Source organism: Sphingobium sp. BHU LFT2 (assembly GCF_018604485.1).
GTDB lineage: Bacteria > Pseudomonadota > Alphaproteobacteria > Sphingomonadales > Sphingomonadaceae > Sphingobium > Sphingobium yanoikuyae_A.
The window spans coordinates 113,630-197,432 of the sequence record NZ_JAFCGW010000010.1 but is presented as its reverse complement, the minus strand read 5'-3'; the positions used below and the strand labels follow the sequence as shown (position 1 = coordinate 197,432).

At 64.9% G+C, this 83,803-nt stretch carries 74 protein-coding genes, 6 tRNA genes and 1 pseudogene (1 of these 81 only partly in view); 45 read left to right on the top strand and 36 right to left on the bottom strand.

Going from position 1 to position 83,803, the window contains the following annotated elements; all coding sequences use genetic code 11:
- Window positions 1-93 precede the first annotated feature (93 nt).
- Window positions 94-621, top strand: a pseudogene (locus JQK15_RS18265) (nucleotidyltransferase family protein); the annotation flags it as partial.
- Between the two features lie 42 nt (window positions 622-663).
- Here JQK15_RS18265 and JQK15_RS18260 read toward each other — a convergent pair.
- The gene (locus JQK15_RS18260; protein WP_048937021.1) at window positions 664-2,334 is read right to left on the bottom strand and encodes an MFS transporter; all 1,671 of its coding nucleotides are present in this window, start codon (window positions 2,332-2,334) and stop codon (window positions 664-666) included.
- 47 nt (window positions 2,335-2,381) lie between these two features.
- Complete coding sequence (locus tag JQK15_RS18255) at window positions 2,382-3,116, bottom strand: metallophosphoesterase family protein (protein WP_353047222.1); 735 nt, start codon at window positions 3,114-3,116, stop codon at window positions 2,382-2,384.
- A 172-nt stretch (window positions 3,117-3,288) separates the two neighbouring features.
- On the opposite strand from JQK15_RS18255, the gene JQK15_RS18250 reads away from it, so the two are divergent.
- The 5 genes from JQK15_RS18250 to pgl all read left to right on the top strand — a co-directional run bounded on the left by JQK15_RS18250 (window position 3,289) and on the right by pgl (window position 9,040).
- Window positions 3,289-4,497, top strand: a complete 1,209-nt coding sequence (locus JQK15_RS18250) for an acetyl-CoA C-acetyltransferase (RefSeq protein ID WP_214866713.1) — start codon at window positions 3,289-3,291, stop codon at window positions 4,495-4,497.
- A gap of 126 nt (window positions 4,498-4,623) precedes the next feature.
- Window positions 4,624-6,801 carry a 3-hydroxyacyl-CoA dehydrogenase NAD-binding domain-containing protein gene (locus tag JQK15_RS18245; protein WP_214866712.1) on the top strand — a complete coding sequence of 726 codons (2,178 nt, stop codon included), beginning with the start codon at window positions 4,624-4,626 and terminating at the stop codon, window positions 6,799-6,801.
- A gap of 63 nt (window positions 6,802-6,864) precedes the next feature.
- On the top strand, window positions 6,865-7,869 hold the full coding sequence (gene galE, locus JQK15_RS18240; protein ID WP_214866711.1) for a UDP-glucose 4-epimerase GalE: 1,005 nt from the start codon (window positions 6,865-6,867) through the stop codon (window positions 7,867-7,869).
- Window positions 7,866-8,342: a YbaK/EbsC family protein gene (locus JQK15_RS18235; RefSeq protein WP_214866710.1), complete on the top strand. Its 477-nt coding sequence runs from the start codon at window positions 7,866-7,868 to the stop codon at window positions 8,340-8,342. Before galE ends, JQK15_RS18235 begins: the two co-directional genes overlap by 4 nt.
- Window positions 8,343-8,347: 5 nt before the next feature.
- The gene (pgl, locus tag JQK15_RS18230) at window positions 8,348-9,040 is read left to right on the top strand and encodes a 6-phosphogluconolactonase (RefSeq protein ID WP_214866709.1); all 693 of its coding nucleotides are present in this window, start codon (window positions 8,348-8,350) and stop codon (window positions 9,038-9,040) included.
- A 128-nt stretch (window positions 9,041-9,168) separates the two neighbouring features.
- Here pgl and JQK15_RS18225 read toward each other — a convergent pair whose 3' ends face one another.
- Window positions 9,169-9,435, bottom strand: coding sequence for a hypothetical protein (locus tag JQK15_RS18225; RefSeq protein ID WP_125987210.1), 267 nt, complete (start codon window positions 9,433-9,435; stop codon window positions 9,169-9,171).
- A 57-nt stretch (window positions 9,436-9,492) separates the two neighbouring features.
- Between JQK15_RS18225 and JQK15_RS18220 the strand changes: the two genes are divergently transcribed.
- Complete coding sequence (locus JQK15_RS18220) at window positions 9,493-10,629, top strand: aminotransferase class I/II-fold pyridoxal phosphate-dependent enzyme (RefSeq protein ID WP_214866708.1); 1,137 nt, start codon at window positions 9,493-9,495, stop codon at window positions 10,627-10,629.
- Between the two features lie 131 nt (window positions 10,630-10,760).
- Here the strand turns inward: JQK15_RS18220 and JQK15_RS18215 are convergent.
- The 3 genes from JQK15_RS18215 to JQK15_RS18205 form a co-directional block, all read right to left on the bottom strand.
- Window positions 10,761-10,845: transfer RNA gene (locus JQK15_RS18215), tRNA-Leu, on the bottom strand.
- Between the two features lie 99 nt (window positions 10,846-10,944).
- On the bottom strand, window positions 10,945-11,322 hold the full coding sequence (locus JQK15_RS18210) for an ammonium transporter (protein ID WP_251007845.1): 378 nt from the start codon (window positions 11,320-11,322) through the stop codon (window positions 10,945-10,947).
- Window positions 11,307-11,615, bottom strand: coding sequence for an autorepressor SdpR family transcription factor (locus JQK15_RS18205; RefSeq protein ID WP_004212039.1), 309 nt, complete (start codon window positions 11,613-11,615; stop codon window positions 11,307-11,309). The genes JQK15_RS18210 and JQK15_RS18205 overlap by 16 nt, the downstream gene beginning before the upstream one ends.
- Before the next feature lie 116 nt (window positions 11,616-11,731).
- Here JQK15_RS18205 and JQK15_RS18200 point away from each other — a divergent pair, with 116 nt between their 5' ends.
- Entirely contained in the window at window positions 11,732-12,070 is a 339-nt protein-coding gene (locus JQK15_RS18200; RefSeq protein ID WP_017503721.1) for a hypothetical protein, read from the top strand.
- Window positions 12,071-12,105: 35 nt separating this feature from the next.
- Here JQK15_RS18200 and JQK15_RS18195 read toward each other — a convergent pair whose 3' ends face one another.
- Window positions 12,106-13,566, bottom strand: a complete 1,461-nt coding sequence (locus JQK15_RS18195; RefSeq protein WP_214866707.1) for a S41 family peptidase — start codon at window positions 13,564-13,566, stop codon at window positions 12,106-12,108.
- Between the two features lie 194 nt (window positions 13,567-13,760).
- Between JQK15_RS18195 and JQK15_RS18190 the strand changes: the two genes are divergently transcribed.
- The 6 genes from JQK15_RS18190 (at window position 13,761) to JQK15_RS18165 (ending at window position 19,856) form a co-directional block, all read left to right on the top strand.
- The gene (locus JQK15_RS18190; protein ID WP_214866706.1) at window positions 13,761-14,171 is read left to right on the top strand and encodes a MerC domain-containing protein; all 411 of its coding nucleotides are present in this window, start codon (window positions 13,761-13,763) and stop codon (window positions 14,169-14,171) included.
- A 148-nt stretch (window positions 14,172-14,319) separates the two neighbouring features.
- Window positions 14,320-15,795, top strand: coding sequence for a glucose-6-phosphate dehydrogenase (gene zwf, locus JQK15_RS18185; protein WP_004212033.1), 1,476 nt, complete (start codon window positions 14,320-14,322; stop codon window positions 15,793-15,795).
- A complete protein-coding gene (gene edd, locus JQK15_RS18180) occupies window positions 15,788-17,620 on the top strand; it encodes a phosphogluconate dehydratase (RefSeq protein ID WP_214866705.1) in 1,833 nt (610 codons plus the stop codon). Before zwf ends, edd begins: the two co-directional genes overlap by 8 nt.
- Before the next feature lie 62 nt (window positions 17,621-17,682).
- Window positions 17,683-18,663 (top strand): glucokinase, encoded by a 981-nt coding sequence (glk, locus tag JQK15_RS18175; protein WP_004212031.1) that lies wholly within the window; start codon window positions 17,683-17,685, stop codon window positions 18,661-18,663.
- Complete coding sequence (eda, locus tag JQK15_RS18170) at window positions 18,660-19,277, top strand: bifunctional 4-hydroxy-2-oxoglutarate aldolase/2-dehydro-3-deoxy-phosphogluconate aldolase (RefSeq protein ID WP_099230394.1); 618 nt, start codon at window positions 18,660-18,662, stop codon at window positions 19,275-19,277. The genes glk and eda overlap by 4 nt, the downstream gene beginning before the upstream one ends.
- Window positions 19,278-19,334: 57 nt before the next feature.
- Window positions 19,335-19,856 carry a hypothetical protein gene (locus tag JQK15_RS18165; protein WP_214866704.1) on the top strand — a complete coding sequence of 174 codons (522 nt, stop codon included), beginning with the start codon at window positions 19,335-19,337 and terminating at the stop codon, window positions 19,854-19,856.
- 27 nt (window positions 19,857-19,883) lie between these two features.
- Here JQK15_RS18165 and JQK15_RS18160 read toward each other — a convergent pair whose 3' ends face one another.
- The 9 genes from JQK15_RS18160 to JQK15_RS18120 form a co-directional block, all read right to left on the bottom strand.
- The gene (locus JQK15_RS18160; protein WP_214866703.1) at window positions 19,884-20,303 is read right to left on the bottom strand and encodes a TadE/TadG family type IV pilus assembly protein; all 420 of its coding nucleotides are present in this window, start codon (window positions 20,301-20,303) and stop codon (window positions 19,884-19,886) included.
- Window positions 20,300-20,815 carry a TadE/TadG family type IV pilus assembly protein gene (locus tag JQK15_RS18155; protein WP_214866702.1) on the bottom strand — a complete coding sequence of 172 codons (516 nt, stop codon included), beginning with the start codon at window positions 20,813-20,815 and terminating at the stop codon, window positions 20,300-20,302. Before JQK15_RS18155 ends, JQK15_RS18160 begins: the two co-directional genes overlap by 4 nt.
- Window positions 20,812-22,830 (bottom strand): pilus assembly protein TadG-related protein, encoded by a 2,019-nt coding sequence (locus JQK15_RS18150; RefSeq protein ID WP_214866701.1) that lies wholly within the window; start codon window positions 22,828-22,830, stop codon window positions 20,812-20,814. Before JQK15_RS18150 ends, JQK15_RS18155 begins: the two co-directional genes overlap by 4 nt.
- Before the next feature lie 140 nt (window positions 22,831-22,970).
- Window positions 22,971-23,558 carry a gamma carbonic anhydrase family protein gene (locus tag JQK15_RS18145; protein WP_069338155.1) on the bottom strand — a complete coding sequence of 196 codons (588 nt, stop codon included), beginning with the start codon at window positions 23,556-23,558 and terminating at the stop codon, window positions 22,971-22,973.
- Window positions 23,559-23,565: 7 nt separating this feature from the next.
- Window positions 23,566-24,561 carry a porphobilinogen synthase gene (gene hemB, locus JQK15_RS18140; protein WP_010337968.1) on the bottom strand — a complete coding sequence of 332 codons (996 nt, stop codon included), beginning with the start codon at window positions 24,559-24,561 and terminating at the stop codon, window positions 23,566-23,568.
- Window positions 24,562-24,696: 135 nt separating this feature from the next.
- Complete coding sequence (locus JQK15_RS18135) at window positions 24,697-24,873, bottom strand: hypothetical protein (RefSeq protein ID WP_214866700.1); 177 nt, start codon at window positions 24,871-24,873, stop codon at window positions 24,697-24,699.
- 107 nt (window positions 24,874-24,980) lie between these two features.
- The gene (locus JQK15_RS18130; protein ID WP_010337365.1) at window positions 24,981-25,757 is read right to left on the bottom strand and encodes a hypothetical protein; all 777 of its coding nucleotides are present in this window, start codon (window positions 25,755-25,757) and stop codon (window positions 24,981-24,983) included.
- 122 nt (window positions 25,758-25,879) lie between these two features.
- Window positions 25,880-27,931, bottom strand: a complete 2,052-nt coding sequence (locus JQK15_RS18125) for a DUF3857 domain-containing transglutaminase family protein (protein WP_353047221.1) — start codon at window positions 27,929-27,931, stop codon at window positions 25,880-25,882.
- A gap of 23 nt (window positions 27,932-27,954) precedes the next feature.
- Window positions 27,955-28,197 (bottom strand): reeler domain-containing protein, encoded by a 243-nt coding sequence (locus JQK15_RS18120; protein WP_004212020.1) that lies wholly within the window; start codon window positions 28,195-28,197, stop codon window positions 27,955-27,957.
- 113 nt (window positions 28,198-28,310) lie between these two features.
- On the opposite strand from JQK15_RS18120, the gene JQK15_RS18115 reads away from it, so the two are divergent.
- The 5 genes from JQK15_RS18115 (at window position 28,311) to JQK15_RS18095 (ending at window position 34,691) form a co-directional block, all read left to right on the top strand.
- Window positions 28,311-28,832, top strand: a complete 522-nt coding sequence (locus JQK15_RS18115) for a GNAT family N-acetyltransferase (RefSeq protein WP_214866699.1) — start codon at window positions 28,311-28,313, stop codon at window positions 28,830-28,832.
- 11 nt (window positions 28,833-28,843) lie between these two features.
- Window positions 28,844-29,479 (top strand): YqaA family protein, encoded by a 636-nt coding sequence (locus JQK15_RS18110; RefSeq protein WP_004212017.1) that lies wholly within the window; start codon window positions 28,844-28,846, stop codon window positions 29,477-29,479.
- 10 nt (window positions 29,480-29,489) lie between these two features.
- On the top strand, window positions 29,490-31,031 hold the full coding sequence (lnt, locus tag JQK15_RS18105; RefSeq protein WP_214866698.1) for an apolipoprotein N-acyltransferase: 1,542 nt from the start codon (window positions 29,490-29,492) through the stop codon (window positions 31,029-31,031).
- 57 nt (window positions 31,032-31,088) lie between these two features.
- A complete protein-coding gene (gene metK, locus JQK15_RS18100; protein WP_214866697.1) occupies window positions 31,089-32,288 on the top strand; it encodes a methionine adenosyltransferase in 1,200 nt (399 codons plus the stop codon).
- A 201-nt stretch (window positions 32,289-32,489) separates the two neighbouring features.
- Window positions 32,490-34,691 carry a DUF3141 domain-containing protein gene (locus JQK15_RS18095; protein ID WP_214866696.1) on the top strand — a complete coding sequence of 734 codons (2,202 nt, stop codon included), beginning with the start codon at window positions 32,490-32,492 and terminating at the stop codon, window positions 34,689-34,691.
- Window positions 34,692-35,069: 378 nt separating this feature from the next.
- Here the strand turns inward: JQK15_RS18095 and JQK15_RS18090 are convergent.
- Window positions 35,070-36,016 (bottom strand): IS630 family transposase gene (locus JQK15_RS18090; protein ID WP_103727307.1). Its coding sequence is split into 2 segments (ribosomal slippage): window positions 35,070-35,680 and window positions 35,680-36,016, totalling 948 coding nucleotides; the frame shifts between segments, so codons are not numbered across the junction.
- 304 nt (window positions 36,017-36,320) lie between these two features.
- On the bottom strand, window positions 36,321-37,511 hold the full coding sequence (locus JQK15_RS18085; protein ID WP_214866695.1) for a calcium-binding protein: 1,191 nt from the start codon (window positions 37,509-37,511) through the stop codon (window positions 36,321-36,323).
- Window positions 37,512-37,800: 289 nt separating this feature from the next.
- Here JQK15_RS18085 and trmB point away from each other — a divergent pair, with 289 nt between their 5' ends.
- A complete protein-coding gene (gene trmB / locus JQK15_RS18080; RefSeq protein WP_169860371.1) occupies window positions 37,801-38,496 on the top strand; it encodes a tRNA (guanine(46)-N(7))-methyltransferase TrmB in 696 nt (231 codons plus the stop codon).
- Window positions 38,497-38,920: 424 nt separating this feature from the next.
- On the opposite strand, the gene JQK15_RS18075 is transcribed toward trmB, so the two are convergent.
- Window positions 38,921-39,823, bottom strand: a complete 903-nt coding sequence (locus tag JQK15_RS18075; RefSeq protein ID WP_169860370.1) for a LysR family transcriptional regulator — start codon at window positions 39,821-39,823, stop codon at window positions 38,921-38,923.
- Window positions 39,824-39,917: 94 nt separating this feature from the next.
- Here JQK15_RS18075 and JQK15_RS18070 point away from each other — a divergent pair, with 94 nt between their 5' ends.
- From JQK15_RS18070 to JQK15_RS18055, 4 genes are all read left to right on the top strand, one after another.
- The gene (locus tag JQK15_RS18070; protein ID WP_214866694.1) at window positions 39,918-40,796 is read left to right on the top strand and encodes an oxidoreductase; all 879 of its coding nucleotides are present in this window, start codon (window positions 39,918-39,920) and stop codon (window positions 40,794-40,796) included.
- A gap of 456 nt (window positions 40,797-41,252) precedes the next feature.
- On the top strand, window positions 41,253-44,051 hold the full coding sequence (locus JQK15_RS18065; protein WP_214866693.1) for a bifunctional diguanylate cyclase/phosphodiesterase: 2,799 nt from the start codon (window positions 41,253-41,255) through the stop codon (window positions 44,049-44,051).
- A 309-nt stretch (window positions 44,052-44,360) separates the two neighbouring features.
- Complete coding sequence (locus JQK15_RS18060; RefSeq protein WP_251007844.1) at window positions 44,361-47,027, top strand: TonB-dependent receptor; 2,667 nt, start codon at window positions 44,361-44,363, stop codon at window positions 47,025-47,027.
- Window positions 47,027-48,142, top strand: coding sequence for a Ca2+-dependent phosphoinositide-specific phospholipase C (locus tag JQK15_RS18055; RefSeq protein ID WP_214866692.1), 1,116 nt, complete (start codon window positions 47,027-47,029; stop codon window positions 48,140-48,142). Before JQK15_RS18060 ends, JQK15_RS18055 begins: the two co-directional genes overlap by 1 nt.
- Window positions 48,143-48,568: 426 nt before the next feature.
- On the opposite strand, the gene JQK15_RS18050 is transcribed toward JQK15_RS18055, so the two are convergent.
- The 3 genes from JQK15_RS18050 to JQK15_RS18040 all read right to left on the bottom strand — a co-directional run bounded on the left by JQK15_RS18050 (window position 48,569) and on the right by JQK15_RS18040 (window position 51,518).
- Window positions 48,569-48,644 (bottom strand) — tRNA-Ile (locus JQK15_RS18050).
- Window positions 48,645-48,670: 26 nt separating this feature from the next.
- On the bottom strand, window positions 48,671-49,711 hold the full coding sequence (locus JQK15_RS18045; RefSeq protein WP_214866691.1) for a polysaccharide deacetylase family protein: 1,041 nt from the start codon (window positions 49,709-49,711) through the stop codon (window positions 48,671-48,673).
- Between the two features lie 73 nt (window positions 49,712-49,784).
- Window positions 49,785-51,518 carry a sensor histidine kinase gene (locus JQK15_RS18040; RefSeq protein WP_169860366.1) on the bottom strand — a complete coding sequence of 578 codons (1,734 nt, stop codon included), beginning with the start codon at window positions 51,516-51,518 and terminating at the stop codon, window positions 49,785-49,787.
- Window positions 51,519-51,718: 200 nt separating this feature from the next.
- Between JQK15_RS18040 and JQK15_RS18035 the strand changes: the two genes are divergently transcribed.
- Window positions 51,719-52,192: an Lrp/AsnC family transcriptional regulator gene (locus tag JQK15_RS18035; RefSeq protein ID WP_004207648.1), complete on the top strand. Its 474-nt coding sequence runs from the start codon at window positions 51,719-51,721 to the stop codon at window positions 52,190-52,192.
- A gap of 97 nt (window positions 52,193-52,289) precedes the next feature.
- Here JQK15_RS18035 and JQK15_RS18030 read toward each other — a convergent pair whose 3' ends face one another.
- Together JQK15_RS18030 and JQK15_RS18025 are read right to left on the bottom strand one after the other, a co-directional pair.
- Window positions 52,290-53,567: a tetratricopeptide repeat protein gene (locus JQK15_RS18030; protein ID WP_099231559.1), complete on the bottom strand. Its 1,278-nt coding sequence runs from the start codon at window positions 53,565-53,567 to the stop codon at window positions 52,290-52,292.
- A gap of 106 nt (window positions 53,568-53,673) precedes the next feature.
- Window positions 53,674-54,945 (bottom strand): YfgM family protein, encoded by a 1,272-nt coding sequence (locus JQK15_RS18025; protein WP_004207650.1) that lies wholly within the window; start codon window positions 54,943-54,945, stop codon window positions 53,674-53,676.
- A 276-nt stretch (window positions 54,946-55,221) separates the two neighbouring features.
- Here JQK15_RS18025 and gyrA point away from each other — a divergent pair, with 276 nt between their 5' ends.
- Window positions 55,222-57,957, top strand: a complete 2,736-nt coding sequence (gene gyrA / locus JQK15_RS18020; protein WP_214866690.1) for a DNA gyrase subunit A — start codon at window positions 55,222-55,224, stop codon at window positions 57,955-57,957.
- Window positions 57,954-58,301 (top strand): DUF952 domain-containing protein, encoded by a 348-nt coding sequence (locus JQK15_RS18015; RefSeq protein ID WP_010336100.1) that lies wholly within the window; start codon window positions 57,954-57,956, stop codon window positions 58,299-58,301. The genes gyrA and JQK15_RS18015 overlap by 4 nt, the downstream gene beginning before the upstream one ends.
- 44 nt (window positions 58,302-58,345) lie before the next feature.
- Here the strand turns inward: JQK15_RS18015 and JQK15_RS18010 are convergent, their stop codons facing one another.
- Window positions 58,346-59,461: a glycosyltransferase family protein gene (locus JQK15_RS18010; RefSeq protein ID WP_214866724.1), complete on the bottom strand. Its 1,116-nt coding sequence runs from the start codon at window positions 59,459-59,461 to the stop codon at window positions 58,346-58,348.
- Between the two features lie 65 nt (window positions 59,462-59,526).
- Here JQK15_RS18010 and JQK15_RS18005 point away from each other — a divergent pair, with 65 nt between their 5' ends.
- The 7 genes from JQK15_RS18005 to JQK15_RS17975 all read left to right on the top strand — a co-directional run bounded on the left by JQK15_RS18005 (window position 59,527) and on the right by JQK15_RS17975 (window position 65,942).
- Window positions 59,527-60,384 (top strand): lysophospholipid acyltransferase family protein, encoded by an 858-nt coding sequence (locus tag JQK15_RS18005; RefSeq protein ID WP_214866723.1) that lies wholly within the window; start codon window positions 59,527-59,529, stop codon window positions 60,382-60,384.
- Window positions 60,385-60,416: 32 nt separating this feature from the next.
- Window positions 60,417-61,061 (top strand): phosphoribosylanthranilate isomerase, encoded by a 645-nt coding sequence (locus tag JQK15_RS18000; protein ID WP_214866689.1) that lies wholly within the window; start codon window positions 60,417-60,419, stop codon window positions 61,059-61,061.
- Between the two features lie 96 nt (window positions 61,062-61,157).
- Window positions 61,158-62,399: a tryptophan synthase subunit beta gene (gene trpB / locus JQK15_RS17995; protein ID WP_004207656.1), complete on the top strand. Its 1,242-nt coding sequence runs from the start codon at window positions 61,158-61,160 to the stop codon at window positions 62,397-62,399.
- 2 nt (window positions 62,400-62,401) lie between these two features.
- Entirely contained in the window at window positions 62,402-63,220 is an 819-nt protein-coding gene (gene trpA / locus JQK15_RS17990; RefSeq protein ID WP_214866688.1) for a tryptophan synthase subunit alpha, read from the top strand.
- Complete coding sequence (gene accD / locus JQK15_RS17985; protein WP_004207658.1) at window positions 63,217-64,065, top strand: acetyl-CoA carboxylase, carboxyltransferase subunit beta; 849 nt, start codon at window positions 63,217-63,219, stop codon at window positions 64,063-64,065. Before trpA ends, accD begins: the two co-directional genes overlap by 4 nt.
- A gap of 33 nt (window positions 64,066-64,098) precedes the next feature.
- Entirely contained in the window at window positions 64,099-65,460 is a 1,362-nt protein-coding gene (locus tag JQK15_RS17980; RefSeq protein ID WP_214866687.1) for a bifunctional folylpolyglutamate synthase/dihydrofolate synthase, read from the top strand.
- Between the two features lie 41 nt (window positions 65,461-65,501).
- Window positions 65,502-65,942, top strand: coding sequence for a DUF6628 family protein (locus tag JQK15_RS17975; protein ID WP_004207660.1), 441 nt, complete (start codon window positions 65,502-65,504; stop codon window positions 65,940-65,942).
- Between the two features lie 99 nt (window positions 65,943-66,041).
- On the opposite strand, the gene JQK15_RS17970 is transcribed toward JQK15_RS17975, so the two are convergent.
- From JQK15_RS17970 to JQK15_RS17960, 3 genes are all read right to left on the bottom strand, one after another.
- A complete protein-coding gene (locus tag JQK15_RS17970; RefSeq protein ID WP_214866686.1) occupies window positions 66,042-66,797 on the bottom strand; it encodes a tetratricopeptide repeat protein in 756 nt (251 codons plus the stop codon).
- Entirely contained in the window at window positions 66,794-68,128 is a 1,335-nt protein-coding gene (locus JQK15_RS17965; protein WP_214866685.1) for an AmpG family muropeptide MFS transporter, read from the bottom strand. The genes JQK15_RS17970 and JQK15_RS17965 overlap by 4 nt, the downstream gene beginning before the upstream one ends.
- A 102-nt stretch (window positions 68,129-68,230) precedes the next feature.
- Complete coding sequence (locus JQK15_RS17960) at window positions 68,231-68,713, bottom strand: response regulator (protein WP_026109123.1); 483 nt, start codon at window positions 68,711-68,713, stop codon at window positions 68,231-68,233.
- 174 nt (window positions 68,714-68,887) lie between these two features.
- Here JQK15_RS17960 and JQK15_RS27490 point away from each other — a divergent pair, with 174 nt between their 5' ends.
- The 3 genes from JQK15_RS27490 to JQK15_RS17945 all read left to right on the top strand — a co-directional run bounded on the left by JQK15_RS27490 (window position 68,888) and on the right by JQK15_RS17945 (window position 71,457).
- On the top strand, window positions 68,888-70,303 hold the full coding sequence (locus tag JQK15_RS27490; protein WP_214866684.1) for a pseudouridine synthase: 1,416 nt from the start codon (window positions 68,888-68,890) through the stop codon (window positions 70,301-70,303).
- The gene (gene rsmD, locus JQK15_RS17950) at window positions 70,300-70,854 is read left to right on the top strand and encodes a 16S rRNA (guanine(966)-N(2))-methyltransferase RsmD (RefSeq protein ID WP_004207665.1); all 555 of its coding nucleotides are present in this window, start codon (window positions 70,300-70,302) and stop codon (window positions 70,852-70,854) included. The genes JQK15_RS27490 and rsmD overlap by 4 nt, the downstream gene beginning before the upstream one ends.
- A gap of 72 nt (window positions 70,855-70,926) precedes the next feature.
- Window positions 70,927-71,457 (top strand): hypothetical protein, encoded by a 531-nt coding sequence (locus JQK15_RS17945; RefSeq protein WP_214866683.1) that lies wholly within the window; start codon window positions 70,927-70,929, stop codon window positions 71,455-71,457.
- 16 nt (window positions 71,458-71,473) lie between these two features.
- Here the strand turns inward: JQK15_RS17945 and JQK15_RS17940 are convergent, their stop codons facing one another.
- The gene (locus tag JQK15_RS17940; protein ID WP_214866682.1) at window positions 71,474-71,920 is read right to left on the bottom strand and encodes a globin domain-containing protein; all 447 of its coding nucleotides are present in this window, start codon (window positions 71,918-71,920) and stop codon (window positions 71,474-71,476) included.
- Window positions 71,921-72,027: 107 nt separating this feature from the next.
- Here JQK15_RS17940 and JQK15_RS17935 point away from each other — a divergent pair, with 107 nt between their 5' ends.
- Window positions 72,028-72,522, top strand: coding sequence for an Rrf2 family transcriptional regulator (locus tag JQK15_RS17935; RefSeq protein ID WP_214866681.1), 495 nt, complete (start codon window positions 72,028-72,030; stop codon window positions 72,520-72,522).
- Here JQK15_RS17935 and JQK15_RS17930 read toward each other — a convergent pair.
- The gene (locus tag JQK15_RS17930; RefSeq protein WP_214866680.1) at window positions 72,479-72,820 is read right to left on the bottom strand and encodes a hypothetical protein; all 342 of its coding nucleotides are present in this window, start codon (window positions 72,818-72,820) and stop codon (window positions 72,479-72,481) included. The genes JQK15_RS17935 and JQK15_RS17930 overlap by 44 nt on opposite strands.
- A 108-nt stretch (window positions 72,821-72,928) precedes the next feature.
- Window positions 72,929-73,324, bottom strand: a complete 396-nt coding sequence (locus JQK15_RS17925) for a GFA family protein (RefSeq protein ID WP_004207669.1) — start codon at window positions 73,322-73,324, stop codon at window positions 72,929-72,931.
- A gap of 113 nt (window positions 73,325-73,437) precedes the next feature.
- On the opposite strand from JQK15_RS17925, the gene JQK15_RS17920 reads away from it, so the two are divergent.
- Window positions 73,438-75,714 (top strand): ATP-dependent helicase, encoded by a 2,277-nt coding sequence (locus JQK15_RS17920; protein ID WP_214866679.1) that lies wholly within the window; start codon window positions 73,438-73,440, stop codon window positions 75,712-75,714.
- A 472-nt stretch (window positions 75,715-76,186) separates the two neighbouring features.
- Here the strand turns inward: JQK15_RS17920 and JQK15_RS17915 are convergent.
- From JQK15_RS17915 to JQK15_RS17900, 4 genes are all read right to left on the bottom strand, one after another.
- Window positions 76,187-76,262: transfer RNA gene (locus JQK15_RS17915), tRNA-Ala, on the bottom strand.
- 70 nt (window positions 76,263-76,332) lie between these two features.
- Window positions 76,333-76,408 (bottom strand) — tRNA-Ala (locus tag JQK15_RS17910).
- 72 nt (window positions 76,409-76,480) lie between these two features.
- Window positions 76,481-76,556 (bottom strand) — tRNA-Ala (locus tag JQK15_RS17905).
- Window positions 76,557-76,644: 88 nt separating this feature from the next.
- Window positions 76,645-76,983 (bottom strand): TIGR02300 family protein, encoded by a 339-nt coding sequence (locus tag JQK15_RS17900; protein ID WP_214866678.1) that lies wholly within the window; start codon window positions 76,981-76,983, stop codon window positions 76,645-76,647.
- Window positions 76,984-77,159: 176 nt separating this feature from the next.
- Here JQK15_RS17900 and aroA point away from each other — a divergent pair, with 176 nt between their 5' ends.
- The 5 genes from aroA to JQK15_RS17875 all read left to right on the top strand — a co-directional run bounded on the left by aroA (window position 77,160) and on the right by JQK15_RS17875 (window position 81,589).
- Complete coding sequence (gene aroA / locus JQK15_RS17895; protein ID WP_214866722.1) at window positions 77,160-78,470, top strand: 3-phosphoshikimate 1-carboxyvinyltransferase; 1,311 nt, start codon at window positions 77,160-77,162, stop codon at window positions 78,468-78,470.
- Window positions 78,467-79,096, top strand: coding sequence for a (d)CMP kinase (locus JQK15_RS17890; RefSeq protein WP_214866677.1), 630 nt, complete (start codon window positions 78,467-78,469; stop codon window positions 79,094-79,096). The genes aroA and JQK15_RS17890 overlap by 4 nt, the downstream gene beginning before the upstream one ends.
- A gap of 175 nt (window positions 79,097-79,271) precedes the next feature.
- Entirely contained in the window at window positions 79,272-80,984 is a 1,713-nt protein-coding gene (gene rpsA / locus JQK15_RS17885; RefSeq protein ID WP_004207674.1) for a 30S ribosomal protein S1, read from the top strand.
- Between the two features lie 181 nt (window positions 80,985-81,165).
- Complete coding sequence (locus tag JQK15_RS17880; protein WP_004207675.1) at window positions 81,166-81,456, top strand: integration host factor subunit beta; 291 nt, start codon at window positions 81,166-81,168, stop codon at window positions 81,454-81,456.
- Window positions 81,457-81,503: 47 nt separating this feature from the next.
- A tRNA-Leu gene (locus JQK15_RS17875) sits at window positions 81,504-81,589 on the top strand.
- A gap of 18 nt (window positions 81,590-81,607) precedes the next feature.
- On the opposite strand, the gene JQK15_RS17870 is transcribed toward JQK15_RS17875, so the two are convergent.
- Window positions 81,608-81,907 carry a hypothetical protein gene (locus tag JQK15_RS17870; RefSeq protein WP_237235054.1) on the bottom strand — a complete coding sequence of 100 codons (300 nt, stop codon included), beginning with the start codon at window positions 81,905-81,907 and terminating at the stop codon, window positions 81,608-81,610.
- A gap of 187 nt (window positions 81,908-82,094) precedes the next feature.
- Between JQK15_RS17870 and JQK15_RS17865 the strand changes: the two genes are divergently transcribed.
- A protein-coding gene (locus JQK15_RS17865) for a cation:proton antiporter domain-containing protein (protein WP_004207677.1) crosses the window boundary here: on the top strand, window positions 82,095-83,803 show its 5' portion. The gene runs 76 nt beyond the window's last position; only the first 1,709 of its 1,785 coding nucleotides appear in the window; the start codon lies at window positions 82,095-82,097; the stop codon falls past the right edge of the window.

Genomic DNA, 83,803 nt, shown 5'->3' with positions numbered 1-83,803 from the left:
TCAGCGGATCAGCCCCAAAAACTGAGGCTCCCAATTCGCCCGCGCGCCGTCACGTGGCCATCATGCCGAAATCAGACGGTTCTTCGAGGTGTCCAGCTGATGGCCGACCTGCGCGGCAAGCCGGTTGCCGCGCACACGCTGGAAACCATCGCCTCCATGGCCTTTGCCGAGCTGGTCGCCGTCGTGCGACCGGTCGAATTTGCGCCGATATTGCATCGCAAGCTCGACCGGCGCGGCTTCGATATCGTCGTCAACGAGCATCCCGAGGAGGGCCTGTCGAGCAGCATCCGGCTGGCGGTCGAGCATGTGATGGACAAGCGCAAGGTGCGCGGCATCCTGATCTGCCTTGCCGATATGCCCGACGTGCCGCAGACTCATTATAACCATATCTGCATGGCGGCCGAGGATATCCGTTCGGTGGTCGCCAGCACCGACGGCTTCTCCTCCTCGCCGCCCGCCTTCATCGGCCGCAAGCATTTCCCCGAACTGCTCGCGCTCAAAGGCGATCAGGGTGCCCGCGCCCTGCTGAGCCACGGCATCCAGATCGAGACGATCGGCAATGTGCTGCACGACATCGATACGCCGGAGGATCTTGGCCGCCCCCCGGTAACACCGACCTGAGGCATAAAAGGGGCAGGCGAAGCCGCTTTGCCTTGCCCCGCTTCAGGTCGATCGCGTCGGATCGGTCAGCCCGTCGCCCATTTCCCGCGGATCAGGGGCACGACTGAGCGGCAACGAGCCGGTCTGGCGTTCCAGCATGCGATGCACCACCGGCGGCTTGCCGCCGCTGTGCAGCGCGTGGATCGTGTCGCTGTTGGTGATGTCGGCGATGGTGCGCCGCTGGTTATGGCGGACATAGTCGAGCCAGGTCGACACATGATAGCGTTCGACCCAGAGTTCCGGATCGCCCAGATCGCGCATCAGCGACCAGCCATGCGCGCCATCGCGCTTGCGAATGCGGCGGCGCTCGCTCATCGCGCTGAGGAAGGGGACGACCGACCCCACCGGGATGCGATATTCGATGGTGATGACCACCGGGCCGCTGCGCGGTTCGACCGGCACGGCCGTCTCCGGCTCGCGCCAGCGGTTCTGGAGATCGAGATTGTCATCGCCGATCTGCGGCAGCGGACGGACGAACCCGATCAGCGCAGCGACCAGTTGCACCGCGGCGGAGGCATAGAGCGCCTCGACCACGCCATGATCCTCGGCCAGATTGCCGAACAGCCAGGCGCCGATCGCCATGCCGCCGAACGCCGTCATCTGATAGATGGCGACGGCGCGGGCGACGACCCAGCGCGGCGCCGACATCTGGACCGATACGTTGAAGGTCGACAGCGCCATGACCCAGCCCGCCCCGGCGAGCAGATAGCCGAGCAAAGCCAGCGCCAGATAGCCCGACATGGCCGTGATCGCCGTCCCCGCCGCCAGCGACAGGGCGGCGGACCGCACGATCGCCTCGATCGAGAAGCGCGCGCGCAGCCGCCGGGTGGACAGCGCCCCGGCCACCGCGCCGACGCCGAAGGCGCCGCTGGTAAGGCCGAAGGTCAGCGCGCCGCCGCCCAGCACATCGCGCGCCACCAGCGGCATCAGCGCCGACACCGCGCTGGCACCAATGCCAAAGGCGCCGCCGCGCAGCAGCACGAGCTGGATCTTGGGCGACATCGAGACATAGCTGACACCGGCCCACATCGCGACGCCCAGCCGCTCACGCGGCAGCAGCTTGGGCGGTAATTCCGGCCGCCAGCGCGCCAGCACCGCGACCAGGCCGATATAGCTGACTGCATTGGCCAGGAACGCCGCCGCCGCGCCCGCCGCCGCGACGATCACGCCGCCCAGCGCCGGGCCGGTGCTGCGGGCCAGATTGAAGCCCATGCTGTTCATAGCGACGGCACTGGGCAGCACGCTGCGCGGCACCATGTCGCCGACCGACGCCTGCCAGGCCGGACCGTTCACCGCCGTCGCGCAGCCGATCAGGAAGGTGAAACCCAGCAGCGTCCAGGGCGTCAGCGCGCCGAGCCAGGCGACCAGCGCAAGGGCAGTCGACACCAGCAGCATGAACAGCTGACAGGCCATCATCACCTTGCGCCGATCCAGATTGTCGGCGACCGCGCCGGCCCAGAGCGAGAACAGCATGATCGGCAGCGTCGTGGACGCCGGCACCAGTGCCACCAGCACCGGCGAAGCGGACAGCGAGGTCATCATCCAGGCCGCACCGACCGACTGGATCAACCCGCCGAAATTGGACGCCAGGCTCGCGATCCAGATCGCGCGGAAGATGGGAATGGCAAAGGGCGAGGACGGCTGGGGGGACTCGGTGTCAGGCACGAAAACCATCAAGCGGATTTAGGAACGTCGGTCAAACCCGCGACTCGGCCTTTGGTTCACATCCGTCCGGTACGCAGTGCCCGTGCCCAGTCGGGTCGCCCGCGGGCATCGGCCGTGGCGGCCGCGCGTTCGGCATCATAGGCGACCAGCATGATCTCCGCGTGCCAGCCGTCGGCCATCCGCTCGACCAGTGCATAACGGGCCTCGGGCGATCCGGTCTCCACCTTGTGCGGCCAGGGCCGATCATCCTCATAGGCCGGCAGGCCGACGCTGCCTGGATTGACGATCAGCCCGCCATCGGCGCGACGATGGATGCGCGGCACATGGGTATGGCCGCACAGGATCAGCGGCGCGACGACGTCCCCTGCCCGCGCCTCGACCTCCACCTCAGTCGCGGCGCGCAAGCCGGTCGGTTCGACCGTTTCCAGCCAATAGTCGATGTCGCTGTCCGGCGTGCCATGGACCATCAATATCTCATCCGTCAGCCACAGCGTCTCGGGCAATCCAGCGATCCAGTCGCGATGGCGCGGCGCCAGCAGATCATGGGTCGCCCGGTCCGACGCGCCCATCCGGTCGGGCGCCAGTGTCAGCAATTGCCGCTCATGGTTGCCCCGGATCGTCGGCAAATCCATCGCCATCAGTCGATCGGCGGTTTCGCAGGGGAAGAGCGGCCCCGACAGGATGTCACCGAGATTGACACATAGATCGACATTGCGCGCAGCCACGTCCGCCAGCACGGCGTCGAGCGCATCGATATTGCCATGGATGTCGGAAAGAACCGCAATCTTCACCTGATGCTTGTCCCGCTGCAATCGCGCCCCACATCAGGCCCGCACCTGACCTTACGGCAAGGCCATGTCGGCGGAAACCGACCATTTCAGGCTTGCACTTTACGTAAACGTAAATACATTCAGGGCCACTTCCGGTGCGCCAAAAGCCGCCAACGGAGAGGGAAAAGGAACCATGGAAGCCTATATCTACGACGCCGTCCGCACGCCCCGTGGCCGGGGCAAGAGCGACGGTTCGCTCCACGACATCACCCCCATCCAGCTTGCGACGCAGATGCTCGAAGCGGTGCGCGACCGCACCCAGATCAACACTGCCGACGTCGACGACGTGATCCTGGGCTGCGTCAGCCCCGTGGGCGAACAGGGCGCGGACATCGCGCGCGTCGCCGTGCTCAACGCCGATTATGCCCAGACCGTGCCGGGCGTGCAGATCAACCGTTTCTGCGCATCGGGCCTGGAAGCGGTCAACATGGCCGCGGCCAAGGTCCATTCGGGCGAAGCGATGTTCGCGATCGGCGGCGGCGTCGAATCGATGAGCCGCGTGCCGATGGCATCGGACGGTGGCGCTTGGGCGATGGACCCGGCGGTCGCCTACAAGACCTATTTCGCGCCCCAGGGCATCGGCGCCGACGTGATCGCCACCAAGTTCGGCATCAGCCGCGACGATGTCGACGCTTATGCCGTCGAGAGCCAGCGCCGCGCCAAGGCCGCCTGGGACGAAGGCCGTTTCAAGAAGTCGATCGTGCCGGTCCGCGACGTGATCGGCGGCATCGCGCTCGACCATGACGAACATATGCGCCCCGACGCGACGATGCAGTCGCTCGGCAGCCTGAAGCCCAGCTTCCAGGCACTGGGCGAAGAGATGCCCGGCTTCGATACAGTCGCCCTGCTGCGCTATCCCGAGCTGGAAAAGGTCAACCATGTCCATCACGCCGGCAACAGCAGCGGCATCGTCGACGGCGCCGCCGCCGTGCTGGTCGGCAACAAGGAAATCGGCGAGAAATACGGCCTGAAGCCGCGCGCGAAGATCAAGGCGATGGCCTCGATCGGCTCGGAGCCGCTGATCATGCTGACCGGCCCGGAATTTGTCGCTGGAAAGCTGCTGGCCCGTGCCGGCATGACCACCGCCGACATCGACCTATGGGAACTGAACGAAGCCTTCGCCTCGGTCGTGCTGCGCTACATGCAGGCGATGAACCTCGACCATAGCAAGATCAACGTCAATGGCGGCGCGATCGCCATGGGCCATCCGCTGGGCGCCACCGGCGCCATGGTGCTGGGCACTGCGCTCGACGAGCTGGAACGCTCGGGCAAGGGCACCGCGCTCATCAACCTGTGCGTCGGCGCAGGCATGGGCACCGGCATCATCATCGAGCGCGTGTAAGCAATATTACCACCCCGTTCGGGCTGAGCGAAGTCGAAGCCCGTCATCGAACGCAGTGAGATGCCTTCGCTACGCTCAGGCGAGCCCTTCGACAGGCTCAGGGCGAACGGGGGAGAGGAGATCAAAATGAACACTATCGCATTCGACATCGATGCCGACGGCATCGCCACCCTGACGATCGACGTGCCCGGCCAGTCGATGAACGTCATCGGCCCCGACTTCCTGGCTGACCTCGACGCCGCCATCACCCGCATCGCGTCGGAAGAGGGCATCAAGGGCGCGGTCATCGCATCGGGCAAGGACAGCGGCTTCATGGCCGGCATGGACCTGAAATATTTCGGGTCGATGCTGGCCAGCGCCGATGGACAGCGCCCCGCCCCCACCGCGATCTTCGACAATGTGTTCGTCCTGAACCAGCTGTTCCGTCGCCTGGAAACCGCCGGCAAGCCAGTCGCCTGTGCGATCGAGGGCACCTGCGTCGGCGGCGGCTTCGAGCTGGCGCTGGCCTGCCATCGCCGCTTCGTCGGCGACAGCCCCAAGACCCAGCTCGGCCTGCCCGAAATCCTGATCGGCCTGTTCCCCGGCGGCGGCGGATCGCAGCGCCTGCCGCGCATCATGGGCGTCCAGGCGTCGCTGATGTACATGCTGCAAGGCAAGCTGTTCCGCCCCGCCGAAGCCGTGATGCTGAAGGTCGTCGACGGCGTGGTCCCGCAGGGCACGGCAGCTGCGGCGGCGAAGGAATGGGTCAAGGCCAACCCGACCGCCAGCACCCAGCCCTGGGACGTCAAGGGCTTCAAGGTGCCCGGTGGCGCCGGCGGTTTCAACCCCGCCTTCGTCCAGACCATGGCCGGCGCCCTGCCGATGACGCTCAAGCAGACCCAGCGCAACATGAACGCGCCGATCGCTTTGCTGTCGGCGGTCTATGAGGGCATCACCCTGCCGATGGACCGGGCGATCCGGATCGAGAGCAAATATTTCGCCAAGGTCGCTGCCGATCCGCAGGCGTCGAACATGATCCGCACCCTGTTCGTCAACAAGCAGGCGGCCGAGCGCGGCGCGCGTCGTCCCAAGGACGAGCCCAAGGCGCCGACGACCAAGCTCGCCATGCTGGGTGCCGGCATGATGGGCGCGGGCATCGCCACCGTCGCGGCGCAGGCCGGCATGGACGTGGTGCTGTTCGACCGCGACCAGGCCTATGCCGAGAAGGGCAAGGCCCATGTCGAAGCGGTGCTGGCCAAGCGCCTGGGCCGTGGCATGACGCCCGAGAAGATGGCCGCCACCCTGGCCCGCGTGACGCCCACCACCGACTATGCAGCACTCGCCGGCGCCGACTTCGTGATCGAGGCGGTGTTCGAGGATGTGAGCATCAAGGCGGAAGTGACCAAGCAGGTCGAAGCCGTGCTGGGCGCCGACACCATCTTCGGTTCCAACACCTCGACCCTGCCGATCACCAAGCTGGCCAATGCCTGGTCCAAGCCCGAGAATTTCATCGGCGTCCACTTCTTCTCGCCGGTCGAGAAGATGCCGCTGGTCGAGATCATCCTGGGTGAAAAGACCGGCCCGGCCGCGATCGCCAAGGCGCTCGACTTCGTTGCCCAGATCAAGAAGACGCCGATCGTTGTCCATGACAGCCGCGGCTTCTACACCTCGCGCAGCTTCGGCACCTATGTGCAGGAAGGCGCGGAACTGGTCGGCGAAGGCATCAATCCGGCGCTCATCGAAAATGCCGGCAAGCAGCTTGGCATGCCGACCGGCCCGCTGGCGGTCAGCGACGAAGTGTCGATCGAACTGGGCGTCAAGATCATGACCGCCGCCAAGAAGGAACTGGGCGACGCCTATGTTCCCCAGGGGTCGGACGACATCATGCTCAAGATGGTCGAGGCCGATCGCCTGGGCCGCAAGAATGGCAAGGGCTGGTACGACTATCCCGAAGGCGGCAAGAAGCATCTCTCGCCGGTGCTGGGCGATCTGTTCCCGCGCGCCGACGCCCAGCCGGATGTAGAGGAAGTCAAGGAACGGCTCCTCTATCGCCAGCTGATCGAATGCGCCCGCTGCTTCGAGGAAGGCGTGCTGGAAACGCCGGAAGATGGCGATATCGGCGCGATCTTCGGCTGGGGCTTCGCGCCCTATACCGGCGGCCCGTTCAGCCATATGGACACGGTCGGCATCGCCCATGTCGTGGCCGTGCTGGACCGGCTGGCCGCCGCCCATGGCCCGCGCTTCGCCCCCACGGCGCAGCTGCGGGAAATGGCTGCAAACGGCGCTACCTTCTATCGCCCGGCGCCGTCCCGCGCCGCAGCATAAACGCTTGTAAAGCCCCTCGCCCGTCGGCTAGTCCTCGCCCCCTATCATCTTGGGGAGTGAGGAATGAGCGACAAGCCCACGGTTCTGGTCACGGGCGGGGCCGGCTATATCGGCAGTCATGCCGTATTGGCATTGCGCGACGCGGGCTATCCCGTTGCGGTCATCGACAATCTCACCACCGGTTTTCGCTGGGCCATTCCCGACGATGTGCATTTCACCCAGGGCGACATTGCCGACCAGCCGCTGGTCGAAGCGCTGCTGAAGGAACAGAATGTCGGCGCGATCATGCATTTTGCCGGTTCGATCATCGTGCCGGAATCGGTCGAGAACCCGCTCAAATATTATCACAACAACAGCGCCAAGAGCCGCAACCTGATCGAAAGCGCGGTCAATGCCGGGGTGAAGCATTTCATCTTCTCCTCGACCGCAGCCACCTATGGCGTGCCCAAGGAAAGCCCGGTTCGGGAAGACAGTCCCAAGCTGCCGATCAACCCCTATGGCATGTCGAAGCTGATGACGGAGATCATGCTGGCCGACGTCGCCAAGGCCCACCCGCTCAATTTCTGCGTGCTGCGCTATTTCAACGTCGCCGGCGCCGATCCGCAGGGCCGCAGCGGCCAGTCGACCGCTGGCGCCACCCATCTGATCAAGGTCGCGGTGGAAGCCGCGCTGGGCAAGCGCAGCCATGTCGCGGTCATGGGCACCGACTATGACACGCCCGATGGCACCGGCGTGCGCGACTATATCCATGTGTCCGACCTCGCCAATGCGCATGTCCTGGCACTGGAAGCGCTGATCGCGGCGCCGGAGGAAAATTACACGCTCAACTGCGGCTATGGCCGGGGCTTCTCGGTGCTCGAAGTGCTTGATGCCGTCGATCGCGTCACCAACATGACGATCGACCGCCGGATGGAGGGCCGCCGCGCTGGCGATCCGGACTCGCTTATCTCCGACAATCGCAAGATCATGGCGCAATTCCCCTGGCAACCCAAGCACGCCAATCTGGAGGAAATCGTCAATCATGCGCTCGCTTGGGAACGCAAGCTGAGCGATATTCGCGGCCAATGAGTGACGCAAGCGTCCGCGCCTTCTTCGCCGCGCAGGCGCCCGATGTCGTCATCATCGATCAGGGCGTCAGCACCGCAACGGTGATCGAGGCGGCGGCCGCGCTAGGCGTCGAACCGGCGCGTATCGCCAAGACCCTGTCGCTGCGCGTCGGCGACAGGGTGGTGCTGGTCTGCGCGCGTGGCGACGCCCGTCTGTCCAATGGCAAGGCGAAGGCCGCGCTGGGCGCCAAGCCGCGCATGCTGGGCGCGCATGAGGTGGAGGAGATTACCGGCCATCCGGTCGGCGGCGTCTGCCCCTTCGGCCTCGCCAACGCCCTGCCCGTCTATTGCGATGTCTCGTTGCAGGCGTTCGACACCGTGTTTCCGGCGGCGGGATCGCGCACCGCCTCGGTCGAACTGACGCCCGAACGGCTTGCCGCCTTGACCGGGGCGCAATGGATCGACATCTGCACCCTTCCCGAAATCGTCGAGTGAGAGCCATGCCGACCGAACATATCTTTGCCACCGGGGCGCAGGCTGCCACCAATATCGCCGCCCGTATCGCCACCCTGTTGTCGGAGGCGATCGCCGCGCGCGGCGTCGCGACGCTGGCCGTCTCGGGCGGCCGCTCGCCCCGCCCGGTGCTGGAAGCGCTGTCGAAGGTGCCGCTCGACTGGACGAAGCTGATCGTCACTTTGGTTGACGAACGCTGGGTCGATCCGGTCAGCGCCGACAGCAACGAACGGCTGGTGCGCGAAACCCTGCTCCAGGGTCCGGCCGCCGCCGCCCGCTTCGTGCCGATGAAGAACGGCGCCGCCGACGCCTATGCCGGCCAGAGCGCGGTCGAGGCGGACTTTGCCGCCCTGCCCTGGCCATTCGACATCATCCTGCTCGGCATGGGCGATGACGGCCATACCGCCTCGCTCTTCCCTGAGGGCAAGGAACTGGCCGAGGGGCTTTCCAGCCAAACCTACACCATCGCCGCCACCCCGCCGGTCGCGCCACACCAGCGCCTGTCGCTGACCGCGCATGCGATCCTGCAGAGCCGCCATATCTTCCTGCAGATCGGCGGCGCGGGCAAGAAGGCGGTCTATGACCAGGCGCTCGCCGGCGGCCCGGTCGAAGAGCTACCGATCCGCCTGGCCTTGCTGCAGGACAAGGTGCCGGTCGAGGTGTGGATCGCCGAAGCCTAAAAACTCCTCCCCTGCAAGGGGAGGGGGACCATTTGCGCAGCAAATGGTGGAGGGGTATCCCGTTTGTGATAGGGCGACACCCCTCCGTCACGCGCTTCGCGCGCGCCACCTCCCCTTGCAGGGGAGGATTATCGGTCGCGCACCGCATGTTTCGAGATCAGATAGCGCCACACCCCGACCGCGTTGATCGCCAACAGCGCGACATTCTGCCAGCCGATGCCCTCACTGTCCTTGTCGAGAAAGCCCCAGCCGATCAGCGCGATCGAACTGGTGACGAACAGGACAAAGGCCCAGCCGGTGATCCGCCGCCCCAGGTTCAGCGACACGACCAGCGCCGCAAGGGTGGCGGCGCTGGCACCATAATATTGCAGGGCGGTGAGCAGCGCCTGGTTCATGCCAGACAGAACGTAGCGGCCATGGACATGGTTGCCCGCACGCAATAGGCACCCGGCATGATTGCCCAGATCGACCCGTTCCACGCCATCGCCATCAGCCGCGAAGCCCATGCCCTCAAGGCTGCGGGACGCTCCATCCTGCATATGGAATTCGGCCAACCCTCGACCGGCGCGCCCGCCGCCGCGATCGCGCTGGCGCATGAGGTGCTCGACACCGACCCGATGGGCTATTGGGAAAGTCCGGCGCTCAAGGAACGGATCGCCTGTCTCTATGCCGATCGGCACGGCGTCACCGTCGACCCCGAACAGGTGCTGCTGACCTGCGGCGCTTCGCCCGGCCTGGTGCTGGCGCTCACCAGCCTGTTCGCGCCCGGCGCCCGCGTCGCCACCGCGCGGCCGGGCTATGTCGCCTATCGCAATACGTTGAAGGCCCTCTATCTGGAGCCGGTCGAGATCGCCTGCGGCCCGGCCGAACGCTATCAGATCAGCGCCGATGCGCTGGCCGCGATCGATCCAGCACCAGACGGCCTGATCCTCGCCAGCCCGGCCAATCCGACCGGCACGATCATCCCGGCCGACGAACTGGCGGCGATCGCCAGGGTCTGCGCCGACCGCGGCATCCGCATCATCTCCGACGAAATCTATCATGGCCTCAGCTTCGGCGAGCCGGCGCGGTCGATGCTGGAATTTGCCCCCGACGCGGTGATCGTGAACAGCTTCTCCAAATATTTCAGCATGGCCGGCTGGCGGCTGGGCTGGATCGTCGTACCCGCCGACCTGATCGGCGCGGCGCGGGCGCGGATGGGCAATTTGTTCCTGACGCCCCCGGTGCTGGCGCAGCAGGCGGGTCTGGCTGCCTTCGACTGCACCGACGAGCTTGAGGGGCATGTCGACACCTATCGCCGCAACCGGCAATTGCTGCTCGACGCCCTGCCCGCGCTCGGCCTCGCCAGCATCGCGCCGCCCGACGGCGCCTTCTATATCTATGCCGATATCAGCCATCTCACCAATGACAGCCTGGCCTTCTGCCAGAAGCTGCTGCGCGAGACCGGCGTCGCCACCGCGCCCGGCATCGATTTCGATCCGGTCGACGGCCATCGTTTCATCCGCTTCAGCTTCGCCGTCTCCACCGACCGGGTCGAGGATGCGATCGCGCGGATGATCCCCTGGTTCCAGGCGCAACCCGGCCGCTGAAAAAAGAAATGAGCTGACGGACCCGAAAGGGTCCGCAAGGACGCCAAAATGATTATGGCGGCCGCCCGAGCTTATGCGAGGAAAGCCAAGCGGGCGGATGCCCGCGCCGGCATCTGAGGCCGATCAAAAGATGGTGCGGGCGGTCGGAATCGAACCGACACTCCTTGCGGAACCGGATTTTGAGTCCGGCGCGTCTACCAGTTTCACCACGCCCGCATCTGATCGTGGAAGGGGGCACCTAGCAGGTCATGAACCGGCTGCAAAGCCCCCAAAATCACTCCCGCAACAAAGCCGCCAGGCAGGCGAAACAAGGGCCTAGCGGCGGGCGCGCAGCCGGGCGCGCAGAGTGAGGCCATAGCCGATCGTCACGGCCATCCCCGCCCCCACCGCGACGCAGCCGCCGACGACCGCCACCGGTATCGGCGCGAACGCCCAGAAGCCGGCATAGATAATGCCGCTGAGCGCCATCGACCAGCCGCCGACCCGCGCCACCTGCCGCGCGCAGGCGTCAGGCAGGAAAGCCTTGGGCATGCGATTGCCATAGCAGGCGATCATCAACCCGTTGGCGCCGATCACCAGCCGCGTGACCATGTCATTGTCCAGCCAGTCGAGCTTGCGCCCCTGGCTGGCGGCCAGCGCCAGCAGCAGGATACCGCCGCCCCAGAGCAGGCCCGCCTTCAATTCCCTGTCCATCCTGCCTTCTCCCGATGCTGATCCGGCGCCTCCACGCCGATGCCGAACGACTGGGCAAAGCCCAGCAGCGCCTCTTCCAGCACCGACAGCTTGAGATGATAGATGACCGACTTGCCGGCCTTTTCGGCATGGACCAGATCGGCCTCCTTCAGCACCGCGAAATGCGCCGACATGGTCGGTTTGGAGACATCGAACTGGTCGCTCAGTTCGCCCGCGCTCATCGGCCCCTGGCGCAGCAATTGCAGCACCCGGCGACGGGTCGGATCGGACAAGGCGCGGAAGACCTGGCTCATGATGAGATAATTAGCTAAATATCAAAATGAGTCAAGCGGCCATGACGATCGCCGTGGCGCTGCCGCGCCGGCTGCGATAGGGAGCGGCCAAAGTTTCCTTCAATCCAGGCAGAGACATGGCCCGCAAATATTCCAAACATGGCCCTTATGAAGATGTACATCGCGAGGAAGCGGAAGCGCCGCCCCCGCCGCCCTGCTGGCTATGCGGGCGTCCAACGGGCACGACCATCGTGTGGCACCATCCCGTTCCCAAGAGCCGGGGCGGCCGCGATGTCGTGCCGATGCACGGCATCTGCCAGCAGACGCTGATCGCCAATTTCACCAATTCCGAATTGCAGCGCCACGGCATGGACGTGGAGGGCCTGCTGCTCCATCCACCGATCCGCAAGTTCGTCGACTGGGTGGCGAACAAGGATCCCGATTTCACCGCGACCATCACCAAGAAGCAGCGCTGATCGAAGTCAGCGCTGCCGCCTGATCGGCCGGTTGGTCAGAACAGACCCGGCACCTCGCGCTGGGCCGGATTGGGCCGCTGCGGCGCCAGCAATTCGCGCGGGGCGGACACCGGCGACGTCACGGCCTTGCGGCTGAGCGTCGCCACCGCGCCGCCGATCGGCGTGCAACTGCGCCCGGCGATGAAGTCCAGCGCCTGCCGGGTTGCCGCCTCGCGCGGATCGCCCAGCGGATAGCTGATATCGTCCCATGCCTGACAACTGGCCTTCATGCTGCTCGCCAGCCCGTCATAATAATCGGCGTTGCCCGCGCCATTCTGGGTCGCAAAGGCAACCACCCGCAACCGGTCGTCACAGGCTTCGCGATCGATCGCGATCTGCCCGACCGGCTTGCCATAGGTATTGGCGCCGATCAGCGCCGCCTGCGCACCCAGATAGGGGATGAAGGCGTTGATGACGCCTTCGCTGGCCGACGCCGTGCCGCCGCTGCCGATGAAGGCGATGCGGGTGGGCGCGACGGACTGCGCCAGCGGCTCGAAATAATGGGTCTGGTTCTGGCCGCTCTTTTCCGGGCGATAGGTCATACGCATGAAGATGTCGGTGCGCGCCCGGTTGCCGCCGAGCAGATCGCCCAGCACCTTGGCCGTCGAAACGAGGCCGCCGCCATTATAGCGCAGGTCGAGGATGATGTCGGTCACGCCCTGCGACTTGAAACCGGCGAACGCGTCGCGCAGCGGCTGTTCGGCCGACAGGATGAAGGTGCGCAGATTGACATAGCCGACGCGGCGGCCGCCATCGTCGATCACCCGCGCGCCATAGCGGTTCGATACCGGCATCAGGTCGAAGTCGCGCTTGGTCACCGATACGGTCCGCGTACTGGTCGCGTCGGCGATGCGCAGCAGCCGCGTGGTTCCGGCACTGTCCGGCCCCATCGCATCGGCCACGGCATCGGCGCCGCCCGACGCGAACAGCGACGACACGCTGCGCATGTTGGTGATGCTGGTGCCGATCTCCAATATCTCCGCGCCGCGATCGATGCCGGCGGCGAGCGCCGGGCCGTTCTCGAACGATTCGATGACGAACAGGCGGGTGCCCCCGCTGTCGGTCGCGAAGCGCAGGCCGAAGCCGGCGCTCGACCCCGACTGATAATAGGCATTCTCCGCCTTGATGGAGGTGAGATAGGTGAAATAGCGATCCCGCCGCTGCGACCGCGCACCCTGTGTCAGCGCGTCGATATAGCTGTCGACGCTGGCATAGCCGGCCGGGCTGAGCGCGGACGGCAGGGTTTCGGGGAAAAGATACCATTCCTTGAGCGTCGCCGCGGCCCAATCCTGCCGTTCGCGCAGCGAACAGGTCGCTGTCGGCGTGGGCGTGGGCGTGGGCGTGGGCGTCACGGTCGGCGGCGCAGTGCCCGCACTGTCCGACCCGCCACCGCCACAAGCCGCCAACATCGCCAGCCCACCCGCCAGCAACGCCAGGCGCGCAACCCCATGCTTCATCACTATTCCCCCCAAAGACCGCAGACGGGATAAGCCGCGCTCCGCAGCACGGCAAGACAGCGTTGAAACAAAAGCGCTTTCTACGCCGTCAATCCATCACTCCAGCAGCGCCTTCCACCCCTGCCCTTGACTTCCCATGCCCCCATATCGATATGGCCGGAGAAAATGTAATATTATATCATTTAGGAACCATCATGCCCCATTGCGAAGCGCCGGAACGCGATCCGGCCGGCCGCCCCCGCTCCTGGCTGGACGGCTTCGCCATCTGCGCCTCCGCGCTCTGCACCGTCCATTGCCTGGGCCTGCCGCTGCTCTTCGCCTTGCTGCCGACCATCGCCGCGCGGATCGATCCGGGCGAATCCTTCCACCTGCTGATGCTCGCCGTCGCCGTGCCGACCAGCCTGCTCGCTCTGTTGCAGGGCTGGCGCCGCCACCGCGCCGCGCTACCGCTCGGCATCGGCCTGGCCGGCCTGTCCCTGATGGCCGTGGGCGCTCTGCTGGCCCGCACCCCATTGAGCGAAGCGATCTGGACCGTCGGCGGCAGCGCCCTGCTGGCCGGGGCGCATATCCTCAACTGGCGCCGGGGCCTGCGCACCGCCTGCTGACCGACGCCATGGACCGCCCCGCCTTCCCGCGAGTCGTTCGCAGTTGCAGCATCATTTTCCTGCCTATAGCCTGCTTGCGTAACGAAGCATGGCCGGTATAAGAGCCGCATCGTGCAGATATAGATAACTAACGGAGAAGGACTGTCCTTTGACCGAACCGTCTGCCACGTTCCTGTTGTTCGGTGCCACCGGCGATCTTGCCCGGCGCATGATTTTCCCATCGCTCTACAATCTTCTGTCGGACGGACTGCTGCCCGACGATTTCCTGATCATCGCTTCGGCCCGCACCGAAATGGATGACGAGGCCTTTCGCGAGGAAGTCTGCGCGGCGCTCAAGCAGTTCCTGCCGGCCGACCGCTATGATGCCGACATCGCCGCGCGTTTCCGCGCGATGATCCTCTATCAGCCGGTCGATTCCAGCAACGGCGCCCATTTCGCAGAGCTGGCCGAGCGCGTCGATGGACGCCTGGAACGCGGCATTTCCGTCTATCTCTCCACCCCGCCCTCGCTGTTCGGCCCGACCGCTCAAGGACTGGCCGACGCCGGCCTGCTGACGCCCAGGACGCGGATCGCGATGGAAAAGCCGATCGGCAAGGATCTCGCTTCCTCCAAGGTGGTGAACGACAGCATCGGCCACCTGTTCGCTGAAGAGCAGATTTTCCGCGTCGACCATTATCTGGGCAAGGAAACCGTCCAGAACCTGCTGGCGCTCCGCTTCGGCAATGTCATGTTCGAACCGCTGTGGAACGCCACCGCGATCGACCATGTCCAGATCACCGTCGCCGAAACCGTGGGACTTGAAGGCCGCGTCTCCTATTATGACGGTGTCGGCGCGTTGCGCGACATGGTGCAGAACCATATCCTCCAGATCCTTTCCATCCTGACGATGGAACCGCCCGCGCGGATGGACCCCACGGCCGTGCGCGACGAGAAGGTGAAGGCGCTGCGTTCGCTGCGTCCGATGACCGCGGAAACGGTCAAGACCCATAGCGTGCGCGGCCAATATACGCCCGGCGCCGTCGGCGGCCAGATCGTCACCGGCTATGCCGACGAACTGGGCCAGCCGTCCGACACCGAAACCTTCGTCGCGCTGAAGGCGCATATCGACAATTGGCGCTGGCAGGGTGTGCCCTTCTACCTGCGCACCGGCAAGCGGCTGCCCGCGCGCCAGTCGGAAATCATGATCCAGTTCAAGCCGGTGCGCCATTCGATCTTCGGCCGTGACGGGCAACATTCGGGTGGGGGCTCCGGGCTGGAACCGAACACGCTGGTGATCCGCCTGCAACCGGAAGAATATATTCGACTGACCATCATGTCGAAGCGGCCGGGACTGGAGCGGCAGGTGCAGTTGGAGGAAGTGACGCTCGACGTGTCGCTAACCGCCGCCTTTGCCGGCCAGCGTCGCCGCATCGCCTATGAACGACTGATCCTGGACCTGCTCGCCGGCGACCAGACCTTGTTCGTCCGCCGCGACGAGGTGGAAGCCCAATGGGCCTGGATCGATTCCATCATCGACGGATGGAAGGAGGCGCACATGAAGGTGTCGACCTATTCCTCCGGGAACTGGGGGCCGTCCTCGGCCATTGCCCTAATCGAACGCGACGGAGCCAGCTGGCATGACTGATCTTCACCCGGTGATCGCCAAGGTCACAGAACGCATCACCGAACGCAGTGCGGCGACGCGCCTCAAATATCTCGACCTGATCGAGCGCGGCCGCGACGCGGGCACCAACCGTGCCCAGCTGTCCTGCGGCAACCTCGCCCATGGCTTTGCCGCCAGCGGCGAGGACAAGGCTGTCATCCGCACCGGCCGGGCGATGAACATCGGTATCATCACCGCCTATAATGACATGCTCTCGGCCCATCAGCCCTATGGCCGCTACCCCGAGCAGATCAAGATCGCCGCGCGCGAGATCGGCGCCACGGCGCAGGTGGCGGGCGGCGTGCCCGCCATGTGCGACGGCGTGACCCAGGGCCAGGCCGGCATGGACCTCTCCCTTTTCAGCCGCGACACCATCGCCCTGTCGACCGCCGTGTCGCTCAGCCATGCGATGTTCGAGGGCAATCTGATGCTCGGCATCTGCGACAAGATCGTGCCGGGCCTGCTGATCGGCGCGCTGCGCTTTGGCCATCTGCCGACCATCCTGATCCCGGCCGGGCCGATGCCCTCGGGCCTCGCCAACAAGGAAAAGGTCCGCATCCGCCAGCTCTATGCCGAGGGCAAGGTGGGTCGCGAGGAACTGCTGGAAAGCGAAAGCGCCTCTTATCACGGCGCGGGCACCTGCACCTTCTACGGCACCGCCAACTCCAACCAGATGATGATGGAAGTCATGGGCCTGCACATGCCCGGCGCCGCCTTCGTCAATCCGGGCACGAAGCTGCGCAGCGAACTGACCCGCGCGGCCACCCATCGCATCGCCGACATCGGCTGGGACGGCAATGACTATCGCCCACTCGGCCACTGCATCGATGAAAAGGCGATCGTCAACGCGATCATCGGCCTGATGGCCACCGGCGGTTCGACCAACCACGCGATCCACCTGCCCGCCATCGCCCGCGCGGCCGGCATCCATATCGACTGGACCGACTTTGCCGAACTGTCGGACGTGGTGCCGCTGCTGGCGCGCGTCTATCCCAATGGCTCGGGCGACGTGAACCATTTCCACGCGGCGGGCGGCATGGCCGTCATCATCCGCGAACTGCTCGACGCCGGCCTGCTCCACCGCGACATCATGACCGTCGCGCGCCAGGATCTGACCGATTATGGCAAGGAACCGGTGCTGCAGGATGACGCGCTGGTGTGGCAGGATGTCCCCGCCAGCCGCGACGAGACGATGCTGCGCCCGGCCTCCAACCCGTTCCAGGCCGATGGCGGCATGAAGCTGCTCCAGGGCAATCTTGGCCGCTGCGTGATGAAGGTCAGCGCGGTCGACAAGGAACGCTGGACGATCGAAGCGCCGGCCGCGATCTTCCACGATCAGGACGATGTGCTGCGCGCCTTCAAGGCGGGCGAACTGGAACGTGACGTCGTCGTCGTCGTCCGCTTCCAGGGCCCGCGTGCCAATGGCATGCCCGAACTGCACAAGCTGACCCCGGCGCTGGGCGTGCTGCAGGATCGCGGTTTCAAGGTCGCCCTGCTGACCGACGGCCGCATGTCGGGCGCGTCGGGCAAGGTGCCTGCCGCCATCCATCTGTCGCCCGAAGCGCTGGGTGGTGGCCCGATCGGCAAGCTGCGTGACGGCGACCTCGTCCGCGTCTGCGCGGAAAGCGGCCAGGTCGAAGCACTGGTCGATGCCGCCACCTGGGACGCGCGCGACATTCCCGCCGCCCCGCCCCCGCCCTATGACACCGGCCGCGAACTGTTCGCGCTGTTCCGCCACAATAGCGACCTTGCCGAACAGGGCGCTTCCCCGATCCTCGCCGCGATGGACGCCGAACTCGCGATATAAGCACAGCCATTCGTGCCGGCGCACTCGGATGCGCTGGCGCGGATGTCCGGAGAGAGAGACAAATGACCGACATCATCGCCGCTGACATTGGCGGCACCAATGCGCGCTTCACCCGCGCCTCGCTGGACGACAAGGGCGTGCCGACACTCGGCACTGTCCGCAAATACAAGGTCGCCGATTATCCCAGCCTCCAGGCCTGCTGGGGCGCGTTCGTCGAAGACGAAAGCAAGGATAGCGACACCCCGTTGCCCGACGCCGCCTCGATCGCCTTTGCCACCGCCATCGGCCGCGAGGTCATCAAGCTGACCAATAGCAACTGGGTGATCCGCGCCGACACGCTGGCGGAGGATCTGGGCCTGCGCACCGTGCGCCTGGTCAATGATTTCGAGGCGGTGGCCCACGCCGTCTCGCGCCTGCCCGACGAAAATCTGCCCCTGCTGTTCGGCGAGGACCGCCCCTTCCCGCGCGACGGCGGCGTCACCGTGGTCGGTCCCGGCACCGGCCTTGGCGTCGCGATGATAGCCTATGATGATGGCCATCCCCATGTCATCGCGACCGAGGGCGGCCATCTCGACTTCGCCCCGCTCGACCAGATCGAGGTGAAGATCCTCGACTATCTGCGCGACAAGTTCCTGCGCGTCTCGACCGAGCGGATCGTGTCGGGTCCGGGCCTCAACTATATCTACAAGGCGCTCGCCACCATCGGCCATGACCGGGTCATGCTGATGGAAGACCCCGAATTGTGGCAGGCCGCGCTTGACGGCAGCGACGAGTTCGCCCGTCGCGCGCTCGACCGCTTCTGCCTCTGCTATGGCTCGGTCGCGGGCGATCTGGCACTGGCGCATGGCCCCCATGCGGTGGTACTGGCCGGCGGCCTCACCCAGCGGATGAAGGATTTTCTCGAACAGAGCGGCTTCCACGCCCGCTTCAAGGCCAAGGGCCGGTTCGAGAGCCTGATGGCAACCGTGCCGATCCGCTGCGCGATCCATGAAGAAATCGGCCTGTTCGGCGCTGCCGCGGCCTTTAGGGAGAAGAATGCATGAGCTTGACCGTCGAACAGGTGATGGAACTGGCCCCAGTGATCCCGGTGCTGGTGGTCGATCGGGTCGAGGATGCGCTCCCCATTGCCCAAGCGCTGGTGAAGGGCGGCCTGCCCGCACTTGAAGTCACGCTGCGCACCCCCGCCGCGCTCGACGTCATCCGCGAGATGGCGAAGGTCGAGGGCGCGATCGTCGGCGCCGGCACGGTGCTGAACCCGGCCCAGCTCGACGCCGCGATGGAAGCGGGCGCCCGCTTCATCGTCAGCCCCGGCCTCACCGAACCGCTGGGCAAGGCCGCGATCGCCGCCAACATCCCCTTCCTGCCCGGCACCGCCACGGCCGGCGACATCATGCGCGGCATGGACATGGGCCTGTCCCACTTCAAATTCTTCCCGGCCGAAACCTCGGGTGGCCTTCCGGCGCTCAAGGCGCTGGCTGCGCCGCTCCACACCGCCCGCTTCTGCCCGACCGGCGGCATCACCGCCCAGAGCGCGCCCGAATGGCTGGCCCAGCCCTTCATCAAATGCGTCGGCGGCAGCTGGGTCGTGCCCAAGGGGCCGGTCGATCCCGACAAGATCGAGGCACTGGCGCGCGAAGCCGCCGCCCTGCCCCGCTAATCTAATCTATAGAGGGGACGGGGTTACGCCATTGCGCCTTCCCCCGTCCCGCCCTAGATGCAGATCATGATCACGCGTCGCTTTCTTCCCACCATCGCCCTGATCCTGTCGGGCTGCGCCGGCGCGCATGAAAGCTATCCCTCGCTTGCCAAGCGCCCGGTCGAAAGCGCACCGATGGCCGAGGCGCCCGCCGCCCCGCTCCCCGCGCCGGCCGACGACAAGCTCAAGGCGCAGATCAGCCAGCTGACCAGCCAGGCCCAGAGCGGCGGCGCCAATTTCGACAAGGCCTATGTCAGCGCCGACCGCGCCGTGAACAGCGCCGGCCGGGCATCGGTATCAAGCGACGCCTGGGTCGCGGCGCAGGTTGCGATCAGCGCCGCCGAATCCGCGCGCAACGACAGCGTGTCCGCGCTCGCCAGCCTCGACACCCTGTTCATCGAACGCTCCAACGCGGTCGCCGATGGATCGGAAAAGGGCGGCGTCGCGGATATCGACGCGGCGCGCGCCAGCGTCCTGTCGATGGTCGACAGCCAGAATGACCGCATCGACGCGCTGAAGAACCGCCTGCCCCAGCCCTGACCGGAGCATTGGGCATTAGCCCATCTGTCAGCCCGCCAGCCCCGGCAGGCAGGATTTCGCCGACACCGTCGTCGGCAGCGGCACGAGCTGGCTGATCGGCGAGCTGAACGGCTTGTTGATCTCGACCATGCTGGCCTGGCCGACACCGCGACACGCCACATTATCCTGTATGCTGACATTGGCCGCAGCAATGACGATGCCGTTCGCCTTGGCCCGCGCCACGGCATAGCTGATCTGCTGCTGCGTGGTGCCGCACGCGCTGTCATTGACCATATGGCAGCGCGCCGTGCTGTAGGCAGCCTCGCGCAGCGCCTGCTTGGTCCAGGCCAGCCGTCCCAGTTCGATCACGCCGAACAGGCAGGCGAAGAAGACCGGCGCCAGCAGGGCAAATTCGACCGCGACCGCGCCCGTCTGGTTCGATCGGATAGGGTTCAGCCATCGGGTCATTGCAGGCGCACCGTCGTCTTCTGGGTGATGACCGCCTTTTCCGCGAGCGGGGCCGGGACGAATTGCGGGTTGAACTTATAGCTCGCGACGATGTCGAGATAATAGCCCGACCGGCTGTTCGCGCTCGCGCCGCTGCCACAGCTCTGGCCGCAACTGTTGGTCGGAATGAAGCTGCCCGTCTGGCTGAGGCAGGCGCAGACACGGGAACTGTTCGTGCAATTGCCGGTCCCGCCATTGCAGCCCACGGTGACATTGATCGGGCTTTGGCCCGGCGCCGCCGCCATCGCCTGGACATAGGCGGGGATGGACTGGAACTGCACCGCGTCGCGCGTCTTGAATGCCGACAATGATGCGCCGCTCACCGCCTCGGCCAGTCGCCCGCGCTGGATGGTGAACTGGGCGATGTCGATCGCGACCAGGCTGATCGTGAAGAACAAGGTCAGCCACAGCGCAAACTCGACGGTGGCGACGCCCCGTTCCGAGCGGCGCAATTTCCGCAAGCAACCGATCATGCCACCAACTCCACATCGCCGCCGCTGCCGCCGACCAGATCGCTGATCGACTTGCAGGCGGTGCCCGCATTGGCGCCACCGCTTGCCGTGACGCGATAGGCGATCAGGGTGAAGCACTGGCCCGCCGACAGGCTGTTGTTGCCCCCCGACATGGTCACCGCCGAATTGGGCAGATGGACGACGCCGGAAAAGACATTCTGTGATCCCGCGCCCCAGTTGGTCGCCTGCGATGTCAGGCTGTCGACCAATATGTCGGCGATGCCGGCGCCTTCGACGGTGCTGGTAGGGGCGATCAGCTTAGTCTTGGCGCCGCCGGCCAGGTTGATCGTCCCGCCCAGGATGAAGCTGACATTGACGCCGGCCATGTCATAGCCGGACACCGAAACGCCCTCCAGCGTCTGGCCCCAGCTCTGGTTGGTGATCGGTGAGGTATAGGGCCAGGTCGTGCCGCCGGTGCCATTGGTCAGGCCGCCGCTCACCGTATAGCGCCCGGCGCCGAACAGCACCGATCCGGCGATCGACAGATTACCGTTGATCAGGTGATTGGCGGTCTTGCCGAAGACCAGGCGGCTGCCGCCGGCCGTCACGATATTGCCATTGGCGCTGAACAGCCCGTCGCCCATGAAGAAACGGCCGCTGCCGCTCAACGTGATGGCGTCGCCGCCGGCATTGGCCAGGGTGTAGTTGCCGGTGCCCGCGATCAGGGTGGAATCGCCATCGATCCTGATCTGGCCGGCGACGTCCAGATCGCCATCGCCCAGCGTCATCCAGCTGCCGCCGCCGACGCTGATCCCCTTGAAGCCGTGACTGCCCGCGCCCACCGCCAGCGACGTGCCGCCCGACAGCGTGATGTTGGCGGCGATCGAGACCGGCCCGGTGCCGATCCGGTTGGTGCCCGCAAAGCTGACCGTGCCGGCGCCGATCGACACTTCGCCATTGCCGAAGGTGACACCGCTCGATCCGCTGCTGAAGCCGCCATTGATCCGCCAGACATTGTCACCGAAATTGACAGTCGAACCGCCACCAACCGACACGCCATTGGCGACGGTGACGGTGGAGCCGGCCTGGAAGGTGACAGTGATGCCGCCGTCGATCGTGATCCGCGACAGGCAGTAATTACCGGCGGGCACGGTGAATTTGGCGCTATTGCCCTGACGGAAGGGCGCCACGCCGGCCGAGGGAGAATTGCCGAACGTCCATATGTCGGCGCAGGCCGGTGTCACCGGATTGGCGATGGTCCGTGGCGTGCGGAAGGTGCCGAGCAATTGCCGCGCGGTGGCGAGATCCATCGAATTGGCGAGCGGGTCGCTGATCGCGGTCGACTGGTTGATCCGCTTGTCCGCCGCCGGGACATTGCCGTTCCAGCTGGGATTGGAAAAGCTGCCCGCATAACGCAGCAAATCGGCCGACAATGTGCCATAATTGTTGATGATGTCGGCCGCGCCCGAGACGATTTCCTTGGCCGTGATGCCCGACCCACCATTGTTGACCGATCCGGCGCCGACCACCGAACAGTCGGTCGCGTTGATTGTCGCGCCGCCCTGCGTCTCGACCGCATTGCCAGACGAGGCGAGGCCCAGGATGCAGGGCGTTGCCGACGCGCTGCCGGCCAGGCGCGCCATCGCGCTGACCTTTACGGGCATGGTCGCCGCAGCGCCCAATATGCGGCTGAGGCTGAGCGGCAGCGGCGTCGTCAGTTCGACGCGCACCGCCTTGGCGCCGGCTTCGGGCGTGTCGGCCAGCAGCGCGACGTCGATCGTCGCATCGGTGATGCCATGGGCGGTGACCAGATCGACCGCGGTGGGCCGCAATATCGCCTGCGATCCGTCCGCCTTGTAGGCGACGGCTGCGGCCAGCGCCGCCATGTCGGCCACGCGCTGGGTCGCGATCCGCCGCTCATAGCCGCGATTGAGATCGACAGCGAGACCCGCCATGCCGATGACGCCGATCAGCGACAGGGCAGCGACGACACTGACACTACCGTCATGCCTCAGAAATAAATTGCGGAATTTCATGGATAATCCCGAATGAAATGTCGGGACTGCCATTCCGCGCAAAAACTTGATTAATTGCTAATTCACGCAATTTTCGCAAAATAATGTCGGACAATTGGTTGACGACGACGGATCGCCAGAAACCGGAAATGCGCCGGTTTTCAGCCCATCTGGCGCACTGCGCCCTTATGCGCCTTGCCATTATGGACATAATGGTCGACGCCCTCGCGCATGGTGATGATCGCCTCGTCGGTCAGGTCGCGCATATATTTGGCCGGGCGCCCGGCCCAGAGCTGCCGGTGCAACACCGTCTTGCCGGGCGAGAGCAGCGCGCCGGCCGCCAGCATCGCGTCGCTCTCCACGGTGCAGCCGCTCATCACGATCGCGCCCAGCCCCACGAACGCACGGTCCTCCAGCACGCAGCCATGGACCATCGCCATATGGCCGATCAGCACATCCTCGCCGATGATGGTGGGATAGCCCTCCGCCGGATAGCCCGGACGGCCGTCGCCGGGGCTGTCGCAATGGACGACCGTGCCGTCCTGGATATTGGTGCGCGCGCCAATGCGGATATGGTTCACATCGCCCCGGATCACGCAATTATACCAGATGCTGGCATCCGCGCCGATCTCGACATCGCCGATGATCCGGCATCCCGGCGCGATGAAGGCGCTGGGGTGGATCAGCGGCGCCTTGCCGTTCAGCGGGATGATCGAAACATCAGGATGGTCGGCGGGATGATCGGTCATCTGCGCCTCAACCATTCAGCAGCCGCGCCGCGTGCAGCGCATGATAGGTCAGCACGCCCGAACAGCCGGCCCGCTTGAACGCCATCAGCGTTTCCAGGATCAGCGCATCGCGATCGCCCGAGCCGGCGGCGGCGCCATGCTCGATCATCGCATATTCGCCCGATACCTGATAGGCGAAGACCGGGACGGAGAAACGATCGCGCACCCGCGCGACAATATCCAGATAGGGCAGGCCCGGCTTCACCATCACGCTATCCGCGCCCTCGGCCAGGTCCAGCGCGACCTCGCGCAACGCCTCCTCGCCATTGGCCGGGTCCATCTGATAATTTTTCTTGTCGCCCTTCAGCAACCCGCGCGACCCCACCGCGTCGCGGAACGGGCCATAGAAGGCGCTGGCATATTTGGCGGCATAGGCCATGATCTGGACATTGGCATGGCCGGTTTCCTCCAGCGCCTCGCGGATCGCGCCGATCCGGCCGTCCATCATGTCGCTGGGCGCGATGATGTCTGCGCCCGCCGCCGCCTGGTTAAGCGACTGGCCGATCAGCATGTCGATCGTTGCATCATTGATCACATAGCCGGTTTCGTCGAGCAGCCCGTCCTGGCCATGGGCGGTATAGGGGTCGAGCGCCACGTCGGTCAGCACGCCGATATCGGGCACTGCATCCTTGATCGCGCGGATCGCCCGGCACATCAGGTTATCGGGGTTCAGCGCCTCGGCGCCATCGTCGCTGCGACGGTCGGCCTGGGTATTGGGGAACAGCGCCAGACAGGGAATGCCGGCGTCGCGCGCCTCCTTCGCCCGCGCCACCATCAGATCGACCGACCAGCGCGACACGCCGGGCAGCGCCGCGATCGGCTCCTCGACGCCGTCCCCTTCGGTCACGAACAGGGGCCAGATGAAATCGCTGGGCGACAGGCGGTTTTCGGCATGCATCGCCCGGCTCCAGGCGGTGGCACGGGTACGGCGCATGCGCAGCGCCGGATAGGAGGCAATAGTCATGCCGCGGGTGTAGGCCGCGACCGGAAGGGGATCAAGCCGGACCGATTGTCCTGCCCTGGGGCGATGGCTGGGGAGCGGAATGGCAGCTTTTGGGCTGCCCATTAAAGGAATCCGCCATCGCTCCGACAGAGTGCTTTAGCCCAGCAGGCTTTTGATGACGAAGGTAAATCCAATCAACCCATAAGTCATCGCCAACGCCCAAAACATATAGGGGTTCTTCTCACGAGAAGGCATTCCTACAGAATTCGGCATGTTGTTGGTCAATAGGCCAATCGCTAGCAAGGCCAATGCCCCGACCCCAATCAATAACATCGGCCAATCCATACAATGCGTCTAATCGCGCATTGGACCGTCTGCTATCGAAAAGTGGCAATTTTGTTTTGACGTCCCAAAATGGTCGCTACCCGGCCTACGCCGCCTCAGCGCCCGTCATCATCCGCGCCAGCGCTGCCACCGATAACCGTCCGGGTATAATCGATGCGGATGCGGACCCAGGCGCCGACCTGGGGCTTGCCGTCGACGCGGGGCGGGCGCACCAGGAATTGCCAGGCGGCCAGGCGCACCGCGCGGCCAAAACCCGATCCGGTCGGATATTCGCTGATCATCTGGCAATTTTCGACATGATAATGGTCGATCGTCTTGCACGCGACCAGGCCATAGCCCTGCGCCGGCGCATTGGCGGGCAGATAGCTCGACAATTCGGCGTGGGTCGGCCGGCGATACCATTCCGCCTCGAACAATTGCACGCCGCCCGGCCCCTCGCCCGGCCCGACGATCGCCTTGGCATTGCCGGTGCCGCTGTCGCCGACGCCCGCGGTCTTCTTTTCCATCTTGCCGATATCGGCCGCGGCCATCTGGCGACTGTCGAGCGTGATGAAGGGGAAAGGCGATGGCGGCTGCACGCTCGGCGTCTCGACCGGCCGGGGCGGCGTCACCACCGGCTCGCTCTTCTGCTTTGGCGCGGCGGTATCCCGCTCGCGCTTTTCCGCCTTCTGCGCCTTGGACTTTTCCTTGTTCGCCTGCTTGGCCGGCTCGATATCGAAGCTCACCGGATTGCGATCCTCGACCTTCTTGGGGTCGATATGCGGCGCCATCGTCAGCAGCGCCAGCAGCAGGATCGCGTTCAGCACCAGCGCGAATGCCAGGCCGCCGGCCCGCTGCCGCAACTTGTCCCAGGGAATATGCGAAATTATCAAGCGTGCCGACCGGTCTCTATGCGTTGCGCGTCATGCCCAGACGGCACCGCACAGTCAACGCCGTGGCGGCTGACAAATCGGTAATGTCGCCCATATCGCCCCCATCCGCCGACGGACCGCCCCTATGGCGTGACGGGCGGCGGCCCGTCGCACGGCGTTGCATCGTCCAGCCAGTCGATCTCATCCCCCTTGGCCAGCATCGGTTCCGGGCGTCCGACATCCGCCTGCAAGCTGGAATCCTGATCGACGCGGGTCATGCTGGTGTTGAAGCCGGGGATCGCGGCATTGAGGATATTGGCCTCGGCCGCGCTGATTTCGGGCACCAGGCTATGGCTCGACTGGACCGACCGCACGACATTTTCGATTAGCGATATGCCGCGCCAGTAGGCGACACCGCCAAGCGTGCGATTGACCCGCTTGCCCGCGACATTCCAGTGCCAGTCCCCCATTGGCCGGGGCAGGCGCAGCACGGTGGCATAGCAGCGGAAGCGCGGAAAATTGATCGCATAGGGCGCGGTCTGGTCCTGGTCCCTGGGCCGCTTGCGATTGTCCGGCGCATAGAAGCCCGCGCCGAACAGATAATGGGACCAGCCGTCCTCGTCGCTGCCCTTCCATTCGGGGCGGCCCGTTCCCTCCAGCGTCAGCACCAGCGCGGCATGGGCCTCGTCATAACGCCAGCCAACCTTGTCGACATCGACCCAGCCGGCCTGCTGGCGCCAATAGGTCTGCACCGCCCGGTCAGCGTCCTGCGCGGTCATCCCCGCCAGTTGCACCCGCAGTTGATAGGTTTCATCGCCGCGCAATATGTTGCGGGCGACGATCTTGGCCGGCTTGTCGATCCCCGCGCGCTGATCGATGTCGATATATTCGACCAGATCAGGCTGGCGCGGAACGCCTGCCGCGACCGCCTCCAGCCCAGCCCCCTCCTGCCGAAGCGGCAGCACCCAGCGATAGGGAACCGGCCGCTGGCGCGCGATATCGCGATCGCCCTGACGCGTGCCGTCCAGCCAATAGGATTGATCCCCGATCCGTGCCCGGACCAGCACATGGTCGAACATCATCGGGCTGGCCAAGCGCGCGTCCAAGCCGTCACCGCCATTGCTGTTGACCAGCACGGCCTCGGCCGGCACGCCCAGTTCGCGCAGCAGCGCCATCAGCAGCACCGTCTTCGCCTTGCAATCGCCAAACCGCCGGCTCCAGCTTTCATCCACCGTCGCCGGACGATAATTGCCGCCGCCCAGCCCGACATAGACATAGCGCAGCTTGTCCTGCACCAGTTGCAACGCTGCCTGCACCCGCCCCATTGGATCATTGCTCTGGGCAGCGATGCGGGCGATCTCCTGCCGCAGCGGGGATGCCGCGCCGATCAACGCCGCCTGATCGAACAGCGGCCAGAGCTGGGTCGACATGTCCTTCCAGCTGGCAAAATTGCTATATTCGATCAGGCGCCGGATATTGTAGCGCGCGGGCGCGCCTTCGGTCATCAGCGATGCATCGGGATCGCGCAGTTCATAGCTGATACTGGTCAGGTCGCCCTCTGCCTGCGGCACGATCGGCCCCATGTCGGGACTGGCCTGCCAATGGATCGGCACCGTGCTCGGCCAGGACAGCCGCATGCGATAGGCGCCCGGATTGCCCAGCGGCGACAGCATGGAAAAGCCGAAATGATGGTCACCCAGCGTCGGATCCTTGCTGCGCACCGTCGCTGCAAATTCCAGCTCGTCGCCGACCTGCAATCCCGGCACCTGCAGGGTCGCGGTCAATTGCCCGTCGAGCGCAGCGGATTCCAGATTGGCTTCGCGCTGCACCACGGCAAAGCGCGTGCCCGACAGGACATTGATGACCTTGCCGTCGCGGATGATGTTCAGATGATGCACCGTTGCGCCACCCGCCGCCGGATTCCATGTCGCGGAGATATTGCCAACCGCCAGGGCGTCGGCGGTCAACAGCTTCATCCGCCAACTCGTATAGACCTCGTCTCCCTGCTCGCTGGCGCGGGTCTGGATGTCGGAATAAACGACACGCACCGCCGCCCCGGATGGCGTTGCCCCCGACGTGGGCGCGGGCGGTGGCAACACCCAATTTCCCGGCTTGGCATATCGGACATTCTTTTCAGCCGCCATCGCCGGCGCAGCGCTCACCAGCGCCAACGCCACCATCCCCCTTGCAATCACCAGCAACGCCCCCTGAAAAATCGTCAGCAGACATCCTCTTCGCGCACCACCGGCCGGCTCTCGCGCGTGGCGCGCATCCGGCTGGCCTTGTCGTCGACATCGGACGTCAGCACCACATGATCGTCATGCACTTCCAGCAGCACCCCGGCAAAGGGAAATCCCTCCAGGCTGCCGGTCACGCGATAGCTGACCGAATCGCCGACCTTGAAGCTGGCCGGGTCCATGTTGAAGCTGAAGGGGCAACTGCCCTCGCCCATATCCTGCATCGCGCTCTCCTGTTTGCGCCGATCCTATCGCGGCCGCAGCGTCCCGATCAAGCATCGCCACATCCATTCTTCAGGGCTTTTGCAGCCATCGCCGGCCCGCTAAAGGCGGGGCCATGGATATCTGCCTTGCCGCCCCCGCCGACCTGCCCTTGCTCCACCGCGTGATCGAGCGCGCCTATCGCGGCGACGAGGCGCGGGCCGGCTGGACCTTCGAATCCGACCTGCTGGCCGACGCCCGCACCGATATCGAGGAATTGCAGGAGATCCTCGCCAGCCCGACCGACCGGCTGCTGGTCGCGATCGACGACAAGGGCATGCCGATCGGCTGCGTCCAGATCAGCAAGCGCGAGGAAGATGTCGCCTATCTCGGCCTGCTCTGCATCGATCCGCAGCTTCAGGCCGCCGGTCTTGGCCGCCGCATGATCGCCGCCGCGGAGGATCAGGCCGCGCGCGATTTCGGCGCGACGACGATCGAAATGACGGTGATCGACCGGCGGCCCGAGCTGATCGCCTATTATCAGCGGCGTGGCTATATGCTGACCGACGAGAAGCACCCCTTCCCCATCCCGCTCGATCCGCCGCTGGAAATGGTCGTCCTGGCAAAAGCGCTGGCGGCCCCCGTTCAACTGAGCTAGGCCCGCTCACGATGCTCACCAAGCTCTATCAGTGGATGCTGGCCAAGGCCGCTCACCCGCACGCCGAACGTTGGCTTTTTGCCTTCAGTTTCATGGAATCCAGCTTCTTTCCGATCCCCCCGCATCCGCTGCTGGGCCTGATGTGCCTGGCGCGGCCGGAAAAAGCGATCCGCTATGGCCTCATCTGCACCATCGCTTCGGTGCTGGGTGGCCTGCTCGGCTATGGCATCGGCCATTTCCTCTATCAGGCGGTCGGCGCACAGATCCTGCATTTCCTTGGCCTGTCGGCAAAATTCCCGGTCGCGGCCTGCTATCTGCGCGACTATGGCGCGGAGATCATCCTGATCAAGGGCGCCACCCCGATCCCGTTCAAGCTGATCACCATCACGGCGGGCTTCATCGGCCTGTCGCTCTTCACCTTCCTGTGGGCCAGCATCCTGTCCCGCGCCTTCCAGTTCATGATCGTGGGCTTCCTGTTCTGGAAATTCGGCCGCCCGATCAAGGCGTTCATCGAGAAATATCTGGCACCGCTGTCGGCGTTGTTCCTGGTGCTGGTGGTCGGTGGCTTCGTCGCCGCCTCGATGCTGTCGGGCGGCGGGCAGAAGAGCGATCGCTGCTCCAACGCCACCATGGCCACCATCTCCTGATCTGTCCCAGATGAACGCCCTGCTCGCGCGCCATCCTCGGCTTGCTGCCCTGCTCGCCGGCTTCCTCTCGGCGACCGGTTTCGAGCCACTGAAACTCTGGCCGGTCACCATCGCCTGCTTCGCGCTGCTGATCCTGCTGATCGAGCGCGCGCCCGATCGCCGCGCCGCCTTCCTGCGCGGCTGGCTGTTCGGGGTCGGCCATTTTACCCTGGGCCTCAACTGGATCGCCCACGCCTTCACCTATCAGGACGCGATGCCGCACTGGTTCGGCTATGGCGCTGTGATCCTGCTCTCGCTCTATCTCGCCGTCTATCCCGGTCTCGCGACCTTGGGCGCATGGTGGGCCGGGCGCCGTTTCGCCTTCACCGGCCCGGCCTTCCTGCTGCTGTTCGCCGGCTGCTGGATCGCCAGCGAATATGCGCGCGCCACCATCTTCACCGGCTTTGCCTGGAACCCGCTGGGTGTCACCCTGCTGCCGACCGGCGCCGCCATCGCCGCGACGCTGATCGGCACCTATGGCCTGGGCGCGCTGGTGCTACTCGCCGCCGGCGCCTGCCTGCTCGCCGCGCGCCGCCAGTATCGCCCCGCCGCCGCCATCGCCGTGCCGCTCGTCGTCCTCGCGCTCTGGGGCCAGCTTTCGCCCGCGCCGACGACACCCGCCGGCGCGCCGCTGATCCGCGTGGTCCAGCCCAATATCGGCCAGGACGAGAAATATTCGGCCGAACTGGAACAGGCGCATTTCCGCACCCTCGCCACCCTATCGGGCCAGCCCCGCCCCGCCCCGCGCCTGATCTTCTGGCCCGAAGCAGCGATCCCCGCCTATCTCGACATGGAACCCGAATGGCGCTGGCGCCTCGCCGACCTGATGGGGCCGGGCGACCTGTTGATGACCGGCGCGACCAAGGTCTATTTCAAGGACAAGGGGCCTTATGGCACGACCGAACTGGCCGGCGCCAACAACAGCCTGTTCGTCGTTACGCCCGATGCCCAGCTTGCCGCCCGCTATGACAAGGCGCACCTCGTCCCCTATGGCGAATATCTGCCGATGCGCAGCATCCTCCAGCCGATCGGCCTGTCGCGGCTGGTGCCGGGCGACGTCGATTTCTGGCCAGGCCCAGGCCCGCAGAGCCTGACCCTGCCCGCCACCCTTGGCCGTCCCGCGCTCAAGATGGGCGTGCAGATCTGTTACGAGATCATCTTTTCAGGCCAGGTGGTCGACCGCGCCCATCGCCCGGACTTCCTGTTCAACCCGTCCAACGATGCCTGGTTCGGCAGCTGGGGGCCGGTCCAGCATCTGGCCCAGGCCCGTCTGCGCGCGCTGGAGGAAGGGCTGCCGATCATCCGCGCCACGCCCACCGGCGTGTCCGCCATCGTCGATGCGCGCGGCCATGTGCTGCATTCACTGTCCAGCCATCGCGCCGGCTATCTCGACAGCCGCCTGCCGCCGCCGCTGCCTGCCCCCCTGTTCGCGCGGCTGGGCAACTGGGCGCCCTTCGCCTTCCTCCTGATCCTGCTCGGGACGGCCCTTGCCTTGCGCAGAGGCAAAAGCTAATAGCCACATAAAGTTTTCTTTATGTTCATTCGTCCGCAAGCACCTTACGGGAGTCTCATGCGTAACCAATTCCTCTTCACCTCGGAATCCGTTTCCGAAGGCCACCCCGACAAGGTCGCGGACCAGATTTCCGACTCGATCGTCGACCTGTTCCTGTCCAAGGATCCCGAAGCGCGCATCGCGTGCGAAACCCTGACCACGACCCAGCTCGTCGTCCTGGCCGGCGAAATCCGCTGCAAGGGTGTCTATGAAAATGGCGCCTGGGCACCGGGCGCACAGGAAGAGATCGAAGCGACCGTCCGCGCGACCGTGAAGCGCATCGGTTACGAGCAGGACGGCTTCCACTGGGAGACCTTCCGCTTCGAAAACAACCTGCACGGCCAGTCGGCCCACATCGCGCAGGGCGTCGATGAAAGCGGCAACAAGGACGAAGGCGCCGGCGACCAGGGCATCATGTTCGGCTATGCGTCGGACGAAACCCCCGACCTCATGCCCGCCACCCTCTATTATTCCCACAAGATCCTGGAACGCATGGCCGCTGACCGCCATGGCAAGGTCGTTCCCTTCCTGGAACCCGATGCCAAGAGCCAGGTGACGCTCGAATATATCGATGAAAAGCCGGTCCGCGCGACCGCGCTGGTCGTGTCGACCCAGCATGCCGCCGGCATGGACAATGACGACAGCCGCGCCGAACTGCGCGCTTACGTCAAGGGCGTTATGGCCGATGTCCTGCCCGAAGGCTGGCTGCCGGGCGACGAAGCCATCTATGTCAACCCGACCGGCCTGTTCGAAATCGGCGGCCCCGACGGCGACGCCGGCCTCACCGGCCGCAAGATCATCGTCGACACCTATGGCGGCGCTTCGCCCCATGGCGGCGGCGCTTTCTCGGGCAAGGATCCGACCAAGGTCGACCGTTCGGCTGCCTATATCACCCGTTACCTCGCGAAGAACATCGTCGCCGCCGGGCTCGCCCGTCGCTGCACGATCCAGCTCAGCTACGCCATCGGCGTCGCCGAACCGCTCTCGCTCTATGTCGACCTGCACGGCACTGGCACCGTCGAAGCCTCGGCGATCGAAGCCGTGCTGCCGACCCTGGTGCGCCTGACGCCCAAGGGCATCCGCACCCATCTCGGCCTCAACAAGCCGATCTACCAGAAGACCGCCGCCTACGGCCATTTCGGCCGCACGCCCGACGGCGACTATTTCCCCTGGGAAAAGACCGATCTGGTTGACGCGCTCAAGGCGAAGCTGGCCTGAGGCCTGCGGTCTGACGACCAATAGCAAGGGGCGCGGAGAGCTATGCTTTCCGCGCCCTTTTCGCATGTCCGTCACAAGTTGTTACCGGCCTGTCGAAATAAGACGATTTTCCATCGCATTGTCATGACTCGGAGTTATGATGCAGTGCGGTCAGGAATGGGGGTCCGCCGCGACGTCTGAACGCGTTTCGGAAGGCCAGCCATGCCCAGGACGACCAGCGAACCCACAACATCCACCGCTTCCATCCCGCTTTGGCCGCCGCTCGACTGGTTCGGCCAGGCCTTCGACTATGGCGTCGACGCGCTGCAACGCGCCATCCTGTTCGCCGACGTCAAGCGCCAGCGCGGCGACCAGTATAAGGCGCATCTGGCCGAACGCGTGCCCCATGTGCTGAATTTCGATGGCGAGATCATCCTGTCCGGCGCCGACCTGCCCCGGCCGGTCAATTATGGCCTGGTCCGCATCACCCCGCCAGAGGGCCTGCCGGTCGATCCCGCCAAGCGCCCGGTCATTGTCGTCGATCCGCGCGCCGGTCATGGCCCCGGCATTGGCGGCTTCAAGCCCGACAGCGAGATCGGCGCCGCCCTGCGCGAAGGCCACCCCTGTTATTTCATCGGCTTCACTCCCAATCCGGTTCCGGGCCAGACGGTGGAGGATGTGATGCGGGCGGAGGCCGCCTTCGTCGCCCATGTCGGCGAACTCCACCCTTCCGCCGACGGCAAGCCGGTGGTGATCGGCAATTGCCAGGCCGGCTGGCAGATATTGATGACCGCCGCGGTCTGGCCCGAGCTGTTCGGCCCGATCATCGTCGCCGGCGCCCCGCTCTCCTATTGGGCGGGCGACAATGTCATGCGCTATGGCGGCGGCCTGATGGGCGGCAGCAGGGCGACGGCGATGACCGGCGACATGGGCGCCGGCCGCTTCGACGGCGCCTGGCTGGTGCAGAATTTCGAAAATCTCGACCCCGCCAACACGCTCTGGAAAAAGGATTACACCCTTTACTCCAAGGTCGATACCGAAGCCCCACGCTATCTCGGCTTCGAGAAATATTGGGGTGGCTATGTCTATCTCAACGATGTCGAGATGCAGTATATCGTAGACAATCTCTTCATCGGCAACCGGCTCGCTACCGCCCAGCTACTGACTTCGGATGGCATCCGCATCGACCTACGCAACATCCGCTCGCCGATCCTGGTCTTCTGCTCGCATGGCGACAATATCACCCCGCCGCCGCAGGCCTTGGGCTGGATCACCGATCTCTATCGCAACGACGCCGAGATCGTAAGCCATGACCAGACGATCATCTATGCCACCCATGACAGTATCGGCCATCTCGGCATCTTCGTCTCGGCCAGCGTCGGGCGCAAGGAGCATCGCGAATTCGTCAGCGCCATCGACCTGATCGACGTGCTGCCCGCCGGCCTCTATCAGGCGACGGTGCAACAGGATCCCGACGGTGCCCTGCCCGGCGCGGTCGATGATGACGGCCAGTATCTGGCGATACAGCGGCGCGGCATCGCCGATGTCCAGGCAATCGTGCAGCAGGATTTCGACAGCGAACGGCGCTTCGTCGCCGCCCGCCGTGCGTCGGAAGCCAATCTGGAGCTGTATCGCCGCTTCGCCCAGCCGCTGGTGCAGGCGATGGCCAGCCCGCAACTGGCCGACTGGCTGGCGCAATGGCACCCGATGCGCCTGTCCTACAGCTGGTCGAGCGACCATCCCATGGCGCAACTGGTCGAGGGCTGGGCCGGGGTCGTGCGCGACAATCGGCGCCCGGTCGCCCCGGACAATGGCTTCCTGGCCGGCCAGACCATGGTGTCGAACATGATGGTCGGCGCGCTCGACGCCTATCGGGATGCCCGCGACAGGCTCCAGGCACTCAGCTTCGATACGATCTATGGCGCGCCGCTGGTTCAGGCCGCCATGGGCGTCGCCCCGCAGGATGGCCGCCCGCCCCGCCATCACCCCGGCGACACGCCGGAACATCGCACCTTCGTTGCCGAGGAAATGGCCCATCTCAGCGCCGAACTGCACGAAGGCGGCCTGCTGGAGGCGCAGTTGCGGGCGATCTTCCATGTGCTGCGCACACGCGAACAGACCGACGCCCGCCGGTTCGAGGAGGCACGCCGGCTGCATATCGACATGCTCCCCGCGGGCATGACGCTGCCGCTGTTCCGCACGCTGGTGCGCGAGCAGGCCAAGCTGCTGCGCCATGATCCCGATGGCGCGATTGCCGGCATTCCCGAACTGCTCGCCCGCGTCGATCCCGATGCAGTCCGCGCCGGCGGGCAAAAGCTTGCCGCATTGTTCGACCGGGACGAAGGGCTGACACAGGAGGAAGCTGCCCGGCTGGGCGCCATGCTCGACCTGTTCAATGCTGCGGCCGATGCCGACCGTGGCTGAGCCATCCTGTCCGGAACATGACGAAAAGTTCATTGGCCTGCACCTGCGGAACCGCGCATAGAGAGGGCGTCGGGCTCGCACCCCTGTCGAGCCCGGCACCCTCCACCCAGGGCAACGCCATGACCCGTCCTCTTGCTACCGCCTTCATCAGCCTTGCATTTCTGGTTGGCAGTGCCGCTCCTGCACTGGCAGCTCCCTGCAAGGATGCGAAGGGCAAGTTCGTCAAATGTCCGCCAAAGGCGCCCCCCAAAAAGGGCCCCTGCAAGGACGCCAAGGGTCGCTTCGCCAAGTGCAAGTGACCTGACGAACTGGACAGACCGGTCGGGCCTTGCCTCCCGGCCAGCCTTCGGGTCGCACCACGGCTAGAGCGGTTTCCATTCATTCCGGTTCATAGCCGCATGATTTGAAGTAGTTTGCACATTCGTCGGGCTTGAAGATATCGACGAGCCTGCCGATCAGGTCCCACAGGCCGCTGACGGTGCGCTCTCCTGCCTTGCGGAGCATGGCCTTGAGCCGGGAGAAGGCCTTTTCGATTGGATTGAAGTCCGGGCTGTATGGCGGGAGGAAGCGCAGGGTCGCGCCGGCAGCTTCGATCCTTTCCTTCACGGCGGCCCGTTTGTGGCTCGAGAGGTTGTCCATGATGACCACGTCGCCGGGACGCAGTTCGGGCACCAGCACCTGGGCGACATAGGCTTCGAACCAGTCGCCGTTGATCGGCCCGTCCAGCACCATCGGCGCGACCATGCCATCCATGCGCAGGCCCGCGACCAGCGTGGTGGTCTTGCGGTGGCCGTGCGGGAAGCCCATCCGCAGCCGCTCGCCCTTCCGGCAGCGGCCATGGCTGCGGGTCATGTTGGTGGCGGTCCACGTCTCGTCGATGAAGACGAGGCGTTCGGGTTCGAGGTCGATCTGGCCGTCGAACCAATGCTGCCGTTGCCTCAGGACGTCGGGACGGTCCTGCTCGATCGCGTGACCGGTCTTTTTTTGCGCGTGATCCCGTGACGCACGAAGAAGCGATGCACCGTGCCGATACCGACCGGGGCCCCACGCTCGATCAGCCGCGCCTGAACCTCGACCAAGGTCATGTCGCCCTGCTCGGCGATCAGTTCCCGAATGAAGCCGCCGTGCGCTTCGATCTTACCTGAATGCCGGTCACCGCCGCGCGGCTTGGCAACGGCCCGGCCATGCTCCAACGCAAGCCGTCGCCAGCGGATCGCGCTCGACACGCTGACCCCGAAGCGGGCCGCTGCCGCATGGCAACTCAGCCCACCATCAATCGCTGCGACAACTCGGTCCCGAAGATCCTGTGATAGCGTTCGTGCCATCCATGCTGGCCTCCTGCCACCAGCAGGAAGGCTGAATCACAACGGCGCCGCGAAGGGAATCCCTGACGAGTCAGATCGTGTGGAAACCGCTCTAGCCAGCTTCAAGGGCCATCCTGCCGCTCTCCCCTGTTCGGCATCCCATGGCCCTTGTCCTCTGTCCCTTCCCCCACCCCACTGCATGAAAGGTGGCGGGAAGGGATAGATAGTCCGATGCTAGACCACCCAGAAATCGGTATTGGCGAGCGTCAGCCCCGGCGACAGCGTCGCGAACTGCACCGCCTCGCCCACCCCCGAACCATCGGCGTCATAGAATAGGCCGCCCGTCGCACCATCGGATGCGATCGTCCGCGTTGCTCGCCATGCCGCCCGACGCGAAGCTGCCCTCTGACAATGCCCCCGGCGCGAGCGCAGCAAAGGCTGTCCCGACCAGATCGATCCGGTCCTCGCCCACGACAAAATCGGTGATCGTCACCAGATTTCCCATGCCCGGCGTCCGATCGAAACCGAAAATATCCCGGCCCGCGCCGCCGGTCAGCACGTCATGCCCGCCAAAGCCGCGCAGGATATTGTCGCCCGCATTGCCCTGCAGCACATTGTCCAATGCATTACCGTTGAGATTGAGCGATCGCCCGCCGACCAGCCGCACATTCTCGACATCCGCCATGCTTAACAGGTCGATCGAGCGCGAACTCACGATCAGATCATTGCCCTCGCCCGGCGCCTCGATCACCACATCGCCGATAGTGTCGACCCAATATTGGTCGTCACCGCCCCGCCCCACCATCCGGTCCGCGCCGGCCAGTCCGCTCAGGATATTATTTCCATTGTCGCCCGTCAGATCATCGTTGAACGCCGATCCCCGGATATTCTCGAAACCGCTGACCTGGTCGAACCCCGAGCCGCCCGTATCCTGGTAGAGCTTCGTCCCCAGCGTCACCCGAACGCCGGCCACCGCATGCGCATAGCTGAGCGTATCGTTGCCACTTCCGCCATCAAGGACATCGTCACCCGCGCCTCCTTCGACCAAGTCATTCCCGTCGCCGGCGTACAGATCATCATGGCCGCCCAAGCCATATAGAATGTCGTTCCCCGTCCCCGTTGACAGGCGATCACTGCGCTCTGCACCAGTCACAACATTATTGCCACCGCTTGCCCAGAACTGCAGGCGTTCAAAGTTGACGAACGTCACGTCCTTCTCGTCAATCCGATTAATCACGCCGGGCGTCGCATCGAGGGCAAATATGACACCCTCGCTGCTGGAAGAAGCATAACTGATGCTATCCGGCCCGCCGCCGCCGTCAACGAACAGTGGGACACCATCCGTATCCCCCTCAACTGTCAGAAAATCATCTGCCTCGCCCAGCACGAGACTTATGCCTTCGATATTCGTATATTTCTGTACTGCGCGAGAATAATAGGGACTATTTCCATATCCAAAATCTATCGAACTGAACCACATATTGGGTAGCTCATGCCGATAGAGATAGATGACCACACGCTTGAAGCAGACTGATCAAATGCGATTCGATCGTAACCATTCCGGCCGTCGAAGAAATTATACTCGTAAGTGATGCCGATCCCGAAAATATCATCGTCCGCGCTGCCTATATAGTCAGCCATCGATCCGCCTCCCAGGCAATTTCACAAGCTTCGTCTTCGAAGCGAATCAAATTTGCGACCCTGGATGGATGGAGTTGATCCCCCATAATCGGATCAGTGTCAAAATCGCGACAGCAAGCGCTGCGGCTTGCTCCATCGGCCCGCCCCCGCTATCGGCCCACCCCATGACCGCGCATAAATCGGGCGACCCGACCACCCTCAACCGCCTTTACGGCCGCCAGTCCGGCCCCAAGCTCCGCAAGGGCCAGCAGGAGTTGGTCGACACGCTGTTGCCCGCCGTTTCCGTGCCGGCCGAAGGCGACGTCACCGCCGCCGACCTGTTCGGCTATGACCGCCCGCTCCATTTCGAGATCGGCTTCGGCGGCGGCGAGCATATGGCCTATCGCGCCGACATGCTGCCCGACCATGGCTTCATCGGCTGCGAGCCGTTCCTGAACGGCGTGGTCCAGGCGCTCGGCCATATCCGCGACGGCGCGCTCGGCAACGTCCGGCTGCACATGGGTGACGCGCTCGATGTACTGTCGCGCATCCCCGACGGATCGCTCAGCTTCGTCTATCTGCTCCATCCCGATCCCTGGCCCAAGGCCCGCCATGCCAAGCGCCGGATGATGAACCCCGGCCCGGTCGAGATGATCGCCAGGAAGCTCAAGCCCGGCGGCGAGTTCCGCTTCGGCACCGATCATCCGGTCTATCTGCGCTGGGCGCTGATGGTCATGAACGGCCATCCCGAATTCGACTGGCTGGCGAGCGATCCCAAGGATTTCCTGACCCGTCCGGGCGGCTGGCCCGAAACCCGCTACGAGGCCAAGGCCCGGCGCCTGGGCCATGAGGTCTGGTATTTCCGGTACCGGCGCATCTAGTGGTCCGATTCCGACATTCGATACCGTTTGCGGCGATGTCGCGCTCGAATGTCAGAATCTTTTCGGACCGCTAGAATTTTTGATTCTCGCGGATTTTACGATTTTGACATTTGCAGACCCATCCCCGCCGACGGGGGATGCACATGTCAAAATCAATCCACTAGGCAAAGACCCGAGAAAATTAGAGATATTCAAGATAGTTAAATCTACCACCGTGCGAAGCGATGGCCGGAATTTTCCGCAACGGTGATTATTTTCGTGGCGCCTGAAATCTTGCCATCGCCACCGGAAAGTCAGCAAGCGAATGCGAGGTCCACGCCTCTCTGGGCAGGTTGCCGCTTTCAAAGGGACGAGGGCCTGCAGGTTTTTGGTCGATAATCGCAGCCGGCGTACGAACACGGGAACCGCTCTGACGCGGCCCCATTTACCATCGCTGCAAGCGAACAAAGTCCACGAAAGCCCGCAAGGGCGCCGGCAAATAACGGCGCCCGGAATAATAGAGCCGGGGACCAGAGAAGGTCTGGCACCAGTCGTCGAGAACGGATTGGAGCGCCCCGCTCTCGATATGCGGCTTGAGCCAATCCTCGAACAGATGCACAATTCCAAGGCCAGCCACGGCAGCATCGATAAGCAATTCGCACGCCAGACCAGGCTGCACCACCAGCGGCCCGGTCGGATCGACAACGAGAATTTCTCCCTCTCTCTCGAATTCCCATCCCGGCATGGCTCCGCCGGAAAAACGGCCGCGCAGGCAATTATGGCCCAACAGTTGCTGTGGGTGCGAGGGGCGCCCATGATGATCGAAATAGGCTGAAGATCCAGCTGTAACCAACCGCTGCGTCGCTGGGCCGATGGGGATCGCGATCATGTCCTGTTCAAGCCGCTCCTCATAACGGATCCCGGCATCCGCACCGGATTTCAATATGTCGACAAACCCATCCTCTACCGTCACCTCCACTCGAATATCGGGATAGACCCGAAGGAATGATGGGAGGATCGATGGGAGCACGGTGCGGGCGACATTAGCTGGAACATTCAGGCGCAATGTTCCAGCGGGTCTGTCACGGAAGATGTTGACGACATCGAGCGCGTCGCGGATTTCCGAAAGGGCCGGCGACAGCCGCTCGAATAGCCGCGCGCCCGCTTCGGTCAGGGCCATGCTGCGCGTCGTGCGGTGGAGGAGACGAACGCCTAGCCGGGCCTCCAGCCGCCTGAGCGCGTCGCTCATCCCAGATGCCGAGGTGCCCGAAATACGGGCTGCATCTCGGAAGCCTCCTGCCCGCACTACTTCCACGAAGGTGGCAAGATCATCGAGTTCCGTCGCCATTGTTCGATTATCCGTACAGCCTGTTCTGATTACTACGACTTATCGTTCGCTGGCCACAAGCCCATATCGCGGTCTCCAAATGAGGAGACAGGACATGATGGATCTTCGCAAAGCCGGCACCTTCAAGCTGGGCGATCATCTCGTGAACCGCATGGGCTATGGCGCGATGCAACTGGCTGGGCCTGGCGTCTTTGGCCCGCCCAAGGATCGCGATGCCGCCGTCGCGGTTCTGCGCGCGGCAGTTGCGGCGGGCGTGAACCATATCGACACAAGCGATTTCTACGGCCCTCATGTGACCAACCAGATCATCCACGATGCGCTTCATCCCTATAGCGACGATCTCCTGATCGTGACCAAGGTGGGCGCGATCCGCGGCAAGGACGCCTCATGGCTGCCGGCACAAAGTGCCGCCGAATTGCAGCAGGGCGTCGAAGACAATCTGCGAAACCTTGGCCGCGACACTCTCGACCTGGTCAACATGCGCATTATGGGCGACATCCACGCGCCGTCGGAAGGGTCGATCGAGGCGCAGATCGTCGCCCTTGCACAGCTGCGCGAGAAAGGACTGGTTCGACATATCGGCCTCAGCAACGTGACAGAGAGCCAGGTTGCGGAGGCCCAGCGCATCGTCCCGATCGCGTGCGTCCAGAACCAGTATAATCTGGCGCACCGCGCGGATGACGCGCTGATCGACAGCTTGACGAGCCAGGGCATCGCCTATGTCCCATTTTTTCCGCTCGGAGGCTTTTCGCCCATCCAATCGCAGGCATTGGCCCATTTGGCGGATCGCCTGGGCGCTACGTCGATGCAGCTGGCGCTTGCATGGCTGTTGGCGCGCGCACCGAACATGCTGTTGATCCCCGGCACGTCCAATGTCGCGCATCTGACCGAGAATTTGGCAGCAGTGGAGCTGGATCTGTCGCAGGAGGTCAAGGCCGCACTCGAAGCCATTGCGTTCGATCCGGCCCACTGAACCTCGATGATGGGCGCATTCCCGACTGCGGAATGCGCCCTCCGCCTCCCCCCCCCTGTCTTTCGAAATCGCACAGCCTGCGGTTCGATGCGCCTGGTATGGGCGCGAACGGTTCGTCTGCCGCTATTCTCAAATGACATGGGGCTGACACTCAATCGGCGGAACGCAGCCATTCTCCTTGCGGCCAGTGCCGGGCATCCAGAGCAGCATAGCGAGTTGGCCGCGACCTGGACCGGAAAATCGGTGACTGAATGGCCGTAAAGGGGCGTTAAAAGATGACCGGAATTCCCCCACGCCTTCCCGCAGCGGAAAATAACATCGCTGTCTTTTCCAGATATCCGCATGCGATCAAGAACTTGTGACGCGACAGGATCTGCAAAATACATAATTTTTCGGGTCATTAACTTCGACTAAAGGCGCGCATGCCAGAGGGGTGTGGTTAAGGGATCCAGCCTCATGTTCGATATCTATTTCTGCATCCGAGACGATCACGATCTTCGCCTCGTCGCGGCTGCAGGGCTAATTTGCGCCATATCCGCGATAGCGATTGTCCTGTTTCTGCGGCGCGCCCGGGATACGAAAAATATCGATCATATACGCTGGGCAATCGCGTCGGGAGGCGTTGGCGGCTTCGGGGTATGGTCGACGCACTTCACCGCCATGATGGGATATGACCCGGGCATAATACTCGGCTATGCGCTCGTTCCCACAATATTGTCGCTTCTGACGGTCGTGAGCGCGCTCACCCTGGCACATATGATTGCCTTGCGATCCTCTGCCCTCAACGCCCGCATTCTGGCGGGCCTAGTGGTTGCACTGGGTATCGCCTCGATGCATTATCTGGGCATCTACGCCATCAGGATCGATGCCGATTTCCGGTGGTCGCAACCGATGGTGATCGCATCCATCCTGCTCATAACCGCTCCAGCACCGCTTGCCTTTCATTTCGCCCTCGACCGGCGTGGATACGCGACCGGGGTGCTCGCGGCCTTGTCCATACTCACCGGCATATTGTCGCTCCATTTTGCCGGCATGGCTGCGCTATCCCTGCGCCCCAACCGTCTTGAGGAAACCGGAGGGCTTCTTCTTTCCACTCCGCAAATGGGCTTGGCCGTCGCCATTGTTGCATTGGGCGTCCTGACCGTCAGCATCATGGCGGCACTGTCGAGCGCACGACTGCATGCTGCCGTCGGGGCTAGCGAGCGCGAGTTCAAGGTTCTTGTCCAAGGCATCAGCGATTGCGCAATCTATATGCTGGACCGGGACGGTCGCGTCGCTTCATGGAATGCCGGCGCACAGCGCCTGAAGGGCTATAGCAGCACCGAAGCCATGGGGTTGGAACTGTCCTCCTTCTACTCCGAAGAGGATCGATCGGCGGGCCTGCCGAGACGCGGCATAGAAACAGCGCGGCAAGATGGTAAATTCAATGCGGAAGGCTGGCGCTATCGCAAAGACGGCAGCCGATTTTGGGCTCATGTGACGATCGAGTCCGTCTTTGACGAAACAGGACTCTTCCGTGGCTTCGCCAAGATCACGCGCGATATGACCCGAATGAGGGAAGATCAATTGCGGTTGGAGGAGACGCGGTCAAAACTCGACGTCGCCCTGTCCAACATGCATCAAGGCCTCTGCCTCTTCGACCAAAATGGGCAACTGACATTGGCAAATGACAGGGTGAGCACGCTGTTCGACGTCTCTCACGAGCAATGCCCGCCTGGAACCGCTTTCGAGGAACTTGTTCGGATTGCGGTAGCCAAGCGCACCGGAGGCGCGGTCGCCGCAGAGGCACTGGAAGAAACTCTGGCCCGGCACCGGGCCTGTATCGAAAATCCGGATGGCGGCGTTCTGATTGCTGATTTTGCGGATGGCTCGACCTTTTCCATTGCCCATCATGCGCTGCCAGATGGTGGCTGGGTGTCCACCTTCGACGATATCACGGATCGTCGTCGGGCGGAGCAACGCATCGAACATATGGCACTGCATGACGAACTGACGGGTCTGCCGAACAGATCGAGCTATAATGATAGTCTCGATCTCGCGCTCAGCCAGGCAAGTCGAAATGGCGGAAAGGTCGCCGTGATCGGCATCGACCTTGATCGCTTCAAGGAAGTGAACGATGTGCATGGCCATTCAACGGGCGATGCAGTCCTGCAGGAACTGGCTCGACGCATGCTAGGCCAATTGGGCCGAGGCGAGGTCGTCGCCCGCTTCGGCGGCGATGAGTTTGCCGCGTTCAAATCGTTTGAAAATGACGATGCCCTGGACAATTTCATCTCCCGCCTGGAACGCTGCCTGGTCGAGAAGATCGAAATGGATGGCCTCTCCATCCATCCTGGCGCAAGCCTTGGCATCGCCATTTTCCCAACGGACGGCTCCCGCCGAGAGCCATTGGTGAACAATGCCGATCTCGCCATGTACCGAGCAAAAGCGACTATTGGTCGTCAGGTCTGCTTCTACGAACAGGGCATGGACGAGGCCGCGCGCGCCCGCCGCACGCTCGCCAATGATCTGCGCGAGGCTGTCGCACGCGACGAGTTCAGTTTGGCATATCAGGTCCAGAAATTGGTCTCCACCGAGGCCGTGGTCGGATATGAGGCGCTGTTGCGCTGGCAGCATCCACGCGATGGCTGGATCTCGCCGGCGGAATTCATCCCGATTGCCGAGGAAAGCGGGGAAATTCTGGCCATTGGCGAATGGGTTCTGCGCCAGGCGTGCCGTGATGCCGCCAACTGGCCTGAACCCTGGCGTGTGGCGGTCAACCTGTCGCCGGTACAACTCATGCATGTCGATCTCATCCAGATTGTCACATCGGCACTTCTGGAGAGCGGGTTGCCGGCGCATCGATTGGAACTGGAGATAACCGAAACCGCCCTTGTCAGTGACAAGGCCCGTGCCCTGCATATTCTGCGTCAAATCAAGGCGATTGGCGTTTCCATCGCGATGGACGATTTCGGCACCGGCTATTCGTCGCTCGATACGCTCAACTCCTTCCCCTTCGACAAGATCAAGATCGACCGTTCCTTCCTGCTGGATTCGGAAACCAGCCATCAGGCTCGGGCGATCATTCGTGCGGTCCTTGCGCTGGGACATAGCCTTGAAGTGCCAGTTTTGGCCGAAGGACTGGAAACCGAGGATCAGCTTCGGCTCCTTCGCACCGAAGGATGCGATGAAGCGCAAGGCTATCTATGGGGAAGGCCTACCATGAGCCCTAGCCTGGAACCCGAGCGCGCGCCCCTGAAAATCGAGGCTGCCTGACACCATCCACGACGCGCTGTCACGCCGCCTAATGAGCACAACCGGATTACCGCGCCGTTTTCCCACAAGGAACCGATAGGATCGGATCTTATCCGACCTTTCACACAACCAGTGCAATAGCCGACGGTCGACTGATCGCAGGCGCAAACGAGCGTGGATCGGCAGCATCTGGTCGTTCCGTGACAGGATTCCAGGACAGGAACGATCGAGCGGCGGAAAATTCAAGATGAAATATACGCGCCACAATATTGCAATAACAACGATCTAACCGCGCCCCGTCGGCCTTGGAGCCTTGGGGAGAACCACCACATGTCACGTTCATCGCGCATGCTTTGCGCGCCGCTTCCGCTCGCCATTTTTGCGCTGCTCCTGTCGTCGCCGGTCCAGGCGCAGAGCGTCGCACCGGCCGCCGATCAGGCTGCTCCTGCCGATGGGCAGGACGATGGTGCAATCGTCGTCACCGGCACCTATGCCCGCAGCCTGGCGGCCGCGACCGAGACGAAGCGCAAGGCCGCCTATGGCGTCGATTCCATCGCGTCGACCGACATCGGCAAGTTCCCGACCCAGAATGTCGCCGAAGCGCTGCAGCTTATCACCGGTGTCGCGATCACCCGTCCGCGCGGCGAAGGCCTTTATGTCAGCGTCCGTGGCCTTGGCCCGCAATTCCAGAGCACGCTGGTCAACGGTCGCACCGTCGCGATCAACGACCTCATCGAAAATGGCGGCGCAGCAGGGCGCCAGTTCCGTTTCGAGATGCTGCCGGCCGAATTCGTGTCGCAGATCGACGTCGTGAAGACGCCGACCGCCGACATGACCGAGGGGGCGCTGGGCGGCAATATCGACGTCAAGACCTTCCACCCGCTGGACGTGGGCAACAAGACCACGGTCAATCTGCGCGGCACCTATACCAGCATGACCGACAAGGTGCGGCCGAACGCCACCGTGCTGACCAGCTTCAAGACCAGGGACGATCAGTTCGGCTTCCTGGTCGGCGCCCAATATTGGGCCAAGTCGGTGCGCAACGACCGTTTCTACAATACCGGCTGGAACCTGAACAAATTCGTACAGCCTGCCAATCCGGTTGCGGGCGCCGAATATCTGCCGACCGGCTATTATACGCCGACCCGCACCCGTCCCACGATCGAAACCGAAGACCGCAAGCGTCTTTCAGGCCTGATCTCGGCCCAGTGGCGCCCTTCGGACGAACTGGAAACCACGCTGGACGTGTCGCTGACGCGGCTGGACGTCGAATATGACGAGTTCGGTCTCGACATCTATCCCGACGATCCGGGCACCTATCTGGTGCCGGGGTCGGTGACGCTGGACGGCAATACGGTCACCAAGGCGACGATCAACAATGTCCGCTTCATGGCCTCGCGCGAATATAGCCTCAACCGCCACGACCTGATCAATGTCGGCCTGAAGCAGGTATGGAATCCGGGCGACTGGCATGTTTCGGCCAATGCCAACTGGTCCTATGCCCATAGCTTCCACCCCAGCTATGCCGAAGGCACGGTGCGCAGCCGCATGCAGATCATCGCGCCGCTGACCTATGACGCGTCGGGCGGGTACAAGGTCGCGCCGACGCTCAGCACGCCGGTCGACGTCAGCAATCCGGCCAATTACATCTATTATCCGTTCAACATCGCCCCCAAGAACAGCAAGGACTGGGACACTTATGCCCGCCTTGACGTGGGCCACGACCTCAACGGCTTCATCACCAAGATCCAGGCCGGTGGCGAATATCATTGGCGCAAGCGCGACTATTGGCGTCGCGACTTCACCGTGAACATCACCGGCAACCCGCCGATCTCGCAGGTCGTGCCGGGTGGCTATGAAGCGCTGCCCTTCGATGATGCCTTCTCGAACATTCCGGGCAATTTCCCGCGCAACTGGGCAACGCCCATCACCAGCGCCTTCTATGACACGCTGTTCACCGACGCGATCGCCAACGCGCCGCTGACGGCGGGCGACATGCGCGCTTCCTATGTCGTCACGGAAAAGATCCTTGGTGGCTATGTCCGCGCGGATTATGGTTTCGATCTCGGCAGCGTGGGCATCACCGGCAATGTCGGCCTGCGCTATGTCCACACCGACCAGGTGGCGAGCGGCACGCTGACGCTGGGCACCACGCCGACCCCGGCGAGCTTCCCCAAGACGTTCAACAACTGGCTGCCCAGCTTCAACCTGCGCGCCGAACTGACGCCCAGCCTGATCGGCCGTCTGGCGGCCAGCCGGGTGCTGACCCGCCCGAACATGACCCAAACAGCGCCGCAGATCAGCGTGTCGACCGATGCGCCGACCGCGAGCGGTGGCAACCCGGACCTCAAGCCGTTCCTGGCGACGCAGTTCGACGGTTCGCTGGAATGGTATTTCCGTCCCAATGCGTCGCTGACCGGCGCGCTCTTCTACAAGAAGATGGACGATTATATCACCGCGCAGAACGTCAATACCGAGATTCCGGGGCGTGGCACGGTGCTGCTGAGCACCCAGGTCAATGGCGGCACGGCCAAGGTCTATGGCATCGAGGCGGCCTATAACCAGGTGTTCGATTTCCTGCCGGCCCCGTTCGATGGCCTGGGGTTCCAGGCGTCCTACACCCATACCGAAGTGGAATCGAACTATACCGCCGGTGCGCGGCCGATCGTCGATCAGTTGATCGGCCTGTCGAAGGACAGCTACAATCTTGTCGGTTTCTACGACAAGGGACCGATTTCGGCGCGCCTGTCCTATGTTTGGCGCGGCGAATATCTGTCCGGCAATGGCAGCACGACCCAGACCGAATCCTATGTGGCGCCGTTCGGATCGCTCGACGGCAACCTGTCCATCCGGGTGCTGCCCAAGACGCTGGTCAGCCTGGAGGCGATCAACCTCGCCGGGGCCAGGGCCTATTCCTACAATGGCATCAAGGAGCGGTTCAACGAGATCCAATATTATGGCCGCACCTTCCTGTTCGGCATCCGGACCGAATTCTGATGCGCGGGGTCGGACCAGCCATCGCTCTTGCCACCGCCGCGCTGACCCTGGTCGGCGCGGCGGCCCCCCGGGCCATGAACGATATCCAGGTGGTGGGATCGCATAACAGCTTCAAGGCGCGCATACCCGCGGCGGTCATGGCCAGGATCAGGGCGATCGAGCCGCGGCTCGCCGATGGGCTGGACTATTATCATCTGCCGCTCACCCAGCAGCTGGATGCCGGCGTTCGCCAGCTTGAACTCGACATCTTCGCCGACCCGCAGGGCGGTCGCTATGCCGACCCCAAGGGCGAGCAATGGGCGCGGGAGGCCGGCGAACAGACCGGGTTCGACCGCCAGGCGATGCTGAAGCCGGGCTTCAAGACGTTCCACATTCCCGATGTCGACTATCTCAGCACCTGCCCGGCGCTGGTCCAATGCCTGGCCGAGGTCGATCGCTGGTCACGCGCGCACCCCGATCACCTGCCGATCATGATCACCATCAATGCGGCCGACACGCCGTCGAACCGACCGGGGATCAGCAATCCGATCGGACTGGACGACAAGGGGATGCTGGATGCGCTCGATGCCGAAATCCGATCCGTCCTACCGGGCAAGCGGCTCATCACGCCCGATGAGGTGCGCGGCAAGGCCAGGACGCTGCGCGATGCCGTGCGCACCCATGGATGGCCCAGCCTGGATGCCGCGCGAGGCCGCATCTACATCATGCTCGACGTGCGCGATGCGGTCTCCAATGTCTATCGCGATGGCCATCCCTCGCTGGCGGGGCGGGCGATGTTCGGCTGGTATCCCGACGATCAGCCCGAATCCGCGATCCAGATCGTGCAGGATCCGCTGGTCGATGGCGCCAAGATCAGCGCATGGGTGAAGCAGGGCGTCATCGTGCGCACGCGGACCGATGCCAATACGGTGGAGGCACGTGTCGGCGATTATCGCAAGGCACAGGCGGCCATGGACAGCGGCGCCCAGGCGGTCAGCACGGACTATTATCCCGGAGCGCCCGATCCGTTGCGCAGAGGCTTTTCGGTGACGCTGCCGGAAGGCGCAATGGCGCGGTGCAATCCGGTCCGCATTGCGGCGGGGTGCGCGGCCCTACCTTGCGTTTGCGCTGACTGATTTATCACCTTCGGTGTCGCGCATAGACTCATGATGCCCGGCGTCCTAGACAAATTTGAGCCAGTATCTGGCGGTGGCGCAGTTGATCTTGCGGTGGCCGCGCATGCGCTCGATGCGGCTGCGTTGCTTGTAGAGCACCCCGTTCATGCTCGACTTTCACTGGCAAACAGCGCGTCGGATTTGAGGATTTCTTCGAGATGAGCCGTTTGGCTTCCTCTTTATCCTTAGCCCACAGGAACAGCATGATTTCATGCTTACCGAGGGTGGCGCGCTTTTTATCGGGCACAATCCGCCGAAAATAAGAAACTGCGCCGCCATTAGCGAAATAGGACTGGATACTTCGATAACTGTTACAGATGTAACAGACGTCCGCAAAAAGTCCTTATCTTTCAACGAATTCCAAGCCTTTCAACAGCTTGGAGACAATGGTGGGCCCGGCAGGACTCGAACCCGCAACCTAGCCGTTATGAGCGGCCAGCTCTAACCATTGAGCTACAGGCCCCACCTTGAACGCGGCGATAAGGAGCATCAGGCGGCTTGGCAAGCCTTCGCACGCGCAGGAATGGCATCCAGCAACTGATCCAGGCTGACCGCCGCCACGCCGCGCCGCGCCAGATGGCTCAGCACCCTATCCCACCAGCCGTAAAAGGCGGTGCGATCGGACTCGTCACGGACATAGGGCGTGTGTCCCGGCTCCAGTGTGGGCGAATGGAAACTGAAATTGAGGACGCGCACGCCTTCCTCGATCAGCGCGTCGATCGCCGCCGTCGCTTCGGCTGCGGTGATGCCTTCGGGCGTCAGCGGTACGCGCGAGAGCATCCGCGCCCGCGAAAGTGCGCCGGCCAGCGGCCCCATCGCCTGGGTCGCGCGATAAAGCCCCTCGCCGCCGCCCCGCAACAAGCCGGTAAAGGCGGTCGACAGCGGAAGCTCTACGAGCGACCGTGTCGGCCCCGCCCAATAGGGATTTTGCGGCAGGCCATGGAAATCGGGGCCATGTTGATGGCTGTAATCGAACCGACTGCGCACCGATGTATCGAGGCGAAAGCCTGCCGCCTCCAGCAGCCGCGCACTGTTGGGGCCGACGCCATAGCGCCCCGCCCGATAGGCGATCGGCCGCTGACCAAAGCGATCCTCGATCCGCCGGCACAGCGCCTCCAGCTTGGCTGCCTCCACCGCCTCGGGCAGCGAACCGACATAGGAATTGGCGGCGTTCACATCCTCCACATGGGGCGGATTGACCCAGGGGTGGAGATGCGCGCCGACATCGGCCTCGCCCGCTGCCACCCACGCCCCCATCATTCCGGCGGCCGCATCACTGTCCACCACCGGATAGTCGGTCACATAGACGGGCTTGACCCCGGCCGCAGCGAAATAGGCTTGGCCGCGCGCCATGCCGGCCAGCGCCGTCACGCCATGGCCTTCCCGGCGGAACGGCGCGTTCCAGTCGAACTCCTCCTCGGTATCGACGAACAGCATGAAACGGGTGCCGAACGCGGCCGGAAGCGCAATCATATCCTCGGGCAGCGGCGCCCGAAGCAGATTGCCGTCATGATGATGAGCTGATTGCATCGCCCTTCCCTATCCCGCAATGGTTGCGATAGGGTTTCGTTCCGGTCAAGCCCGCGCCCGACCAGCCCGAAAATCAGCCATTGCCAACGACATCCTCTTCCATCCCGTCGACCGGGATGCGCAGCAGGAAACGGTCCGGGCCGACATCCAGGCTGCCGCCGCAACCGGCCGCCAGACTGCGGATCAGACGCAGCGAGAAGCCCAGCCCCAGCAACGGCCCATCCGCCCAGTCGCCCTCGGGCGTATAGCCCGGATCGAGCAGATGCGCCTCGTCCATGCCGCTCAGCGTCGACGGGCGATCGATCGCCAGCACCACCTTGCCCGACGCGCCATCGGGCTGGAACCAGCAGGCGCCCGTTACCGCCTCGCCCTCGGGCGCGACCGAAATCAGCGTGCGCAGCAGATGTTGCACCATGCGCTCGCCCTGCACCGGATCGATGCTGATCTGCGGCAGATCCTGCGACACGGCGATGTCGATCGGCGTCACCGCCCGGCCATCCTGGTCGCGGAAACGGGCCGCGACCTGCATCACCAACAATGCCGGATCGATCGTCTGCGGCGCACCGATACCATCGCCGCGCGACACCTTCGCCGCCAGATCCAGATCGTCAAACGCCGCCAGCAAATGGCGCGCATCAACCGCGATATTGCCGGCCATCTCGCGATATTCGACGCCGGCCGGGCCGAACAATTCCTGTTCGATAATCTCGGCAAAGCCCAGGATCGCGTTCAGCGGCGTGCGCAGTTCATGCACCAGCTGGCGCAGCGAATCCGCCGACAGGCCGGCGATCGTCACCGGTCCCGACGGCGTCGTCGCCACTTCGTGCAGATAGGGGCGCCGTGCCTGGCCGCGATAGCCCTGGAACCGGCCGGACCGCGGATCAAAGAAGGGGGTTGCCGACAGGCGCCATTCGCCTGCCATCATCCCGCCGATGATGGTGAAACGGCCATTCTGGAAACCGCTGCGGCGCTGGAAGGCGCCGGCGACATGGCCATCGGGACCGCTTGCCCCTTCCAGCGCGATTTCGCCGAGCGACAGGCCGACCAGCGCGGCGCGCGGCCCCTGGTCCACCCAGACCAGCACGCCGGTCGAATCCGTCTCGAACGCGAAGAAATGCGGCTGTTCGGCGCGCAGCGCGGGCTGCGTCACCGGCGCGACGATGATGTCCTGCGGCGGCGTCTCTTCGGGCGGGCGCCGGGTGCTGGTGAAGCGCGCGATGCGGTCGACCAGGTTGCGGATCTGGTCGGGGCCGGGTTCGGCCACCGGCTGCGGCGCAACTTCCGGCTCGACGACGGGCTCGGCCGCGAGCGCCATGTCCGCGGTCAACAACATGTCGGCTTCACGGACGCTCGTGCCGCTGGTCAGCACCAGGTCGGTCGGGCCAAAGGCTTCGAGCCCCTGCCGCGTTTCGGGGCCGATGTCGCGACGGCCGCGCAGCACGCCGCGCGCCGTGGGGCTGAGGTGCGGCAGCAGTGCGGCCCACAGCGGATCGGACAGGCGCGCGCGTGCCATCGCCGCGCCGGCGATCGCCGGACGGTCACCGGCAAAGAAGCGGATCAGGCTGGCCGAACGCAGCCGGCCACCCAGTTCGACGACGGTCGCGATTCGCTGCATTTCAGACAGTTGCGGCCGCAACTGAGCCAATCGGCCGAGCAGAGCCTCGCGATCGGGTGCGTCCATGGGGGGACGATCATAGCGATCATGCTGCGCCAGCAGGTCGACGCATTGCCGCCACAGCGTCACCGCGCCCACGCCGCTGCGATCGTCAGCAGCCAGCACGGTTTGCATGATGTCGTTGAAGCGCAACCAAAGTCCCCATATTCAAGCGGTAACAGGCGGCATGCCCGCATCGCTGTTCGTTACATCCTAACCGATAAGCAGTCCTTACCCAAAGCGAAAGCGTGATTTCGACGCACAATATGAGCGTCGCATAGTGGGACAATTGCATTGCGCTGAAATATTATTATGATGCGCCCGCAGTAACAGGTAAGGAAATAATCAATCTGATGGCGGGGCCCAATATCGACGACATCGACCTGCAGATCCTGGGCGAATTGCAGGACAATGGCAGGATGACCAATGTGGATCTGGCGCGGAAGGTCGGGCTGACGGCACCGCCGTGCCTGCGCCGCGTCCGCGCGCTGGAGGAAGCCGGCGCCATCACCGCCTATCACGCCGTGGTCGATCCGGCGATGCTGGGCTACACCATCACCGTGTTCGCGATGGTCAGCCTCAAGAGCCAGGCCGAGGCCGATCTCAAGGCGTTCCAGGACCATGTCGACGCCCTGCCCGAAGTGCGCGAATGCCATATGCTGAACGGCGAGATCGACTTCATCCTGAAGGTGGTCGCGCGCGATCTGCAGAGCTTCCAGCAATTCCTGACGTCGAAGCTGACGCCGGCACCCAATGTGGTGAGCGTCAAGACGTCGCTGACGATCCGCACGTCGAAGAATCTGCCCGGCGTCCCGCTGCCGGTCTGATCCGGCAAGCCCGCGACAGCCGGCACACAAGCGCAACGAAAAAGGGCCGGCCCCCACGGGGGGACCGGCCCTTTTTCCTGTCATGTCGCGCCCGCGATCAGCTGGCGGTCTGCGCCGTGCCCTGCTGCGCCGATTTGCGATGCTGCAGATCGACCCAGACCGACCAGAAGCCGGCGACATTGCTCCAGTTGCCGCTGGTCACCTGGGCCAGCGTGGTCTTGCCACCGGCCAGATCGCCCGAACGGGCCAGCGCGATGCCCAGGCGCGCATTGGCATGGCCCTGATCGACCCCGCCCTTGCTCAGCGCCAGCCGATACTGCTCCACCGCCTGCGGATATTGACCGAGCGAGAAATAGCCGTCAGCCGCATTCAGCGCCGCCTTGCCATCGCTCGCCGCCGCCGCCTTCTTCGCCAGCGCGGGCATGGCGGCGATATCCTTGGTCGCCTTGGGCGTCACCGCCTTCAGCAACTGTGCCGTGGTCGCCTGGCTGGTGGTCAGCTTGCCGGCCGAACGGCCCGCCTCGATGATCGCCTTGGCTTCGGCAAAATTGCCGGTCTTCTCGGCCAGCTGGGCATAGGTCTGGTAATCGCGCTCGCTCGCCATCGCGCCATTGGCGGCCTGCAGGCGATAGAGGTCCAGCTGGACCTGCGGGTCGCTTTCCTGGCCGGCCAGATAGTTGGTCAGCGCCGAACGCCATTCGGGGGTCGACGGATAGACTTCCAGCCGCTCGCGATAGAGGCTGCTCACCTCATCCCAGTCATTGGCCTGATAGGCCATGGAGATGGCGCGGTCATACCAGGCGGCCGGGATCGGCTGACCCGATGCCTTCTGCTGCGCCAGCGCCTCCTGCACATAGGTGCGGGCTTCCTTGGACTTGTTCTTGCGCATCGCAATGTCGGCGCGCAGCATGGTGGCGTCGATGCCCGAATAGCCCAGCGTCTTGGCATAATCGAGCTGCGCCACCGCATCGGTATAGTTCGCGACCATGTAGGACAGATAGCCGGCGATGAAGCGCAGGCGCGGCGCGTCCGCCTTGGGCACCGAGCTGGTCTTGAACATGTCGGTCAGCGCGATCCGCTGGGCCTGGATGTCCCGGCGCAGCACCGCCACCTCGAAGCGCAGGCCGGCCGCGGCATAGGCTTCCATGTCGGTGGTCGGATTGAGCGCGGCGATGCGCAGATTGGCGGTCGACGCATCACGCGCCTTGATCGCGGTTTCGGCGGCCTGCACGTCGGCGCGGAAGGCGTCGGACATCTCGATCGGCGGCCCTGCCACCACGATCTTCTTCTTGGCCGCAGCCGGCGTCGCCAGCATGGCGCCGGCCAGCACGACCGGCAGTCCGATAGTCAGAAAAACAGGATTCCGCTTGGCCATGACAGGCCTCCCCCACTGCAATATCCCGGCCCCCGGCCGGTCATTCAAAAAAATGAAGGCGCACAGACCGCCGAACCAGCGACGATCTGCGCGCCTTATACTAGATTCAGGCCTTGGTGCCCAGATAGGTCAGCCACAGATCGGCGATCTGCTTGCGCGCACCGCCCTGGACTGCCTCGAACGCCGACTTGGCGCCGGCATTGTCGCCACCCATGGTCTTGGCAATGCCCAGGCGGGTGTTGATCTCGTCGGCGTCGACGCCGCCCTTCTGCTTGGCCAGTTCGAACATCGCCGCCGCCTTGGCATAGTCGCCATAGCCCAGATAGGCGTCGCCGGTCGCAGCCGCGACCTTGCCATTGGCGGCCTTGCCGGCATCCGCTTCGGCGGCACCCAGCGACGACTTGTCGCCGGGAATGCGGCCCACGGCGGCCTGATAGATGTCGCCCGCCTGGCTGGCGTTCAGCACGCCCTTGGCGCGGCCGGCATCGATCGTCGACTTGACCTCGCCATAGATGCCCGTCTTCGACGCCATTTCGGCCAGTTCGGTGAAGTCGGCAGCGACCACCAGACCCTTGGCCGCCGACATCAGGCGCAGCACGTCCAGATTTTCGCGGTTGGTGATGTTCGGGTTCGCCTGCTGGAACAGGCGGATCAGCGTGCGCAGATTTTCACCGCTCGGATTGGCGGCATAGGCCCACTTGGCCCAATCGGTGACTTCCGGCAGGCGCGCGGCAGCCGCACGGCTGACGCCGATCTGATACCATTGTGCCGGCACGGGCTGGCCCGACGCCTTGGTCGCGTCCGCCGCCGCCTTCAGCGCAGCGAGGCCCTGCTGGTTGAAGCCACGCGCCGGCTCGGCCGAGGCATTGCCGGTGCCGGCCTTGCCGAAATAGGCCTGGGCGATGGTCGGGTTGACCTGCTCGGCCTTGTAGCCAGCAGCCAGCGCCGCCTGGCCACGCGAAATGGCGACGTCGTAATTCTTCTGGGCAAGAGCCGCGTCGGCCGCCACCATGTTGAACTGGCCGGTCTGCTCGGGCGGGGTCAGGCCGCTGTCGAGCATCTGGTTGAGACCTTCCATCTTCAGCGCGTCATCCTTGCTCTGGATGCCGGTGTTCAGCTTGATCGCGCCGATCTGATACTTGTCGTCGTTCGACGCCGCCTTGCCATCGGCTTCGGTCAGCGCCGTCTTGGCACCGGCGAAATCCTGGGCGTCGGACGCCTTCTGGGCAGCCTGCAGCGACTTGAGCACTTCGGGCGACACGTTCAGCTTGCGGCCGGCCGGCTTTTCTTCCTTCTTCGCGGCGGAGGCGGGAGCCGAAACGGCGCCGCCGGTCAGCGCCAGAGCCAGCGCGAGCGACAGCGGGGTAACAAAACGCATGATCCTCATCTCCTTTTCGCGCCTGACAGGGGGACCACAGGCGACATCCGGGTTGAACGCCGATTAGGGGTCGGCGCGTGAACGGGCTTTGAACAAGCCTATATCCGCGCATTTTGCAACTGTCATGCTGCCGCTTCGTTCCGCTTTTCTTCACGCCCGCCAATCACCGCCTTGGCTGCACATGCGGGCGCGCGGGCGCGCGCGAGGGGTGACAGATTTGTTTCGCTCGGCTAGTGGTCGGACAACGCATCACACCCATCCAAAAAGAGAATCGCCTTGACCGACGAGACCGTCCTCGCCGACCCTTCGGACATCAGCCCCATCAGCATCGTTGATGAGATGAAGTCGAGCTATCTCGACTATGCCATGTCCGTGATCGTCTCCCGCGCCCTGCCGGACGTGCGCGACGGCCTGAAGCCGGTGCATCGCCGCATTCTCTTCTCGGCCCAGGAATCGGGCTTCGTCTACAACCGCCCCTATCGCAAGTCGGCCCGTCTGGTCGGTGAAGTCATGGGTAAGTATCACCCCCATGGCGACAGCTCGATCTACGACGCCTTGGCCCGCATGACCCAGGACTGGTCGATGCGCGTGCCGCTGATCGACGGTCAGGGGAACTTCGGTTCGATGGATCCCGATCCGCCAGCCGCCATGCGTTACACCGAAGCGCGCCTGGCCAAGGTCGCGACCGCGCTGCTGGAAGATCTCGACAAGGACACCGTCGACTTCACCCCCAATTATGACGCGTCGGAAAGCGAGCCGCAGGTGCTGCCCGCCCGCTTCCCCAACCTGCTGGTCAACGGCGCCGGCGGCATCGCCGTCGGCATGGCGACCAACATTCCGCCGCATAACCTCGGCGAAGTGCTGCGCGCCTGCCTCGCCTATATCGAAAACCCGGCAATCTCGACCGACGAGCTGATCCAGATCGTCCCCGGCCCGGACTTCCCGACCGCACCACTGATCCTGGGCCAGTCGGGCGCCCGCAACGCCTATCATACCGGGCGCGGCTCGATCCTGATGCGCGCCCGGCACGAGGTGGAGGAAGGCCGCGGCGACCGTCGCTCGATCGTCCTCACCTCCATCCCCTATCAGGTCGGCAAGTCGGGCCTGGTCGAGAAGATCGCCGAAGCCGCCAAGGACAAGCGGATCGAGGGCATCAGCGACATTCGTGACGAATCGAGCCGCGAAGGCGTGCGCATCGTCATGGACCTGAAGCGCGACGCCACCCCGGACGTCGTCCTCAACCAGCTGTGGCGCAACACCCCGGCCCAGTCGAGCTTCCCCGCCAACATGCTGGCGATCCGTGGCGGCCGCCCGGAACTGCTGGGCCTGCGCGACATCATCGAAGCCTTCGTCAAGTTCCGCGAAGAGGTCATCACCCGTCGCACCAAGTTCGAGCTGAACAAGGCGCGCGACCGCGCCCATATCTTGCTCGGCCTGGTCGTCGCGGTCACCAACCTCGACGAGGTGGTGAAGATCATCCGCGGTTCGGCCAGCCCGGCCGCCGCCCGCGAATCGCTGCTGGCGCGCGAATGGCCAATCGGCGAGATCGCACCCTATCTCGCCCTGGTCGAGGCCATCGAAACCGAAGTCGGCGGCGAGAGCTACAAGCTCAGCGACGTCCAGGTCCGCGCCATCCTCGACCTGCGCCTCCACCGCCTGACCGCGCTCGGCCGCGACGAAATCGGCAAGGAACTGGCCGAACTGGCCGAAGCCATCGCCGAATATCTCGCCATCCTGGGTGACCGGGTGAAGCTCTACGCCGTGATGCGCGAAGAGTTCGAGGCGATCGAGCGCGAATTCGCCACGCCGCGCGTGTCGGTCATCGCCCCTGCCGCCGACGGCATTGATGACGAGGATCTGATCGAGCGCGAGGAGATGGTCGTCACCGTCACCGTGCAGGGCTATATCAAGCGCACCCCGCTGGAGAGCTTCCGGGCCCAGGGCCGGGGCGGCAAGGGCCGTTCGGGCATGGCGACCAAGGATGAGGATGCCGTCACCGAATTGTTCGTCACCTCGACGCACACGCCGGTGCTGTTCTTCTCGACCGCCGGCAAGGTCTATCGCCTCAAGGTCTGGCGCCTGCCCGAGGGCGGCCCCGCCACCCGTGGCCGGCCGATGATCAACCTGCTGCCGCTGGCACCGGGCGAAACCATCCAGACCGTGCTGCCTCTGCCAGAGGACGAGGAAAGCTGGAAGGAACTGCACGTCATGTTCGCCACCGCGAACGGCACCGTGCGCCGCAACAGCATGGATGCCTTCGCTAATGTGCCCAGCAACGGCAAGCTCGCCATGCGCTTTGACGAAGGCAGTGACGATCGCCTGATCGGCGTCGCCCTGCTGACCGAAGAGGATGACGTGCTGCTCGCTACCCGCCAGGGCCGCGCGATCCGTTTCGCCGCCACCGACGTGCGCGAATTCCAGAGCCGCACCTCGACCGGCGTGCGCGGCATGACGCTCAAGGACGGCGACGAAGTCATCTCGCTCTCGATCCTCAAGGGCTTCGACGCGACCACCGAGGAACGCGACGACTATCTGCGCGCCGCCCCGTGGAAGGAGAATGAGGCGACCCCGGCAATCAACAGCGCCGAACGCATGGCCGCTTTTGCCGAAGCGGAACAGTTCATCCTGACCGTCTGCGCCAATGGCTATGGCAAGATCAGCTCGGCCTATGATTATCGCCGCACCGGTCGCGGTGGCCAGGGCATCACCAATATCGACAATATCGCCCGCAACGGCCTGGTCGTCGGCAGCTTCCCGGTCGCGCATGAGGATCATCTGATGCTCGTGACCGATCAGGCCAAGCTGATCCGCATGGGCCTGTCGTCGATGCGCGTGATCGGCCGCAATTCTGCCGGCGTGCGCCTGTTCAACGTCGCCAAGGACGAGCATGTCGTGTCCACCGCCCGGATCGAGGACGGCGAAGATGACAATGCCGAGGCAGCGGTAGAAGGCTCCGTCGAGGGCGCGCCCGAAGCGGCCCCGGAAACTGGCAGCGAGGGCGGCGAAGCGTGAGCGAGCTGTTCGCCTACAAGATCCTGACCGCCGAGCAATATGACCAGTTCAAGGCCGACGGCGTGTTCAAGGGCGCGCCGATCGACCTGCAGGACGGCTATATCCACATGTCCACGCGCGATCAGGCGGCCGAAACGGCGGCCAAGCATTTCGCGGGACAGGATCGGCTGGTCATGCTGATGATCGACCTCGCCCCCTTTGGCGAGGCGATCAAATGGGAAGTGTCGCGCGGCGGCGCCCTCTTCCCCCATCTCTATGGCGACCTGCCGATCAGCGCGGTCGCCGGCAAGGTGATCCTGCGCCTCGACGACGCCGGCAATCATTTGTTCCCGGCCGGGTTCTGATCCATTCCCCTTCCTTCCCGAGCCAGCCTCGGGGAGGAAGGGAACTACCCCCGGCCCATCTCCACCACCCGGCCACGCACGACGCGATAGGTCCAGCCGCCCCAACTGATGCGATTGGATGTGGCAGCCTGTAGCTGCACCGCCAGATGCGCCCAGCAGACGGCAAAGGGCGTCACCATGTCCCACCAGAGCGATCGGCGCGCCCGCGCCGCCTGCTCTGGCTCCAGCACGGCCGCCAATATCCGCCGCCGCGCCGCCGCCCGGCCCCAGGCCGCGCCATAGCCGATCGCGATCGCCGGCCAGCTGCCCCAGCCCAGCGCCCACAGCCAGAAGCCCGATTGCAGCGCGACGGCACCGGTCGCTACCGCCCACATGCGCGGGCTGTTGGTGATGATATGGCGATATTGACGCACCCCAAAATTCCAGAGCGCACTCAACCTTCCGTCCAATGGGCTTGCCACCAGCAGGTCGCGCACCGGCCGCATCCGCAGCTTCGCGCGCCAGCCAGCCAGGCCGATCGCCATGTCGTCGGACAGGCGCCCGGCCAGCGCCGCATCGATGTCGATCCGCTCGGCCGCCGCACGCGTCATCGCCATTGCCCCGCCCCAGGGCATGGTGGAACTGGCCGCGCGCGGCAGCGTCGCCAGTTGCAGTTCGACCGCGCCGACCAGTGCCGGCATGCCCTGCCCGGCCGGCAGCAGCAGCCGATAGCCTGTCACGATATCCGCCTTGTCCCGCACCAGCGGAAACAGCAGCCGCCCGGCCAGCCGTGCCGGCGGCGCGATATCCGCGTCGATGAAAATCAGGTAACGATCCGCGTCGCGCAGCGCCTTGAGCGCCGCCCGCAGCTTGTGGACCTTCTGCCCCTCGTCGCTGGCCACGCCGGCGCGCACGATCTGCACCCAATCCGGCTCGGCCGCAGCCAGCGTCTCCGCCGCTGCACAGGCGCCGGAGGTCGCGAGCAGCAGTCGGAACGGCGCACTCTGCGCCTTCAGCCGGGTGACAAGTTCGCTGTCACCTTCCCAGTCATCACGCACCGACAGGATCATGACCGCACCGTCGGGCGCCTCCTCCTGCCGGTCCGCCGGCAGATGGCGCCAATAATTGACCACGCCCATCAGGCTCAGCGCCTGGAGCAGCAGCCACAGCGCCAGCATCATCGTCACCACCAGCCCCCTTCGCGGCTCTTTACCGCCTCAACGGCTCCTGTATGACGGGCAGGACCATGCTCTCCAACCCCTTTCTCTTCACCCTGCTCCGCCTGCTTCCCGCCAGCCTCGCCTCCTGGCTGGGCGGCTGGCTGTCGGCGCATGTCGCCCGTCCCCGAATGAAGCTGCGCGACGCCCGCGCCCGCGCCAATCTGGCGCTGCTGCGGCCCGGCCTGCCGCAGGCGGAACGCGAAGCGATCCTGACCCGTCGCTGGGTGAATGTCGGCCGCACGCTGGCGGAACTCGCCAATATCGACCGGCTGGTGAATGCCGACCATGTGACCGTCATCGACCAGCCCGCCTATCAGGCGGTGCTGGACGGTCCCGGCCCGATGATCGCCTTCACCTGCCATATCGGCAATTGGGATCTGCTCGCCGCCCATATCAAATGGTCGACCGACCGACCGGGCCTTGGCGTCTATGAAGATCCCGAAGACCCCCGGATCGCCGCCCAGCTCAAGAAGGCGCGATCCAGCTATATGGGCGAGGCGATCGGCGGCGATGGCGCGGCACGCGGCGTGCTCAAGCATCTGACCCAGAAGGATCGCGCCACCCTCTATATCCTGGCTGACGAACGACGCGACCGGCAGGTCTGGTTCCCGACCTTCGGCCGCGCGCTCGAACCGTCGGGCAATCTCTCGATCGCCCTGCGCCTCGCGCGCAAGGTTGGGGCGCAATTCCTGCCCTTCTATCTGGTCCGCACCAGCGGCCCGCATTTCGCGCTGCACTGGCATCCGCCGCTCGATCCCCGGACGATGAGCGATGCGGAGATCGTCGCTGTCCTCGATCGCTTCCTGGGCCAGGCCTGCATCGACCATGCCGATCAGTGGCTGGCACTGCACGACATGGACCTGACCCAGCCTGTCTCAATGTGACTTCCCTTCCCTTACGGTCTAAAGGCCCACCCATGTCCCGAATCGCGATCAAGATCTGCGGCCTGTCGACGCCGGAGACGGTGGGCGCCGCCGTGCGCGCCGGGGCGAGCCATGTCGGCTTCGTCCATTTCCCCAAGAGCCCGCGCCACGTCGAACCCGACCAGCTGCGCGCGCTCGCTGCGGCCGTCCCGGCCCATGTCGATCGCGTCGCCGTGGTCGTCGATGCCGATGACGATCAACTGTCGCGGCTGACCGGCACCGGCGCGCTCAGCGCCCTGCAACTCCATGGCAAGGAAAGCCCGGAGCGGGTCGCCGCCATTCGCCAGCGTTTCGGCCTGCCGGTTTGGAAGGCGATTTCGGTCAAGACCCGCGCCGATATCGACGCGGCCCAGGCCTATGCCGGCACGGTCGACCGGCTGCTGTTCGACGCGAAGACGCCCGATGGCGCGGCGCTGCCCGGCGGCATGGGCCTGCGCTTCGACTGGACCTTGCTGCGCGGCGTCGCCATGCCCGCACCCTGGGGGCTTTCGGGTGGCCTTGGCATCGACAATGTGTGCGATGCGATCCGCCTGACCGACACGCCGCTGATCGACGTTTCTTCGGGCGTCGAGGATGCACCGGGCATCAAGAGTGTGGACAAGATCATGGCCTTCTGCAAAGCGGTGTCGGCATGTTGACGCTGAACGCCCCTGCCATGCGCATCGAAGGACGATGGCGCTGATCGCTTCCTGACCACAAGCGAACGCCCATCATTTGTCCCCGGAAAGATATTCATGACCGACACGATCACTTTGCCCAACAGCCTCCGCAGCCAGCCGGACGATAACGGCCATTTCGGCGCCTTTGGCGGCCGCTATGTCGCCGAGACGCTGATGCCGCTGATCCTGGAGCTGGAAAAGGTCTACAAGGCGGCCAAAGCCGATCCCGAATTTCACGCCGAATATGCCGAGCTGCTGCGCTCCTATGTCGGCCGCCCCAACCCGCTTTATTATGCCGAACGGCTGACCGAAGCGCTGCGCGCCAAGGCCGAACCGGGCAAGGGTGCCAAGATCTATTTGAAGCGCGAGGAACTCAACCACACCGGCGCGCACAAGATCAACAATTGCATCGGGCAGGCGCTGCTCGCCCGCCGCATGGGCAAGAAGAAGGTCATCGCCGAGACCGGCGCGGGCCAGCACGGCGTCGCCACCGCGACCGTCGCCGCCCTGTTCGGCATGGAATGCAAGATCTTCATGGGCGCCAAGGATGTCGAGCGGCAGAAGCCCAACGTCTTCCGCATGAAGCTGCTCGGCGCCGAGGTGATCCCGGTCCATTCCGGCTCCTCGACGCTCAAGGATTCGATGAACGACGCCCTGCGCTACTGGGTGTCGAACGTCCATGACACTTTCTACATCATCGGCACCGCCGCCGGCCCGCACCCCTATCCCGAGCTGGTGCGCGATTTCCAGTCGATCATCGGCAAGGAAATCCGTTCGCAGATCATGGAGGCCGAAGGCCGCCTGCCCGACATGCTGATCGCCCCGGTCGGTGGCGGCTCCAACGCCATCGGCATGTTCCACCCCTTCCTTGACGATCCCGAAGTCGCGATGATCGGCGTGGAAGCGGCCGGCGAAGGCCTCGACAAGAAGCATGCCGCATCGCTGGCTGGCGGCGCATCGGGCATCCTGCACGGCAACCGCACCTATCTGCTCCAGGACGAGGACGGCCAGATCACCGAAGCACACAGCATTTCGGCTGGCCTGGACTATCCCGGCATCGGCCCGGAACATAGCTGGCTGCACGAGATCGGCCGGGTGAAATATCTGCCGATCAAGGATGATGAGGCGCTGGAAAGCTTCCAGACCCTCTCCCGCCTCGAAGGCATCATCCCCGCGCTCGAATCCGCCCATGCCGTGGCGGCGGCCGAACAGGTCGCGCCGACGCTGGACGCGGACAAGATCATCGTCGTCAATCTGTCGGGCCGGGGGGACAAGGATATCTTCACCGTCGCCGACGCGCTGGGAGTGGAGATGTGAGCATGACCGACCGTCTCGCCACCCGCTTCGCCGCCTGCAAGGCGCAGGGCCGCGCCGCCCTCATCACCTTCGTGACCGCCGGTGACCCGGACGTCGCCTCGACCCCTGCCATCCTCGATGCGCTGGTCGCGGGCGGCGCCGACATCATCGAACTGGGCATGCCCTTCACCGATCCGATGGCCGACGGCCCGGCGATCGAACTGGCAAACCTGCGCAGCCTCGGCTCGGGCACCAAGACCAAGGACGTCTTTACCCTGGCCGCTGCTTTCCGCGCGCGCCACCCGGAAACGCCGATGATCCTGATGGGCTATGCCAATCCGATGCTGGCGCGCGGTTCCGAGTGGTTCGCCGACCAGTGTAAGGCCGCTGGCGTCGACGGCGTGATCTGCGTTGATATCCCGCCGGAGGAAGATGCCGAACTCGGCCCCGCCCTGCGCGCCGTCGGCGTCCATCTCGTCCGCCTTGCGACCCCGACCACGGACGCCGCCCGCCTGCCCGCCGTGCTGAACGGCGCCAGCGGCTTCCTTTACCATGTCGCCGTCGCCGGCATCACCGGCAAGCAGCAGGCGGCGCAGGCCAATATCGAAATGGCGGTCGATCGGCTGAAGGCCGCCACCGACCTGCCGATCGCGGTCGGTTTCGGCGTCCGCACGCCCGAACAGGCGGCCGCCATCGGCCGCGTCGCCGATGGCGTGGTGGTCGGCTCGGCGATCGTCGACATCGTCGGCTCGCACGGCGATGCCGCCGGCCCCTTCGTCCAGGAATTCGTCGCGTCGCTCAGCGGCGCCCTCACCACTTCTATCCGGGAGACCGCAGCATGAGCTGGATCAACCGCGTTCGTAACGCCCTGCCCTTCACCAAGAAGGAAACCACCGCCGAAACGCTCTGGCACCAGTGCCCGTCGTGCAAGGAAATGGTCTTCATCAAGGAATGGGAGGAAAATCTCTCGGTCTGCCCGCGCTGCGACCATCATGGCCGCATCGGCCCGTCGGAACGGTTCGAGCAGATCCTTGACGCCGGCTTCATCCTGCTGCCGACGCCCGGCGTGCCGGAGGATCCGCTGAAGTTCCGCGATAGCAAGCGCTATCCGGACCGGATCAAGGCCGCCCGCGCCTCCACCGGCGACCAGGATGCGCTCATCAACGCGCGCGGCGCGATCGACGATGTGCCTCTGGTCATGGGCGTGCAGAATTTCGCCTTCATGGGCGGTTCCATGGGCATGGGCGTGGGCGCCGCCTTCATCCAGGGCATCAATGACGCGATCGCGCATAAATGCCCCTATGTCATCTTCACCGCCGCCGGCGGCGCGCGCATGCAGGAAGGCATCCTCTCGCTGATGCAGATGCCGCGCTCCACCGTGGCGATCCAGAAGCTGCATGCCGCCGGCCTGCCCTATATCGTCGTGCTGACCGATCCGACCACCGGCGGCGTCACCGCCAGCTACGCGATGCTGGGCGATATCCAGATTTCGGAGCCCAATGCCCTGATCGGCTTCGCCGGCCAGCGCGTCATCGAAAGCACGATCCGCGAAAAGCTGCCCGAAGGCTTCCAGCGCGCCGAATATCTGCTCGACCATGGCATGCTCGACATGGTCGTCCATCGCAGCGAACTGCGCGACACGCTGGCCCGCGTGATCGGCTATCTGACGCCGCGCGCCGCCGCCTGAGCCTCAAAAGCGCGATAGGGGGATCAGCGCGCCATGGCCGACCATGCCGTTTCGGACGACCCGCAGGTCCAGGCCCAGCTTGACCGGCTCTGGTCGCTGTCCCCCGGCGCCGACATATTGGGGCTGGAACGGATCACCCGGCTGCTGGAGCGGCTGGATGATCCCCACCTTCGCCTGCCGCCGGTCTTCCATGTCGCCGGCACCAACGGCAAGGGGTCGACCTGCGCCTTCCTGCGCGCCGCGCTGGAGGCGGACGGCAAGACCGTCCATGTCTTCACCTCGCCCCATCTGGTTCGCTTCAACGAGCGCATCCGCATCGCTGGCAAGCTGATCGACGATGCCATGCTCGCCGCCTATCTCGCCCGCGTGCTTGACGTGGCCGAAGGGATCGGTGCCAGCTTCTTCGAGGTGACGACCGCCGCCGCCTTCCTCGCCTTTGCCGAACATGATGCCGACGCCTGCATCATCGAGGTCGGCCTTGGCGGGCGGCTCGACGCCACCAATGTCATCGTCGATCCGGTCGTCTGCGGCATCGCTCAGCTCGGCATCGATCATCAGGCCTTCCTGGGTCACACGCTGCCGATCATCGCCGCGGAAAAGGCCGGCATCGCCAAACCCGGCGCGGCGCTGGTGACACAGCGTTATGACGCCGCCCTCGCCCCGGTAATGCAGGACGCCGCCGATCGCGCCGGCACCCTATGGCTCGCCATGGGCACCGCCTGGGACGCGGCCGTCTATCGCGACCGGGTCCATTATCGCGATGAACAGGGCCATGTCGACGTGCCGATGCCGCGCCTGCCCGGCGCGCATCAGGTCCAGAATGTCGCCCTCGCCATCGCCATGCTCCGCCATCAGCAGGCCGTGCTGGTCAGCGAGGCGGCTTTGAAGGCCGCGCCGCTCTGGGCGCACTGGCCCGCCCGGCTGCAACGGCTGGAGCGCGGCCCGCTGCTCGCGGCCCTGCCCGATGCGGCGGAAGCCTGGCTCGACGGCGGCCATAATGAAGCCGCCGGCCAGGCGATCAGCGCCTTCTTCACCGCCGACCGGTTACACAGCCGCCAGATCCAGCTCGTCATCGGCATGCTCGCCAACAAGGATATGGACGCCTATCTCGCCCCGTTCGGCGGCCGCATCGCCCATATCCATGCGCTGCCGGTGCCGGGGCATGATCATCATCCGCCCGAACGCTTTGCCGCCGTCGCCGCCCGCTGGGGCATAGGCTGCACCGCCCATGACGGTCCGGAAGCGGCGATCGCCGCCATCGCGCAGGATGCCGCCCAGGCCCAGGATGCGGCACCGATCATCCTGATCGCCGGCTCGCTCTATATGGCCGGAGAGATTTTGCGGTTGAACGGACAATTGCCCGACCGATTTAGACTTGCGAATGCCTCGCAATAGCGTAGCTTGTGTGTCCCCGAGTCACACAAAGGCGCACCCGCATGGCATATGGAGAAAGCTACCCCGTCGAACTGCCCCGGCCCATTCCGGGCGGCTATGGCAATCGGCTGTTCCTGTTCGTCATGCGCCGCATGGCGACGGCCGGGGTCAATGATGCCCATGCCGCCAATGCGATGCTGGGCGCCTTCGGCAAAAGCTATCGCCGGCCCTTGGTGCTGATGCGCGCGATGATGCTGGAATTGGCGCGCGCCGCCAGCCGCAAGATATTGGTCGCGCCCTGTTGCTGCGCGCGGATGACCGCGGACGAGGCGGCGATCATGCAGGCGGTGGGCGATGCGCTGCGTGATCCGCATACCGCCTTCGACAATGTCTCGGGACTGCTGGGCAATGACGATGCGCTGGGCGCGCTCACCTGCCTGCAGGCGGTGGCGCAGGCGCATAGCGACCTTGGCCGGCCGCTGGACCTCTACGCGGCCAATTAAAGCATCGTGCGCAAAAGTGGGAACCGGTTTTGCGCTTAAAACGATGCGACAACAAAAAATTAGAGCGCGCTGCCTGCGTCGGATTTAACGCAGCGCGCTCTAAGCCGCCGCCTTCCGCAACTCCGCCAGCCGCTCGCCGGCCCAGCGATACATATCCGCCTGGGCGGCGCGCTGGGTGCGGTCGAGCCGCCTGGCCCGCTGCTCGACCTCCTCCAATATCTGCCGCGCGCGCAGCCGGTCACCCTGCTCCAGCAGGAAGGCGGCATAATGGCAGCGCGCCTCCTCGCCAGCATAACGGCTCATCACATCCTCGAACAGCAGGCGCGCCTGCGCATCCTCACCGATATCGGCCAGCATCCGCGCCCGCAGCAGCGCACGCCGATCCCATTCGCTGCCCCGGCCGACTTCTGGCACATCGTCCAGCTCCGCCAGCCCCTCGCGGCTGCGCCCCAGTTCGAACAGGGTCTGCGCCAGCTTCACCTGCGTCGTCGCATCCTGCCCCGGCCCCAGCGCCAGCCCCTTGCGATAGGCCGCCTCCGCCTCGGCAAAGCGGCCCAGGTCCAGCAGCGCATCGCCCAGCGCGATCTGGTTGGCCGCGGTCTCCGCCAGGTCCAGATCAGCCCGCGCCTTGCGCAGGCCGCGTTCGGGATCGACCTTGCCGACCACCTGGCTGCGCGCGGTGCGCAGATGGCGATTGCCCCAATAGGCCGGCAGCACCTCCAGCATCAGATAGGCAAAGCAGCCCGCCAGCGAGAAGAGGAAGATGAACAGCATCCAGATCTGGTTGCGGCCGCTACGCACGACATCGACCGCACAGATGATCTGGATACAAATGGACGCGACGAGGAAGATCATGCGGCGCTTCCGTTAGCCCTGTCGCCATCGGCGCTTGCCGCCGTGCCGATGCTCGCGTCGATCAGCCCGGCCCGCATCATCAGCCAGAACAGCAGGATGCCCGGCACTGCCAGCGCCGTCGTCAGCAGGTAGAAATCGACATAGCCGAACCGCTCGATCAGCGCGCCGGCGGTCGTCCCGGTCAGGAAACGGCCGACGATGCTCGCCGCCGCCGAGATCAGCGCATATTGGGCGGCGGTAAAGCGCAGGTCGCACAGCGCAGAGAAATAGGCGACGACGGTGACGCCGCCGATGCCGCTCGCGAAATTCTCGAAGCCGATCGCCCCGGCCATGCCCCAGTTGCTCTTGCCCAGCGCCGCCAGTGCGGCGAAACTGAAATTGGACACGCACATCAGCACCAGGCTGATCAGCACCGACCGCTTCATGCCCAGCCGTGCATAGAGGATTCCCCCGACGAAGATGCCGATCAGATAGGCCCAGAAGCCGATGCCGACGTCATAGATGGCGATCTCGTCATTGCTGTATCCCATGTCGTCGAACAGCAGGCGAAAGGTCAGGTTGGCGAGCGTGTCGCCGATCTTGTGCAGCAGGATGAAGCAGAGAACGAGCACCGCGCCCCGGCGGCGGAAAAACTCCACCAGCGGACCGGCGATCGACTGCCACACTTCGCCCATGCCGCGCCGCGCCGCCGCCTCGCGGTGCCGTTCGGGCTCGCCCAGCACCAGGCCGGTCAGCATCGCCGGCAGGGCGAAGACCGCGCAGGCCAGATAGGCGCCATGCCAGCCGATCCGCGCCGCCAGCACCAGCGCCAGCGCGCCGGCCGCCACCGACCCGATCCGCCAGCCATATTGCGACATGCCCGATCCCACGCCCAGTTGTTCGGGCTTCAGCGTCTCGATCCGATAGGCATCGATCACGATGTCGAAGGTCGCACCGGCGGCCCCGACCAGGATCGCGGCATAGGCCGTCTGCAACAGGCCGGTGGTCGGATCGACCAGCGCCAGATTGGCGACCGCCGCCATCACCAGCAGCCCCGTCAGCAACAGCCAGGATACGCGCTGCCCCAACCGGCCGATAATCGGCAGGCGCACACCATCGACCATCCAGGCCCATAGCCATTTTAGGTTGTAGACGAGGAAGGCGAGCGTGAAGGCGGTCACCGCCTTCTTGTCGATGCCGTCCTGTGCCAGCCGCGTCGTCAGCGTGGCGCCGATCATGGCATAGGGAAATCCGGACGAAACCCCCAGGAAGAAGGCCGCCAGCGGCTCCTTCTGCACATAGGGCTTTACCGCGTCGCTCCAGCTGCGCGTGCCGCCGGCCAATTCCGTCATGATCTGTGATGCCCCCGATGATGCGATCCGGGCGCCACCATATGAGCAAATGCAGCAGAGGCAAGCGGCACGGCCGCCTGCCTGCCCCGGATCAGCCCAGCGTCAGGCGATCTCGGCGAACAGCTTCATGCCGCGCGGCTTGCGTGGTGGCGCACGTCCGGCCAGCACAGCATCGACCACCGCGATCGCCGCCAGCAGGTCGCGCGGGGCGAAGGGCTTGGCGAGGCAGCCGACCGCCAGCGATCGCGCATCGGCGGGACAGGCACCGGTGACGAACAGCACCGGCAATTGGCGCGCATGGGCATGACGCGCGACCTCTATGCCGCAACGCCCACCGCGCAGATTGATGTCGGTCACGACCAGATCGACCGATCCGGCATCGATCACGCGGGCGGCGTGGGTGTGGCTGTCGACGGTGGCGGCGATGCGATAGCCTGCCTGGGACAGGATATGCTCATGGTCGAAGGCGACGAGCGGTTCATCCTCCACCACCAGCACGCTGCGGATGGCGTTGCGCGGCGCACCTGCCCCGTCTCTCGCCCCGTCCCTGGCGGTGTCGTCCCCTCTGATTCGCCCGAAAAACATTTGCTGTCCTGCCCCGTTTCCGCCATGCAACCGACCAACGCCGCGCCCCGGCGCCGGGTTGCGCCCGGCCGGGGCTTTGCCGTTCACATGGACGGCGCTATGGCACCGTTCATCATATTGCACATGCCGCCCTGATATGGGGATGGCCACCCGTCACGAAAAGGAATGCATCAAGTGGAACCGCCAAAAAAATCTGGTCCGCCGCGCCGGTCAGGTCCGGGCGGTCCCAAGCGTCCCTCCGGCCCCGGATCGCGTGGCGGCGCCGATCGCGGCACGGGCCGTGGCCCCGCCCGATCGGACGCCCGATCGGATGGTCGCAACGAAGGTCGTTTTGACAGCCGCAGCGAAGGCCGTCCGGGCCGCCCCGCCCCGCGTGGCGAACGCCCCGATCGCAATGGCCCCGGCGAAGCCCGCGGCAATCGCTTCGGCGACGGTCGTGGTGAACGCGGCGAAGGTCGCGGCGCCCGCCCCGATCGCAGCGCTTCGGGTGAAGGCCGTGCTGGTCGTTTTGCCGGAAACCGCGAAGAAGGCCGTGGCGACCGCCCGGCCCGTGGCCGCCCCGACCGCGCCGCCCAGCCGGATCGCGCCGAACGCCCCGCCCGCAGCGGTCGCCCGACCGAAGGCAAGCGCCCCGAGCGCGCGGCCGCTGGAGATCGTCCCGCGCGCGCGCCCTTTGGCGAGCGCGCCGCCCGCCCCGCTTTTGGTGACCGCCCGGCTCGCCCGCGCCCCGAAGGCCGCACTGAAGGTCGTATGGGCGGCACATCCTATCCGCCGCGCCGTCCCGGCAGCAAGAAGCCGGCTGCGCCCCATGTCGCCAACCCGCACCCGGCCCGTGCCGCCGCGGAAACCAGCGGCAAGGGCGAACCCCAGCGCATCGCCAAGCTGCTCGCCCGCGCCGGCATCGCCTCGCGCCGCGAGATCGAGCGGATGATCGAGGAAGGCCGTATCGCCAGGGACGGCGTCACGATCGATACCCCCGCGACGCTGCTGACCTCGCTCCATGGCGTCACCGTCGACGGCGATCCGGTCGCCGCGCCCGCCCCCGCGCGCCTGTTCCTGTTCCACAAGCCGACCGGCTTCCTCACCACCGAGCGCGACCCCGCCGGACGGCCGACCATCTACGACATCCTGCCCGACGACCTGCCGCGGCTGATGCCGATCGGCCGCCTCGACATGAATACCGAGGGGCTGTTGCTGCTCACCACCGATGGCGAGTTCAAGCGCGAGATGGAATTGCCCTCGACCGGCGTGCCACGGACCTATCGCGCCCGCGCCTTTGGCGAGGTCAGTCAGCAGCAACTGGAGGATCTGTTCGACGGCATCGAGATTGATGGCATCCAATATGGTCCGATCGAGGCCAATCTGGAACGGCGCACCGGCCGCAACCAGTGGATCGAAATGACCCTGACCGAGGGCAAGAACCGCGAAGTGCGGCGCGTGCTCGAACATTTCGAACTCAAGGTCAATCGCCTGATCCGCACCAGCTACGGCCCGTTCGAACTGGGCGAACTGGCCGGCGGCGCGGTCGAGGAAGTGCGCCAGCATGACCTGGTCGCCTTCCGCAGCAGCCTGAAGAAAGCACAGAAATGAGGATTATCTCGGGTCAATGGCGCGGCCGTCCGCTGGTCGCGCCCAAGGGCGACGCCACCCGTCCCACCGGCGACCGCACCCGCGAGACGCTTTTCTCGATGCTGGCGAGCCGGCTGGGATCGTTCGAGGGACTGGCCGTAGGCGACTTCTTCGCCGGCTCGGGCGCGCTGGGCTTTGAGGCCCTGTCGCGCGGCGCCGGCTCCTGCCTGTTCGTCGAACAGGACAAGGCGGCGATCGACGCGATCCGCGCCAATGGCGACAAGCTCGGCCTGCGCCCGGACATCCGCCAGACCAGCGTGCTCTCGCTCGGCCCGACGAAGACGCCGCTCGACCTCATCTTCATGGACCCGCCTTATGACACCGGCGCGGGTCAGGTCGCGCTCGACAAGCTGGCGCGCCTGGGCTGGACCAGCCCGGCCACCTGGATCAGCATCGAAACCGACCGGCGCGAAGACGTTGCGGTCAAGGGGTTCATCGTCGACGCCGTGCGCGACGTCGGCAAGGCGCGCCTCACCCTGCTCCGCGCAGAGGATAGCGCGCCCGCAGCCTGAGCATCGGCGAATAACCGGACCTTAAGACCAGCCCCTTAGACCGACCCTGTTTCGGTCCAAGGGGGGTGATCCATGCCTTTTCGATATGCCTTTGCCATGCTGGCCACGCTGACGGCCGTGGCGGTCGATGCCCAGCCGGCGGACAGCCGCTATTTCTACGGCCCGATGAACGGCCGGGGCGACGGCTATAAGGACAAGCTGACCAAGGATGGCTTCTGGCAGGTCGATGCCGGCGTCAGCCATATCGGCAGCGCCATCGCGATCGACTTCGCCATCTATCGCGCCGCCGAACTGGCGCGGGAAAATGGCTATCGCTATGTCGAAATCCACGACGCGACGGGCCGCAGCAGCCGGATCGGCGGTGCGGAGACGGCAACGCTCTATGCCCGTCCGGCCGAAGCGCCGGCCCATCCGGCCGCCTGCCGCTCGGGCAAGCCCAAGCGCTGCTACACTGCCGACATTGCCCTCGTCTATGCCCGCCTCAGCGGTGCCGACGGCCAGCATCCCGGCGTCGCAGCGCCCAGCTATGTCGACAAGTTCGGTCGGCCGGTGATGCAGAGCGGTTTTGGCACCGGCGCGGTCGGCACGCCACCCGCGAGATAATTGGCCAGATGATCGGTCAGGCGGCCTCGGCGTAGGCCGCCTGTTCCCTGCCGATCAGGATATCGGCCAGGAAAGTATAAGCTTCCGCCCAGGCGGCCAGCACTTCATCAGTCGCCACCGCTTCGCCCAGCACCTCGCGGATCGCCGGCAGCAGCGCGGCCGCCACCTTGGGATAATGGTCCGGCTGCACACCGGTATCGACATGGCGCTGCACCATCCGCGCGATCGCGCCGTCCAGCGCCTGCAACTTGTCGACATTCTCGGCAAAGCCCAGGATCGCCGCCGCCAGCCGGCGCGGCTGCTCGCCGCTGGCCTGCGCCGCCTGATCGAACATGTCCTTGATCGACGCATCCTCGAACAGCCGCGCATACATGCGGGTGGTGATCTCGACGCCATGGCGGCGCAGCGCCGGGCCGGTCGCCTTCACGATGGCGATGGTTTCGGGGGACAGATTTTCGCGCATGACAGGCTCCTTATCGGGGACTCGATAAGGTTCATTTAATATGCATCTTTTAAGATGTAAATTGAATATATGTTTAAGACGGTCTACGCGCAGGATAGGAGGGCGCGATGCAATTGACCCGCCACACCGATTATGCGCTGCGCGTGCTGATCCATCTCGCCGCCGTACCGGGCGGACGGGCGACGATCCCGGAAATTGCCGACGCCTATGGCCTGTCGCGCAATCATCTGATGAAGGTGGTGCATGGCCTGGGCCAGGTTGGCTTCATCCGCACCCAGCGCGGTCGCGGCGGCGGCTTCAGCCTTGCCGCCGATCCTGCCGATATCCGCATCGGCGCGGTCGTGCGCCATAGCGAGCCGGACATGGCGATGGCTGATTGCGCGTCCTGCGCGATCCGTCCCGCCTGCGGCCTTTCAGGCATATTGGCGCAGGCGGTCGGCGCCTTCCTGACGGTGCTGGACGGCTACAGCCTGGCAGACGCGGCGCGCGACCGGACCGGCCTCGCAGCGCTCATCGCCGCCCTGCCCGGCCCTGCAGCCGCCGACCCAAAGCACGATCTCAGCCCGGCCTGCGCATCCTCTTCTTCGCCTCGCCCGGATTGACGCAGCCATCCTGCACGCCCTTGCCGCAGACCGGATAGGCCTTCGCCTCGGTCGGCGGCGGCGTCATGTTGCCGCCGACGGTTACAGGATTGGATGATGATCCCACCGGCGCGGCGGGATCGCGCGGCACGTCCGCAGGCGCCGGCACCATGCCCGTCTCGGCCGGCACCGCGCCGGTCGGCTGGGCCGCATTGGGATCCTGGTTCTGGGCCGGCGGCGACATCGCCTGCGCCCCGGCCTGACCGGGCATCGCCGCCATCGACAAAGCGGCAAAGCCGGCGATCATGATGATCTTCATCGGGTTGGTCCTTCTACTCCTTGCCCCGAGCAAGGGAGAAACCGGCCGCCCCGCATGCCTGTTCCGCGTCAGCGACGAACCGTGCCGCCGCTGACGCCGGCCGCACGCTCAGTCCGACGGGTATCGATCGAACCGGGGCAGGTCATGCGCCGCCGCCATCCACGGCGCCGCCTCGGCATATTGGACATGCACCGCCGGCGGAAAGGCGCTCTGGTCGTCCAGCGTCGCGCTCTGGATGTCGATCATGCCGGGAAACACCGTCGGGTTGGTGTAGAACAACCCGGTGCCACAGGTGCCACAGAAATGGCGGGTCGCATTGTCCGACGATTGGTAGGTGACCGGATCGCCCTCTATCGTCACCTTGTCATGCGCGAACAACGCCCAGCCGACCATCGGCGCGCCCGCGCTCATCCGGCAATCGCTGCAATGGCACAGCGCGCTGTAAACCGGCTCGCCCTCCGCCGCATAATGGATCGCCCCGCACTGGCACCGCCCCGTCACCATCATCTTGCTCCATTCGCATCTTGCGTGATTCCCTTTTTGTTCTCATAGATTGCGTCCCGCTGCAAGGCCATCCGCCCTTGCCCCCGCAACCGCCCATCCCTAGTTGATCGCCCATGACCGTGCCTGCCCCCTCTCCCAATGACCCGCCCTATCTGAAGGGCCTCAACGAACCGCAGCGCGAAGCGGTGCTGACCACGGAGGGACCGGTGCTGGTGCTGGCCGGCGCGGGCACGGGCAAGACGGCGGCGCTCACCGCCCGCCTCGCCCATCTGGTCGCGACCCAGCGCGCCTGGCCCTCGGAAATCCTGGCCGTGACCTTCACCAACAAGGCAGCACGGGAAATGCGCGAGCGCGTCGGCCGGATGATCGGCCCGGCGGTCGAGGGCATGCCCTGGCTCGGCACCTTCCACGCGATCGCCGCCAAGATGCTGCGCCGCCATGCCAAACTGGTGGGCCTCCAGTCCAATTTCACCATCCTCGACACCGACGACCAGTTGCGCCTGATGAAGCAGCTGATCCAGGCCGAGGGGATTGACGAGAAGCGCTGGCCCGCCCGCCAGCTCGCCGGTCTGATCGACCAGTGGAAGAACAAGGGCCTCACCCCAGAGGAAGTCGGCGCCGGTGAGGCGGAGGGCTATGCCCATGGCAAGGGGCAGAAGCTCTATGCCGCCTACCAGGCCCGCCTGCGTGAAGTGAATGCTTGCGATTTCGGTGACTTGCTACTGCACTCTCTCACCATCTTGAAGCGTCACCGCGACGTGCTGGAGCAATATCAGCAGCGCTTCAAATATATTATGGTGGACGAATATCAGGACACCAACTCCAGCCAGTATCTCTGGCTGCGCCTGCTCGCCCAGACCCGCAAGAATATCTGCTGCGTCGGCGACGACGATCAGTCCATCTATTCATGGCGCGGCGCAGAAGTCGCCAATATCCTGCGGTTCGAAAAGGATTTTCCGGGCGCCGTGATCGTTCGCCTGGAACAGAATTATCGCTCCACCCCGCATATCCTGGGCGCCGCCTCCGGGGTGATCGCGGAAAATGGCAATCGCCTCGGCAAGACATTGTGGACCGACATCGACGTCGGCGAAAAGGTGCGCGTGCTCGGCGTGTGGGACGGGCCGGAAGAAGCCCGCCGCGTCGGCGACGAGATCGAGGCGATCGCCCGCGCCGGCGGCTCGCTGGACGAGGTCGCGATCCTCGTCCGCGCCCAGCACCAGACCCGCGAGTTCGAAGACCGCTTCATCCAGATCGGCCTGCCCTATCGCATCGTCGGCGGCTTCCGCTTCTATGAGCGCGCCGAAATCCGCGACGCGCTCGCCTATCTGCGCCTCGTCAACCAGCCGGCAGACGACCTGGCCTTCGAACGCATCGTCAACGTGCCGAAGCGCGGCCTGGGCGACAAGGCGGTCGAGAAGCTGCACCGTCTGGCGCGCGCGGAGGGCATTCCGCTCGCCCTCGCCGCCGCGCGCATCCTCGACACCGACGAACTGACACCCCAGGCGCGCCGTTCGCTCGGCGCCTTCATCGGCGATCTCGCCCGCTGGCGCGATCGCGCCGCACAACTGCCCCATGCCGAACTGGCGCGCCAGATCCTGGACGAAAGCGGCTATACCGCCACGCTCCAGGCCGAACGCTCGACCGAGAGCGCCGGGCGCCTCGAAAATCTGAGCGAACTCACCCGCGCGATGGAGGAATATGAGACGCTGGGCGCCTTCCTCGAACATGTCAGCCTGGTCATGGACAATGAGGCGCAGCAGGATGAGCAGAAGCTCACCATCATGACCATCCACGCCGCCAAGGGGCTGGAATTCGACAATGTCTTCCTCGCCGGCTGGGAGGAAGGCATCTTCCCCTCGCAGCGCGCGCTGGACGAAGGCGGGCTCAACAGCCTGGAGGAGGAACGGCGCCTCGCCTATGTGGCGATCACGCGCGCGCGCAAGCGCTGCACCATCCTCCACGCCGCCAATCGCCGCATCTATGGCCAGTGGACCAGTAGCATCCCCTCCCGCTTCGTCGGCGAATTGCCGCCCGAACATGTGGACGAGGAAAGCAGCATGTCCGGCGGCGCCTCGCTCTGGCGCGCCAACTGGTCGGAACGGGACGATCCCTTCGCCAATGTCGCGCGCGGCTCGTCGCGCGGCCCCGGCTGGCAGCGCGCCCAGACCAGCGGCCAGTTCAGCCGCGAGCCGGTGCGAATCGTCGAAGCCCGCACCTCCGCCGTGTCGCTCGGCAACAAGGGCCGCGACGATGTGTCCGTCGGCCAGCGCGTCTTCCACCAGAAATTCGGCTATGGCACGATCGCCGCGATCGAGGGCAACAAGCTGGAAATCGACTTCGAAACCGCCGGCCGCAAGCGGGTGATGGACAGCTTCGTCACGCTGGCCTGAGCGGCGTTGCCCCGTCCTCATTCGCAAAAGCAGGAATGGCCCAAAAGGGTGGTTAGCAGACGTCAGCTTTCCTGCGTTTCCACCACCAATAAAGTGCAGCCGTTAGAGCGGCAAAGATCGCCATACGCAGCGGCAGTTCATCGGTAACGAAGCGGGAAAAACCACGCGTATAAATGAGATAGCCGCAAAGCCCGATATGAACCGCTATGACATACCGATAGTAGGATAAGAACGATCCGTTCGTCATTCATGATGCTTAACATCAACGCGCCACTGTCTGCTAGTGGTCGCTTCCAGACCATCCTCCCCTGCAAGGGGAGTTCAAGGGAGACCCGTGTCTCCCTTGAACTGGCCGTAGGCCAGACGGAGGGGTGCCCCCTCTCGATACGACGCCGCAGCCAGCCCGACCGAATCCGAAGGCCATCAACGCAATCCCATGGGTTGCGTGTGCATGATGCTATGTGAAGAAAAATGGTGGAGCCTAGCGGGATCGAACCGCTGACCTCCTGCATGCCATGCAGGCGCTCTCCCAGCTGAGCTAAGGCCCCATCCTGATACGGCGTAAGCCGCGTCCCGATGGATCAGACCATGTCCGGCACAAGCCGTCGGCCGAAAAATTGGTGGAGCCTAGCGGGATCGAACCGCTGACCTCCTGCATGCCATGCAGGCGCTCTCCCAGCTGAGCTAAGGCCCCATCCTGATACGGCGCGAACCGCGTCCCAAATGGATCAAACCATGTCCGGCACAAGCCGTCGGCCGAAAAAATTGGTGGAGCCTAGCGGGATCGAACCGCTGACCTCCTGCATGCCATGCAGGCGCTCTCCCAGCTGAGCTAAGGCCCCGTACCATCTTGAGGCACCGTTGGGTCCGGCGCCTCGGAGGTCGCTGCCTCTAGGATCAGGCGATCCCGTTGGCAAGCAGAATTTTCACTTAATTGTCGTCGTCGCCGTCATCGCTGCCGGCATCGACGCCCAGGTCGTCATCGCCGCCCAGATCGACGTCATTATCCGGCGAATCGCCGTCATCATCGACGTCCAGATCGATGTCCAGATCATCGTCCGCCGTCTCCAGCTCGCCATCGGCCGTTTCCACGACCTTCTTGGGCGCGGCCTCTTCATAGGGCAGCGGCTGCTTCGACTTCAGCACCGGTTCGGGCTCCCAGGCGGCGCCGCAGTTGATGCAGGTCACCGGGTCGTCCTTGCCCAGGTCATAGAAGCGAGTCGCGCATTTCGGGCAGGTCCGCTTCGTGCCCCATTCAGCCTTCACCATGTCCGGCCTGTTCCTTCTTCGATGCTCAAACAGAAATCACGCGGCACGACAGAAGTCGGCCACGAAACGTCGGGCGCCTTGCCATAGCGAAACCGCGCTGTCAAAAGCCGGGCGCATTTTTTCGGTTCCAAGATGATGGATACCCCGTGACCAGCCATAATGACCAACCCAGCCCGATGACCTTCACCGCCGCCCCTGCCCTGTCCGGCAGCGTCGCGGTTCCGGGCGACAAGAGCATTTCCCACCGTTCGCTGATGCTGTCCGCCCTGGCCGTGGGCGAAAGCCGGGTCGAAGGCCTGCTGGAGGGCGAGGATGTGCTGGCCACCGCCGCCGCGATGCGCGCGATGGGCGCCGACATCCAGCGCGACGATGACGGCATCTGGCATATTCATGGCGTCGGCGTCGGGGGCCTGCTCCAGCCGCAGGAAGCGCTCGACATGGGCAATAGCGGCACATCGACCCGCCTGCTGATGGGCCTGGTCGCCAGCCATGGCATCACCGCCACCTTCGTGGGCGACGCGTCCCTCAGCAAGCGCCCGATGGCGCGCGTCACCGAACCGCTCTCCCGCGTCGGCGCCAGCTTCACCACCAGCCCCGGTGATCGCTTGCCGCTGACCATGACCGGCGCCTGCCCGGCCGTGCCACTCGACTACACCCTGCCGGTCGCCTCGGCCCAGGTGAAGTCGGCAATCCTGCTCGCTGGCCTCAACACCCCCGGCATCACCCGCGTGGTCGAGCCGATCCCGACCCGCGACCATAGCGAACGCATGCTCAAGGGCTTCGGCGCCGACCTTGAGGTCGAGGTCCAGGCCGACGGCACCCGCATCATCACGCTCAAGGGCGAGGCCGAACTCAAGCCGCAGAATATCGTCGTGCCCGGCGACCCCTCGTCGGCCGCCTTCCCGATGGTCGCGGCGCTGCTGGTGCCGGGATCGCAGGTGACGATCGCCAATGTCGGCCTCAATGCCACTCGTGCCGGCCTGATCGACCTGCTGCGCGAAATGGGCGGATCGATCGAGATCATCAATGCCCGCGAAGTCGGCGGCGAGCCGGTCGGCGACCTGGTCGTCACCGCCTCTGCCCTGAACGGTGTCGAGCCCGACCTCGCCCGCGCGCCCAGCATGATCGACGAATATCCCGTCGCCTTCGTCGCGGCAGCCTTTGCGCACGGCCGCAGCATCTTCCGCGGCCTCGACGAACTGCGCGTCAAGGAATCGGACCGCATCGCCACCATGGCCACCGGCCTGCGTGCGATCGGCGTCACGGTCGAGGAACTGGAGGACGGCATCATCATCGAGGGCAGCGGCGGCCAGCCTTTGCCCGGCGGCGGCCCGATCGCCACCAGGCTCGATCACCGCATCGCCATGAGCTTCGCGGTCGCCGGCCTGGTCTCGCGCGATGGCGTCACCATCGACGACATGCGCCCGGTCGCGACCAGCTTCCCGACCTTCACCACCCTGCTCCAGACGCTGGGAGCCATCGCATGATCATCGCCGTCGATGGCCCCGCCGCATCGGGCAAGGGCACGATCGCCAAGGCGCTGGGGCGCCATTATGGCCTGCCGGTGCTCGACACCGGCCTACTCTATCGCGCCGTGGGCCTGTGCGTGCTGAAGAATGGCGGCGACCCGGATCATCAGGCCGACGCGCTGGCCGCCTGCGGCTTTGACGACGCCATCCTGGCCGATCCGGCGCTGCGCAGCGAAGCGGTCGGCAGCCTCGCCTCGCGCGTATCGGTGCATCAGAGCGTGCGCGACGCATTGGTCCAGCGCCAGCGCGACTTCGCCACCCAGCCGGGCGGCGCCATCCTCGACGGGCGCGACATTGGCACCGTCATCGCGCCGGACGCCGACGCCAAGATCTTCGTCACCGCCAGCGTCCATGTCCGCGCCGAACGCCGCTTCAAGGATGCTGAGGCCCATGGCAGCGAACCCGACATGGACAGCCTGATCGCCGACATTCAGGCCCGCGACACCCGCGACATGAGCCGCGACCATGCCCCGCTCAAGGTGGCCGACGGCGCCGACTTGCTAGATACCAGCAATTTGACTATAGACGCCGCCGTCCAGCGGGCCATCGCGCTTGTGGACGCCCAGCTTGAAGGTCGCCCGTAAGCGTGTGACCCGATAAGGCGCGCGGAAATTCCGGGCGCCCTTTTCGCTTTTCCAGGCTTGGCGTTCCAACGCCCAACCCCTTGGATACGCAGGCGGTATTCGGCCGCATGCGTGGTTTGGCCAAAGACCATCGGACACAACCGATTGGCCAGCAATGATGAGTGAAGGACCAACCATGGCCTCTACGGCATTCCCCTCGCGCGACGATTTCGCCGCGCTTCTCAATGATTCTCTCGGTGGCGAAGACGGCGGCTTTGAAGGCCGCGTCGTAAAGGGCACCGTCACCGGCATCGAAAACGACATGGCGCTGATCGACGTCGGCCTGAAGTCGGAAGGCCGCGTGCCGCTGCGCGAATTCGCCGCTCCCGGCCAGAAGGCTGACCTCAAGGTCGGCGACGAAGTCGAAGTCTATGTCGACCGCGTCGAAAACGCCCATGGCGAAGCCATGCTGTCGCGCGACCGCGCTCGCCGCGAAGCCGCCTGGGACAAGCTCGAAGCCGAGTTCACCGAAAGCGCCCGCGTCGAAGGCGTCATCTTCGGCCGCGTCAAGGGTGGCTTCACCGTCGACCTCGACGGCGCTGTCGCCTTCCTGCCCGGCTCGCAGGTCGACATCCGCCCGGTTCGCGACGTCACCCCGCTCATGGACATCCCGCAGCCCTTCCAGATCCTCAAGATGGATCGCCGTCGTGGCAACATCGTCGTGTCGCGTCGCGCCATCCTGGAAGAAACCCGCGCCGAACAGCGCTCGGGCCTGATCCAGACCCTGGCCGAAGGCCAGATCATCGAAGGCGTCGTCAAGAACATCACCGACTATGGTGCGTTCGTTGACTTGGGCGGCATCGATGGCCTGCTGCACGTCACCGACCTGTCGTACAAGCGCATCAACCACCCGAACGAGATGATCAACATCGGCGACACCGTCCGTGTCCAGATCATCCGCATCAACCGCGAAACCCAGCGCATCAGCCTCGGCATGAAGCAGCTGGAAAATGATCCGTGGGAAGGCGCCGCCGCCAAGTACCCGGTCGGTGCGAAGCTGTCGGGCCGCGTCACGAACATCACCGAATATGGTGCGTTCGTCGAACTGGAGCCGGGCATCGAAGGCCTGGTCCATGTTTCGGAAATGTCCTGGACCAAGAAGAACGTCCACCCCGGCAAGATCGTTTCGACGAGCCAGGAAGTGGAAGTCATCGTTCTCGAAGTCGATCCCGAGAAGCGCCGCATCTCGCTCGGCCTCAAGCAGGCCCAGTCGAACCCGTGGGATTCGTTCGCAGAACGTCACCCAATCGGCTCGACCGTCGAAGGCGAAGTCAAGAACGCGACCGAATTCGGCCTGTTCATCGGCCTGGACGGCGACGTCGACGGCATGGTCCACATGTCGGACATCGCCTGGGGCATCTCGGGCGAAGACGCGCTGGCGCTGCACCGCAAGGGCGAGACGGTTCAGGCCGTCGTTCTCGACATCGACGTCGAGAAGGAGCGCATCAGCCTCGGCATGAAGCAGCTTGAGCGTGGCGGTCCGGCCGCCGGCGGCACCACCGCCGCTGCTGCTGGCCTGAACAAGAACGCGATCGTCACCGTGACCGTTCTGGAAGTTCGCGACGGCGGCCTGGAAGTCCAGGCTGGCGAAGATGGCGCCACCGGCTTCATCAAGCGCAGCGACCTGGGCCGCGACCGCGACGAACAGCGTTCGGAACGCTTCCAGATCGGTCAGAAGTTCGACGCCATGGTGACCGGTTTCGACCGCGCCAAGAAGCCGACCTTCTCGGTCAAGGCGATGCAGATTGCCGAAGAAAAGCAGGCTGTTGCACAGTATGGCTCGTCGGACAGCGGCGCGTCGCTGGGCGACATCCTGGGCGAAGCGCTCAAGGCCAAGAACGAAGGCTAATCCCTTCCTTCCTGCCAACAGGCAAAGAAAAGCCCGCCGGAACCCATGTTCCGGCGGGCTTTTTCATGCCCGCCCGCTACTTCCTTGCCCTATCGAAACGATTTCGTTGCTCCCCGATTGTCAACAGCTTTCCAATTGTTTATAAATGTCGGCAGGGGAAATTAGGGGTGCTGGAGGAACTATGATCCGTTCTGAACTGATCCAGAAACTCGGCGAAGAAAATCCGGGCCTCAGCCTGCAGGAAGTCGAAAGGATCGTCGATCTTTTCTTCCGCGAGATTGTCGATCGCCTGTCGAGTGGCGGCCGGGTCGAACTGCGCGGCTTCGGCGCCTTCACCACCCGCGCACGCGATGCGCGCACCGGCCGCAATCCCCGCACTGGCGAACAGGTGCCGGTCTCGGCCAAGCGCGTGCCCTATTTCAAGCCGGGCAAGGAAATGCGCGAACGGCTGAACGGCAAGGCCGCCGACTGATCAGCCCCTTGACCTGCCGCGCCTGAGCCTTCAGGGGAAGGCGCAGCGCGGACGTGGCGAAATCGGTAGACGCAGCGGACTTAAAATCCGCCTCCCCCTGGGAATATGGGTTCAAGTCCCATCGTCCGCACCAGGCGGCTTTTCTCGACAATCAGAAATCGGCGCTGATCAGCGCCAGGCGATCGAGCGCCAGCATTTCCCGGCGGGTCGGATGTTCGGGATCGTCGGCGCCCAGCCACAGCCTGACCAGTTGCCCCTCCTCCATCCGCGCCAGTTCGGACGCAATCTCGACATCGGCGGTGGGGCTCATGCTGCGGCCGCATGTGCGGGCATTGATCTGCGCCGCAAGGGCGGCATTCTTGCCGGCCAGGGCCTGCTCGACCCTTGCCCAGATCAGGATATCCCCGGCACTGATCGGCGCATCTTGCAGCGGCGCAGCCATCATTCCCATCACCATTCGTCCATAGCAAATCCGACCGCCCTTTTAGCGCCGCCAATTTTGCACCGGGATGTCCGGAAAATTACAGGCCGGTAACGCAAATGTCATATCGTCCCGCTCCGGACTGTGCCCGGCAATTTGCTCGGAATTCTTTTGGCAAAAGGCTGGCATTTCCGTGCGTCACCCGCAATGATGCCTCATGACCGATGCAATCAATCCCCAGAGCTTCAGCGACTCCCTCGTCATCCTGGGTGCAGCGGGCCTGGTCATTCCCGGTTTCGCCCGTTTCCGCATCAGTCCCGTCATCGGTTTCATCCTGGTGGGACTTGCCGTCGGTCCGGCAGGACTTGGCTCGCTGGTCGGCCAATATCCCTGGCTCTATCATGTCACCATCTCCAACCGGGCGGCGATTGAGCCATTTGCCGAACTGGGCGTCATATTATTGCTCTTCTCCATAGGCCTGGAACTGAGCTTCCGGCGATTGTGGAGCATGCGCGCGCAGGTGTTCGGCGTCGGCGCGACCGAATTGCTGGGCAGCGCCGCGCTCATCGCCATGGGCCTCTATCTGTTGGGCCAGCCGACCGCCGGCGCGATCGGCCTCGGCCTTGCCCTTGCCCTGTCCTCCACCGCCGTGGTGCTGCCGATGGTCGGCACCCAGAGCGCGGTCGGCCGCTCCGCCTTCTCGATGCTGCTGTTCGAGGATCTGGCGCTGGTGCCGATCATCTTCATGCTCGGCGCGCTGGCGCCATCGGTCGCGACCAGCCCGGACGCCGCGTGGAACGAACTGGCGACCACCCTGCTCAAGGGCGGCCTCACCATCGCGGTGATGCTGGTCTTCGGCCGCATCTTCCTGCCCCATATCTTCCGTCAGGCGGCACGCACCAAGAGCCCGGAAGTCTTCCTCGCCGCCAGCCTGCTGGTCGTCATCCTCTCCAGCCTTGCCACCTCCATCGCCGGCCTGTCGCCGATCGTCGGCGCCCTGCTCGCGGGCCTGCTGATCGCGGAGACCGACTATCATGGCGAGGTCGAGGTGATGACCGCGCCGTTCAAGGGGCTGGCGCTCGGCGTCTTCCTGATCACCGTGGGCATGAGCCTGGACCTGCGCGTCATCCTCGCCAACTGGCCCAGCCTGCTGCTGGCCGTGCTCGGCGTCGTCGTCGCCAAGACATTGGTCACCGGCCTGCTTCTCTATTTCTCGGGCGTGCGCAAGGGCGTCGCGCTGGAAGTCGGCGTGCTGATGTCCAGCCCGTCGGAAACCACGCTGATCGTGCTGTCGGCGGCGGCGGCGGCGAAGCTGATCCTGCCTTCCACCGCCGCCTTCTGGCAGATCGTCACCGCCATCGGCCTCACCATCACGCCGCTGCTCGCGCGCTTTGGCCATGACATCGCCCAGCGGCTGGAAAATGCCATTGGCGAGGAACGGGTCGAGACCGAACCGGACCAGACCGAGGCGGCCGCCGTCGTCATCGGTTTCGGCCGTGTCGGCCAGATGGTCTGCGACCTGCTCAAGACCCATGGCCAGCGCTTCATCGTCGTCGAATCCGATCCCGACGTCGTCGCCGAGGCCCGGCGCCTGGGCTATCCGATCCTTTTCGGTGACGTCGCGCGGGCGGAGATGCTCGACCGCCTGCGCCTCGGCCATGCCCGCGCGCTCATCCTGACGATGGACGATCCGGTCCTGTCGGTGCGCGTTACCAAGCGGGTGCGTGGATGGGTGCCCGACCTGCCGATCATCGCCCGCGCCCGCGACGCCGACCATGCCGCCCAGCTCTACAAGGCCGGCGCCAGCGATGCCGTGCCCGAAACGCTCGAAAGCTCGCTGCAACTGGCCGAAACCGCGCTGGTCGACCTCGGCGTCGCCATGGGGCCGGTGATCGCCTCGATCCACCAGGCGCGCGAGGATCTGCG

Bases quoted from the DNA above. Each gene is read 5' to 3' on its own strand.
- JQK15_RS17980 (WP_214866687.1), top strand. From the start codon at position 64,099: ATGGCCGACCATGCCGTTTCGGACGACCCGCAGGTCCAGGCCCAGCTT.
- glk (WP_004212031.1), top strand. From the start codon at position 17,683: ATGACCGACATCATCGCCGCTGACATTGGCGGCACCAATGCGCGCTTC.
- JQK15_RS17975 (WP_004207660.1), top strand. From the start codon at position 65,502: ATGGCATATGGAGAAAGCTACCCCGTCGAACTGCCCCGGCCCATTCCG.
- JQK15_RS18120 (WP_004212020.1), bottom strand. From the start codon at position 28,197: ATGCAGGATATGGGCGAGGGCAGTTGCCCCTTCAGCTTCAACATGGAC.
- JQK15_RS18165 (WP_214866704.1), top strand. From the start codon at position 19,335: ATGCAGATCATGATCACGCGTCGCTTTCTTCCCACCATCGCCCTGATC.
- JQK15_RS18055 (WP_214866692.1), top strand. From the start codon at position 47,027: ATGCGCGGGGTCGGACCAGCCATCGCTCTTGCCACCGCCGCGCTGACC.
- JQK15_RS18190 (WP_214866706.1), top strand. From the start codon at position 13,761: ATGCCCCATTGCGAAGCGCCGGAACGCGATCCGGCCGGCCGCCCCCGC.
- JQK15_RS18095 (WP_214866696.1), top strand. From the start codon at position 32,490: ATGCCCAGGACGACCAGCGAACCCACAACATCCACCGCTTCCATCCCG.
- trmB (WP_169860371.1), top strand. From the start codon at position 37,801: ATGACCGCGCATAAATCGGGCGACCCGACCACCCTCAACCGCCTTTAC.
- JQK15_RS18135 (WP_214866700.1), bottom strand. From the start codon at position 24,873: ATGTTATTGATTGGGGTCGGGGCATTGGCCTTGCTAGCGATTGGCCTA.
- JQK15_RS18260 (WP_048937021.1), bottom strand. From the start codon at position 2,334: ATGGTTTTCGTGCCTGACACCGAGTCCCCCCAGCCGTCCTCGCCCTTT.
- accD (WP_004207658.1), top strand. From the start codon at position 63,217: ATGAGCTGGATCAACCGCGTTCGTAACGCCCTGCCCTTCACCAAGAAG.
- JQK15_RS17935 (WP_214866681.1), top strand. From the start codon at position 72,028: ATGCAATTGACCCGCCACACCGATTATGCGCTGCGCGTGCTGATCCAT.
- JQK15_RS18205 (WP_004212039.1), bottom strand. From the start codon at position 11,615: ATGAGCCAGGTCTTCCGCGCCTTGTCCGATCCGACCCGTCGCCGGGTG.
- JQK15_RS18115 (WP_214866699.1), top strand. From the start codon at position 28,311: ATGGATATCTGCCTTGCCGCCCCCGCCGACCTGCCCTTGCTCCACCGC.
- JQK15_RS18075 (WP_169860370.1), bottom strand. From the start codon at position 39,823: ATGGCGACGGAACTCGATGATCTTGCCACCTTCGTGGAAGTAGTGCGG.
- JQK15_RS18110 (WP_004212017.1), top strand. From the start codon at position 28,844: ATGCTCACCAAGCTCTATCAGTGGATGCTGGCCAAGGCCGCTCACCCG.
- JQK15_RS17890 (WP_214866677.1), top strand. From the start codon at position 78,467: ATGATCATCGCCGTCGATGGCCCCGCCGCATCGGGCAAGGGCACGATC.
- JQK15_RS18200 (WP_017503721.1), top strand. From the start codon at position 11,732: ATGGCCCGCAAATATTCCAAACATGGCCCTTATGAAGATGTACATCGC.
- JQK15_RS17945 (WP_214866683.1), top strand. From the start codon at position 70,927: ATGCCTTTTCGATATGCCTTTGCCATGCTGGCCACGCTGACGGCCGTG.
- JQK15_RS18030 (WP_099231559.1), bottom strand. From the start codon at position 53,567: ATGGCCAAGCGGAATCCTGTTTTTCTGACTATCGGACTGCCGGTCGTG.
- rsmD (WP_004207665.1), top strand. From the start codon at position 70,300: ATGAGGATTATCTCGGGTCAATGGCGCGGCCGTCCGCTGGTCGCGCCC.
- eda (WP_099230394.1), top strand. From the start codon at position 18,660: ATGAGCTTGACCGTCGAACAGGTGATGGAACTGGCCCCAGTGATCCCG.
- JQK15_RS17965 (WP_214866685.1), bottom strand. From the start codon at position 68,128: ATGACGGAATTGGCCGGCGGCACGCGCAGCTGGAGCGACGCGGTAAAG.
- JQK15_RS18025 (WP_004207650.1), bottom strand. From the start codon at position 54,945: ATGCGTTTTGTTACCCCGCTGTCGCTCGCGCTGGCTCTGGCGCTGACC.
- JQK15_RS18220 (WP_214866708.1), top strand. From the start codon at position 9,493: ATGATTGCCCAGATCGACCCGTTCCACGCCATCGCCATCAGCCGCGAA.
- JQK15_RS18035 (WP_004207648.1), top strand. From the start codon at position 51,719: ATGGCGGGGCCCAATATCGACGACATCGACCTGCAGATCCTGGGCGAA.
- JQK15_RS17870 (WP_237235054.1), bottom strand. From the start codon at position 81,907: ATGGGAATGATGGCTGCGCCGCTGCAAGATGCGCCGATCAGTGCCGGG.
- JQK15_RS17940 (WP_214866682.1), bottom strand. From the start codon at position 71,920: ATGCGCGAAAATCTGTCCCCCGAAACCATCGCCATCGTGAAGGCGACC.
- JQK15_RS18045 (WP_214866691.1), bottom strand. From the start codon at position 49,711: ATGCAATCAGCTCATCATCATGACGGCAATCTGCTTCGGGCGCCGCTG.
- metK (WP_214866697.1), top strand. From the start codon at position 31,089: ATGCGTAACCAATTCCTCTTCACCTCGGAATCCGTTTCCGAAGGCCAC.
- galE (WP_214866711.1), top strand. From the start codon at position 6,865: ATGAGCGACAAGCCCACGGTTCTGGTCACGGGCGGGGCCGGCTATATC.
- JQK15_RS17900 (WP_214866678.1), bottom strand. From the start codon at position 76,983: ATGGTGAAGGCTGAATGGGGCACGAAGCGGACCTGCCCGAAATGCGCG.
- hemB (WP_010337968.1), bottom strand. From the start codon at position 24,561: ATGACTATTGCCTCCTATCCGGCGCTGCGCATGCGCCGTACCCGTGCC.
- JQK15_RS17930 (WP_214866680.1), bottom strand. From the start codon at position 72,820: ATGAAGATCATCATGATCGCCGGCTTTGCCGCTTTGTCGATGGCGGCG.
- JQK15_RS17920 (WP_214866679.1), top strand. From the start codon at position 73,438: ATGACCGTGCCTGCCCCCTCTCCCAATGACCCGCCCTATCTGAAGGGC.
- JQK15_RS18070 (WP_214866694.1), top strand. From the start codon at position 39,918: ATGATGGATCTTCGCAAAGCCGGCACCTTCAAGCTGGGCGATCATCTC.
- JQK15_RS18210 (WP_251007845.1), bottom strand. From the start codon at position 11,322: ATGGACAGGGAATTGAAGGCGGGCCTGCTCTGGGGCGGCGGTATCCTG.
- trpB (WP_004207656.1), top strand. From the start codon at position 61,158: ATGACCGACACGATCACTTTGCCCAACAGCCTCCGCAGCCAGCCGGAC.
- trpA (WP_214866688.1), top strand. From the start codon at position 62,402: ATGACCGACCGTCTCGCCACCCGCTTCGCCGCCTGCAAGGCGCAGGGC.
- JQK15_RS18145 (WP_069338155.1), bottom strand. From the start codon at position 23,558: ATGACCGATCATCCCGCCGACCATCCTGATGTTTCGATCATCCCGCTG.
- JQK15_RS18235 (WP_214866710.1), top strand. From the start codon at position 7,866: ATGAGTGACGCAAGCGTCCGCGCCTTCTTCGCCGCGCAGGCGCCCGAT.
- JQK15_RS18195 (WP_214866707.1), bottom strand. From the start codon at position 13,566: ATGAAGCATGGGGTTGCGCGCCTGGCGTTGCTGGCGGGTGGGCTGGCG.
- JQK15_RS18060 (WP_251007844.1), top strand. From the start codon at position 44,361: ATGTCACGTTCATCGCGCATGCTTTGCGCGCCGCTTCCGCTCGCCATT.
- JQK15_RS17880 (WP_004207675.1), top strand. From the start codon at position 81,166: ATGATCCGTTCTGAACTGATCCAGAAACTCGGCGAAGAAAATCCGGGC.
- JQK15_RS17970 (WP_214866686.1), bottom strand. From the start codon at position 66,797: ATGATCTTCCTCGTCGCGTCCATTTGTATCCAGATCATCTGTGCGGTC.
- JQK15_RS17925 (WP_004207669.1), bottom strand. From the start codon at position 73,324: ATGGTGACGGGGCGGTGCCAGTGCGGGGCGATCCATTATGCGGCGGAG.
- JQK15_RS17960 (WP_026109123.1), bottom strand. From the start codon at position 68,713: ATGTTTTTCGGGCGAATCAGAGGGGACGACACCGCCAGGGACGGGGCG.
- rpsA (WP_004207674.1), top strand. From the start codon at position 79,272: ATGGCCTCTACGGCATTCCCCTCGCGCGACGATTTCGCCGCGCTTCTC.
- JQK15_RS18065 (WP_214866693.1), top strand. From the start codon at position 41,253: ATGTTCGATATCTATTTCTGCATCCGAGACGATCACGATCTTCGCCTC.
- JQK15_RS18005 (WP_214866723.1), top strand. From the start codon at position 59,527: ATGCTCTCCAACCCCTTTCTCTTCACCCTGCTCCGCCTGCTTCCCGCC.
- JQK15_RS18000 (WP_214866689.1), top strand. From the start codon at position 60,417: ATGTCCCGAATCGCGATCAAGATCTGCGGCCTGTCGACGCCGGAGACG.
- lnt (WP_214866698.1), top strand. From the start codon at position 29,490: ATGAACGCCCTGCTCGCGCGCCATCCTCGGCTTGCTGCCCTGCTCGCC.
- JQK15_RS18150 (WP_214866701.1), bottom strand. From the start codon at position 22,830: ATGAAATTCCGCAATTTATTTCTGAGGCATGACGGTAGTGTCAGTGTC.
- JQK15_RS18155 (WP_214866702.1), bottom strand. From the start codon at position 20,815: ATGATCGGTTGCTTGCGGAAATTGCGCCGCTCGGAACGGGGCGTCGCC.
- JQK15_RS18225 (WP_125987210.1), bottom strand. From the start codon at position 9,435: ATGAACCAGGCGCTGCTCACCGCCCTGCAATATTATGGTGCCAGCGCC.
- JQK15_RS18010 (WP_214866724.1), bottom strand. From the start codon at position 59,461: ATGATGCTGGCGCTGTGGCTGCTGCTCCAGGCGCTGAGCCTGATGGGC.
- JQK15_RS18250 (WP_214866713.1), top strand. From the start codon at position 3,289: ATGGAAGCCTATATCTACGACGCCGTCCGCACGCCCCGTGGCCGGGGC.
- pgl (WP_214866709.1), top strand. From the start codon at position 8,348: ATGCCGACCGAACATATCTTTGCCACCGGGGCGCAGGCTGCCACCAAT.
- JQK15_RS18245 (WP_214866712.1), top strand. From the start codon at position 4,624: ATGAACACTATCGCATTCGACATCGATGCCGACGGCATCGCCACCCTG.
- edd (WP_214866705.1), top strand. From the start codon at position 15,788: ATGACTGATCTTCACCCGGTGATCGCCAAGGTCACAGAACGCATCACC.
- JQK15_RS18160 (WP_214866703.1), bottom strand. From the start codon at position 20,303: ATGACCCGATGGCTGAACCCTATCCGATCGAACCAGACGGGCGCGGTC.
- aroA (WP_214866722.1), top strand. From the start codon at position 77,160: ATGACCTTCACCGCCGCCCCTGCCCTGTCCGGCAGCGTCGCGGTTCCG.